Genomic DNA, 93240 nt, shown 5'->3' with positions numbered 1-93240 from the left:
CGTTAGGCTACCTCAGTCCGGTTGCTTACCGGCTGTCTTCCCTTAAAAAAGTTGTTTGATTTTGTGTTGACTTACCACTCCCAGCCGCCCAGCGTCAAGGGTGAGCCGAAACAATGAGACAAGCGCTCTTCTTGGCTCATTGTGAAAGGCCAACCCAAAGCAGGGCGGCGACTCCAAAAATGAAGCCAAATCCCTCGTCGCACTCACCCTCCAACCCAGGAAGTGATTCCCCAACTAGCCGGAAACGCCTAAAGAAGCAGATCTGGCTAAACACACTTCACTCAATGAAATGTCTCAGCCGACCTGCGTTAAGGGTGAGCCGAAGCAATGAGACAAGCGCTCTTCTTGGCTCATTGTGAAAGGCCAACCCAAAGCAGGGCGGCGACTCCAAAAGTGATGCAAAAAGTCGGTCACCAAATTTGAAAAACAAGTGAACATTTCAAAGCGCTGACATTCTTAATGACAATAGTTCTCAATTATCCCTTGACGCTATTTTTTATACTGCTATACTAAAAAACAGTTAGTCATTGATAATCATTATCATTCTCAATTGGCAATAGCACTAGATAGGGAGCGGCATTTCATGAAAAAACGTATTCTACTACCCATATTGATCCTTCTATCGCTCATCTCCCTGTTTGTCGGAGTCAGCAGCATCAGTCCCCTAGATCTTCTGGATTTTCAATCGGAAGAAACACAGATCTTCCTCGTCAGCCGCTTTCCGCGCTTAGTCGCGATTTTACTTGCGGGAGCAGGCATGAGTATGGCTGGGCTCATCATGCAGCAATTGAGCCGCAATAAATTCGTCTCGCCGACGACTGCCGGGACGCTCGATGCGACACGCCTCGGGATTCTCGTATCCATGCTGTTATTTGCGAACGCGTCCATGATCGAAAAAATGGCGGTGGCTTTCTTCTTCGCACTCGCCGGCACGTTCTTGTTCATGCAAATCCTCAACCGCGTCAAATTCAAAGATGCCATCTTTATTCCGCTTATTGGCTTGATGTTCGGCAATATCCTGTCTTCGATCACCACATTTTTCGCCTACCGCGCGGACGTTATCCAAAACATGTCGGCTTGGCTGCAGGGCGATTTCTCGATGGTCATGAAAGGCAGCTATGAACTTCTTTACATCAGTGTACCGGTTTTCATCATCGCCTATATGTACGCCAACCGCTTTACGGTTGCAGGCATGGGGGAGGATTTCTCGAAAAACCTGGGATTGAAATACCGCAGTGTCGTCAACATCGGCTTGACTTTGGTCGCGCTCATCACGGCGACTGTTGTCTTGACGGTCGGCATGATCCCATTTCTTGGCTTGATCATTCCGAATATCGTCTCGATTTTCAAAGGGGACCATCTTCAAAAAACCTTGCCGCATACGGCGATGCTCGGGGCTATTTTCTTGCTGGTATGTGACATTCTCGGGCGCGTGTTGATTTATCCATATGAGATCACGATCAGCCTGATGGTCGGCGTTATCGGAAGCTTTATCTTCCTAATCATGCTATTTAGGAGGAAAGCATATGCGTGACATACATAAAATGTGGATTTTGATTGGGCTTGCCGCAGCGGCCTGCGGCTTGTACTTATTCGATAATTTAAACGGCAGCTTTGATTATGCGCTGCCAAGACGAGGCGTAAAAGTCTTCGCGATGGTGCTGACGGGTGTGGCAATCGCGTATGCGACAGTGGTATTCCAGACCATTACCCACAACCGCATTTTGACACCGAGCATCATGGGCTTGGATTCGTTGTATATGCTGCTGCAGACATTGTTGATATTCTTCCTGGGGTCAGGGCATATCACGATCATCAACCAGCAAGTGAACTTCTTGCTGTCAATCGCCGTCATGGTCATCTTCGCTTTAGTGTTCTATAAATTATTGTTCAAGAAAGACAACCAGCCGATTTATTTCCTATTACTGATCGGCATCATTCTCGGTACGTTTTTCGGCAGCGTCTCGACTTTCCTGCAAGTACTGATCGACCCGAACGAATTCCAGATCGTCCAGGATCGGATGTTCGCGAGTTTCAATAACGTCAATGCTGATTTGGTGTGGATTTCACTGCTCTTCATTATTGTCTTGCTCGGTTTGGCTTGGCGCCATAATGCGTCGCTCGATGTGCTGTCTTTAGGGCGCGATACGGCAGTGAATCTTGGCGTAGGCTACGATTCGCTCGTTAAGAAAATGCTTGTGCTTTCTGCGGTATTGATTGCGATTGCGACTGCCTTGGTCGGTCCGATCACGTTTTTCGGCTTGATCGTCGCTAATCTATCCTATCAATTTTTCAAATCCTATAAACATTCAGTTGTGATCGCCGGTGCGAGCATCATCAGTATTGTGGCGCTGGTCGGCGGACAATGGGTCGTCGAACATATTTTCACATTCAACACGACGCTCAGTGTCATCATCAATTTCATCGGCGGCGTCTATTTCATCTATTTGCTATTAAAGGAGAGTCGGTCTAAATGATCCAAGTCCGTGAACTGACGAAATTATATGGAAAAAAACAAGTCGTGGAAAATGTCTCGGTCGATATCCGGCGAGGGCAGATTACATCGTTCATCGGGCCGAACGGAGCGGGGAAATCGACGCTTTTGTCGATGGTCAGCCGTCTGTTGGATGCCGATACCGGGGAAGTGTTGATCGATCAAACCAACACGAAGGCGATGAAGTCCAATGAATTCTCAAAGCGCGTGTCCATTTTGAAGCAATCGAATTTTATGAATGTGCGCTTGACGATACGGGAATTGGTTTCTTTCGGCCGCTTTCCGTATTCCAAAGGGCGATTAAACACAGAAGACGAGCAAATGGTGGACCAGGCAATCGGTTATATGGACCTCGAGGACATGCAGCATTCCTATTTGGATGAATTGTCCGGCGGCCAGCGCCAGCGTGCCTTTATCGCGATGGTCATTGCGCAAGATACCAATTATGTCTTATTGGATGAGCCACTCAATAATTTGGATATGAAACATTCCGTGCAAATCATGAAAATCTTGCGCCGTTTGGTCGATGAACTCGGGAAAACGGTCATTATCGTTCTTCACGATATCAATTTTGCTTCCGTGTATTCAGATCGCATTGTCGCGCTGAAAAATGGCCGCGTCGTGAAAGACGGACTGACAGAAGAAATCATTCAATCGGATGCCTTGAAGGAAATTTACGATATGGACATCCCGATCCAACAAATGGATAACTGCCGAATTTGCGTCTATTTCAATTCCTGAACGGCGAAGTTATTGCGTGCGAAAACAAGGAAATGTGGAACCTGTGTGGAAGTGTATTCCATGCAGGTTTTTTATTGCGCGAAGATTTCTAGAGCGCTCGATCGATGCGGCAGGAAAGAAGGTGCAGAGATGAAACGAGTCTTTTATCCGTTGGCGATGGCGACATTGCTTGGGTTTTTCGGCATTCTTTACTATTATCAGCAGCAAGCGATTCGGGAACTGGACGAACGTGCAGCGTCATTGTTCGGTGGTATCGGGTGGCTTCAGGCCATGTCGTTCATCGGGGAGCAATGGCTGATTTTTGTGGTGAGTTTTTTGCTTCTTGTGTTCTTATGGGCGTTCCGCCACAACTACCGGGGAATGCTGTTCGTCTTTTTGGCGGTGGGAGCAGGGAATGCGCTTAATCATTTGCTACAGCAATGGTTCGCCCGGCCGATGCCAGGGTTTCCTGAAGAGTTGGCGTCTTATGGATTTCCGTCCAATCACGCGATGGTCGGCTTATTGTATTTGTTCACTTTGGCGTATTTTCTTGGCGAACGGGCCGTTTCGCAATCGCTTCGCCTGGCGATCTGGCTAGCTGCGATCTTGTTGACTGTGCTCACGTCTTTGTCGCAAGTGGCAAATGGCAGTCATTACCTATCGGATGTGCTGGCAGGGCTGTTTCTTGGCTATACTATATTTGTCTTAGTGGCCATTTGGTATGAAATGAGGGAGCGGCAATTCCGCAAGCGCCAGTATATGCGCAGTACCGAGCAGGAAGATGCAAACTAAAGCAAGAAAAAACGAACGGAGAGTTTTTCTCCGTTCGTTTTTCCAGGCTGTCGAGGAAATGATAAAGTCGTATTTTCTGAAGCTTATCGCACGACTCCGTGGGGCGGGAATCGAGCCTCCTCGGCTTGCTCCACTTTCGCTATGCTCAAGCGTCGCAAATGAATGAACTCAGTCAAGCTTCGCTCATTCATTCCCTGTGGGGTTTCTCAAACCCGTTGGTCCCACAGGAAAGATAAGATCGACCTACGGGAGACATTATCTTTGCGAAAGTAATGCGCAGCATTATTGAGCAGAAGGTTTTACGAGCGAACGCTTCTCCAAATACTTAGAGAGGTTATTGAATGTTGGATATAGAAAAAGGTTCTCTCTTTCATAATTGATAGCAAAATGCGGACTTCTTCAACACTCTGAAAAAACGAACGGAGAGTATTTTCTCCGTTCGTTTTTTTATTAGCAACCCCTAAGTTCTTCATTCTCTCTATTTTATGCTTTGTTTGAAGCTGGCCGTTCTTCCCCCAGTTGGTTCAGGCGGTCTGCGAAATTATCCGCTCTGCCAGATGAACCGCGCAGCACGTCTTGCATCGAATAAGCTTGAGAACCGTGTTCTGCAAAATCCAAACCGGTTTCTTCTTCTTCTGCCGTTACACGCAATGGCGTCACGACACTGATCAATAGCAGGACAGCTCCTGTGGACAAGGAAGCCCAAGCGATGACAGCCAAGACGCCGACTGCCTGGATACCGAGGATTTCAGCTCCGCCTCCATAAAGCAATCCGCTGTTCACATCGAAGAATCCGATCGCGAGCGTTCCCCAAACCCCGGCGATTCCGTGAACCGATACAGCCCCTACCGGATCGTCCACGCGGATTTTCGTATCCAATAGATGGACAGCTTCCGTCATGATGATACCGGCGATCAAGCCGATCAAGATGGCGCCAAGGAACGACACATTGGCAGCGCCGGCAGTGATGCCGACAAGGCCAGCGAGCGCGCCGTTCATCGTCAAAGTGCCATCAATGCGGCCGTAGCGTAAGCGAGTGTAGCCGGCAGTCGCTAGAACACCAGCCGATGCGGCGAGCAAAGTGTTGGCGATGACAGGCGGCACGAGTGCAGGATCAGCAGCGAGCGTACTGCCGCCATTAAACCCGAACCATCCGAGCCATAGGATGAATACGCCGAGTGCGCCGAGTGGCAAGCTGTGGCCAGGGATCGTATTGACTGTTTTGCCGGAATATTTCCCAAGGCGCGGGCCGATTTTCCAAGCAGCGATAAAGGCGGCGACGGCTCCTGTCAAGTGGACGACGGTAGAACCGGCGAAGTCGATAAAGCCAATTTCAGCAAGCCATCCGCCTCCCCATACCCAATGGCCCACAACTGGATAAATGATAGCAGTCATAGCGACGGTCAAAAGGATATAGGCAGTCAAATGCATACGTTCTGCGACGGCGCCCGAGATGATCGTAGCACACGTAGCGGCAAAAACGGCTTGGAAGACGAAGAATCCAATATCCGTAACACCTGATAAAGCGAATCCTTCCGTACCGATCAAACCGAACGACGATGGCCCGAACATTAAAGCATAACCGACGATAAAGTAAAGGATGGAGCCGAGTGAGATGGTAATCATGTTTTTCATCAAAATATTGAGGGTATTTTTAGAGCGAGTGAATCCTGTTTCCACCATGGCGAATCCGGCGTGCATGAAAAACACAAGCATGGCACCGAGCATGATCCACAGCATATCAACTGAGCTTTGTACAGCTTCCATAATAATCTCTCCTTATCCTATCGCGACGGTGCCGCGTTCTTTTGTTCTAATCCGGATGGCTTCTTCTAAGGGATAGATGAAGATTTTTCCATCACCGACTTCGCCAGTAGAGGCATAATCGAGGAGTGCCTGGATGATGTCTTCGACTTTTTCATCTTCAACGACCATTTCTAACTTGAGCTTCGGAGAAAACTCCATGCGGTAGGCGTTGCCTCGAAACAGGCCAACGCGTCCTTCTTGTTTGCCGATTCCCGCGATTTCCGTTACGGTCAAGCCGTCGATTCCTTCAAGGGCCAGAGCTTGCCGAACGTCGGCAAAAACAGAATGGCGAATAATAGTTTCAATCTTTTTCATGCGACTTCCTCCTTATGTTAGGTTTTCTAACATGGTTTGCGTGTTAGGTTTGTTAACATATTAATCAATATTTTCTGACAATGCAAGTGTTATTTTTAATATATGTTAGGTTTTCTTACGTGAAAGCGATTGCAAATCGCGCTAATTAACGGAAAAATAAAATTCGATGAATGTAAGAAAGGGTGATGGGAATGTATAGAATTTCTCAAGAATTAGCGGAAATGGGCAAGAAGCGTATCGAAGGGTTTCCGGTAGATGGTTTTGTCTGGGGAAGTGGCCCGGAGTCTCCTGCTTTGATGTTGGTTGGAGAAGCGCCAGGGGAGAACGAAGTGGAAACGGGCATCCCGTTTACTGGTCGCGCCGGCAAAGAATTGATGGCATCACTCGAAGGCGTCGGACTCACGCGAGAGGATGTCTATATTACGAGTGCGGTCAGAAGCCGGCCGTATAAATGGGGAGAAAAACGTAGCCGCGGGGGTGAAATGATAAAGCGTAAGTACAACCGTGCCCCCACCAAAAAAGAAATCATTGCTCATGCACCGATTCTGGATGAAGAAATCCATGCTGTAAAACCGCCCGTAATTGTAACGCTCGGCAATGTCGGCCTGCAGCGACTTATTGGGCGAGAGGCTAAGATCATGCAATTGCACGGAGTTTTAATGGAAACGCCAATTCTTTACTGGGACGAAGAAGCGAGCGCGTTCTTGGAAACAGAAGAGAGCTACCACATTTTTCCGACGTTCCATCCAGCGAGCGTCTTTTATAACCCGGCTGTGCGAGAGCATAAAGATGCGGATTGGGAAAAGCTCGGGCGGTTACTGCGCAACGAAGCATATAAATGATGCGAAATCTCCCTTCATTGAAGAAAGTTGTACAAAGGAAACTACTAGAGTAGAATAGCTTTATTCATTACTACTGGAAGGAAGTTGGCTCTATGGACAGTACGGTTTTATTGGCCCTTGGCTTGACGCTTTTTGCAGGGCTTGCAACCGGGATCGGCAGTTTGATCGCATTCTTCGCTTCGCGAACCAATACGAAGTTCCTGTCTGTATCACTCGGATTTTCGGCGGGGGTCATGATTTATGTCTCCATGATCGAAATTTTCTTTAAAGCGAAAGATGCACTGACAGCAGCACAAGGAGAGACGGCTGGCTATTGGCTGACACTCGCCGGCTTTTTTGGCGGGATGGTTTTCATGGCAGTTCTTGACCGCATCCTGCCGCAAATGGGGAATCCCCATGAAGTACGGACGGTGGAAGACATGGATGAAGGGCCGACGAACGACGAATACGCCCGGCTACGCAAGATGGGGATTTTCACGGCGCTCGCCATTGCGATCCACAATTTTCCGGAAGGCATCGCGACATTCATGTCAGCGATCCAGGATCCGGCGCTCGGTATTGCGATTGCAATAGCGATCGCGATCCACAATATTCCGGAAGGCATCGCAGTGTCGGTACCGATCTACTACGCAACCGGCAGCCGCAAGAAAGCATTCCAATACAGCTTTCTCTCAGGGGTCTCCGAACCAGTCGGCGCGATTGCTGCTTGGTTATTCTTGATGCCTTTTTTGAGCGATACGCTGTTCGGCATTATTTTCGCAGGTGTTGCAGGGATTATGGTATTCATTTCATTGGATGAATTATTGCCAGCGGCGAAGCGCTATGACGAAGCCCATCTATCGATTTACGGATTGGTTGCCGGAATGGCAGTTATGGCACTTAGCCTTGTTCTTCTCGTATAACTTGAAACCTGACGCTTCTTTGGCCGTATAACGGGTCAAGGAGGCGTTTTTCAATGGAAGTCAAAAAAATTGAGGAAACTTACGAGCGGATTTCAAAGGTGCTGGGTTGGACGACCGATAAGCAAGTGTCGCTTGCAGTTGCGATGATTTATTTGAGCCGCGGCCGTGAATTTGATGAGGACGCTCATCGCCAAGTTTCTGAGCTTATCAAAAATCAAGAAGGATTCTTGTCGCCATTGCGAGCACGTCTTCACCATATCGTCGCGGCTTACTTGACGCTTGGAGAAAAGCCTGCACAAGAAGCGTTGGAATTGCTGAACGCTAACCAACGAGCTTTGAACGAGTACAAGTTCTGGAAGAGTTCTTATACTTATCTCGGCGGTTTGATGATGACAAAGCCAGAAGAGGCGGGGCGTGCGAGGGAATTGTATAAGGCCATGCAAACCCATCACCCTTTCCTTACGTCGAGTGAAGATATCCCATACGTCGCCTTATTGTCGAATCAAGAAGGAGGTGTACGGGAGCGTGCGGAAACCATGAACCGTTATTATAAGGAGTTGCGACCTCAAGGGTTTTCAGCCGGCAATCAGCTGCAATGGCTAAGTCAGGTTCTGACATTCGATTCACCCGTATTTCAGCCGGAAGTAGCAGGCCGGGTCGTGGCAATTCGTGATTTTCTGAAAGCGGAAAAGATAAAAGTGCGTGCGGAACATTATCCTATGCTGGGCTTTTTGGCTGTCGCAAAAGCGGATGGTGAAGCTTTGCGTGCGGTTGTGGACATGGCCCGCGAGCTAGAAGCATCGAAATTATTCCGCTGGTACGGCCAGTGGGTTCTCCCATCAGCAATCCAATTGACCTTGGCAGAATCAGTGCAGCTTCATGATAAAGGCGTGGCAGTATTCGCGGCTTCGGTCGAAATGCTTTTGCAGGCTCAGCAAGCAGCGATGATGCTCGGCATGAGTGCAATCATTGCTTCTTCCAATAATTCCGGGAGCTGATTACGAAGCTCTCAGACATCCCTTGTCACTTTATGCCTGTAGCGGTATAGTTAGGGTGTAAACAATAACAGACAAGTGTCAAGACAAGGGGAAAGAATATGACAACTACGACAGAAAAAAATACAAAACCTATTTCACAACGGAAACTATTGGGCGTCGCGGGACTTGGCTGGCTGTTTGATGCCATGGACGTCGGGATTTTGGCGTTTGTCATTGCGGCGCTTCATGAAGATTGGGGGCTGACTTCCCAACAGATGGGCTGGATCGGCAGCGTCAATTCGATCGGGATGGCTGTGGGCGCGTTTGTCTTCGGCATTTACGCCGACCGTGTCGGGCGCAAGAAAATTTTCATCATCACCTTATTATTGTTCTCGCTGGCGAGCGGCATCTCGGCGTTTACTACGACGCTTGCCGCTTTCCTGATTCTGCGTTTCTTTGTCGGGATGGGGCTTGGCGGAGAATTGCCGGTCGCTTCGACTTTGGTGTCAGAAAGTGTCCCGGCAAAAGACCGGGGCCGGGTTGTTGTATTGCTTGAGAGTTTTTGGGCTGCCGGCTGGCTGGTCGCTGCGATTATTTCGTACTTCATCATCCCTGAATACGGCTGGCGAATCGCGCTATTGCTGACGGCCTTGCCTGCTTTTTATGCATTGTACTTGCGCATCAATTTGCCGGATTCGCCGCAGTTCACAGCGAAAAAAGACGTGCTGCGCTCGGTTTCGACGAATATCCGTGATGTCTGGTCGAAAACTTACCGGCGCCCGACAATCATGCTGTGGATTGTTTGGTTTACTGTAGTGTTCTCTTATTATGGAATGTTCCTATGGCTTCCGAGTGTTATGGTCATGAAAGGCTTTCCGCTCATTCAAAGTTTCCAATATGTGCTGATCATGACGCTTGCGCAATTACCGGGGTATTTCTCGGCAGCTTGGCTGATTGAGCGTGCTGGCCGGAAATTCGTGTTGGTGACGTATTTAATCGGGACGGCCGCTTCCGCGTTGGCTTTCGGAAATGCCGATACGGTTACTGCGCTGGTAGTGTCTGGAGCGTTCTTGTCATTTTTCAATTTGGGGGCATGGGGAGCGCTTTACGCTTACTCGCCTGAACAATATCCGACAGTCATCCGTGCGACAGGCACAGGAATGGCCGCATCATTTGGGCGCATCGGAGGCATTCTCGGGCCCCTTCTTGTTGGTTCGATGCTGACGGCAGGGTTTGGGATCAATGTAATTTTTGCGATTTTCTGCGTCTCGATATTGATCGGCGCAATGGCAGTCGCCTTCCTTGGAACTGAAACGAAACAAATGGAATTGGAATGATGAAACGTGGGCCTGAGAAGGGTCCGCGTTTTTATTTTCACTAAATCGTAAAAGGGGAATGAGGGGGAAATAGCCAATAAGTTAAGAAACAACTGAATTTAATGGGAATGAGTGTGGGAACATGGAGTGGAAATGGTATCGAGAAATTGATTTGTATATGGACAAAGCACGTCCATTGTTGGAGCAAAGGGAAGATCTATATAGTTTATTTCTCGGCGTGCTCGGCCAGATTGAACAAGGCCGCTACAAAACCTTCTTTTTGGGGCTTGCAGAAGATGCGCAAGGAATGGCTGCACTGGCCTTGATAACACCGCCGCATCCTTTGCAATTGATCGTTTTACGTGAGGAAGAAGTCGTGACAGCATTGGCGGCTGTGGAATTCCGCCGTGCCGAGATCACTGTTTCCGGGGTCATCGGGGACAAGGCGACAGCTAGTAAATTTGCGGCGGCTTGGGGAGGAACTGCGGACGTTGCGATGGACCAAGGCTTGTACCGAATTGACGCAGTGCAGAGAAAACTAGCGAAAAGCCCTGGCAGCTGGCGAGTGGCGAATCGTCTAGATGCGCCTTTGTTAGTTGAATGGTATCAATTGTTTAGTGAAGAAACCGATATCGGAAATCCCTCATTAGAAGAGTCCGAAGAAAAAATCGCCGACTTCATCTTGCGCAAGGAAGTATTTCTCTGGGAAGACGAAGGGCGCGTTGTGTCTTGTATGAAAAAAGCGCGTCCATCCAAGCATGGCATTACCGTTTCGTTTGTTTTTACGCCCAAAGAGTGTCGGAAAAAAGGCTATGCCCGGACACTTGTTGCCGAAGTTACAGAAGAGCTGCTGAATGAGTATGATTTTGCTATGCTTTATACAGACTTGTCGAACGGCACTTCCAATAAAATTTACAAAGAAATCGGCTATGAACAGATCGCCAATACGGTACACTTAAAACTCGGGGAGCCGACAGGGGAGTAACGACCTGTGTATAAGGGTATAGAAAAACGACCAAATGAAAGGGGGCGAAGCGAATGATCCGCTTTGACAAGGTCACAAAACGATTTCCAGATGGGACGGAAGCGTTGAAAGACATTACGCTCGATCTGCCCGCGCGCCAGCTGACTGCCATTATTGGCCCAAGTGGTTGCGGAAAAACGACCTTAATGAAAATGGTGAATAAGCTGGAAAATCCGACAGCAGGCGCCATATACATAGATGATGAACCGATCACCGGCATGGATGAGGTGAAGCTGAGGCGGTCGATTGGTTATGTCATCCAGCGTATCGGCCTGTTTCCGCATATGACCATTGCTGATAATGTCTCGCTGGTGCCGAAGTTATTGAATTGGCCTGCAGATAAAACCGACGAACGTTCAAGAGAACTGCTGCAACTCGTCGGATTGGATCCGGACGTCTTTATGGAGCGGTATCCGTTGGAATTGAGCGGAGGCCAGCAGCAACGAGTCGGCGTCGTCCGTGCACTCGCAGGAGACCCGAACATCGTCTTGATGGATGAACCGTTTTCGGCTCTCGACCCAATCAGCCGAGAACAATTGCAGGACGAGCTGCGCCATTTGCAGCAAGAAATCCATAAAACGATTATTTTTGTCACCCACGATATGGACGAGGCTTTGAAAATTGCCGATACCATCGTCGTGATGAAAGATGGCCAAGTCGAGCAAATTGGAACGCCGCAACAATTGATCGATGAACCCGCCAACGAATTTGTGCGGAATTTCATCGGTACCGAACGCATTAACCAGAAACGTTCATTTGGAGAGCGGCGTTTGAAGGAGTTTGTGTCTCTTTATGAGACAGATTGGGCTGGAGAGGCCGAGCCGGCAGAGGCAGGAATGTCAGTCGGCGATGCCCATCAGCTATTGGAGCAAAGCGGCAAGCCGCGCCTTGCTGTAGTCGATAAAGGTGAAGTGGTCGGATTCGCCGGAGAACGTGAACTCTTGAGAGCTGCTCTTCAGACAGGGAAGGGGGCAACGGCATGAATGCATTTGTCGATACACTTATTAGCAGGCAGGATATGATCCAAGATGCCTTTATTGAACACATCTATTTATCATTTGTAGCAGTGGCGATTGGCATTGCTATCGCTTTGCCAACTGGCGTCATCATCGCTCGCTACCGGCGCTTTGCTGAACCGGTCATCGGTGTGACGGCAATATTTCAAACGATACCAAGTTTAGCGTTGTTCGGGTTTTTAGTGCCCATACTTGGCATCGGTTCGCCGACAGCTTTAATTGCATTGATCATCTATGCGCTATTGCCGATCTTGCGGAATACATATGCCGGCATTGTCGGGGTCGATGGCTCAACAATTGAAGCGGGGCGCGGGATGGGCATGACGAGAACGCAGATTCTGCGTCAAATCGAACTGCCGCTTGCGCTACCGTTTATCATGGCAGGCGTCCGTACTGCAACGGTTTTGACGGTCGGCATCGCGACGCTCGCTACTTTTGTCGGTGCGGGCGGGCTTGGCGACATTATTTACCGCGGTCTGCAATCGTATAATAATTCCTTAGTGCTTGCGGGCGCCTTGCCGGTTGCTTTATTGGCGATCGGGTTTGACTTGATCTTGAAATGGATCGAAAAACGGGCCACGCCAAAAGGCTTGAAAATCTAAAGCAGGCAGTGATGCCGTGAGCGGGAATGGTATGATAAATAAGGAAAATAGGCTCGACACGGGCCGTAGAGGGGGAGCATCAATGAAAAAAACAGCATTTGGCATCTTGCTTGGAACGTCCGCAGTCTTAGCGGCATGTAGCGGTGGGGGAGCGGATTCCGAACCAATCGTTATCGGTGGCAAGCCTTGGACAGAACAATACATTTTGCCGCATATTGTCGGACAGTATATCGAAGCGAATTCCGATTATAGCGTGGAATACGAAGAAGGGCTCGGGGAAGTATCGATTTTGACGCCAGCACTTGAGCAAGGCGATATCGACATGTACGTCGAATACACCGGAACCGGCTTGAAAGACGTCTTGAAGCGGGAGTCGACGCCAGGACAGTCTTCTGAAGAAGTATTAGAAGAAGTGCGGGCAGGTTATGAAGAAGAATTGGGCGCTACATGGCTCGAACCACTCGGATTTGAAAACGGTTATACGTTGGCATACGCCAAAGACTACGATGCGGACACTTATTCAGACCTTGCGGAAATCTCGAAATCTGAAGACATGACTTTCGGGGCGCCGCATCCATTTTATGAACGCCAAGGAGACGGCTATGATGACATGGTTGCCACATACCCGTTCGAGTTTTCAGCAACTGAAAGCTTCGATCCGGCGATTATGTATGAAGCGGTCCAAAATGGGGACGTCGATGTGATCCCGGCCTTCACAACCGACAGTCGCATCGACTTGTTCGACTTAAAAACGACAGAAGACGACCAGTCGTTTTTCCCGAAATACGATGCAGTACCGGTCGTCCGGATGGAAACGCTCGAAGAATATCCTGAACTTGAGGAGTTGCTGAACGAACTTGCCGGACAGATCACAGAAGAAGAAATGCTTGCGATGAACGCGCGAGTAGATGCAGACCAAGAAATCCCGAACGAAGTAGCGCGTGAATTCCTGATTGAAAAAGGGTTAATCGAAGAATGATCACAAACTCTGCGGCATGTTGCTGCAGGGTTTTTTTAATGCGCAAGGGTTGTTGGTAGTTTTTCGTGTAGTAATCCGTGGAAGAGTCTTGTACAATAAATAAAGGTGAGTGAATAGTCATTCAATTCAGTTTAATATAATGAAAGCGATTTCAAAAAGGGGCGAGGGTAAATGAGAGAGGTAGTCATCGTTGAAGGGGTCCGGTCGCCAGTCGGCAGGCGCAAAGGCAAATTAAATGAAATGCGCCCGGATGAACTGGCAGCTGTCGTGTTAGACGAATTGATGAAACGGTCGGGCGTCGACAAAGGCTTGGTAGAAGACGTCATTCTCGGTTGTGTTTCTCAATCGGGAGAACAAGGCGGCAATATTGCAAGAACCGCTGCATTGATCGCCGGCTTCCCGGATTTTGTGCCTGGGGTAACCATCGACCGCCAATGCGGATCGAGCCAGCAAGCTGTTCACTTTGGTGCGCAGGCGATTCTTGCGGGTGATATGGATATCGTTATTGCAGGCGGTGTGGAAAGCATGACGCGCGTTCCGATGTTCTCTAATATGCAAGGGGCGCAGCCGAGTGGAAAATTGACCGATCAATACGAAATCATCAATCAAGGCTTATCAGCAGAACGCATTGCGGCACAATGGGGATTCAGCCGGCAGCAATTAGACGCTTATGCAGTGAAGAGCCATGAACGCGCACAAAATGCAATTGAAAGCGGACACTACGACAAGGAAATTGTCTCGATTGAAGTGCCGGAAGAACAAAGCGGTTTCCAGAAAGTCGCGACAGACGAAGGGCCAAGACCGGGGACGACCGAAGAAGTGCTCGCTGGGTTAAAGCCTGCTTTTGATGAACAAGGCGTTATTACAGCAGGCAATGCCAGCCAAATGAGTGACGGGGCATCCGCTGTCTTATTGATGTCGAACGAAAAAGCGCAGGAGCTTGGATTGAAACCGAAAGCGCGTATTCTTGCCCGCACAGTAGTCGGCTCCGATCCAACGTTGATGCTGACGGGGCCGATAGCGGCGACGAAAAAGGTGCTGGCGAAAGCCGGGCTGTCAATTGCAGATATGGATCGCTATGAAGTGAATGAAGCCTTTGCGCCTGTTCCGCTCGCATGGCTTTCGGATATCGGGGGAGATCCGGATAAGCTTAATGTCAACGGTGGCGCGATTGCATTGGGGCATCCTTTAGGTGCGACCGGAACGAAATTATTGGTATCGCTCGTTCACGAACTTGAGCGCTCGGATAGCCGTTACGGCTTGCTGGCGATTTGTGAAGGCATGGGAATGGCCAATGCGACGATCATTGAACGGCTTTCTTAATTTGATCAAGACATAATTAAAGGGGAGAGAGAAATGGACTTTTCTAAAGTGAAAGCAATCGTCACTGGAGGAGCTTCTGGATTAGGGGAAGCAACAGTGCGTCACATTGCAGAAAGCGGAGGTCGTGCAGTCATTTTCGATCTTAACGAAGAGCGTGCGCAGGCAGTCATGGCTGATTTCGACGAGGGGCAAGTCGGTTTTATCGAAACGGATGTGACGAATGCGCTTCAAGTGGAAGAAAGTGTGGGACAGGCAGTCGATCAACTAGGCCATATCAATCTGCTAGTTAATTGCGCAGGCATCGCCACGCCAGGAAAAGTCATGTCAAAAGGACAACCGCTTGCGCTCGAGCGTTTCGAAAAAGTCGTCCAAGTCAATTTAGTCGGCAGTTTCAATGTCTTGCGTGCCGTTGCGGCCGCAATGCAAGACAACGAACCGAATGAAGAAGGGGAGCGCGGCGTCATTATTTCGACCGCCTCTGTCGCAGCCTTTGAAGGGCAAATCGGCCAAGCAGCTTATAGCGCATCAAAAGGTGGGATCGTCTCAATGACTTTGCCGATTGCCCGTGAACTCGCACGTGATGGCATTCGCGTCTTAGCGATCGCGCCAGGACTTATGGAAACGCCAATGTTCGAAGGCTTGCCAGAATCCGCCATCGCTTCGCTGTCTGCGACGGTGCCGTTTCCCGCACGCCTAGGCCGTCCTGTTGAATACGCTAAATTGGTCAAAAGCATTGTCGACAATCCGTTATTGAATGGCGAAGTGATTCGTTTGGACGGCGCGATTCGCATGCAACCGAAATAAGGGAAGAAAAGGGAGTGGGAATGATGGCGAGATATCGTTTTGAAGAAGAAGAGCATACAATGTTCCGTAAATCCTTGCGTAAATTTTTAGAGAAAGAAGCGGTGCCCTATTACGAACAATGGGAAAAAGACCGCCTTATCCCAAAAGCATTCTGGAGAAAACTTGGGGATATGGGCTTTTTATGCCCTCAAGTAGAAGAGCAGTATGGTGGACTTGGCCTTGATTTTCGCTACGGCGTCATTATTGGCGAAGAGATGGAACGCGTCGGGGCAAGTTTGACGGGAGTGGGTCTCCATAATGACATTACCGTTCCTTATATTGAAGCGTATGGCACGGAACAGCAAAAACAGGACTGGCTGCCCGGTTGCATCAGCGGTGAATACATCACAGCCATCGCAATGACGGAACCTGGGGCTGGATCGGATCTCGCCAGTATTTCCGCAACGGCTGTAAAAGACGGCGACGATTACATCGTCAATGGACAAAAGACCTTTATCACCAACGGCATTAATTCCACCCACGTGCTAGTGGTCGTCAAAACCGATTCAAAAGCGGAGCCGAAGCATAAAGGCATCTCGCTGTTAATGGTCGAAGAAGGGACACCCGGGTTCACGAAAGGACGCAAGCTCGATAAAGTCGGACTTCACGCACAAGACACCTCCGAGTTGTATTTCGAAGATTGCCGGGTACCTGCCGGAAATCTCGTGGGAGAAGAGAACCGAGGCTTTACATACTTAATGGAAAAATTGCAGCAGGAGCGGCTCGTCGTGGCGCTTGCCGCACAAATCGCATCAGAAGACATGCTTGAGATGACGATCGATTATGTGAAATCCCGCAAAGCATTCGGCAAGCCCATCAGCGCATTTCAGAACACGCAGTTCAAGCTAGTGGAGATGGCAACGGAGATTGAACTGGGCAAAGCGTTTTTAGAGTCGTTGATCGAAGACCATATGGCCGGAAAAGACGTTGTCTCGAAAGTGTCGATGGCGAAATATTGGCTGACAGAGACGGCGAAGAAAATTTCGGGCGACTGCATGCAATTACACGGCGGTTATGGGTATATGGAAGAATACAAAATCGCCCGTCGCTACCGGGACATTCCGGTGGCTGCGATTTATGCCGGTTCGAATGAAATCATGAAAACCATCATCGCTAAACGGATGGGGCTGTGAAGAAGGCGGTTCCAAGTTGCGGGGCTTCTAGAAAGCTTGATTGGCTTGCAGGAGTTACCACTTGACAGAATATACAAAACCTTTTAGTATGAAGAACAACTTGTTGGTAGCGGCAAGTCTATTCGAGAGAAGAGTTAGCAAAGACGAGAACAGAACAGTGGAAATCTAAGACTGAGACGAGTAGGCAGTGGTGTTCATGTAGAGAGTCAGCGGGTGGTGAAAGCTGATTGGATGCGCTGTGCGAATGGACTTATGAGAGCCAGCCGGAAAGCGGAAGCGAGTATGGCGGACGTATCCCTGCGTTAAAGGGAAAGGCTGAAGAAGCCTGTTTAAGTGAGTGCAAAATGCATTAATGCGTGGTGGTACCGCGGTTAAAACCGTCCCCGCAACCGGAGTAAGTCCCGGTTGCGGGGATTTTTGTATCCAAAAACAAGACGAGGAGAGATTGAGATGAGCAGAGCAGAGAATATGAATGAACAAACAATGAAGCAACAAGCGATAGAAGTATTAGAAGGGCGCATGGATCGCCAGCAGATGAAAGAATTTTTGACGGAATTGCACGAAAAGGGCGAGACGGCCGATGAGTTGGTCGGTATGGTCCGCGCAATGCGCGAAAAAGCGGTGAAGCTCCCAGAAATGACGGGCGAATTGGTCGATGTTTGCGGAACGGGCGGCGACAAATCGTTTAGTTTTAATATCAGTACGTTGACAGCGTTTGTCTTGGCAGGATGCGGCATGAGAGTGGCAAAGCACGGCAATCGCAGCGTGTCCAGCAAGACCGGCAGTTCGGACTTATTGGAAGAGATCGGGATTTCTACTCAATTGCCTTTGGCAGGAATTCCATCACTAATTGAACAAACAGGCATCGCGTTCTTATTTGCGCCGGCGGTCCATCCAGTGCTTGGTGGTTTGCGTGAGGTGCGAAAAGAAATCGGGACGCCAACCATTTTCAATTTGGTCGGCCCTCTCGCCAATCCTTTGCCGATCACTGTCCAAATGAGCGGCGTGTACCGTTCGGACATGATGGAACCGATGGCGGATGCCTTGATGCGGCTTGGCAGAAAACGCGGAGCCATCGTCCATGGAGCAGGCGGGCTGGATGAATTATCACTATCCGGAACGAATCAATTGATCGTTTTTGACGAAAATGGCAAGCGCAGCATGACGGTTCACCCTCACGAAGTAGGGCTCGAGACAGCACCGATCGAAGCAATTCGCGGTGGCGATTCAAAACGCAACGCCGAAATTTTCCAAGAAGTCATCAGCGGCACGCCGAGTGCTTACTTGGATACGGTCGCGCTGAATGCCGGAACGGTCCTTTACGTAAGCGGTCGCGCCGCAAGTATCGCAGAAGGCGTGCATCAAGCAAGAAAATCCATCATTTCAGGAGAAACGGCGCGTGTTTACGAATTGCATCGCCTAACATCGGGGGTACTTGTATGACCATATTGGATAAAATCATGGAGACAAAGCGGCAGGAAATCACTGCTTATGAAGAAAGTTATCCGGCCACTGAGCAATTTCCGGGTAAACCGAAACTCATTGACACATTACGGAATGGCCGTGGCGTCATTTCAGAAATCAAGCGCGCCTCGCCGTCAAAAGGTGCTATCCGTATGGAAGTGGATGTCGTAGAGCAAGGCTTGAAATACGAAGGAGCTGGCGCAGCAGCCATTTCCGTGTTAACCGATGAACAATATTTTAAAGGCTCTATCGAAGATTTGAAAAAAGTGGCACGGGCCGTTTCGGTACCGGTGCTTTGCAAAGACTTCATGGTCAGTGAAATTCAAATCGAGCGCGCGAAAGCGGCCGGAGCGACCATCATCTTATTGATCGTCGCAGCGCTCGCGGATGAAGAGTTAGAACGCCTCTTCCGTTATGCACAGTCGCTCGAATTGGAAATTTTGGTGGAAGTGCACGATACGGAAGAATTGCAAAAAGCCGTCGCACTTGGGGCGCAGTTGATTGGCGTCAACAACCGCAATTTAAAAACGTTTGAAGTTTCACTCGAACGCACCGCGGAACTGGCTGGTCAATTTCCGTTCGGCAGCGGTTCGGTTCTGATTAGTGAAAGCGGCATGAACGACACAGCGGATGCGCACCGGGCTTATGAACTCGGAGCACAAGGTGTGCTGGTCGGAGAAGCGTTGATGCGTTCGGAAGACCCGGCAAGCTGGATCCGCCGGGCGACAGGACAGGAGGGTGCGTAATGACACGTGTTAAAATTTGTGGATTGATGGAAGAGCAGCACGTTAAAGCCGCATCACAAGCGGATGCCATCGGATTTGTCTTTGCCCCGAGCAGGCGGCGTGTATCAATTGAGCGGGCGCAGGAATTGTCGCGTCTAGCAGACAACGGCGTACAGCGGATCGGCGTATTTGTCAACGCTTCGTATGAAGAAATCGACAAAGCCGTCAAAACGGTGCCGCTAACGATGGTGCAATTGCACGGCGACGAAACGGACGAATTGATTCGGCGCATCGAAGTGCCGGTCATCCAAGCATTTTCGATCCGCACGCCGGGCGATGTAGAAAAACTGAACAGCTCGATTGCAGATTATGTATTGGTCGATGCGCCGGGCACCGACTACCGCGGGGGCAGTGGTCATGTATTTGACTGGAGCCTTTTGGAAAACGCCAATTTGGAACATAGCCGCCTGATTTTAGCGGGTGGATTGAATAAAGACAATGTGCAAGCGGCCATTAGCCAAACCAATCCGTTCATGGTCGATGTATCGAGCGGCGTGGAAACGGACGGCCGGAAAGATGAAGTGAAAATCCAGCAATTCATACTACAGGCAAAGGGTGATTCGATGGAGAGAACACAGGAGAAGACAATAGATCCAGTAGGGTTTTTCGGGCGCTACGGCGGCCAGTTTGTACCGGAAACTTTGATGAAGGCCGTCAAAGAACTAGAAGCGGCTTATGAAGATGCAAAGAATGACGATGAGTTTCAAAAAGAATATCACCATTACTTGAAAGAATACGTCGGTCGTGAACAGCCGCTGACGTTTGCGGCACGCATGACAGAAGCGTGGGGCGGTCCGAAGATTTATTTGAAACGCGAGGATTTAAACCACACCGGCGCACATAAAGTAAACAATGCGATTGGCCAAGCCTTGCTCGCGCAGCGTATGGGCAAACGCAAAATTGTCGCAGAAACCGGAGCTGGCCAGCATGGCGTGGCGACGGCTACCATCTGTGCGTTGTTCGATTTAGACTGTGTCGTCTTCATGGGTGAAGAAGACATTAAACGCCAGCAACTGAATGTGTTCCGCATGAAATTATTGGGCGCGCGCGTAGAAAGTGTGACAAAAGGCAGCGGCACGCTGAAAGATGCGGTAAACGAAGCGCTGCGCTACTGGGTGACCAATGTCGAAGATACGCATTACTTGATCGGTTCAGCTCTTGGGCCGCATCCATTCCCGACGATGGTGCGCGATTTCCAAAGCGTCATCGGCAAAGAAACAAAACGGCAGATCCTAGAAAAAGAAGGGCGTCTGCCAAATGCGATTGTTGCGTGTGTCGGGGGTGGTTCCAATGCAATCGGCATGTTCCACCCGTTTATCGAAGATGCATCGGTCCGCTTGATCGGCGCAGAAGCGGCTGGAGCAGGCGTGGATACGGATCGCCATGCAGCTACTTTAACTAAAGGATCGGAAGGTGTGCTGCACGGGGCTATGATGAAGATCTTGCAAGACGATGCCGGGCAAGTGCAAGAAGCGCATTCGATTTCTGCCGGGCTCGATTATCCGGGCATCGGCCCGGAACACGCTCACCTTGCGGACAACGGGCGTGTGACCTATGAAGCGATCACAGATGATGAGGCGCTTGCCTCGGTCATTGAGATGTCACGCCTTGAGGGCATCATTCCGGCTTTGGAATCCGCCCATGCGATTGCGGAGGCGAAAAAGCAAGCCCAGTCGATGACAGCGGATGAAATACTCGTCATTTGCGTATCCGGCAGAGGCGATAAAGATATGGCGACATACGCCGAGAAATTGGAGGGGCTGTCATGAAACGATTAGCAGAATTAAAACAAGCAGGACATAAAGCCTTTGTCGCCTATATCATGGCAGGAGACGGTGGAATTGAAAAATTAGGTGAGCAGATCCAGCATTTGCAAGAGCGCGGCGTAACGGCGATTGAAGTCGGCATTCCGTTCTCGGACCCAGTCGCTGATGGCCCGACGATCGAAGCCGCAGGCAACCGGGCGCTTGCTGAAGGAATTACCTTAGAGAAAGTATTAGAGGAGATGCAGCGTTTTGACTTTGACGTGAAAGTGCCGCTTGTCATCATGACGTATTTGAATCCAGTCATTCGCTTCGGCGCAGAGCGTTTTACTCAAGAAGCGAAAAAAGCAGGAGCATCCGGCATTATCATTCCGGATTTACCGTTTGAGCATCGTCAATTGATCGAGCCATTCGCCAAACAACATGAACTTGTGCTGATTCAACTCGTCACGTTGACAACGATCGAGAGTCGCCTGGAAGAGATTTTGAAGCAGGCAGAAGGTTTTGTTTATGCAGTGACCGTCACTGGCATTACCGGAAGCCGCGATGAGCTGGCAGAAGAAGTCGGCGCATTTACACGCAAGGTAAGGGATTTAAGCCCTGTACCGGTCTATGCTGGATTTGGCATTTCTAAAGAAAGCCATGTCGATATGCTGCGGGATGATGTCGACGGGTTTATTGTCGGCAGCGCAATCGTCCAAGCTTTCCACGAAGGGCGTATTGAAGACGTGGAACCTTTGATTGATGCAGTAACGGCTCCTCATTCGGTATAATGCCCTCAGGAGGGATCGTTATGTTCGAACCGTTAGATGCGAAATATTTCGAGGCGCCGACATTAGAGTTGTCGCGCGATTTGTTAGGGAAAATTCTGGTCCACGAAGGGCCTGAGGGAATCGTTGCCGGCCGAATCGTTGAGACTGAAGCTTATATGGGGGCGGAAGACCGGGCTGCGCACAGTTTTGGCAACCGCCGCACGAAGCGGACAGAAGTGATGTTTGGCAGATCGGGCCTTGTGTATACCTATCAAATGCATACCCATACGCTAGTGAATGTCGTCAGCGGGCCGGAAGATGAGCCACGCGCCATCCTGATTCGTGCGGTCGAACCGATTGAAGGCACCGAATTCATGGCAGAGCGCAGAGGCCACCACATGCCGATGAAGCAGTGGACGAACGGGCCAGGTAAATTGACGAAAGCGCTGGGCATCACGATGGACTATAACGGTCATCATTTTACCGAGCGCCCGCTGTACATTGCTGAGGGGGATGCTGTTCATGCTGTATCGACAGGGCCGCGCGTCGGCATCGGAAATTCGCAGGAAGCCGTCCATTATCCGTACCGCTTCTGGGAGTCGGATAATCCGTTTGTCTCGAAATTCCGTCCGTAATCCGGATGTTTAAGCGTTCCAATTCGTGGAATACTGAGAGGGAGCACATAAAACAGAAGGAGTGAAGGAAAGTGGCAAAAATTGCAACGTTGATTACAGATATGTTCGAAGATGTAGAGTATACAGAGCCGGCAAAAGCATTTAACGAAGCAGGCCATGAACTGATCAATATCGAAAAGGAAGCGGGCAAAAAAGTGACCGGCAAGCAAGGTGAAGCCGTCGTCACAATCGATAAAGGCATCGATGATGTGAACCCGGATGAATTTGATGCGCTATTGTTACCGGGCGGTTTTTCACCAGACCAATTACGCGGTGACGATCGTTTCGTGACGTTCACGAAAGCGTTCATGGATTCGGAAAAACCCGTCTTCGCGATCTGCCACGGGCCGCAGCTATTGATTACGGCGAAAGCTTTGGAAGGGCGTAAAGCAACAGGCTTCAAGTCGATCCAAGTCGATATGGAGTATGCCGGCGCAACCGTCGTGGATGAAGAAGTCGTGGTGTGCCAGAATCAATTGGTGACAAGCCGCCAGCCAGACGATATCCCGGCATTCAACCGCGAGTCATTGAAATTGCTTGAAAACAAATAATAGACCAACCGAACCGCTCCCGTAATAGGGGGCGGTTTTTTTGTGTGAACACTTCTAGAAAATGGAGGTGGCCTCTTGCATATATAAGTGATCGCTTATATAATGAAGGCCGTTGCCAAAAGGGGTGGATGAAATGGACTATCAACAAATGGAACAAAGCTTGAAAGCGGTCGGCGATGGAAACCGTCTGTTGATTTTAAAATACTTGTCGAAAGAGGCTTTGTGTATTTGCGAATTCACCGAGCTGCTGGACACGTCGCAGCCGGCCATCAGCCAGCATATGCGCAAATTGAAGCAGGCGCAATGGATCTGTGAAGAAAAGCGGGGCCGCTGGACGATCTGGTCGCTCAATAAAGAGCACGGGCTTTTCGAGGTGCTCGTAACTCTTCTTGCGATGTTGCCGGAACCAGAGCGCACGGTGGAATCGTTAATTGCTGAAGGCAAGAAAGTGAATTGTACTTAAGGAGTTGTAGATGGAATGGATGTTTGGTTAGCAATTATTATTTTTTTGGTCACATTGCTTTTTGTGATTTGGCAGCCACGCGGATTGTCGATCGGCTGGTCGGCGATTGCAGGGGCCGTGGTTGCGCTGATATTTGGCGTCGTGGACTTTGGCGATGTGTGGGACGTCACGGGGATTGTATGGAATGCGACATTGACTTTTGTCGCTTTAATCATCATTTCCTTGATTTTGGATGAAATCGGCTTTTTCGAATGGGCAGCTTTACATATGGCGCGTTTTGCCAAAGGCAGCGGCTTGCGCATGTTCTTGCTGGTCACCTTACTCGGTGCAGTAGTCGCTGCATTATTCGCCAATGACGGGGCGGCGTTAATCTTGACACCGATCGTTCTTGCAATGGTCAGGGCGCTTAAATTCCGCGATACGATGATTTTGCCGTTTATCATGGCATCCGGCTTTATCGCCGATACAGCGTCTTTGCCGTTTGTCATCAGCAACTTGGTCAACATTGTCTCGGCTGATTTCTTCGGGATCGGCTTTACGGAATACGCTTTGCATATGGTGGTTCCAAACTTATTCAGCATCCTGGCGAGCATGCTTGTGCTGTATTTGTTCTTCAGAAAAGATATCCCAGGCCGTTTTGACCCGAGCGTGTTGAAAAAACCGGATACGGCGATTAAAGATATCCGTATCTTCCGCTTGTCTTGGGTCGTGCTGGCGATCTTGCTGGTCGGTTACTTCATGAGCGAATCGCTGGAAATTCCAGTTTCCTTGATCGCTGGTTCCATCGCGATCATTTTCCTGGCGATTGCGCGCAACAGCAAGCACGTCGAAACGATGACCGTGCTAAAAGGCGCGCCCTGGGCGATCGTCTTCTTCTCAATCGGCATGTACGTCGTTGTTTACGGCTTGCGCAATGTCGGATTAACTTCGGTGCTCGCACAGGCAATCGAATGGACCGCAGGACACGGCTTGTATGCGGCGACGATCGGCATGGGCTTTATCGCGGCGATCTTGTCGTCCGGCATGAACAATATGCCGACCGTCATGATCAATGCATTGGCCATTGCGGAGACAAGTACGAATGGCGTCATGCGTGATGCTTTAGTTTATGCCAACGTCATCGGCTCTGACCTAGGGCCGAAAATCACGCCGATTGGCTCGCTTGCGACATTGTTATGGTTGCATGTCTTGAAAACGAAAGGCGTCGAAATCAGCTGGGGCTATTATTTCAAGGTCGGTATCATCCTCACTGTCCCAACTTTGTTCATCACCTTGACCGGGCTGTATCTATGGTTAACCGTACTTAATTAATCGACGCAATAAAAAGCGCCCTCCATTCGACTGTGAATGGATGGGCGTTTTTTGAATTTCTTGGCTCAATCTAAAAACTTAGCCAGGTAGATTTCGTCGTGTTCTTTGCCATCGATGATCAATGAGCGTTGGCGCGTACCTTCTGCTTGGAAGCCTGCTTTTTCATACAGCTTACGAGCGCGGTCGTTAGCTTCCACGACTGTCAGCTCGAGGCGGGAAATGCCTTTTTGTTTGGCCCAGTCTTCCGCTTTTTCAAGAAGTGACTTGGCAATGCCTTTGCCTTGCGCCTCCTTTAGCAGGCCGAGAACTAGACCTGCCCGGTGCTCTGCCCGTTTTGCTTCGTTGCCGATGACCATCAGATAGCCAACGTGCTGGCCGTTCAAGATGGCGATGATAATGGCGGAGTGGCCGCTTTGTTTCCATTCGATGATTTGCTTGCGGACGCGCTGTGTCGAGAGAGAGCGCTCGTCTTTGCCGTAAAGCATAAAATCCGATTCTGCCTCTACAGCTTTTTGAAGCAAGGCTAGCGACCGGGCGTCCCCGTGTTCTGCTGTGCGGATCAACAAAATGTCTTTATCCTCAGCCTCTGCGTTGGATGCCGTGTTTTTAGCGTCCGCTTTTTCGAACACCACATAACGATCAGGTTCAATATCTGTCACGCGGTAGCCAGCGTCCATCCAGGCATGGAAATGCTTCGCTGGAGGCTTGGATTTTTTCCACCAGCTTTTGTTCAAATAGGCAGCGTTCGGCAAGTTCTGGCCCATGATCTGCTCAATTTCCGAGAAGGTCAAACGGATGCTTGAATTGGTGGCTGCTTCAAAGTAATGGGATAGTGGAATGTATTTCTTTTCCAATAATATAGTCACTGGCACCTCTTCCTTCCAAAATTATAGGATTAGTTAGTCATATAATACCATTCAAACGGGCTAAAGTACACATTAATTTTTAAAAATACTGATAATTCTAAAAATAATTCCGTATTTAGTCGCTGTAAAGCTATTAAATACTAGGTTTTCCGTAGGATTTTTTTCTGAAGAGCTAATTTGTGATAGAATAATCTCAGAAACTACACAAGCCAGGAGGCCATTATTCATGTCAAATGTTTTTGTACTAGGTCATAAAAATCCGGACACCGATTCAATTTGTTCGGCGATTGCTTATGCCCATCTGAAAAAAGAGCTTGGAATGGACGCTGAAGCCATTCGCCTCGGTGAACCGAACAATGAGACTGTTTTTGCGCTCGAACAGTTCAACGCCCAAACCCCAAGATTCGTGAAACGCGCATCAGACGAAGTGAAGCAAGTCATCCTCGTCGACCATAATGAGCGCCAGCAAAGCATCGATGATATCGATGAAGTGCAAGTGATTGAAGTGATCGACCACCACCGGATCGCCAATTTCGAAACGGCGGATCCGCTTTATTTCCGTGCAGAGCCTGTCGGATGTACAGCGACTATTCTTTTGAAACTCTATAAAGAACATGCGGTCAAAGTGCCAACTGATATCGCTGGACTCATGCTATCTGCCATCATTTCGGATTCTTTACTGTTCAAATCCCCGACCTGTACAGAGCAAGACATTCAAGCGGCGAAAGAACTGGCAGAGATCGCTGGTGTCGATGCCGAAGAATATGGCCTTGCAATGTTAAAAGCAGGCGCGGACCTGAGCAATAAAACGCTGGAAGATTTGATTTCACTTGATTCCAAAGAATTCGAAGCCGGAGAACACCGTTTTGAAGTGGCGCAAGTCAATGCAATCGATGTATCTGAAGTGCTGGATCGCCAAGCGGAGTTGGAAGTGCTGATCAACAACACGGTTGCGGCGAAAGGCTTGGACCTTTTTGTCTTCGCCGTCACCGATATCTTGAACAATAACTCGGAAGCCATCGTCCTTGGGCGCCGTTCGGATATCATTGAATCGGCTTTCCGATCAACTGTCGAGAACAACCGGGTAATCTTGCCGGGCGTCGTCTCGAGAAAAAAACAAATCGTTCCGGTCATTACCGAAGCTTTAAGCTGATTCCCTTTTAGGGAGTCAGTTTTTTTGTGCTGGAAATTTTCTTCAAGCAAAAAAATTGTGGCGTATCTATGTCATTGCTATAGTAAGTGGCGAGGTGAATAGATATGGAAATCGAAGTTTGGTCAGATTACGTTTGCCCATTCTGTTATATAGGAAAGCGCACATTAGAACAAGCACTCAAACGCTCAGGCTACGAAAGCCAAGCGGAGATCAGCTTTAAAGCTTACGAATTGGACCCGCATGCGCCAGTGGATTCCAATAGGCTAGCCTACGAACATTTGGCGGAAAAAATGGGCCAAAGCGTCGAACAGGCAAAACAAATGAGCACTGGCGTTGCAGAACAGGCGAAAGCATTCAATCTGCAATACGATGTGGAAAACATGCCGCACGCTAATACATTTTCGGCCCACAGGCTTGTGAAATGGGCGGCAACGCAAGGCAGCGAGCATCAGTTAACCGAGCTGTTGATGCATCATTATTTCGAACAAGCACAAAATATCAGCAATGCAGAAACCTTATTGTCGATTGTTGAAAAAGCGGGGCTAGACCGTGAACAGGCGGCGTCTGTGCTCGATTCAGATCAATTCACAAGCGAGGTAGAACGGGACATTCAAGAAGCCGGGCAAATCGGCGTGCAAGGCGTGCCATTTTTTGTCGTCAACCGTAAATACGCCATTTCCGGCGCCCAGCCACTCGAAGCCTTTATCGAAGCGCTGGAGCAGATCGGCGAAGAAGAAGGCTTGCGCCCAGCGTTGAAGCCGATGGGAAAAGCGAAAACGAGCTTTTGTACAGGGGACGCTTGCGACGGCGAATAGCTTGAGCAAGCGCGTTGACTTTATGTCTCGAATTACTTATAATTAAAAAGTCTCGAATTAAAGAATAATATTAATAGTATAAAGGGGTTTTTTAATTGAAAAATATTTTGGTCGTAAAAGCCAATAACCGCCCAGCTTCTGAGGGTGTTTCCAGTAAAATGCACGAAGTCTTCATGGATAACTTGAAGACGGATGCAGAGGTCAACACGTTTGATGTATTCGCAGAAGATATGCCATATTTCGGGCAAGATTTCTTCGATGCCATGCAGAAATCCGCACAGGCTGAAGAATTAACTGAATTGGAACAGCGTATTTTGACGGCTGCTAACAAAGCAATGGACGCATTCATGGATGCTGACGTTGTTGTCTTTGCATTCCCGTTGTGGAACTTGACGATTCCTGCCGCGTTGCAGACGTTCATCGACTATATCTACCGCGCGGGCATGACGTTCAAATTTACGGAAGAAGGCCCAGTTGGCTTGGTACCGGAGAAGAAAGTCATTATCTTGAATGCACGCGGCGGCGTCTATTCAACACCGGAAATGGCGCCTAGCGAAATGAGCGTCAACTATATCCGTGGCATCATGAATTTCTTTGGCATCATGGATATCGAAGAAGTCATCATCGAAGGCCACAATATGTACCCAGACCGTGCTGAGCAGATCATTGCAGAAGGCATGGAGCGTGTGAAAGAATCAGCAGGAACGCTTTCTAACGTAAATGCATAACGAATAGCAAGACGGCAACGCTTCGGCGTTGTCGTCTTTTTTTGTGTAGATTTGCCAGTGTCCGAGCGGCAGCACTACTATCGCTAGTTGGGCGCAGTTATTAGATCATTATCAACTTTGCTCGACTTTCGCTTTGCTCAAGCCACGCAAGTGAATGTCTGAGGCGAGCCTCGTTCGCTTGCTCCCACATCTGCGTGGCAGATGCGTCGCAAATAAATAGACTCAGCTATATTAGCTATTTATTTGCTCGACTTTCACGATGTTCAAGCCTCGCAAACGAATGTCCGAGGCAAGCCTCGTGCATTCGTTGATTAGTAATTTCCACATGGGGGTAGACAGTCAATAAGCAAAACATTCAATAAAGGAGGGGCAGCATGTCTCAAAATGAACAGCATTACCGAATTCCCGAATCGAACGAATCTTTTTGGAGAGCTCATAAGGAACTGCCGGATTACCCGGCATTTTCCGGCAATAAATCTACGGAAGTCGCGGTAGTGGGAGCGGGCATCGCCGGCGTCATTACAGCCTATTTACTGGCGAAAGAAGGCAAGAAAGTGACGCTTCTTGATGCCGGGAAATTGATCGATGGCGTCACAGGATATACGACTGCAAAAATTTCGGCACAGCATGGGCTCTATTATGCTCCGCTGATCAAGCTGGCGGGAGAGAAACAAGCGAAGCTTTATTATGAAGCTAATATGGCTGGGTTGAAGTTCATCGAAGAGACAGCCCAGGAATTGAACATCGATTGTGATTTCTCGTATAGAGATGCATTCATTTATTCGACCAAAGATGCCACGGTCAAGCTGTTGGAACAAGAGGCGGAAGCCTATGAAACACTCGGCATTGCCGGCGGTCTTGCGCGCGAAGAGTCCGAGCTGCCGTTTCCTGTGACCGAAGCGCTCGTCATGCGCAATCAGGCGCAGTTCCACCCAGTGAAATTTTTAGCAGGACTGGTCAAAGAAATGGAGAAAATGGGCGTGGACATTCATGAACAAAGCCGCGCCATGAAAATTCTCAGCAAAAAGGACCCGGTCCTTCAGATGGAAAACCTGTCTCATTTGTCTTGCGATCGAGTAGTGGTCGCTACGCATTATCCATTCAATGATTTCGACGGCATGTATTTCTCTAGGCTTTCCGTCAACCGATCTTATGCCATTGCGGTCCGAACCGAGGGCAAGATTCCCGAAGGCATGTACATCAGCGCTGACGGTCCGTCCCGGTCGATCCGGTTTACACCGGGAGAAGATGGAGAGAACTTGCTGTTGCTCGGCGGCGACGGGCATGCGACAGGCCAAAGTTCCGTCGAAACGATAGAACATTACCAGAACCTGGCGAAGTTCGGCGAAGATTATTTCGCTGCAAAAGACATTCCCTATCGCTGGTCGTCACAGGATATGACGACGTTGGATAAAATCCCATATGTGGGTACCATCACCGCAGGCTATGAAAATATTCTCGTCGCGACGGGATTCCATAAATGGGGGATGGCGAACGGTGCCATTGCCGGGCGGATCTTGACAGACCAAATCGTTGGTCGCGACAATCCGTATGCTGCACTTTTCGACCCGACACGGCCGAAAGTGAAAGCGGCTGATGCAGCAAGCTTCTTGAAAGACAATGCATCGGTGGCGAAAGAACTGGTGAGCGGCAAATTGAAAAAAGCGTCCAAGACCGTTGACGACCTGCAAAAAGGGCAGGGCGGTTTAGTCAAAGTGGACGGCAAAAAAGTGGGCGGTTACCGCGACGAATACAACCAAGTACATCTAGTCAAACCGACTTGTACGCATATGGGCTGTGACGTGGCGTGGAATGACGCGGAAACTTCGTGGGATTGCCCTTGCCACGGCTCGCGCTTCTCGCATACCGGGGAAGTATTGGAAGGGCCTGCAGTCAAACCACTGAAGAAAATAGAAGGCGGCATATAAAATATAAAAAAAGGAAGCAGCGCTGGCTGCTTCCTTTTTCTTATGCTGGATTTCCTTGGATTTCCAAGTTCAATTTAATGTCTTCGCCGACAAGTACGCCGCCTGTTTCAAGTGCCTGGTTCCAAGTTAATCCGAAATCTTTGCGGTTGATTTTGCCGTTGACGTGATAGGCCACGACTTCAACGCCCCAAGGGTTGGTGGCTTTGCCGCCGTATTCTGCTTCGAATGTTACAGGACGCGTAACGTCTTTGATCGTCAACTCGCCTCGAAGTTCGTATTCGTCATCATCTTTTTTCTGGATATCGCTCGCGTGGAATGTGATGTGCGGATACTGTTCAGCGTCAAAAAAGTCTGCAGAGCGCAAGTGGTTATCGCGGTCTTCATTGTTGGTATCGATGCTAGTGACATCGATCTTAAAATCAATCAAAGCATTTTCCAGGTTGTTTTCGTCTGCTTCCACTTGTGCTTCGTAAGAACCGAAAGAGCCTTTTACTTTTGAGATCATCATGTGTTTTACGGAAAATCCGATTTCTGAATGCGCTTGGTCTACTGTCCATTTTTTCATAAGTTATTCCTCCAGTTTTGTATGTGTTAGCTTTACTATAGCTAGTTAATATCTCGAAGTCAATAGGTTTTAATTAATTTATTTTTAATTCAAGATAAAAATAGAATGACTTTAGTCCTTAACAAGGCAATATCACTTGTCAAAACATGATGAAAAATGGATACTATTAAGAGCGAAAAGTTTAGAAGGGATTTGCTTGGAATGATGAAAGAAACTTGGTTGACGGATCTGCGCCGTTTTGTGGCGGAAGATCACGTTAAAATGGACGAGCCTTTGCATTTGCATACATTGACGAAAATGGGCGGGCCGGCCGATATATTTGTAGCACCGACAACTGAAGATGAAGTAGCTTATACTGTGAAATATGCATATGACAATGATATTCCCTTGTTGATGCTCGGAAATGGCTCTAATATGGTCGTCCGCGATGGCGGCGTCCGTGGAATCGTTCTGACGTTCAAAAAGCTGGATAGCATTATGATTAATGGGACAACGGTCATCGCACAAGGTGGTGCCGACATTAAAGTCGTATCTCGTGCAGCCGCGGACCGCCAACTGACAGGTTTGGAATTTGCCTGTGGCATCCCAGGATCGATCGGCGGTGCAATGGCGATGAATGCCGGCGCATACGGCGGTGAGATTCAAGACGTGATCGTTCAGGCGACCGTCTTGACGAGAGAGGGAGAAAAGCTGGTCTTGTCCAAAGATGAGCTTGACCTCGGCTATCGGAAAAGCATCATCACGAAAAAAGGCTTTTATGTTTTAGCTGCTGAGTTCGGCCTCGAAGTTGGCGAACAGCGGGTCATTGATGCGAAGATGACTGATTTGACGTTCCAACGGGAAAGTAAGCAACCGCTTGAATTTCCTTCAGCAGGAAGTGTCTTCAAGCGGCCGCCGGGCAATTTTGCCGGCAAGCTGATCCAGGAAAGCGGACTACAGGGCAGAGGATTTGGCGGGGCGGAAGTTTCGACAAAGCACGCCGGGTTTATTGTCAATAAAAACAATGCCACGGCCAATGATTATATCCAAACGATTGAAATGGTGAAAACAGCAGTGTTCGACAAATTCGGCATCGAGTTAGAGCTGGAAGTGAAAATTGTCGGCGAAGACATGGCATGATTTCAAAAAGCGGCACTCCGTATAGGGAGTGCCGCTTTTTTTAAGAAGGGCCATTATTATGATATAATGAATTCAAAGTAATTTACGGGAGAGGTGGTCAATATACAGAATTTTACTGTAGACGGCATAATTTTGATCGGCGGGATCTTCCTGCTGGCTGGCGTTTTGATGACCAAAGTATCCGCACGCGCCGGTGTTCCCTCACTCGTTTTGTTTATGTTCCTCGGCATGGTTTTGGGAAGCGATGTTTCTGGTCTTATTTATTTTTCCAATGCAGAATTCGCACAAATGGTCGGAATTGTTGCGCTCATTATTATTCTCTTCGAAGGCGGATTGCAAACTCAATGGAAGCATATCCGGCCTGTACTCGGTAGTTCAATTGTTCTGGCAACGCTTGGGGTTTTGATTACGACAGGAATTGTCGCTGTCGCAGCGTATTATGTATTCGATTTGACTTGGCTGCAGGCCTTGCTACTGGGCTCTATTGTCGGTTCGACGGATGCCGCAGCAGTATTTTCGGTTCTTGCTGGCCAAAATATCAAATCCAAAATCTCTTCAACGCTCGAAGCGGAGTCAGGAACGAACGATCCGATGGCGATGTTTTTGACCATCGCTTTCGTGCAATTGATCATGATTCCGGATTCATCGGTGTGGACGATGCTCGGCAGTTTCCTGCTTCAAATGGGGTTGGGCTTAGTTCTCGGGCTCGCACTTGGCTTTTTTGCGTCATGGACCATCAACCGGATCCGGCTTGATGCATCCGGGCTGTACGCGGTGCTGGCCGCGGGTTTTGCGATTTTCATCTATAGTTTTACAGCTGTTCTTGGCGGCAGCGGCTTGCTCGCCGTTTACTTGGCAGCGGCTTGCTCGCCGTTTACTTGGCAGCGCTTGTCATCGGTACGCGTGATTTGACGCATAGCTATTCGATCATTTCTTTCCACGAAGGATTCGCTTGGCTCATGCAAATCGTCATGTTCGTCATTCTCGGTCTACTTGTTTTCCCGAGTCAATTGGCTGATTGGGAATTGATTTGGAAAGGGCTTGTGCTATCGTTCGTGTTGATTTTTATGGCGCGTCCGGTCGCTGTTTTCATCAGTACGGCATTTTTCGATTACGATGTGAAAGAAAAACTGTTCATGTCCTGGGCAGGGCTGCGCGGAGCGGTACCGATCGTTCTTGCAACCTTCCCGATGCTCGCCGGCATGGAAAACAGCATTTTGTTTTTCAATATCGTATCATTCATCGTGTTAACGTCTGCCTTGCTGCAAGGGTCGACCATCCCATTTTTTGCAGAGAAACTCGGGCTGAACGGCCGTCCGGTCCCAAAACGCATCCATTCCTTGGAACTGGTGTCGATGGACCGGGCCAATGCTGAAATGCTCGAAGTCGAGCTGTCGGAGAAATCGCCTTTTGCCGGCCAATTGGTTCAGACGATCGGCTTGCCGAACCAAACCTTGATCAGCGCCATCATCCGTTCAGGTAAACTGGTCATGCCGACGGGGACGACGCGTCTCAGAAAAGGGGACGTTTTGTATGTGCTCACGGAAAAGAAGCAAGTGCCAAAAGTGAAACTGGTGCTTGGAGAAGAAGATTTTGTCAACTAAGCTTGCCGCTGCGGCAAGCTTTTTTCAATGGAGAGGAAGGATTTTCCACGGCCTCAGTCGAAAGAAAAATGAAAAGGGGGATTCATTCATGAACAAGAAAAAGTGGGGGAAGTGGCTATTGATCGCATTCGGCACGTTGGTCGTGCTGGGCATCGCCGCAGTTATTTTTGCAAACGTTTACATATCGAAGTCGAAACCAGTCATTGAAGGAGAAGTAGCCGTCGCGGCGTTGGAGGAACAAGTGACGGTCGTACGGGATGATATCGGCGTGCCGCATATACGGGCTGAAAGCGACGCGGATCTGTACCGCGCGCAAGGCTATGTACAAGCGCAGGACCGCTTGTTTCAAATGGATTTATCCAGACGGCAGGCAAGCGGCCGATTGGCAGAAGTGATTGGGGAAGCGGCAGTTGATACCGATAAATATTTTCGCACCTTTAGCTTGCGCCGAGCGGGTGAAGCGTCTTGGGCTGGCTATGGCGAAGAAGCGAAGCAAGTGCTCGAGTGGTATGCAGAAGGCGTCAACGCGTATATCGACGAAGCAAAAGAGGAAGGGCGCCTGAGCTATGAATTCGCATTGCTTGGCTATGAACCCGAATCTTGGACACCGGTTGATTCTTTGGCAATCGGCAAATTCATGGCCTACGATCTCGGTGGCCATTGGAATTCACTTGCAGTGAGGCACTGGGCGCTAAATGAATTTCCGGAAGATAAAGCCCGTGAATTGTTCATCCGCTATCCGGAAGAGGCACCTGCGATTTTAGCGGCCAATCAACAACAGCCGGTGACGGTTGCCGGCGCGTTCGATCCGGCGGTCATCCCGCCGGAATTCAACGGCAGCAATAACTGGGTTGTGTCTGGAGATAAGACGGAAAGCGGCTTGCCGCTGTTGGCAGACGATCCGCATCTCGGGCTCAGCACGCCATCGATTTGGTACCAAATGCATTTGGAGTCACCCGAGCAAAATGTCAGCGGCGTCATTTTTGCAGGCATTCCGGGAATCATTCTTGGCCATAACGAGCAAATCGCGTGGGGCGTGACGAACGTCGGACCGGATGTTCAGGATCTGTATATTGAAACGCCGAATCCTGATGATCCGACACAGTTCCGCTACGAAGGAGAGTGGGAGCAAGCAGAGGTGCTAGATGAGCCAATCCAGGTAAAAGACGGAGAGACCGTCGACTTTGAAGTGCTCGTTACTCGCCACGGCCCAATCGTCTCACCGGTCTTGTACGAGGAAGAAGAACCATCCGCCGTCTTTTCGATGCAATGGACGGCACTGGAGCCGACACTGGAATTGCAAGCTGTGTTAAATTTCAACAAAGCGGAAAACTGGGAACAATTCGAAACAGCATTGGAAGATTTCCAGGCGCCTGCACAAAATTTTGTCTTTGCATCGACCGATGGAACAATTGCATACAAAGCGAACGGGCGCATCCCGATTCGCAAGCAAGGGGATGGGCAATTGCCGGTGCCAGGCGATTCTGCAGAATACGGCTGGGATGGCTATGTGCCATTCGATGAATTGCCGCGCTCGGTCAATCCGGAATCCGGGTTTATTGCGACTGCCAATAACCAAGTCATAGATGATAGCTATCCGTACCATATTACGGATTTCTGGGCACAGTCTTATCGCTATGAGCGCATCGCGGAAGTGCTCGAAGGCAACGATAAACTGACAGCCCAGGATATGATGGACTTGCAGATGGACCAGAAAAACCTGTACGCTGCCGAATTTCTCGAAGGAATGATGGCGGAAGTCGAAAAAGTAACCGATGACCATGACGAGTTGTTCGAGATGCTGCGCAATTGGGACCAAGTCGATAGTGCCGGGCAAGCGGCACCTTTTGTGTTCCACACGTGGATGCGCCAATTGCCGGACACCTTATTCGAAGAACAATTCCCTGAAGATGTCTACGATATGCTGTCAGGCAAAAACCATATCACTGACGCTATGTTGCGCCAGGCTTTCGAAGGAGACGAGGGCGCATGGGTGCGTGAATACGGCGGCACCGGAAAATGGCTAGCCGACTCGCTGGAGCTGGCACTTGAGGACATCGAAACAGCGCAAGGCAGCGATCCGAAAGATTGGGAATGGGGAGAATATCACCAATTGACCTTCCCTCATCCTGTTGCTGGGGCGTCGCCAATTCTCGAGCAGTTCTTAAATCCGGATAAAGTGCCGGTGGGCGGTTCGAACATCACCGTCCAAGCCGCGGCGTTCAACGATAATGGCGATGTCGACCACGGGGCCTCTTGGCGATTTGTAGCCGATCTGGCCGATTTGTCGAAAGCCTATCATATCGTGGGCCCGGGGCTCAGCGGACATATGAAATCCGACTTTTTCCACAACCAGGTCGATGATTGGGCGCAAGGCGATTTTCATGAAACCCAGATCGAAGGCGAAGTGGAAGGGGTAGAATTAACGCTCACCCCTGAATAAGGTATACTGAAGAAAAACGTTCGGGGGATTTTATGAAAAAGATATTGGCTGTAGGGTTTGGCGGCATGGCTGGCTCATTGCTGCGCGCGGCCGTGTTTCAATTCGCTGGAGCCGGAATGGGCTTGTGGCTGGTGAATATTATGGGGAGTTTTTTTATCGGCATCGCAGCCGCCCGGTTAATAAACCGTTCAGCGGAGACGCGGTTGTTTGTCTCGACTGGGTTAATCGGTTCGTTCACGAGTTTTTCCGCCTTTTCGGCAGATTGGTTCCGCCTGCTTGACTCGTCTTTGCTGGCAGGCCTGATATATGCTTGTGGCATGACGGCCGCATCGATTGTGGCCGCAGCTTTAGGCCTCTTGGCGGGACGCAAGGGGGCGGTCGAATGATTAATATCGCTGTATTCGGTTTTCTCGGGGCGGTTGCCCGCTATCTTTGTTACGTGGCGGTGGAAATCCGTGCGCATCAGCCGAAGCTTGCGACATGGTTCGTCAACAGCGCCGGTTCGTTCGTGATCGGTGCGTGTATTGGGGCAGGCTTGCCGGTATCTTCTAGCATCTTTGCTTTTCTCGGAGCGTTCACGACGTTTTCAACAATGGCGCTCGACAGCGTGAAAGATTTTGAAGATGGCCAGTGGAAACGCGGTGCATTTTATATTTCCGCGACGCTCATTTGTGGCTTGTTGCTGTTTGCGGCCGGCTATTCCATTGCTTCTGTATAAAAAAACCGTTCCGCTAAATCAGCGGGACGGTTTTTGCGTTTTATTTGATGACTAAGACTGGCGCTTTAACGCGCTTGGCTACTTTGTGGCTCACGCTGCCGAGCACAAATTCCTGCACAGGATTCAAGCCGCGACTGCCGATAATGACTAGATCGTAAGGGTGTTCGTTGGCATGTGAGACGATCGCTGGTCCCGGTGCTCCATGGACAATCACGCTTTTCACAGAGATACCTGCCTGATGGAAAATATCTTCGAAAGGCGTTAAGTACTCACGGGTAGCTGCGGCGATTTGCTCGCTTGTGAGCCCGCGATTGCTTTCCTTTTCTGATTTTCCATAGTCGACGGCACAAATCAATGTCACTTCTACTTCAGTATGGTTTTTAACGAGTTGCATCGCATGGTGTGCGGCGCGTTTTGAATGATCAGATCCATCGATAGCGACCAATACGTGTTGGTACATAATTCGTCTCCCCTGTTCTATGGTGTCATTGTTTTTCTTAGTATAGCATTCCTTGAATTAACAGAGGAGCTTCCTTGTCATTCAAATCATGGTTTGACTGTTTGTTTGAGAAGACGTATACTGGAGTCAATCAAATGAAGGTTTGAATGAAAGGTGTGAGCAGTATGACAGAAGTGTGCGAGATTACAAAAGTCCATCCTGAGGCCGTCGATCGTGTCCAAAAACATATGGTCGAGCTAGAAGGCGTTTCGTCGCTGTTCAAAGCGCTAGCGGATGAAACACGCTTAAAGATCGCCTATGCGCTGACGATTGAAGCTGAAATGTGCGTCTGCGATATCGCTGCTGTCATCGGTTCCTCAACAGCGACGGCATCCCATCATTTACGGTATTTGCGTGAACGGGATTTGGCGAAATCCGAGCGTAAAGGCAAACAAATTTATTATTCACTGGCGGATGACCACGTCCGTCAGCTGGTGACCATCGCGAATGAACATGCGAAAGAAGGTGTTTCAGTTGAGCAAAACCTATCGTCTTGAAAATTTATCCTGCACTAGCTGTGCGGCTAAGTTCGAACAGAACATCCGCAATCTGCCGGAGGCGAAAAACGTTGAATTGAATTTCGGCGCATCCAAATTGCGCGTCGATGGCAATGTATCGATTGAAGCGCTGGAAAAAGCCGGTGCTTTTGATCATATCCGCGTTTATCCAGAAAAACAACGCGTGCCGCATGTGCCATTCTACAAACGGCGCCAGACGGTAGAGACGGCCATTTCCTTTGTCTTTTTGCTCGTCGGCATTGTCGCTTCCTTCCAGCTAGGTGAAACGCATCCAGCGTCGATCGGCTTGTTCGGTGCATCGATGCTCATTGGCGGCTACCGGATGTTCACGACCGGTTTAAAAAACCTTGGCCGTTTGGAATTCGACATGAAAACTTTGATGACCATTGCCATTATCGGGGCTGTCATTATCGGGGAATGGCGGGAAGGCGCAGTCGTCGTATTCTTATTTGCCATCAGCGAAGCGCTTGAATCATTCTCGATGAACAAAGCGCGTCAATCGATTCGTTCACTGATGGATCTTGCTCCGTCCCGCGCATTGATTCAGCGCGACGGGGAATTAATTGAGCTAGAGACCGAAGACATCCGGATCGGCGATGTATTGATCGTCAAGCCTGGCCAAAAAATTGCTATGGATGGAACCGTTTTGCGTGGTGAATCGGCTGTCAATCAAGCGGCGATCACAGGGGAATCGATTCCTGCCACAAAACAGCCGGGTGACGAAGTATTTGCAGGGACCATGAACGAAGAAGGCGCGTTGGAAGTGACTGTCACTAAGCGAGTAGAAGATACAACCATCGCGAAAATCATTCATCTAGTAGAAGAAGCGCAGGCAGAAAAAGCGCCTTCTCAGCAATTCGTCGACCGTTTCGCCAAATACTACACGCCAGCGATTATCGCTGTCGCATTTTTGGTCGCACTCGTTCCAGGATTCGTTACAGGAAACTGGGATTTATGGGTCTATCAAGGCTTGGCCGTCCTTGTTGTTGGCTGTCCATGTGCACTTGTCGTGTCGACGCCTGTTGCGATTGTAACAGCGATCGGCAATGCGGCGAGACAGGGAGTTCTTATTAAAGGCGGTATTCATTTGGAAGAAACCGGGCGCATCCAGGCGGTCGCATTCGACAAGACCGGCACTTTGACAAAAGGCTATCCGGAATTGACTGATGTATTGCCAGAAGAAGGCTATACGCGGGAAGAAGTCATCAAGCTTGCGGCGTCTGTCGAATCTCTGTCACAGCACCCGCTCGCCCGCGCCATCACGAAACAAGCACCTGAACTGTATCCATCCGAGCGTTTCCAATCCTTGACCGGTAAAGGTGTGCACGCTGAAATCGGCGGCACGCGCATCCGTGTCGGCAGCTTGAAATGGGCAGAGGAGCACGGATTCCATGCACCAGAAGCTGCGTATCGCCTGCAAGAAAGCGGGAAATCCGCAATGGCGGTATTTTCCGGCAAGCACTTATTCGGAGTGATCGGCGTGGCAGATGCCATCAGGGAGGAAAGTCCACGCATCATCCAAGCGCTAAAAGACATCGGGGTGCAGCAGACCATCATGCTGACGGGCGATCATCCTGCGACGGCGAAAGCCATTGCAGCGGAAATCGGGTTAACGGATATCCGTGCTGGTTTGATGCCTGAAGATAAACTGACCGCCGTCAAAGAGCTGCAAGCACAATATGGCCGTGTGGCGATGATCGGCGACGGCATCAACGACGCACCGGCACTCGCCGCATCCGACATCGGAATCGCGATGGGCGGAGCGGGCACAGATGCAGCCCTTGAGACAGCCGACATCGCCTTAATGGCAGATGATTTGGAAAAACTTCCATATACCATTCGACTAAGCCGAAAAACTTTGCGTATAATAAAGGAAAATATCATCTTTGCACTGGCACTGAAAATCTTGGCGCTTTTGTTGATCATTCCAGGCTGGCTCACTTTATGGATCGCGATTTTTGCGGATATGGGGGCTACGCTTTTGGTCATCTTGAATGCATTGCGCCTGGTGAAAGTCCAGAAGTAAGAGGCGTTTGGAGGTTGCGATTTGAAGTTAACAGAATGGACTATGGAAGAGCACGAAAAATTAATCGAATTTATGACCACCAATTCATGGCCTTATCATGGCCATGAGCACCCGGTGCGCGCCTTGATCGAAAAAACGATTGTTGAAGGCGGCTATAAATCAGATCAGGTCAAAACTTTTTGGATCGAAAACGATGAAGGCGAGCAAGTGGGATTGGTGAAAATCTTCGACTTACAAGATGAGATTCCGCTGTTTGATTTGCGGATTGCCGATTCCTACCGTGGCCAGGGCTATGGCCCGAAAGCGCTGCGCATGATCGCCGATTTCGTCTTTTCCTTGCCGGAGAAGAAAATCCGCCTAGAAGGCCATACGCGCCACGATAATTTTGCGATGCGCAAAGCATTTGAGCGCACTGGTTTCGTCAAGGAAGCGCATTTGCGCCAAGCCTGGTTCTCGCCAAAACAAAACCGTTATCACGATGCGGTGACTTACGGCATGACCCGTGAAGACTGGGAAGCGGGCGTGACGACACCGGTCATGTGGAACGATGCAGTTAAAGCGCCTGCAGAACCACCGTTCAACCCGGTGTTGTTGGAGTTTCCGGAAGTTTTTGAATCCGAGCGCTTGTTGATCCGTGCGCCGAAAAAGGAAGACGCTATACTTAGCTACGAAGCGGTGCGCCATTCACTCGAAGCATTGCGGCCGTGGATGCCGTTCGCGCAAAACGAGCCGGACCTCGCGGTGATGACGGCGAATCTCATCGAAGCGGCAGCGGATTTCGAATTGCGTAAAGACCTGCGGCTGCATTTCTTCGATAAGAACAGCGGGCAGTTTATCGGTTCGAGCGGCTTGCACCGCATTGACTGGGAAGTGCGCAAATTTGAAATCGGTTATTGGGTGGACAGCCGCTTTGAAGGACAAGGCTATGTAACAGAAGCGGTCGAACGCATCACCCGTTTTGCATTTGAAGAGCTGCAAGCGAACCGCGTCGAAATCCGTTGTGATCCGGACAACGTCAGAAGCCGTGCGGTAGCGGAGCGTCTTGGTTTTGACCTAGAAGGCATATTGCGCAAGGATAGCCTGTCGAGACATGACGGCAAAATCCGCGATACATGTGTGTATGCAAAAGTGAGAGCATAAAAAAACCCCGAACCAGCAGAACAAACTGCTGGTTCGGGGTTTTTAAAGGTCAGGTGTTTAGCTAAACACCCTTCCTGCCTGTCACTAAGTTCACGATCAAGACGATTGCCGCGATGATCAAAAGAATGTGAATAAGTCCGCCTGCTACGTCTAATAAGAATCCGATCACCCATACCGCAAGAATTACTACCAAAATAATCCAAAGAATACGTCCCATGTTCTGCACCTGCCTTCCCAGTTTATCTGTCTTTTGTGTTATACCTATAAGTACCCTGAGCGAAAAAACCCTAAACCTCCAGATAACCACCCAGTACAAAATTTATGAAAGTTGGAAAATTGCCTTTATTCCGCGCTTTGGCGTGCTCGCGTCTAGGGCTTGTGCTCAGTTGTTCACAAAGCGGCAGTATAGTAAACTGAACATAGCGACGCGAGGGAGGAACGGAATTTGCCTACTCCAAGTATGGAAGATCATATTGAAATCATTTATTCATTGATAGAGCAAAAAGGATATGCGCGCGTCTCGGATATTGCCGAGGCGCTATCGGTGCTGCCATCATCGGTGACGAAGATGGTACAAAAACTCGATAAGGATGGCTATTTAATCTATGAGCGCTACCGCGGGCTGATGTTGACGCCCAAAGGCCAGAAACTCGGCAAGCGTTTGCTTCAGCGGCATGACCTGCTCGAGCAATTCCTGCGGCTGATCGGCGTGGATGAAGACAAAATCTACGGGGACGTGGAAGGAATCGAGCACCATTTGAGCTGGAATTCCATCGACCGCATCGCCGACTTGGTCCAGCTGCTTGAAGACGATCCAGAAGTGGTGGAAAAACTGAAGCGCTTGAGCAAAGAACAAAAAAACGGTTAACCCAAAAATAGAGGAGGTATGCAGCATGGCTTTGCATCCAGGATTGAAAGCATTATTGCACATTAAAGACCGTTCCACATCCCAGTGGATCTTAACGGATGGTTCCGGGGATGAAGTAACGATGAACGCATCGGAAATCGAAGAAGGGCAGGAGGTCGGCACGGAGATTGAAGTCTTCTTATACCGTAACCGTCAAGGCGGCATCTCCGCCACGCCGATGATCCCGCATATTTTGCCGAGTGAATACGGCTGGGCAAAAGTATTGAAAATTTCACCGCGAGAAGGCGCAGTTGTCGATATCGGCACGACACGTGAAGTATACGTGCTGCCGGCTGATTTGCCGCCCGTGCAGGAATTATGGCCAGCGCAGGGAGACCATATTTTCATGACGCTCCGTACAGACCGCTACGGCGATCTTTACGGGCGTTTGGCCACAGAAGAAAAAGTGTTAGAGCTCTACGAAGCGGCACCTGCAGAAGTTTACAATAAAGACTTGAAAGCACGCGCCTATCGCTTACTGCCGGTTGGCTCATTCATGCTGTCAGTGCCAGAAAACTATCGTGTGTTCGTCCACGAATCGGAGCGCGAAGCGGAACCACGCCTCGGGGAAGAGAAAACGGTACGTGTCATCGACGTCAAAGACGACGGGACGCTTAACGGATCGCTCTTGCCGCGCAAACAAGAACGCCTGTCGGATGATGCGGAAGAAATCTTGCGCTATTTGGAAAATGCGGGCGGCCAAATGCCGTTTACCGATAAATCATCGCCTGATGAAATCATGGAAATGTTCGGCATGAGTAAAGCAGCATTCAAGCGCGCGCTCGGCCGGCTTTACAAAGAACGCCGCATCTTGCAAGAAGACGGCTGGACAAAAATGCTCGGTTAAGGAACCTTTCTGCCTCAAATGCGTACTACTATTTGAAGAAAGGGGCAAAAAAAGATGAAAAAAACAATGACACTTGCCGCATTGGCGCTTGCTTTTACGTTGGCGTTGGCCGGCACAGCATCCGCAAATGTCGGAATAAATGAGAAATTTGGCTTGCCGATCGTTGTCTACGGAGGCGATTTGTCTGCTGATGAAAAAGCGCAAGTCGCTGAAAGCCTGAACGTTGCCGGGGAAGCAGAAGTAGAGGAAATCGAAGTGACCGGACAAGACTTGGTTACTTACATTCAGGATGGGGACGCGCGTGCGCGCATGTACTCCTCAGCTAAAATAACCCGCACCGAAGAAGGCGAAGGGCTGGTCATTGAGATCACTACCCCAGACAATATTACTCAAGTGACAACAGATATGTATGCGAATGCCATGCTGACGGCGGGCATTGAAAATGCAACGGTCGAAGTCGCTGCGCCAAAAGCGGTAACGGGGCACTCAGCACTTGTTGGGATTTATAAAGCTTATGAAGTGAACGGGGAACAGCTTGATCCTGAACGGACGGATGTCGCCAATGACGAACTATCCGTTGCAACGGAATTGTCTGAAGGCGGCGTCGACCAAGATAAAGTCAGCGAATTGCTGACGGAAATCAAAAAGCAGATTGCCGAGCAAAATCCAGCTACGCGTGAGGACGTTGAACAAATCGTCGAGGAGCAATTGAGCCGTCTCCAGATCGAACTGAGCCCGGAAGACCGCCAATTACTGGTCGATTTGATGGACCGCATTCGCCAGCTCGATATTGATTTTTCGAAATGGTCGACAGAATTGGAAGACTTAAGCAAGACAATCGGAGATAAAATCGAAACCGTCGTCAATGACGAAGGGTTCTGGGAAAGTGTTAAACAATTTTTCCGTGATTTGGCCAATACCGTTCGCGGTTGGTTCAATTAATTCGATTGCCCATAGTGAAGGCTGCTGAAACGGAACTCAGGCAATGAATAAAAAAGAGGACGGCCCCGAAAACCGCAATGTTGGTTTTCGGGGCCGTTTTTTATGTACCTATTGCGTTACGGGCAGCAAACAGCTATCTTGCAGAAAAATGCTGTGGAATGCTAAACTAAAGGTAATAATCTCGAATTCGAGATAAAGAAAGGGTGCTTTTTATGCAAGTTGCAGGCATTCATCATGTCTCGGCCATTACAGCCAACGCAGATAAAAACCACGACTTTTTCACGCGCATTCTCGGGATGCGTCTCGTCAAAAAAAGCGTCAATCAGGACAATCCGTCTTCCTACCATTTGTTTTATGCAGATGCAGTAGGAACGCCGGGAACTGACATGACCTATTTTGATATCCCGATGGCGGGCAGAACCTATCCGGGCGTCACTTCCATCAGCAATACCGGCTTCCGTATCCCGTCTCAACAAGCGATGGGTTATTGGCTAGAGCGTTTTCGTGAATTTGGCGTTCCGCACGGTGAACCAACCCAGCGCTTTGGCCGTGACACGGTCGAATTTCAGGATTTCGAAGGCTCCCGTTTAATGCTGGTCGTCGATAACGGTGAAGGCATTCCATTCGGCAAACCATGGACAAAAGCGAGCGTCCCGGAAGCGTTCGCCATTCGTGGGATTGGGCCGGTGAGGCTGACAGTGCGAAAAGCAGAACGAACGGCCAATGTATTGACGGAAGTTCTCGGGTTTTCAAAAGCTGGGGCCTACGCACCGATAGTGGAAGGGCAACCCGAAATAATTGTCTACACCACAGGAGAAGGCGGCCCAGGCGGCGAAATACATTTAGAAGAACGCTCAGACCTTCCGCCGGAGCGTCCTGGCCGCGGCAGTGTGCACCACGTAGCGTTCCGTGTGAAAACGGATGAAGAGTATCATCGGTGGAACGAACGATTACGGGCGCGTGGTTTTCAGACGTCCGGTGAAGTAGACCGCCACTATTTCAAAGCAATTTATTTTAGAGAACCGAACGGAATCCTGTTTGAATTATCGACAGATGGCCCCGGCTTTGCGACCGACGAAAACGCAGACGAACTTGGAGAAGGCTTGGCATTGCCGCCATTTCTTGAGCCGAGGCGCAAGGAAATCGAGGACTCTCTTCGCCCGTTGAAGATGAACCTGTAAGCGGCAGGATTACGCAAGCTTGTACAATTTAAATAGACTTGAGGAGGAATGGGATCAATGGAATTAAAATTTACAGAACTTGGTCACGATGAGTTTGCTTTCCGGGAGACGGAGGGCGATTCAGTGAAAGCCGAAATCACCTGGACACAAATGGCTGATTTGATGGTCATGGAATATACCTTTGTCGAAGAAAACTTACGCGGTCAAGGGTTCGCTAAACAATTGCTGGATCATGCGGCAGCTTATGCCCGTGACAATCAATTCAAGATGCAGGCGGTTTGCTCTTATGTAGCAGAGACATTCGAACGTTCCGGCGAATACGATGACATCAAAGCCTGATCGCTAAAATAGACATAAAAAAAGCAATCCGTTCCTCGTGGGATGGATTGCTTTTCTATGTATAATTGACTAGTTGGCTCATAGGCTCACTCCTTCTTACAGGCTTGTCATGAAGAATACGATGGCTGTAAGGATGGATGCGCCGCCTACCCCGTACATGAAATCTGCTTGGTTAAAAATTAATTTGTTTTCCATTATCTGCAACTCCTTTATTATATTCTGTCTATTATTGGCTGATAGTAATAAAATACCCAGCATGATAAAACTTAAACAAGTTTTATTAAGTTTTTAGCGGGAATGAAAATAATGCGAAACCAAAACGGTTTACAAGCGTATGTATGTAAGAAGCAACAAATTATCAATAGTTGAGGGGCTTGGCCTAATTCTAGGTCGCATCGACGGGATCCCCAAAAAACAGAAATGGGAGGGTTTTTTATGAATCAGGCACCAGAGAATTATGGAACCATTAAAAGGACAGGCGAAAAAGCTCTTGGCATCATCGGTTCTATTTTTAATGTCATCGGCATTATCCTATCGATCATCCTCATCACCAGCTTGAGCGGTTTTGAAGGCAGCCAGATGCAAATGCAGTTGGAAGAGGAAATCCGCAATGATCCGAACTTGACGAATCCGCAAGATGTCGAAATGACCTTGGATATGGTCAATTCATTTGTGCAAGGCTTTGATATACTTGGCTGGATCGTCGTTGTGTTACTCGTTGTTAGCACAGTCTTTGGCGTATTGGCCATGACGAAATTGAAGACAAACGATAAGGCAAACACGGCAGGCATCTTCTTCATCTTGGCCGGAATTTTTGCCGGGATCTTGTCGCTGACATCGATTCTTTTCTACATCGCTGCCATTATGTGCTTCGTGCGCAAGCCGCCGCTCCGTGAAGATGAATTGATGGGCTATGGCAACGAACCAACCGGTAGAAACGATGCGGCAACGCCTGAAGACGACACGCCGTACCGTCCGTTATAAAAGAAAATAGTTCAAGCAAAAACCCCCTCGAACGAATTCGAGGGGGTTTTTATGCAGGTATGGGCTTATTGTGCCTGGCTTGAGAGATTGAAAACGTATTTCGCTGTCTGAAGGGGGTGCCCTTCGAACAATTCCTCAAACTCTTCAAGCAAAAGAAAGCCGTTCGCTTCGTAGAAATTGCGGCCTTTTTGGTTATCGCTTTCCACATAGACGAATAATTGCTGGCCGCCTTTTAAGCGCGACAACCCATCCGACAATAGCTGTTTGCCAAAGCCTGAACGTTGATGCTCGGGTTTCATGTACATGGCAATCAATTCGGCATCGCCGTCTTCGTCGACTTTTGTGAAATTGGCGAAGCCCACAGCTTGCCCGTCTTGTTCGGCAAGCAACAGGATCGTCCGTTCCATGCGCATTTCAAGCATGGGGGTGGAGTAAGATTGCTCCAAAAACTTCTGTTGTATAGGAGATGGAATGATCCCTTCGTACGTATCATTCCAGCTAATGTGCGCGATTTCCCGTACAGACTCGATATCTGCCGGTGTACCTGTGCGAATCATGCGATCACCTCTGGAATTATTTTTGCTATCATATCAAACTCTAGCCTGAATAGCCATCGATGTGGAATAATGAAATGACAGGAGGCGATTGATTATGGCGTGGAAATACTGTCAATTTGACGATTTCACAGCACAAGCATTATACAATATATTAAAGCTTCGTGTCGAAGTATTTGTGGTAGAACAGAATTGCCCTTATCCGGAATTGGACGGCCTAGACGAAGTGTCTACTCACATCGTTTACGAAGAAGATGGGGAAGTGCTGGCTTATTCACGGCTAGTACCGGCAGGGAAGAAATACGATGCGCCGTCAATCGGCCGTGTAATCGTAAGAAAAGAAGCGCGTGGCCGCGGATTGGCAAAAGAACTTCTTGAACGCTCGATTCATTATATCGACGAACAATGGCAAGAACCTGAGATTCAATTGCAAGGACAAGTGTATTTAAAGGAATTTTATGGCTCGTTCGGTTTTGAAGCAATATCGGGAGTTTACGATGATGACGGGATCCCGCATATCGACATGAAGCGCTCAACTGGAAAAATAGCTGGATGAACCGTGATTAGCTTTGAACAATTAGGGTAAACAAGAGGTAATAAGAAAAGTAAAAGGAGTGCTGCAAATGGCTAGGAAAAAAGGTGGCGGCAGAGGCCTGCTTTTGGCGGGACTTGCAGCTGGTGCATATGCATATTTCAAAAAACCAGAAAACCGAGAAAAAGCGACGGTTGCATTTAATGACGTGAAAGCGAAGGTGAATGAGTATATGGAATCTCAAAACTTGGATCAAAACAACAAACAGCAAGATCAAAAAGACGAAGGCTTGGACAAAACCGACCTGCAAGAAAACAAGATGACGGCAGAGGGGGGAACGCAAGCAACCGTGCAATACTATAACGAAAAAGAACAGAAAGAGAAGAAAGAAGACAATGACGATGCAAAGCTTTCTTCGAATGACGACAGCAAAGAAAAATCAGAAAACACGGATTCAGTTTCATCTGAGCCGCGTTTGAATACCGATAAGTTGTAAGTTCCAAAAACCGCCTTGGCATAGATGCCAAGGCGGTTTTTTTATGGACCAAGGGGTTATCGTTTGAGCGTTAGCCAATTGGCCAAAGCAACCAGCAATAAGAGTGAGCCACTGAATAAGAAACCGCTATCTGCAGAAAGCGCCAAGGCTCCGGTGACCCCAGACCCCGCTACGACACCGATCGAGAAGAAGGCGTAGAAATATCCATAAGCACGGCCTCTTGAAGCATATTCTGTGGCATCAATTAATAAGGAATTGATCGATGGGAACAACAGCGCAAACCCGAAGCCATACGCACACATCGCAGCATATAAAAGCGGTTCTGTTGAGATATTGGCGAGCGCGAACAGCGAGGCTCCCATGACGGAAAAACCGAGGACCAAGGTAATAATCGGACGAACGGCATCGAACAGGCGGTTGATGGGCAACAGAAAGACGAGGATAGCCGATAAGCCGAATGCGCTTAAGAGCAAGCCGCTTAACTGAGAGGGAAGGCCGAGCGATTCCACTTTCAACGGCAGCATATAAGCAAGCACACCTTGTGAAAACATTAAGAAGAATGCACCCGAAAAAGATCGATAGAGTCCTGGATTCCAGTGGAAAGCTTGACGATTAGCGGCTGAATTCTCTTTTTTCTTGTTCACTCGATGCGTCCGCAGCAATAAGAACGCAGCAATCGCAAGAAGACCAATCAATGAGCCAGTCGCAGCCATCGTCTCAGGAACGCTGCCCTGTCCTGTGTAAATCGCTCCGTAAGCTGGGCCGATAATAGCGGCGAGGCCGACGAACGCACCGGAAATCGCTGCGTTTTTGCCACGGCGGCTGTGATCGGTGCGATTCGCTAAATAAGTGAAGGCGGCTGGAACCGTCAATCCTGCCGCTAAGCCATGAACAAAGCGAACGGCAAGAAGACTGTAAGGGCCATCCGCCAAGTTATATGCAAATAGCGCGGCACTAGTCGCCACAAGACCTGCTAATAGAACGGCGAATGGTCCTTTGCGGTCGGAAAAGATGCCAGAGATGATATTGCCGAAAGTGTTCGACAACGAATACATTCCGACGGCAAGGCCTGCTAGGAATGGGCCAGCGCCAAGTGATACCGCAAATGGGCTGATGATCGGCAGCTGGGCAAATAAGTCGAAAAATGCAAAGAAGATGATAAGATAAATGAACAAGCGCAAAGGGGTTCCCAACTTCCTTTAAGGTGTATTGGTGCGTGGAACTGCCAATTTCAACATTACCTGCGCAAGCTAGAGCCGCTGGACTAAACAGAAATAAATGCGGCAAGGTGGATTAGCTTTTGCTTTGTTTAGGGTATTGAAACACATGACCTTATTATAGCACCGGAGGGAAAAAGATGAAAAAAGCGATGTTCATATGGAATCCTTCTTCAGGGAAGGAAAAAGCGGCAGATTATAAAGATTTTGCAGAGAAAACCTTAATTGAAATGGGCTACGAAGCCGATACCCGTGAAACGACAGGGCCAGGAGATGCCACGCATTTTGCTGAGGAAGCTTGCGAAAACAGCTATGATCTTGTCGTGGCGATGGGCGGCGACGGAACGATCAACGAAGCGGTTTCGGGATTGGCTGAAAAGCAACACGAACCGCTCTTTGGATTGGTGCCGCTCGGTACAGTGAACGACTTTGCGCGTGCGCTCGGCATTTCATTGGATCCAGAGGAAGCGATTGAAGGTTTGAAAACGGGACGCGAAAAACGCGTAGACATCGGAAAAGTCGGAGATCGATACTTCATGAATATCCTGGCGATCGGTGAGATTGCTGAATCGACCTACGAAGTGGATGCAGAGCAAAAGACCAAGCTCGGCGCGTTCGCTTACTTTGTCGAAGGCGTCAAGGCAGTCGCTTCTGATGAAGTCACTACATTTGTCATTGAACATGACCATGGAACATGGGAAGGGGAAGCCAAACTCGTTCTGGTGGCCTTGACTAATTCTGTTGGTGGCTTTGAAAAGTTGGCACCGGAGGCCTTAACAGACGACGGACTGCTTCACCTATACATTGTGGAAAATGCTGCGCTTCCGGCATTTGCCCGTATGGCGACTGCCCTGGTCCGTGGCAAATTCGAAAAAGACCCAGCAGTGCAAGCCATTCACACGACGCATGTCTCGATTCGTACGAGTGAGTCGCTGTCGTGCAATATCGACGGCGACGAAGGAAGCACCACGCCTTTTGATATTGAAATCATGCCGAGCCATATTCGAGCGGTCGTTCCCGGAGAAACCGATCAATAGCTGCGCTTTCTGGCAATATCATTTGCCGGGTATACCCGCAGGCTGGTGTAGAACGCGCGTTCCAGTTGGCCTGTTTTTATTTTTTTGTAAAAACATTGGAAATCGGAACTTTTTCATCGCTGAAACGTACAGATAAGTGTATAATTGGTTTTAACTGTTACTGATGTCATACATTTGTAAAAAAAATTAGCTCAATTTACTTAAAAACTTGTAAAATTATCTGTAAAACGCTATTATTATTATTTATTCAAGCAGTTTATTAGAAGAAGCAGTTCGTTAAATTTTTCACATAGAAAGCCGGGGAGAAGATGAATATACTCGAAACACCATCCATTCAGGAAACCATTTCCAGAATCTTTATGAACGAAACTGAAAACGTCACGCAGCTGGAGGGGCTGGAACGTTTTTTTGAAGTGGAGACTCAATTGATGCACGAAATCCACAATTTGGAGAAAGATCGTGCCAAAGAAACATTGCGTGAATTGATCGACATGCTCGCCCTTCACGCTGGAAAAGACATTATCCGAACCGTCCGCAATTACTACATCATTTTATCGTCCGTGATGGCACGCAAATTGTATGAGATGCGCGTCCCACCGAAAAAAGCGTTCGCGTTTAACGCAGCATGTGTCGAATTGGTTGATAAGCATATGAACGATTCGGAGTTCATGTACGTAGCCGATGAACTGATCGAGTTTTTCACATCGATCATCTCAGAACGTAAACAGCCATCCTTTGGCCACCAAACCGTCAATAAAGTCGTCATTTTCATTAACGATGAAGTTGAACGTGATTTGTCGGTAGAGGAAATTGCCAAACACTTCAATATTTCCACGAGCCATTTGTCGCGTATTTTCCGTGAACATGCAGGAATCACCTTGGTGGAATACTTGAACGTGCGACGCGTCGAAGAATCACAATATTATTTGCGCCATTCGAATAAAGGAATCTCTGAAATCTCTAAGCAGTTCCATTTCTGCAACCAGAGCTATTTCACACGGATTTTCAAAAAGTATACCTCGGTAACGCCAAAGCAATTCCGTGACAGCCAACACATTCCTTATTTCCGTTACACTTTGCCAAATGCCAAATAAAGGAGAAGTTATTCTCCTTTTTTTTATGCCTAATTTTCGTCACAAGAAATGAAAAAAGCAGCCAGTCTGTGGACAGTGCATTGAATTTTTGCGCTCATATCGTTATACTTCTTAGTAGTCCAAAAAGGTGAAGGTGACAAACGTGAAAAAGAAACTTACATTACTGCTCATGCTTGCGGCAACGATTGCATTTTTAAGCGGCTGTTCAGCAGTTGAAAACAAAGAAGGATTTTTCTACTCGATTTTTGTAGCACCATTTGATTTCTCGCTCGATTATTTAGGCAATCTCTTCGGAGGAAGCTATGGTATGGCGATTGTGGTCATCACGATCATCATCCGCCTCGTCTTGATGCCATTTATGCTGCGCACGTATAAGCGCCAGCAAGGAATGAAAGTCAAGATGGATAAAATGCGCCCGGAAATGGAAGACATCCAGAAGCGCTTGAAAGAAACAAAGGAAAAAGAAGAGCAAATGAAACTTCAGCAGGAAATGATGGGGCTCTACAAAAAGCATGACGTCAATCCGCTCAATATGGGCTGTTTGCCGGTCGTCATTCAAATGCCGATCATCATGGGCTTGTACTTTGCGATTCTCTATTCGCCGGATGTACGCTCTCACGAATTCCTTTGGTTCAACCTCGGTTCACCCGATATCGCTATGACCTTGATCGCGGGGGCTGTGTACTTCTTCCAAGCCAGAGTGTCGCTATGGACCATGCCGGAACAGCAGCAAAAGCAGATGAAATTCTTCATCTACCTGTCTCCGATCATGATCATGTTCATCTCGTTCACATCGATGGCGGCATTGCCTGTTTACTGGGCAGTCGGCGGGATCTTGTTGATTATTCAAACGTTTATTGGGCGGAAATTCTATTCGTCGCATCCAGAAAAAGCATTGGAATCGGTTGAAGAAACGGAAACAATCGAAGAGAAAAAATAATCAAAAAAGCCGGCGCAGCTGCCGGCTTTTTTTTCAGGGGAGATCAGTGATGAATCCGAAAATTTTGCAAGGCGTCTTGATTTTGCTGCTCAGCATATTGGCAATTGTCTTCTTGTTCATGGGCAGCATGGAAATCGCCGTCTTGTTTATGACACTCTTGTTCGTCTTGACGAACACGTTCCGCTACAAGCAAATGAAAGAAATGGGCATGGCCCGCGAGGCAAAATGGACGAAAGGTATGGCGATCCTCTTTGCTGTTTTGTTTGTAGTTGTCGCCATTGTGATCTTTATCTAGAAAAAACAGCACAGGCTAATTAGCCTGTGCTGTTTCTGTATAATGATGTTTATCTTTTTTGCGTTCTTCCAATAGAAAATCCAACTGACTCATGAGGGTCAGCAGGTCATGCTTTGATATTTTTTTCAAAATTCCCAGCTCCCTTAACAGTTATGCCAAATGATTCGCAGCAGTGAACACTGTTAAGGGGGTCGGGGTATGATTTTTAATTATTTTTAATAAGCAAGGCGTTTACGCGTTAACAATACGAGCAAGACGGCCGGGAAAGATGATGCGGCCATCCCGAGAAACGCATAGCCCGGAGCGATCTCGTATAGATAGCCGCCGGCAAACGTCAGCAATGCGACACTTAAGCTCATGCCAAGGGCGGCATACATGCCCTGTGCCGATGGGATATTGACCGGATCGAGCTTTTGGAAGATATAGCGGATAAAGGCGAAATGAGCAACACCGAAAGACACGGCGTGAAGGGTCTGTGTCAAAATGAACACCCAGACCGATGGGAACAGGAAAATCAAAATCCAGCGCAAGGTCGAGCCAATGCCTGCAAGCAAGAACATGGAAGATACCGACCATTTTTCGAATAGCGTATCGGCTTTGACGAAAAAGACGATTTCGAAAATCACCGCTACGTTTAAAATCAAGCCGATATAAAAACTGTTGACGCCGATGTCCTGAAGATAGATAAAGCCGTAATTATAATACGCCGCATGCGCTCCTTGCAGCAGGATGGATACGAGGAGTATGGTTAAAAACCCTTTGGATTTCAGCAGTTCTGCCGTAGCACTTGGCCCTTTCTTTGTTCTCGGTGCGGGCTTTGACTGCAGTGGAACCGGAGACACGAGCGATTGCGTAGTCGCCATCAACAGCAAGCCCGCAAGCATGATCCATAAAATCGCCTGCTCTTGCCACATTGCGGTAGCAGCTCCGACAATCAATAAGGCGATTGTGTAGCCAAGCGAACCGTACGAACGGCTTTTGCCGTAATGAATGCGATCGGTCTGCATCAAGACAGTCGCGCCGCTTTCCATCGCCGGCAATAGGTTCGGGTAGATAAAGCTGAAGGCGAAGGTGATGATGAACAAAAGCGTATAAGAATTGGCTGGGATGTAGATTGCCATGACGATAAACGAAGCAATGGCGAGAAGTTGCATCAAACGACCGAGCGAAAAAAGCCGGGTCAGAAGCGGGAAGAAGAACAAAGTCGACAGCGAGCGCGCGACCATGCCGGTCCCCATGATGACGCTGGCAGCTGAAACGCTCAGCTCTTTTTCATTCGTCAGCCAGCCGGTCCAATAAGGCAAAAAGACGCCCCATGTAAAGAAAAACGCGAAAAAATTCAGTGAAAGCCATTTTTGATTGTGCATAAGTAAATCTCCACTCTTTTCCAGAAGTCTGATTAAAGTATACCGAAATATTTTCGCCCCAGGGGAATTTCCGGTAAGAAAATGATAGAATGGAAAAGGAATTGACAGGAAAGTTGGCCAGCCCATGAAACCCACAAAAAAGAAAACCGAATTCGATAAGAAATTTTATATAAAATGGATGGTGATCGCTATGACAGCAATCTGGGCAGCCATTGCCGCAGTTTGGCTTTCGATGCACAATTGGGATACAGAAGAAAGCATGCAAGCATTGGCGCGAGCCTTTACGGAACAACCGGCAGAAACCGAGCAAGAAGCCCCGGCAGAGGAGGAAGCGCCAGTGAAAGACGAACAACCGGCACCAGAAGAAACCGAACAGCCTGAGACACAACCAGAGGAACCGAAAGAAGAGGCTCCTGAAGCGACACCGAAAGACGCAACCGTTTATCCGGATATCGATCAATTGCCAGCAGAACCAACGATCGTCAAAGGCATCTTGCTAGCGAATAAACAGCACCCGCTACCGGAAACCTATGCTCCAGGAGAAAACGCGGAGGCTCGTGCTGCATTTGACTCCATGGCACAAGCCGCCGCAAAAGACGGGCTGCAATTGACCGCCTTCAGCACGTACCGCGCATTCGACCGCCAGAAGCAATTGTACGAAGGCTATGTCGCAAAAGACGGACAGGCAGCAGCTGACCGTTATAGCGCGCGCCCTGGGTTTTCTGAACACCAGACAGGCCTCGCTTTTGACATCGGCGAAGCTGGACAAGAACAGCACTGGGCATCGGCGTCGTTCGGCGACACGGCAGGCGGCAAATGGGTAAAAGAAAACGCCCATAATTATGGCTTTATCCTGCGCTATCCAGAAGGAAAAGAGCAGATCACCGGATATATGCACGAATCGTGGCATTTCCGCTATGTTGGGAAAGAAGCGGCGACGGCGATTTATAAGCAGAACATCACCTTGGAAGAGTATTTGGGAATCTAAGTAGCAAATAAATAGGACCGGCCGTTTTCCTGAAAAGGGGAGCGGCCGGTTTTTGTTTGGATATTATTTGTGAGGAAGTGTCACTGTTAATTGGTTTCATCCGCTAGTGTCGACGCTTAGCTGGACTTGATAGTGAGATGAATCAGCTGTGATTATTTCGTCTGGTAGTAACCGCCTCCCGCTTGGGGCTGGCCTTTCGCCATAAGCCAAGAAGAACACTTGTCTTATGGCCACGGCTCGCCCGTGTACGCGGTTCGGCTTTTCGATTTCATTGGAGGTGGTGTGCGAAGAAGATTCACATTTTATTGGTTTCATCCGCTAGTGTCGACGCTTAGCTGGACTTGATAGTGAGATGAATCAGCTGTGATTATTTCGTCTGGTAGTAACCGCCTCCCGCTTGGGGCTGGCCTTTCGCCATGAGCCAAGAAGAACACTTGTCTTATGGCTACGGCTCGGCCGTGTGCGCGGTTCGGCTGTTAGATTTCATTGTACGTTAGGTGCGAGAAAGTGTCGCTGTTGATTGGAAGCATCCGCTGGTGGAGACGCTTAGCTAGTCTTGATAGTTATAAAATTACTATGGGCATTCAATTTGGACTTACGAAGCTGACCCGAATTATTCAAACTAAGTTCAGTACCGGAAATATTTCATTTTTTCTTTAAAACTAGAGATGAAGCGGAAGGGAGGCGACGCCTGGGGGACCGCGCGGGACTGGCGAAACCTATGCGGCTTGCCGCAAGGGTTCGACGCCCGCCCCCCGGCAAGCGTCCTCCCTGGAGCGTAATCTCCACCTTCATACATTTCCACTATCTTTTTCTGATGCTAAGACTCCATCACAACTACAACTCACAAAACGAAAAAGACGCCCTTCCATATGGAAAGGGCGTTCATTGGTTTAATTACAGAATCGGCGCCAACAATCGGGCGATGGATTCCTTCGATTTGATCAAGCGGGTTCTCGCCATATACATTTCATAAGTCAGCTCCGAGGACAACTCGGTATCCTGCCTAAACATATCGGCAAGTTCCATCGATACTTTCTCGTCGTAAATAAAGGCATTCACTTCGAAATTCAGCTTAAAGCTGCGGACATCGATATTCGCTGTCCCGACCGTGGATGCTTCGTCGTCGATGACGATCATTTTTGTATGAAGAAAACCATTGTCGTAAATGAATACCCGCGCACCCGCCCGCAGCATCTGCCCGGCATAGGAATAGGTCGCCCAGTAGACAAATGGATGATCCGGCTTGTTCGGAATCATGATGCGCACATCGATGCCGGATAAGGCAGCGATGCGGAGGGCGTCATAGAAGCTCGCATCCGGAATGAAATAAGGCGTCTGGATGTAAATGTATTCACGTGCCAAGTGAATCAGCTTTAAATAGCCATCTTTAATTTGTTCCCATTCCTCATCGGGCCCGCTGGAGACAATTTGCATCGAAGTCGATCCTGCTTCGGGTTGCGGCGGAAAATAAGCTTCATCGTATTCGATATCGTGCCGCGAAGATGCTTGGTTCCAGTCAAGGATAAACCGGGTCTGCAGCGGGTACAAGGCATTGCCTTCTAGGCGGAGATGCGTATCGCGCCAATAGCCGAAGCGGCGGTTGAGCCCAAGGTATTCCTCTCCGACATTAAAGCCGCCGATATAGCCTACTTTGCCATCGATCACGACGATTTTCCGGTGATTGCGGTAGTTCAGCCGGGGATTGATGATCGGCATCATGGAAGGGAAGAAGGTTTCCACTTCGCCGCCCGCTGCGGAGAACTCCTTGAAATGGCGCTTGCTCAAACTGCGAGAGCCCATATCATCGTACAGCAAGCGCACTTTTACGCCTTGTTTCGCTTTGGCGAGCAAGGCGTTCATGATGCGATTGCCGAGCTGGTCCAACCGAAAAATATAGTATTGGATGTGGATATGGTCCTGTGCCTGTTCGATATCCCGAATGAGGGCATCGAATTTTTCCCGGCCGTCGTTGAAAATTTTCACCTGATTGTTTTGGGTCAGTAAAGCGCCATTATTGCGCAGGTGCAGGTAAATCAAATTGCTGTAATCTTTCGTGCTGACGTCTTGAAACGGAAAAGTCCCGTCGTGGATTTCGTTCATTTGGTGGGCAATCAGGCTTTCAATCCCGATCCGTTTCCGGCCTTCCTCCCATTTAAAAAGCTTTTTTTGACGCAGCTTGCGCCCAAGTAAGAGGTAGATAAAGAAGCCGGCAATCGGGATAAAGAACAGCACCAATAACCATGCCCACGTAGAAGAAGCATCCCGGCGTTCCAAAAACACCAGTGCCGCTGCCAAGAAAATATTGAGGATGAAGATTGCAGCGGTCAATACACTGATAATGGTGACGGTCATGGCCATTCTCCTTTGGGGATAGTTGTTTAATGCTTCTAGTATAGACTAGTTGTGTAAGCGAAAGAAAGGAAGAGCTGGGTGGATAAAAATTACTTATTTTGTTATTAATAGAAATTAAATTCTATATCATTTTAAACACTACAAAAAACTGCACTCTGCGGAATAGAGTGCAGTTTTATTTAACTGAGGCGTTCTTCTTCTTTTAATTGTTCAACGATGCCTTCGACTTCCTGACGGCTCATTTTTTCCTTGCCGGATTTGAGCGCTTTTAAGGTGCTATGGGCCAGTGCGAGCGGCACTTTGCAGAACATGAGGATGCGTTTGTTTTTAATGGATTTTACGTAATGATCTGCTTGCGACAGGTTCTCGCGTGCATAGCTGAACATATCATCGCGTGTCCAGCCGTCTGGAACGAATGTCACGCCGCGTTCGTAGTCTTCGTCGTAATTGCGCAGCATATTGACAGCCTGCAAACCGCGGCCAAAACCGATGGCAAGTTCTGTATCGGTTTCGGTGCCATCATGCCATCTCCACAGGTCGGAGAGCATGACGCCGACAAGTCCGGCAACATAATAAGTGTAGTCATCAAGATCTTCACGCGTATGAATGACCCAGTCTTTTTCAACCCATTTGGCCATTCCGCCTGCCATAATGGCTGTTGATTCGAGCACTTTTCCGCGGATTTCGGGTGGGCAGACTTCGACCCAATCCGGCAAACGCATTGTTACGGACGGCAAATAATCCGAGTAAGGGGCGACAAGTGCAGCATATTCTGTTTCATCAATCCCTGTTTCAAGCATATGTTGGATGGAGCGCAGAAGAGACGCTTTCACTTCAGCAGGAAGCTCGGGATGGTCTTCGATTTCATCGATTGCGCGCATGCACAAATAGGCGGAGCCGACGGTTTTCTTCAGGACAGGATCCAAAAAGCTGATCGGAATGAAAAAGGTCCGGCTCGTTTGTTTCAGCATCGCGAGTGATTCTTTTTGGAGATTGGCGACTTTGCTCATCTTCAGTCCTCCTTTACGTAAAATTTTAACGTGCTTATGTATGGGCTTGGCCCACCTGATTCGTAAAATGTCTTCCCTCTAAATATAAACGAAATGGCTGAAAAAACAAATGATTACCTATAGGGCAAAAAGAAAACCCTTTGGAAGAAACGAGTTCTCCAAAGGGTTCAGTCTGCATGGAAATGGTTCCATGCTTCGTAAATTCCACCGGCACAATGGCGGTTCGCACGGAAAATGAGCGGATGCTCTTCGTGGTTCTTGAGTTCTGGCTGGGCGTTTCCGACAATGACGGAAGGAAAGCCGAGTGTCAACATTTCCAAATCATTTCCGGAATCGCCAGCAACCAATAGTTTCGCATCGGAAATGCCGTGGCGTTCAAGCAAATAGCTGAGCGCCTGGCCTTTTCCGCTTGCAGGGGGAAGGATATCCAAATCCTTGCCGCCGCTGAAGATCAATTTATGCGGGACTGATTGGGCTTCGAGCAGGGTACGGAATTGCTCGACCGCTTGGGCATCGGTAACGTGATAGGAGCGGCGGCTGTTCACAGGAAGTTCTTGTGGCGTCAGCCCATCGATGGACTGCGCCAGCTTTTCGACGTGCTGGGGTTTCCATTCTTCCATCAGGCGTGCTTCCCATTTTTCGTCTTTCTGGAAGTCGCCCCCTGTATAGATTTCAGTGCCGACATCCGTAACAAGCGCGTGTGGAATCGGAAGCCCTTCATCTGCGATCAGCTGGCGCGCAGAAGCAAGATGGCGGCCGGTGATGTAGATCAAGCCGACTTCGTAAGGCTGCTGTTCATAAAAATCCAGCAATTCCTGGAGCCCGGCTCTATCACCGACTAAGGTTCCGTCCAGGTCGGTCGCCAGCAAGTGCGTTGCTCCGTTCACGGATCATCACCTCATACAATGTATTTATTTTTTTCGAAATGCTTTCCCAATTGAAATCTTTGCGGGCGATGCGCACCGCTTGGCGGCTCAGGCGCTCCACCAGCAACGAGTTGACGGATAGCACTTCCATGGCAATCGCCAGGTCGATTTCGTTCTGTGCTTTAACGAGCAAGCCGCTGACGCCATCTTCCACGACATTCTTCAAACCGCCGACTTTCGAGGCGATGACAGGACTGCCGCAAGCTTGTGCTTCGGCTGCGACCATGCCGAACGATTCGTAGAAACTTGGAACGATGGTAGCGGTAGCTGAGTTGAACAGCAAGGCCAATTGCTCCTGGTCTTTAGGCCCGACAAAGCGGACATGCTGTTCGATGCCTTTCACTGCTTGGCGCAGTTCCGGGTCTTTCGGCAAGCCTGTTTTCGAATCGATCGCATCGGGTTCGCCGCCGGCAATCACTAGTTCAGGCGTATAGCGGTCTCGGCTTTTTTCCGCAAGAAGCTTGAAGGCTTTCAATAAAGTGAAAATGCCTTTGGTCGCTTCGAGACGGCCTGCAAAGACGAAGAGAGGGTCTTCGTAGCCGAATTTTTTTCGGATGTGATGACGGCTGCCGCGGACGCGGAACGCCTCGTCGACTCCGATGGGGATTACTGAGATGGGAGAAGCAGCAGGGACGTTTTCTTTGATCACTTGCTTTTCTGTATTGGTTGTCGCCAGGATGTGGTCGCTATGGGCGAGTACGGTTTCTTCCGCTTTTTCGCGGCGGGCATCATGGGTGCCGGTTGCTTCTTCTTTAGCCCAGCCGAGTGAATGAGAAGTATGGATGTAAGGCAAGCCGAATTCTTCTTTGAGTTTCTTGCCGATCAATCCTGACAGCCAATAATGGGTATGGACGATATCATAAGTTGAAAGCGGCAATAAGCGCTTCATTTCTTCATAAAAAGCCGGAAGCATGGAGTACATTTCATTTTTCGAAACGAATCCTTTAACGCCTGCTTCGACACGGATCACTCGGCAGTGTTCGCCGAAATGTTCAATTTGTGGGGCATTTTCATCGCACCAATGGGTAACGACATCAACTTGCCACCCTCTATTTTCAAGAGCGAGTGCCAGTTGCTTGACGTAATTGTTTTGGCCGCCTGCTTGTTTCCCGCCGAGCTTTGCCAAAGGATCGCCATGGTCTGATACAAAAAGCACTTGTTTAGTCATTGTCGTTCATCTCCGTTCATTAGTTCCTCCCCCACAAAAGGCGGGAGTGCATATTATCTATACCCATATTTAGGGAATGATAAACAGGGTTTCTGAAAAGTTCCAAAACTTTTCTTCATTAAAAAAAGAGCGCCTGTCAAAGCGCTCTTTCAACCGGTCATTTCGTATGGACAAATTTTCCGTGGGCTGGAACGGCGACATCCGGAAACTGATTCGCCAGTTCGACAAGGCCTTTAGCCAAGGCGGAACCTTTCATCGGTTTGCCGTGGCCGGTAGCGGCGTAAGACGGTTTCAGATCTGCAAGTTTCGACACTGATTCCCAGGCAACACGCCAATTGGTCGTTAAATACACCGGTGGGCCGTGGACTTCTTTTTTCTGGCGCATCACTTTATAAAGGGAATCCTGCTTGACTGTGACAAATGCATCTCCCGCGATCAGTACGCGGCCAGCGTCCTTAAAGAACGAGACATGGCCTTTTGTATGGCCAGGGGTATGGAGCCAGCGCCAATTCGGTAAGTTCGGAATGCTGCCATCTGGGGGAAGTTCAACCAGGTGTTCGGAAATATCGATTGCTTTGACGGGGAAAGTCTTGGAGATTTTCGCGACCATCCCGCCTTCTACGCTGGAATCAGGCTCTGGGTAATCTTCGCTTCCATTCAAGTAAGGAATTTCGTTTGGATGTGCATAGACTGGGACGGGATGCTTTTCAAGGATGTCGATAAGTGCGCCAACATGGTCGAAGTGTCCGTGCGTCAGCAAGATTGCCTGCAATTGTTGATCGGGGCCGAAACGTTTTTCTGCTTCCTTTAAAATCTTTTCCGCGGAATGTGGCATGCCAGCATCCACCAACACCCATTGCGGGCTGGTGGCGGGGTTGCCGATTAAGAAGACATTGGAAATTTTCGTCGTGTAGCAATACGCATCCGGAGCAATTTCGATGCCCGAACCGCTGCGTATCGATGTGATTGGCAAGGGAGCTTCGGTTTCAGTGCTACGTTCCATAACGATTGATTCCTCCTTCAAATTCATCCATTAGATTTTCTTCATATGATTGCTTTACCCGAAATGTAAATTTCAAATCCAGCTCAGCCGGATTTGAGTCTCCTGACACAATTCGATAGAATGGACAAAAGATTGTCAAGGAAGCAAGGTGCAGAAAAATGAAGTCTATCGTCATCATCGGCTCTGGCATTGTCGGGGCGAGTGCAGCATACTACGCAGCAAAAGCAGGGAATAGCGTCACATTGATTGACCGGGCGGACCGTGGCCAGGCAACCGGCGCGGCAGCAGGGATTGTCTGCCCGTGGATCTCCCAACGGCGCAACCAGGCCTGGTACCGTCTCGCGTCAAATGGCGCTGCTTATTACCCGGTTCTTATTAAAGAACTCGAAGCACTCGGGGAGAAAGAGACCGGCTATAAGCAAGTGGGCATCGTCAGCATCCACGAAGAATCGAAACTCGACAAGATGGAACAAAAAGCGCGCGAACGCCAAGCAGGCTCGCCGGAAATGGGTGAACTTGAACGGCTGACCCCGGAACAAACAAAAGCTCGATTCCCGTATGCCGGCGATCGCTACGGCTCTTTGTATGTCAGCGGGGCGGCACGTGTGGACGGCAGTGCGATACGCGATGCGCTCATTCGTTCCGCCAAGCGATTAGGAACGCGTTTCATCACAGGTGACGCCAAGCTACTTATAGAAGAAGGGCAGGCGACAGGCGTGGAAGTGAACGGGGAAGAGATGCAGGCAGACCGGATCATTTCTGCCGGTGGAGCGTGGGCAGCGGAGTTATTCAAACCGCTCGGGCTCCATTTGAAGGTCGTTCCACAAAAAGCGCAGATCCTGCATTTGCAAGATGACGCTGTGGAAACGGGCGACTGGCCGGTGGCGATGGTGCCATTCGGGCAATACATTGTCCCGTTTGAAGACGGGCGCATTGTTGCCGGTGCGACGCATGAGAACAATGTTGGATTCGATGACAAACTAACCGCAGGCGGCATCTTTCACATCTTGGAGAAAACCTTGGACGTCGCGCCAGGGCTTGCCGCAGCTGAATTCACGCGAGCAGCCACAGGGTTCCGCCCGGCCACACTGAGCGCCTTGCCATTTATCGGCCAAGTGCCAGGGCAAACGCAGCTGTTCGCAGCCAACGCACTCGGTGCATCAGGGCTTACAGCGGGACCGTATCTCGGCATGCAGCTCGCGAAACTTGCTATTGGCGAAACCCTGGATCTCGACGTCAGCTTATATGATATTGAAGAAGCTTTCAAAGAACTTAAATAAGAAAAGGCAGGAGACTCGGGTCTCCTGCCTTTTCTATATTCTAGAATCAAAGCCTTGTCTCAGTAGTTGAAGAAGCGGTTGCCCATGAATGTTTTTGCTTAATAATGCAGGGCATTACTTCGCAAAGATAAGCTCTCACGTAGTTCAAGCTTATCTTTCCCGTCGTTTTTTCCGTGGACGCTAATGATCAGCCTGCCTTGTCAAAAATTTTCCGGTACGTCTCCAGGATGAATTGCTTATACGGAAGGTCCGGCATCGGCTCAATCAGCTCTTTTGCCTTTTGCGCGTAGACTTTTGCTTGTTCGTGATCACCTAGTTGTTCATAGATTAAGGCCATATAAGCTTCTTTTTCATAATGCATCGATAAGTCGTATGGGTGCGGCATAAAAGGGTTCATGCGATGTTGTTTAAAGTAATCCAGTGCTTCAGCATAGTGCTTCATTCCATACAATGCTTTTCCTTTTTCCAAATAGTAATAATCGTCCATCCCCATTTGCTTACGGTTTTCTTCAAGCAATTGATCTGCTTTTTCATATTCATGAGTGAAAGAATTGAAATAATGGATTTCGATTGCGTTGGCATAAGCGGTGATATCTTCGTCCTCTGAAAATTCGGCGAACAGCCGGAGTTTACCGATGTAATAGTTTTTGAGTTCCAAATCTCCTGCAAGCAAAGCTTCAAATCCTGCCAGGCGATACAGCGCATTAATTTGGTAGAAAATCTGATGTTCCTTGGAATACGTGATTGCCTCTTCCATCAGCCGGCGAGCATTTACTTTATCTCCAGTAGCGGAATACAGAATCGATTCGTAATAATCAAAGTCGAGTTTTTTTAACGGATCTAGCACACCAGCTTGCTCTTCAAACATCTTGCGAGATGCTTGCAAAGTCTCCAGTGCCTCCTCATACCTGCGCTCACTCAATTTCATCAGCGCACGGAACATATGAAGGTCAGCGACAGAATTGATCAAATGCAGCTGTTCGTAAATCGCTTCCGCACGACCAAATGCCGGCTTCCAATCGAAACGTTTCGTGTGATAGCAGCAGCGGCTGTAAATCTCGAGAAGCCGCGCAGATTCGTAGCGAAACGGCAACTTGTCTACGTAAGGATGGATGCGTTCTACGATTTTCTCATATTCTGCTATCATTTTGTCTCCTGTACCGGCGATATTGCGATGTTTTTCCTCGATTTCATCAAGCAACGATCGAAGCTCCGCGGTCGGCATCTCCTGAAGCAATTCAGTTCGATCAATCCCAAGCCGCTCCGCAATGTAAGAAAGGCTCTCCATTGATGGATTCGCTTTATTGTTCTCAATCAAACTGAGCATGCCTTTCGACAACTCATCACCGGCAAGCGCCTGCAAAGTCAGGCCTTGTTTTTTTCGTATTTGTTTAATGCGTGCACCCAAAGTTGCCATAAACTCACCTGCTTTTTTTTATAATGTACCATCTTGGTGCTGTTCTTTAGCGCATTTTGTTTCTATTGTAAATGAAGTGAGAAGATTAATGTCGCTCTCCTGTAAAATAGCAATTACCATTAGTTTAATTATATTAAACTTTCTCTTGCAATGCGAATAAAAGCATGATATATTTTGTTTAATTAAATTAAACTTTTTTAAAAAGGGAGCGAGTAACATGAACGAAGCGGGTAAAATCAAACAGGCAACGTATCATCTGTACACATTCACCATCAGTAAATTGATTTCCACATTTGGCAGTTCGGTTTACGCATTTGGTATCAGCCTCTACGTCCTGGCTTTGACCGGTTCTGCCGCCAGTTTCGCCGTCAATTTGATTTGCAGCATTCTGCCCCGGACTTTGCTAGCCCCATTTGCCGGGTATATCGCGGATAATTATCCAAAAAAAGCCGTAGTGCTCTTATCTCAAGCGGCGAGCGTCGTTTCTGTTGGTGGGCTCTTGCTTTACAGTTGGTCAAATGGGCTGTCACTTGCGGCAATCTACACCGCGACTGCGTTGATTTCTGTCAGTTCCATGTTTACGAGCGTCGCCTTTTCTTCTTCCATCGCTAATTTGATCGATCCTGACCGTATCCAAAAAGCGATGGGCTATAACCAATCGGCACTCGCTATCGCAACGATCGGCGGGCCGGTCGTCGGCGGCATGCTGTTCGGCTTCGTCTCGATGAACGTCTTCCTGATGATTCAAGTGATTGCCTATGCACTTGCCGCAATGCTAGAAGCGACGATGAATTTCCGGCTCTATACGAAACGCATTGAAGCAGAAGAGGCAAAAGACAAGCCAGGTGTCTGGCAAGGCATGAAAGAAGGAGCCGCTTATTTGCGTAAAAATCGCGTCATCACTGTGATTGTTACAACGGCTGTCGGCTTGAATTTCTTCTTTTCCGCTTTGATGATCGGCTTGCCATTCATCGCCGTCCAACAATTAAACGTGCAAGCGACGCATTTCGGCTTTATTGAAGCGATGATTGCGCTCGGCATGCTGCTGGCATCGATTTATTTCTCGGTGCGCAAGGAAGTCAGGTTCCCGCTGCAATTTTCCAAACGCGCTATTATCGTCATGTCGCTATTGCTCGCAGCGGTGTCGCTGCCGCTTGTCGCCGGCTTGTCCTATTGGGGGAATGTCATCTATCTGCTCGTCTTGATGCTCGGGTTTGGCATTTCGAACGTCTTCGTCAATACGCCAATCGGGGTCATGATGCAAAAAGACGTCGACGAAGAATACCGCGGGCGCGTCTTTGGCATCTTGGAATCGATGGCAATGGCGATGATGCCGCTCGGGTACTTATTGTTCGGCCTGCTTTACGATTTGGTGCCGGCACAGTATGTATTATGGGCTTGCAGCCTATGCTTGTTGGTCTTGACCGCTTACAGCATGCGTGCTTCCATCATTCGCGAAGCTTACCCGGAACTTGCAAAAAAATCGCTCCATAAAGCTTTATCCTGAATCGAAACCAGCTGCCCGGATGGAATGGGGCAGCTGGTTTTTTGCCTATCGCCGGTTCCATGTTTTAGGAGAACGCGGAAGGGGAAAACGAAACACACAGGAAACCCGAGAAAGGTGGAGGTACTTGATGGCAGATAAAGTGGAAAAAGTGCCGGCGCAGCATCAGGAGCGCCAGCCTGGATTTGAGAACAAAATGGAACCGCATCCGGATTTTCAGGGGAATCTGGCAGGGGCTTCGCATCGGTTGCCTGGCAAAACCGCGCTTATCACTGGAGGCGATAGCGGAATCGGCCGAGCCATCGCCATCGCTTTTGCAAAAGAAGGAGCAGATGTAGCGATTTCCTATTTAGATGAACATGAAGATGCTGAGGAAACAAAACAGCTCGTCGAAAAAGAAGGGCGCAATTGCCTGCTCATCGCTGGAGATATCGGTGATGAAGCATTTTGCCAGCAAGCCATCTCCAAAGTGATAGAGGCATTCGGAAAACTCGATGTGCTGGTCAACAATGCCGCAGAGCAGCATGTGCAAAAATCGCTTCGGGACATTACGGCCGAGCAGCTGGAGAAAACTTTCCGGACGAATGTCTTCAGCATGTTCCATCTAACAAAAGCTGCCCTCGATCATTTGAAGCCAGGCGCATCGATCATCAACACAACGTCGATCACCGCTTTCCGCGGCGAGCCAAGCCTCATTGATTATTCGTCTACAAAAGGGGCTATCCTGGCATTCACTCGTGCCTTATCCGGATCGCTCGCTAAAGAAGGCATCCGGGTCAACGGTGTGGCACCGGGACCGATTTGGACTCCGCTCATTCCGGCTTCCTTCCCCGAAGAAGATGTCGAGGGCTTTGGAAGTAACACGCCGCTTGGTCGGCCAGGACAGCCCGATGAACTAGCTCCAGGTTATGTGTATTTAGCTTCAGACGATTCATCCTACGTCACAGGCCAAGTACTCCATATAAACGGAGGCACGCCATATTAAAGGTTTTCAAGCATCCAATCAGTCTAACTGATTGGATGCCTTTTTTATCCATAAAAAAAATAATTAACAGGAAAGAGGGGTGCGTGACATGTCCAAGCCGATATCAACGCCGTTGAAAAAACCGATTGGGGCATTGGTCGTATTGAATTTAGTAGATGGGATTTTGACCTATTGGGGACTGCTTACAGGAGCGATTGAAGAAGCGAATCCTTTGCTTAGCGGATTGTCGCCGCTTGCGGTCTTTACGGTTAAACTTTTGTTATCGGTTTGCCTTGCCGCGTTTCTATTTACCTCACTTGTGCGACTCGAATCCAGGCTCTGGCGTTATTTTCTTTTAGTGGCCAATATCGTTTATGGCGGCATATTGCTGCTTCATGTGATTTGGATTTCTCTTTATTATCTATAGAAAAATCCCCGAACAGCTGCACTGTCCGGGGATTTTCTATGCCGGCGTCTGCTCGGCTTGTGTTTTCGTGTAGCGTAAAGATTTTTTGGAAACTCTGAAAAGGATAATCAAGACAATGCTCAATATGGCGAGGGTACCGGAAAGATAATAGATGGCGCCAGATTGCATCGTGAGTAGCCAAGTGAAAAACAGCGGGCCGATAATGCGCCCGAGATTGTCCATCGAGTAGGTCATGCCGGCAGCGGTCCCGTACTTGCCGCCCGCTTCTTTTGAAGTGAGCGAAACGAGCACGGTGCGCGCGAGGGCGTTTCCGGCAGTGAAGATGCTTAGCGCAACGCCGGCAAATACCAGGCTGGTCGTAAACGGCAATAGCACCAGGCCGAGAGCCGTGACAATCTGTGCCCCGATGATCCATTTCGTCTCCGTCCCATTTTTCACGCGCCGGACAACGCCGCCTTGGATCGCAGCATCGACAAAGCCTGATGCCATGAACAAGTAACCGAGCTGTAGTGGAGTGATCTCAATTTGGTCGATTTGGAACAATTGGAATGTCGACTCCAAACCTGCAAGCAGGAAGGTCACCATGAAGGAGAACAGGAACAAATAACGGATGCGGTAATGCCAAAGTGTACTGGCGCCTTTTGGCAACAGCTTGCGTTTGACTGCTTCGCCTTTGCGGACCGGTTCTTTCAAGACGATGCTTGCATAGATCATCAACAGCAGCACGAGGACAGCTGATGCGGTAAATGGCAAGGACAGAGAGACCGCACCGAGCAAGCCGCCGATCGCCGGACCGAAGATAAAGCCGAGGCCGATGGACATACCGAGGAGGCCCATGTATTTATTGCGTTCTTCGTCTGTCGTGATATCTGCCACATAGCCTGTGACGGCTGTATAAAGCGCCCCTGAGAACAAGCCACCGATGACGCGCGACATATACAATAAAGCGAGATTATCGAGAAACAAAGAGAACAGGAAAAAACTGAGCGCAAAGCCGGCAAGCCCGACCAAAATCAGTTTCTTGCGGCCGGTGCGGTCGGACAATCTGCCCCATAGCGGCGCGGTAAAAAAGGAGGAAAGGGCGTATATCGTGATCAATCCCCCGACATGGATGTCCGCATAGCCTTGCTGGACGATTACTTCAGGGAGGATCGGGATGATCAAGCCGAAGCCAAGATAGACGAAAAATTGGACGGACATGAGCAATAAAATGGTTTTCTTCATAAAGGAATTCCTGCTTTCTAGAAAGACTGGTGTGTTCATTTTACTCTTGTTTGCCGCTTAGAACAACGGCAGTCGGAAAAAGATGAAAACGAAAAAAAGCTCCTGGCAGCCTGATGGAAGCCGGGAGCTTTCGAGATCGTTTACTTATTCAATTTTACGCGTTGCAAACGCAAGGCGTTCATGACAACGGAAACGGAACTGAAAGCCATCGCCGCACCCGCTAGCCACGGTGCAAGAAATCCGGCTGCCGCAATCGGGATGCCGACCGAATTGTAGGCGAGTGCCCAGAATAAGTTTTGCTTAATATTGCGGACGGTGAGGCGGCTCATGCGGACAGCATCTGCGACACGCATCAGATCGCCTTGCATCAAGGTAATGTCGGCTGCTTCCATGGCGATTGCCGTGCCGGTGCCCATGGCCATACCGATGTCGGCGGTCGCAAGCGCAGGGGCATCGTTCAAACCATCTCCTGCCATTGCGACTTTGCGTCCCTGTTCTTGAAGTTTTGCGACATGTCCTGCTTTTTCTGCCGGCAATACGCCCGCTACAACTTCATCGATCCCAATTTGCCGGGCAATGGCGTCTGCGGTGCGCTGCTGATCGCCCGTTAGCATAACAACATGCAGTCCCATGTGTTTCATTTCTTCGACAGCGGCTTTTGCGGAATCTTTGATTGTATCTGCGACGGCAATCAGACCCGCATAGTTCCCATCGATGGCAATGAACATGGCGGTCTTGCCGTCTTGCTCCAAGTGTTCGGCCGCGTGCTCATCGATAGTCAAGCCTTCGAGTAAGCGGCGGTTCCCGACCCAGATCTCCTGGCCATCGACATGGGCTTTGATGCCTTGTCCCGGGACGGCTTCAAATCTGTCAACTGCAAGTCCGCTGTCCCCGAAGTCCGCAATCGCTTGGGCGACGGGATGTTCGGATTCATGTTCGGCGCTAGCAACGAGCCGTTTCACCCGGTGTTCGTCGAAACCTGACGCTAGGATAAAGTCGGTGACGACCGGTTTGCCATTTGTGATGGTGCCGGTTTTATCGAGCACAATCGTGTCGATATGCTTGGTCGTCTCCAGTGATTCCGCCGTCTTGAACAAGACCCCTTGTTCAGCGGCGCGCCCGGAACCGGCCATAATTGAGGTCGGAGTCGCAAGCCCGAGCGCACAAGGGCAGGCGATGACGAGAACGGCGATCGTGCTGGTCAGCGCCGCACTGAAATCGCCAGGAGCGACCAGGAAGTACCAGATCAAGAAAGTCACGGCTGCGATTCCAACGACAATCGGCACGAAGATGCCTGAAATTTGGTCTGCTAAACGCTGGATTGGCGCTTTTGATCCTTGTGCTTGTTCAACGACGCGGATGATATTCGATAACACCGTGTCATTGCCAATCTTATCGGCGCGCACTTTCAATGAACCATTGGCATTAACAGTCGCGGCATACACCGCATCGCCTGGTGTTTTATCGACCGGCAAGCTTTCACCGGTCAGCATTGATTCATCGACGGCGGAGCTGCCAGAGATCACTGCTGCATCGACCGGGATGGAAGCACCGGGTTTGATCAACAGCACATCGCCTTCTTTGACGTCTCCAATCGGAACACTGACGAATTCTTCGCCACGTTCAACGAGTGCGTGCTGCGGCTGCAGTTTCATCAGTTTTTTGATGGCATCGGACGAGCGGCCTTTCGCGCGAGCTTCAAATACTTTCCCGAGCACGATTAAGGTGATCAAGACAGCGCTCGTTTCGAAATACAAGCCCATACTGTGGCCCATCTCTAAGTTAGCGAGGACAAGGTAAACACTGTAGAAATAGGCGGCCGATGTACCGAGTGCGACCAACACGTCCATATTGGCGCTTTTGTTTTTCAATGCGAAGTAGGCACCTTTGTAGAACGTCGCGCCAATCCAGAACTGCACCGGTGTTGCGAGCGCCCATTGCATGAATGGGTTCATCAGGAATTCAGGAACGTACATCCAAGAGGTGAACGTGAAGTGACTGAACATCGTCCACAGGAGCGGCAGTGAGAAAGCGGCAGATATCCAGAACAGGCGGGTTTTCTTTTTGATTTCCTGCTCTTTGTAATCGGTCGCTTCCTGTTGGTCCTGCTCGAGTACGGCGTCATAGCCGAGCGATTGGATTTTTTGGACAAACGCTTCAGGGGTTAAGGTTCCTGCGTTATAGACCACATGACCGCTTTCAAGTGCCAAATTGATTGTCGCAGTGTCGACGCCTTCCATTCGGTTCAGCGCCTTTTCGATTCGTGCAGAGCAGTTTGCGCAAGTCATTCCTTGGATCGAAAAATCCACTTCTTCTTGCTGGATACCGTAGCCGAGCTGTTCGACTTTTTGATGCAGGTCGCTTAGTTTGGATTGCTCGTCGTCAAAGTGGACCGATGCTTTTTCGGTTGCGAAATTGACAGTTGCTTGTGACACGCCAGGAAGTTTCTGCAAACCTTTTTCAACTCGGTTGGCACACGCTGCACAAGTCATGCCAGTTATAGGTAGCTCTGTTTGTTTAGTTGCCATACGGGATTTCGCCTCCATACCTTATAGGGGTATATAGTTTTGAAAAAAATAACTGCGTTTCCGCAGTTATTCGCTTAATGCCGCTACATCATAGCCTTGATCTTCAATAGCAGAGGCAATTTGCGCCACATCAACGTTCGAGTTGTCGTACGTGACATCCACTGCGCCTTGCTCAAGTGACACATCGACTTTTTCAACACCGGACAATGCACCGACGCTGTCTTCTACCGCTTTAACACAATGCTGGCAGCTCATGCCGCTCACTTGCAATTGTACTTGCTCTTTCATGAATAATTCCTCCTTGGTAAAAGGTAAGCAATTCGCTTCCTTTATCTATTATTTTCTCATTAGCTTTTGAAATGTGACAAGAAGTTCGTCCAGGATCTCTTCATCTCCTGAAGCGAGGCGATCTTTGACGCAGCCCTTTAAATGGCCGTCGAGAAGCACTTTCGTCACGCTGTTCAAGGCAGACTGAGTAGCTGCTAATTGCGTGATGATGTCATCACAATAAACGTCCCGGTCCACCATGCCTTTGATGCCGCGCACTTGCCCTTCGATGCGGTTCAGCCGGTTCGTCAAATCCCGTTTGACCGAAGCGGAGTGATGGCTCTTTCGGCAAGCATCAACAGATGGCGTTTCTTCAATTAATTCACTCATTCAAAACCCCTCCAATTTTCGGTTAGCGATCCACTCGCCGGCTTTAATCTAATCAACTAGTAAACAGTTTTGATTACACCTCGAGTATACCTGAAGGGGGTATGTGATTCAAGAAATTAACTCAAAGTTTGCATTTGTCATCAAATTGATACGTTTGAAACTCTGAAATGATGGTATTATATACGTAGATAAAGAAAAGTCAACTATTTCGAATAGAATCACTACATCAGCGAGATCCGCACACGTCCAATTAGCAACAACTACTCTCAAAGAGGTGATCATGGATGATTAAAAATGGAGAGATCCGCAACATTGTATCGAATCTGGCAAAACTTGGCGTCCAAGCGACGATTACGAAATCCCGTGTGGAGCTAAGCAAAACCTTGGCCTTGCCGCAGCCGCCCCAAGCATCATCCCATTCTTCATAAAAAACTCCGACGCCCATTGCGCCGGAGTTTTTTTATTGAGCATATTAATTTTGACGTGAACGGTCAAACATATAGTTTTTGTGATGGAACCGCATGCTGAAGACGACGCCGAGCGCGAGCATATTGCCGATCAACGAGCTGCCTCCGTAGCTGATGAAAGGCAGTGGAATCCCGGTGATCGGCAGCAATTGAATCGTCATGCCGATATTTTGGAAGACGTGGAACGTAATCATCGCAATGATGCCTGCGCAAACATAGGTACTGAAGGTATCTTTGAATTGCAAAGTGATCTTCGTCAAGTGATAAATGAGCATGAAGAACAATATAATGACGGCACTAGCCCCGATAAAGCCGAAGTCTTCCGAAATGACCGTGAAGATGAAATCGGTATGGTTCTCCGGCACATAAACTTGGCGACCTTGATAGCCTTTTCCAAACACTTCCCCAGAGCCGATCGCATTCAAGGCGGCAATTAGGTTATAGCCGCCTGACTCTGCATAGGAGTAGGGGTCGAGCCAAGTGTAGATCCGCTCAAACATATACGGCTTCAAGCCGATCTTCCCAAGCAAGTCCTGCATATTGAGCGTCATCCATAATAACGTGGCTCCAATGAGCGCGACGCCGCCAAAGCTTGGCAAAATGATTTTCCATGAAATTCCCGAGACGATAACGATGGCCAATGTGATGGCGATGAATACGAGAGCCGTTCCAAGGTCCGGTTGCAGCAGGATAAAGCCGAGTGGCAAGCCGAGCATAAAGCCAATTTTCCCGAGCAGCAGCAAATCGGTTTTGAGGGTCCTCAGCAAATGACGCTCATGATGCGCAGAAATCATTTTCGCCAGCGCTAGGATATAGAAGGTTTTCATGAACTCGGCTGGCTGGATGTTAACGAATGGCGTGTGGAACCAAGCTTTGGCCCCGTTGATCGGCTGTGCGATCTGGCCCTGTCCATCCGGTGCGATCATCAAGGCAAGTAATAGCACTAAGCCTGCACCATAAAGGTAATAGGCCATTTTTTTGTACTGATCGGTATCAAAATACATCAACACCGCAATCATCCCAGCTGACACAATGTAAAACAGCGCCTGGCGCGGAACAAAATTGGTTAAATACTGCCCCGAAGTCTGGGCAGAAGAAATCGCGACCAAACTGACGATGAAAAACAGAAATAATATAAAAGTGAGCGACCAATCAAAGCGATCGGAAAAGCTCTTGTTAGTTTGCATATCAATTCACCCATACTTTTCTTAATCTATAACGCCCATCATTATACAGCATACGCGAAACTAATGCGCATGCAAAAAGTAATGACGATTTGAAAACAGGAATGTTTCCTAACAGCCGTACAACCCGTATAATAAGAAAGGAAATGGAGTGGGGCACATGGAGAAAAAGCCGTTGAAGACGGATTTTTACATACAACATTTATATATCTATGTGAGCGAAGCGGATCGAATGGCGCTATTCAGCGGCTTTGGCTTTGAGCACTTCCTAGAAGCGGTCGATATGCCGGAAAACCTATTGCTGTTGAAGCACCCTTACGAGGAAGCATCATTTAATATGCACACCCACTTGGATTTTGCGACGAAAGAAGAATACGGCCAGTTAAAGCGGGCGCGATCCAATCGAAAAAGTGAATTCTGCTGGATCGATTTCCGCAGCGAAAAGCAATTGAACTCGTTGACGGCCCAGGAACAGGCAGAACTTCTTTATTTGGGCCATAAAAAAGAACCGGTAAAAAGCCCGTTTTTTACAAGCTTGCAAAACGAATATGCGTATCTAGCTGGCGAAGAAAAGGAATGGACAAAGATCTATTTCCGGCGTATGGAAAAACTTAACGCCCTAATCGCCAATCATTTTACGCAAATCATCCGCAAGGAAACGAGTGGCCAGCATTTTTTCCGCCGCAGAACGAAAGACTTGGTCCCACAGCTTCCGAAAGAACATTTTAATAAGCTGCGCCTGGAAATGGGGGAAGGGGTCTTGTTGTCTTTAGCAGATCCCGAGAAAACCAAAAACACGATCGAACTTCACGTCCGGACGGTCGGCGAAATTGATTTTATGGATGAATTTTGGGAAGACCTAGCGGAAACAATCCGCAAGCCGCTATCGGGACGAATTGTCTACGATCGAAAACTGAAAGCCTGGAAATGATACTCGGTAAGACGCGGGTATCATTTTTATTTGCCGAAGTTAAAAGGCTTCGTGACTGTTTATTTAAATAGGTCAGATGAAAGAGTGGGAGGCGTCCGCCTGGAGCGGATTTACCACTTTCTTTTATGCTATCTAATTTTACAACCTAACTTAATACAGTATGATTTTACAGCCGTTGGCAAAAAAATTTTTCGGCTGACAGCGTTCGTGATAAACTAAGCAATATGTAAAACGAAATGAGGGTCTCTAATGAAAAAACGAATTGGGCTTTTATACGGCGGCAAATCCGCTGAACATGAAGTGTCGTTGACAACAGCCAGCGCCTTCTCCAAAGCGCTTGATTTTAATAAATACGAAGTTTATCCAGTTTATATCACGCAAGAAGGCGAATGGCGAAAAGGCACACCTTTAACTGGAGCGGTTTCTTCTATAGAAGAACTGCAATTGCCGGGGAACGGCGAACGCCCGAATGATATTTCCGGTTTTCTTCCGACTGATGAGGAACCCGCGCTAGATGTCATCATTCCTTTGCTTCATGGGCCAAACGGGGAAGACGGAACCGTGCAAGGTTTGCTTGAAGTGATGAACTTGCCATACGTCGGCAACGGGGTTTTAGCTTCATCTGCGGGCATGGATAAAGTCGTGATGAAACAATTATTCGACCAGGCGGGCTTGAACCAAACCCCTTATGTTTATTTCCTGCGCCGTGACTGGAAAAATAACCAAGGACAGTGGCTAGACAAAGTCGAGCAAGAGCTCACATGGCCAGTATTCGTTAAACCGGCAAACCTGGGTTCTAGTGTCGGCATTAGCAAAGCGGAATCGCGCGCCGAACTAATTGTTGCTGTGGACGAGGCGCTCAAATTCGACCGCAAAATCGTCATCGAACAAGGCGTTGTCGGACGTGAAATCGAAGTCGGCGTCCTCGGCAATGACGCACCGGAATGCTCGGTAGCCGGCGAGATCAAACCCTTAAAAGCTTTCTACGATTACCAGGCAAAATACAAAGACGGCAATACGGCGATGATCATCCCGGCAGAACTGCCGGAAGCAGTCTACGCAGAACTCGTCGATTCAGCGAAAAAAGCATTCAAGATTCTCGATTGTACAGGACTTGTGCGCGCGGACTTTTTCGTGACAGAAAGCCACGAGATCATCATCAATGAAGTCAACACCTTGCCAGGATTTACACCGTTCAGCATGTTCCCGCTATTGTGGCAGCATACCGGCCTTGAGTATCCTGATTTGATCGAGAAACTGATTGAGCTCGCGATTGAACGTTACGAAGACAAACAATTATTACAATTTAAAATGGATTGAGTGGGGAGAACCGATGAAAAAAACGATTGAACAGATAGCCACATGGCTGGACATCAAAACGAATTTAAAAGGGATTGAAGTGACTGGCGTGTCGATCAATACGCGGACGCTGAAGCCGGGCGATTTGTTCATTCCGTTCCGCGGCGAAAATGCCAATGGACATAAATATGTCCGCTATGCGATTGAAGCAGGGGCTGCCGCTGCGTTGTGGCAACGTGATGAGCCGGAACCGCCGTCTGACTTGCCGCTATTAATCGTCGATGATTGCGAGAAGGCATTGCAGGAAATGGCGCGCGCTTACCGCAATGAATTGAAAGCGACCGTCATTGGCATTACCGGCTCAAATGGCAAGACTTCAACGAAAGACTTGGTTGCGAGCGTTTTGAAACCATACTACAAAGTCCAGAAAACGCAGGGCAATTTTAACAACGAATTAGGATTGCCGTTAACGATCTTGTCCTTAGATGAAGACACGAAATACGTAGTTCTTGAGATGGGCATGAGCGGCTTTGGGCAGATTCAATTTCTGTCGGAGTTGGCGCGTCCTGATTATGCCGTCATTACTAACATCGGCGAAGCGCATATGCAGGACCTTGGATCAAGAGAAGGCATCGCCGAGGCGAAATTTGAAATCGTCGCCGGGCTCGAACAGCATGGCAAGCTTTTCTATGATGGCGATGAGCCCTTGTTATTGCCTTTTGTCGAAGATTTTACGCAAGCGGTATCGTTTGGCTTTGGCCCAGACAATGAATTGAGTGTGGGCGACATCCAAGCTACCGAAGATGGCAGCAGCTTTTTAGTCAATGGCATCATCGACGCGAAATTTTCTATACCGGTCCTTGGCGAACATCAAGTGAAAAACACGTTGTCAGCGATTTTAATCGCTCTCGAAGCCGGATTAACCGAAGAAGAAATTCGCCGGTCCTTAAAAAATGCGGCATTGACCGATATGCGGATGCAGCTGATTGCGGCCGATAATGGTGCAGTTTTTATCAACGATGCGTACAATGCGGCTCCGACTTCTGTAAAAGCGGCGCTGAACTTTATCCGTGAGACGACGATGAAAGAGTCCAAATGGGTCGTCCTTGGCGATATGCTCGAACTCGGCGAAAACGAACAGCAATTTCATGAAGAATTAGCAAGTTCAATCGGTCCAGAACTGGAAGGCGTCTGCTTGTACGGTCCGCGCATGAAATGGCTTTATGAGAAACTGTCGACTTCTTATGAAGGGAAATTATTGTGGAGCGAAGACGATTACGGGCCGATCATCGACTTATTGGCGAAGAACCTGAAGAAAGACACAGCCGTTCTCGTTAAAGGTTCGCGCGGCATGGCGCTTGAAAAAGTGATCGAACCATTCACAAGCCAATGAAAACCGGCGTCTTGTGCATCCATGGCTTTACCGGCGGGCCGTTTGAAGTCGAACCGTTTGCTGATTACTTAAGCGAGCAGACGGATTGGATTATCGAAATTCCAACCTTGCCGGGACACGGGGAAAAGCTCGAGCTCGGCGAACAAAGTGCTGAAGTGTGGATGATGGAAGCGGAGCTTGCGCTGAAGCGATTGAAAGCGAAAGCCGACCGCGTCATCATTGTCGGCTTCTCGATGGGCGGGCTGATTGCAATGTATTTATCGATGCGCTATAAAATCGATCGATTGGTCCTGTTGAGTGCGGCGGTGAAATACATCAGCCCTGTGCAAATCCGCGAAGAAGTGCGGGAAGCCGTACGCGACCTGGTCGGCAAGCGCATCAACCAAAATGCCTTGTACCATCTATATGAATACAAATTCCGCAACACCCCGATCCGCTCGACGATAGAATTCCTGCGTGTCGTCAAGACCGTCGAGCCGTATTATCGATTGATCGATGTGCCGGCTTTCATCGTCCAAGGCGAAAAAGACAGCGTCGTCCCGCCGTCTGCAGCACAGCATATTTACGATCACTTAGGCTCGGCGGAAAAGCATCTTTACCATTCGGCGACCGGCAAGCATTTGATCTGCTATAGCGATGATGCCGCTGAATGGTTCCCGAAAGCCCTGCAATTTATGTGCGGGGAACAGTAAACTGATAATTGGAACCTTTCCATATCAATTGCATGTCGATGGGAAGCATGATATTCTGTTTAGAGCAATGGATACATTTTTGAGACACTCTTCCTTCGTGAAGAGGTTTTTTTTGAGCATAAACGGTTTGTTCTACTTACTGGGGAAACCAACCCCGCTGTGCAGACCGCTCGGCAACGACCGAGCTTTTCCTGTTCACACATCCCCTCTGACTTAAAACTCCAGAGCATGATTTTCGACGTGAAAGTTCTTAATAAAGGCTCGACCTTGTCATAAATTCATCTAAAATGTGTACCATTTGTAAATAAGATGAAGACAAAAGGAGATTGAAAAAATTTGGTTAAATTTGCAGATCTAAACATCAGCGAAACAACATTGAAATCCGTAAGACGTATGGGCTTTGAGGAAGCGACACCTATCCAGGAAGGCACAATCCGCCTAGGCATGGAAGGCAAAGACATTATCGGGCAAGCACAAACAGGTACTGGTAAAACAACCGCTTTCGGTATTCCGTTGATCGAGAAAATCGACACACGTGACGGAAATGTGCAAGGTTTGGTCATTGCACCGACACGCGAATTGGCAATCCAAGTTTCTGAAGAGCTTTACAGACTAGGTAAAGATAAAAACGTGCGTATTTTGTCCGTATTCGGTGGCCAGGAAATTGGCCGTCAGATCCGAGCTTTGAAAAACCGCCCTCAAATCATCGTCGGCACACCTGGTCGTTTGCTTGACCATATCAACCGCCGCACGTTGAAGCTTGATAACGTCAATACGCTTGTGTTGGATGAAGCTGATGAAATGCTGAACATGGGCTTCATCGAAGACATTCAGTCAATCATGTCGAATGTCCCTGAAACCCGTCAGACGCTTCTGTTCTCTGCTACGATGCCGGACCCAATCCGCCGCATTGCAGAAAAATTCATGAAGACACCTGAAATTGTCAAAATCAAGTCGAAAGAAATGACTGTCGAAAACATCGAACAGTTTTTCGTAAAGTCCGTAGAACGCGAAAAATTCGACATCCTTTCCCGCTTGTTGAACGTTCACCAGCCGGAACTCGCAATCGTCTTCGGGCGCACGAAGCGCCGCGTTGATGAATTGGCACATGCATTAAACATTCGCGGCTACCTAGCTGAAGGAATTCACGGCGACCTTAGCCAGGCGAAGCGTATGTCGGTTTTGAAGCAATTTAAAGCAAACAAGATCGATATTCTTGTTGCGACTGACGTAGCAGCACGTGGACTTGATATCTCAGGCGTATCTCACGTCTACAACTTCGATATTCCACAAGACCCTGAAAGCTATGTTCACCGTATCGGCCGTACTGGCCGTGCCGGTAAAAAAGGTGTAGCTGTCACTTTCGTTACACCACGCGAAATGGGCTACTTGTCTATCGTTGAAAGAACAACGAAGAAAAAAATGGAAGCTTTAGTTCCTCCAACTGCTGATGAAGCGGTTATCGGACTTCAGCGCGTTGCTATGGAACAATTGGAAACAATGACTGAGAAAAACAACCTCGGCAGCTATCGTGAGCTTGCAACAGAAATGTTGGAAAAACACGATGCAGTTGATTTGATTGCAGCAGCGCTTAAAACGCTAACGAAAGACCCGGAAGATGCTCCAGTCCAAATTACTGAAGAACGCCCATTGCCATCACGTGGCGGTGGCGGATACAAAGGTAAAGGCGGCGGACGTTCATCCGGCGGCGGATACAAAGGCAAAGGCGGCGGACGCTCGTCTGGCGGTGGCTATAAAGGCCGTCGCGAGTCATCAAGCTCAAGCCGTCCTTCAGGCGGAGGGCGTCCAGGACGCACTCGCCGTCACGAATCATAAAACTCGATCAATAAGATTAAAAGGCGGAGAACCGGCAGCAATTGCCGATTCTCCGCCTTTTTTGTCGTTTCAGAATAAGGTACAATGAAATGAAACATTCCGGTTCATGAAACGTATAAGGAAGAGAGTACTCTTGATTGGAGATGACATAATGAACCATCAACCGAAAAACCGGATCTCCCGAAAGGGGCTGACTGTTTGGCGCCTCTACGGAATGATCGAAACCGTGGTCGTTGCCCTGTTATTGGCCGGTGTAGGCACTCTTACATATTTTTTTGACTGGCCAAATTGGATCTATGCAGCAGCAGGTGGTCTACTAGTACTGTTTGCTTTCCTGTTTATCTATCTATTCCCGAAGATCCGCTGGGAAAGATGGCGCTACGAAGTGCGAGATCAGGAAATTGAATTGCAGCACGGCTTGTTCATTGTCAAACGGACGCTCGTGCCAATGGTCCGCGTCCAGCACGTCGACACAGAACAAGGCCCGATCTTGCGGAAATACGATTTATCGGAGATTTCCATTTCGACTGCCGCAACTACCCATACCATTCCCGCATTGATTACGGAAGAGGCAGATGAATTGCGCTCCCGTATTTCGGTGCTCGCAAGGGTGGCGGAAGATGATGTCTGAGCCGCGCTATAAACTGCACCCGATTTCTGCACTCATCAATTTCTTAAAAGGCTTAAAAGAATTGATCTTGCCTTTCGTCATTATTTTTGGTGCGAACTTGTTCCGCGAAGATGGGATTTCCGGCATGTTCAACCAAGGCTGGCAGGGTTTATTGCCGCTGCTCGTCGGCGGGGTAGTGCTGGTATTCATGCTGATCGCCGGCATCATCAAATGGAAACGTTTTGTCTATTGGTTTGAAGATGGGGAATTGCGGATTGAATATGGGTTGTTCGTCAAAAAGAAACGGTATATTCCGTTCGAACGCATTCAAAGCTTAAATTATATAGAAGGCATTTTTCACCGGCCGCTTGGGCTTGTGAAAGTGAAGGTCGAAACGGCTGGTTCCGGGAAAGCCGGGCAGGCGGAAGCTGAACTGACTGCTATTTACCGCGCGGAAGCCGACCGTATCGAACAGGAAATGCACATGGCGAAACGGGGATATGCGGCACAAGCGGAGACGGCGGACGAAATGCTTTACGGGCCGGTCGAAGCGCAGCCGCTGCGCGAAGAAGTTGCGGATGAACCAGCGCGCGTATTGTACCGGATGAGCATGAAGGAATTATTGGTGCTCGCGACAACTTCCGGGGGGATCGGTGTCGTTATTTCTGGTGTCGCCTTATTCCTATCGCAGTTTTCTGAGCTGATTCCTTATGATGCGATCTATGAAGAAGTCATGCTGTTCATGCGCTTCGGTTATTTGGTCGTGGCCTTGACTGTCTTTGCGGGACTCTTGCTTGCCTGGGTCATTTCCGTGGCCATGACACTCATTGCTAATTATCAATTCACCATCCACGCAGATGAGGAACGAATTTATATTACACGGGGCTTATTGGAAAAGAAAAAAGTCTCTGTGCCATTTAATCGTGTGCAAGGCATTAAGATGACTCAAAACCCGCTGCGTCAATTATTCGGCTATGTTCATGTGACGGTCGAAAGCGCAGGAGGGACTTTGACTGATAAAGATGAAAAAATCCGTTTGTTCCCGCTCGTCAAGCAAGAAAAAATGAAGCCAGTCCTGGACGAATTATTCCCGGATTTTGACTGGTCCCCGGAATTGACGCGTTTGCCGAAAAGGAGCCGCCCGTTCTTCTACCGCTTGTCGATCGTCTGGTTCGTCCCGGCATTCGCGGCACTCGGTTATTTCTTCTACCCTTATGGCCTGTGGGCGCTTGCGGTCATTCCAGTCATCGTGGCAATGGGTTTATGGCAACACCGTACAGCCGGCTACGCCATCTCGGGCCGCCAATTAACGGCGCAATTCCGCGGCATTAGCTTGCACCGCTTTTACATGCTGAAAAAACGCATCCAAGTGGTTGCGGTAACGAGAACGATTTTCCAGCGCCGGCGAGATGTCGCTTCTGTCCATGCAACAATCAAGTCAGGCATGCTCGGAGCCACCGCGCTCGTCCCGAATCTGTCGCGGGAAGATGCTGAAGAAATCCTGGCTTGGTACGAGCCATCGCGGCAACGCCAGAAAGTGGATCATGAACAAACGAAAAACCCTCAACCGAATGAAATCGGCTGAGGGTTTTTTCGTACTGATTAGCGGCGGTTTTTGGCGCGCCAGCTAACGATGCGTTTTGGATGGAAATAACTGAGCCCGATCAAGAAACCGGTGATCATGCCAGCAATGTGCGCTGTGACATTGATGTTCGGTGTCACGAATGTCATGACTATGCTAATGACGATAATTGGGAGTATAATTTGTTTGAGCTGCGGCATTGCACGGCCGCCGTAATAAACGAGGGCACCGAATGCGCCGAAGATCCCGAAGATTGCGCCGCTTGCCCCGACATGTACATAATCGAGTGGTTGCAGGAAATAAGTGGCCGCCGATGCGAACAGGCCAGCCAACATATAAATCGTGATAAAACGTACTTTGCCGGTCAAGCGCTCAAGCTCTGGCCCGAAAAGGAACAGCGAGAACATATTGAACAGCAAGTGCATAAAACCGCCGTGCAGGAAGATGGGTGTCACGAAACGCCACCACTCGCCATTTGCGATATGGAAGTTCGACCCAACGCCGTAATAGTAAATGTATTCGCCGAGCGCTGGCAACCATGTCAGCAAGTGGATGAGGACATTTAACGCGATCAACGTGGATACGACCGGGTACATTCTTAAGTACTGTGAAAAACTTTCTCTTCTGATAAACAATAAGGTCACCTCAATTTCATAGCTTTATTATACCCGTTACCCATTTGCGAATGAAAGGAGAAACCTTTATGATAACAGGAATCGGTCTTGATATTGTCGAGTTGGAGAGAATCCGCAAGCTCGATGAAAGATCTTCTAAATTCCGCGAGCGTGTCCTGACTAAATCAGAACTTGCGGAATATCTTCTATTGAAAAAGAAACGCCAAACTGAATTTCTAGCAGGGCGCTTTGCGGCGAAAGAAGCGTTCGCTAAAGCTCGCGGCACCGGAATCGGCGCAGCATGCCCGTTTGCGGACATGGAAATTCGAAAAGACAAAAACGGCAAACCCGGCATGTTTTTCCGCGGTGCGGAATGCGGATTTGTGTCGATCACCCATTCAAAAGAATTTGCCGCCGCACAAGTTGTTTTGCAAACCGAATGAACAGGATGTGTAGACTATGGAAAATTACCGACCGACAAAGGCAGTCGTCAATTTAGAGGCAATCCGGAAAAATCTAACGGCTTTTCAGCAACGGGCTGGCCACGCTGAAGTAATTGCAGTGGTGAAAGCGGATGGCTACGGGCATGGGGCGGAGGAAATTGCTCGAGTTGCCATTGAATCCGGCGTCCGTCTGCTGGCGGTTGCCACACCAGACGAAGCAGTATCGCTGCGCCGCGCGGGAATTGACCAAGACATTCTTGTGATGGGGTCAGTGCCTGCTGCATTCGTCCCTGTTGCTCAGAAAGAAAATATTATCGTCACCGCCTTGTCGATTGAATGGATTGAGGCGGCGCAGGATGCGATTGAGCCGGGACCTTTGCTTCGTGTTCACTTAAAAGTTGATACGGGAATGGGGCGCCTTGGCATACAGCCGGAGGAAGCGGAAATGGCATATGCTAAACTGGAGTCAGGCCCATTTTCATTCGATGGCATCTTCACGCATTTTGCAGCAGCAGACGATGAAGATTCGACGCTTTTTAATCGCCAAGCCGAACGGATGAATGAGGTGTTGGAACAATTGCCAGACGGCGTGATGATTCACCTATCAAATAGCGCGGCAACACTGATGCACCCGTCTGTCGCTTGCGACGCTGTTCGGATCGGCATCTCGCTCTATGGCATCGCCCCGTCGCCTTATGTCGGAGAACATTCGCCAATTGCGTTAGAGCCAGCTTTAAGCCTAGAAACGGAAATCGTCCACATCAAGAAAGTGCAGCCAGGTACAACAATTAGCTACGGGGCGACTTACCGCAGCGAACAATCAGAATGGATCGCGACGCTCCCTGTCGGCTATGCAGACGGCATGCTGCGCGGATTGCAAGGGCAAGAAGTCCTTGTGCGCGGCGAGCGAGTGCCGATTGTTGGGCGCATTTGCATGGATCAATGCATGATTCGCTTGAACGAGCATGTTCCTGTTGGCGAACCGGTCCAATTAATTGGCCGTCAAGGAGACGGAGAAGTCTTAATGGATGAATGGGCCGAAAAGCTGGGCACAATCCCCTATGAGATCCCTTGTATTTTGACGAAGCGGGTACCGCGTATCTATGTGAATGGCACCAAAAATGCCGGATCACCTTTTCAGCCGAACGATACAATGGTAAGATGAAAAGGTAACTAGACAGAGATCGGGATTTTCGGAGGTGTCGGCTGTGTACGAGAAGTCAAAGACGAAAGAAGTGGTAGTTAAGTTGCCGAAGCAATTCATGTCGGAGCTTACTGCGCACTCAGGTGAATGCATTGAGGAGAACGGTGAATTCATCTATGTATCGACTCAACGAGTAACAAAAAATGTCTACGATTCATATCATATTCGGGAAGCGATGATCAAGGGCTATGTGGAAATGTCGCAGATCAACCTGTCAATTGCCTGCGAATGTTCGCACGCTGAGTACGAAGCGGAGCACACGACAGTGCAACTCGTAAGCGGAGGGTGACAACTTGATTGTAAAACGCGGGGATGTTTTTTTCGCAGAATTATCACCGGTCGTCGGGTCTGAGCAAGGCGGGACCCGTCCGGTTTTGGTGATACAAAACGATATCGGGAACCGATTTAGTCCGACAGTGATCATTGCGGCGATCACCGCCCAGATCCAAAAAGCCAAATTGCCGACACACGTAGAAATCAACGCCAAGAAATACGGCTTTGAGCGTGATTCTGTTATTTTGCTTGAACAATTGCGGACCATTGATAAATCGCGTTTGACTGATAAAATCACACAGCTGGACGATGCGTTAATGGAAAAGGTGGACGAAGCCTTAGAAATCAGTGTCGGACTTGTAAAGTTCTAGCATACATACTCCATGGAATGCCCCGAGATGGTCTGTCTCGGGGTATTTTCGTATAGAAAATCACCATTACGTTGGCACTTCATCAAAAAAGATGTGAAATGCGCCGTTTTCCGATACAATGAATAGACAAGTATGAAATTGTGGCTACGAGGGTCACCGGGAGGGTTTTACGACAAGATGAACAAACAAATGGCTACATATATACAAGAAAACATGACTGATATCATTGCTGATTGGCAACAGAAGATGAGAGATGAGAAAGACGAGCCCTCTTTTCAGGTAATGTCAGAGGAGATGGTGAACCAGACAAGCCGCGAATTTGCGGGGTTGATGACATCGAGTCTTCTGGAAAGCTACCAGATTTACGAAAACCGCTTGCGGGATTTCGCTGAGAAAGTAGTTCGTCTTGGCTGGTCCATTACCTTCATGACGAAAGCGATCGATCATTTCGCTGAAATCGTCTACGAAGGAATGCGTAAAGTGGGTACAATCCACCCGGATAATATGGACGGATTCATTCATGAATTCGCAAATTGGGCCCAACCGATTCGCAATAGCATGATTCACACATATTCCAAAGCCTGGGAGCGTACGGTGAGCTTGCAGAAGATAGCATTGCAGGAGCTGTCCGCTTCCTTGATCCCGGTCTTCGACAAAGTATCTGTCATGCCGCTCGTCGGGACGATTGACACTGAACGGGCGAAATTGATTATGGAAAACTTACTCGACGGCGTCGTCAAACACCGGGCAGAAGTGGTTTTGCTGGATATCACAGGCGTACCGGTCGTCGATACCATGGTCGCTCATCATATTATCCAAGCGGCAGATGCAGTCCGCCTGGTTGGGGCGAAATGCATGCTCGTCGGGATACGGCCGGAAATTGCCCAGACGATCGTCACGCTCGGTATCAATTTGAACGACTTTACGACAACGAGCACGCTTCAGCGAGGCGTAGAACAAGCATTGGCTTGGACAAACCGAAAAATTGTGGAGGTTGAAGAAGTATGAATGTGAGAATCCCAATTCTAAAACTAAGAGATACATTAATCGTTTCGATCCAATGGGAGTTAGATGACCAAACGGCATTGCAATTCCAGGAAGATCTTTTGACTAAATTGCACGAAACTAGCGCCCGTGGGGTGGTCATCGATTTGACGTCGATCGACTTTATTGATTCATTCATTGCCAAAGTACTGGGGGATGTCATTAGCATGTCCAGCCTGATGGGGGCAAGAGTGGTTATTACCGGTATCCAGCCGGCAGTTGCCATCACTTTGATCGAGCTCGGAATTCGACTTGAAGATGTTATGACGGCACTTGACCTAGAGAACGGCTTGGAGAAACTTCAATTGGAATTGGAGGCTTGAAGATGAGCGACCAATCCTCAGTGGAAATCTTAACAGAATGGGATATTGTAGCGGCACGCCAACTCGGGCGTAATGTCGCCAAGGAGCTCGGATTCGGCACCGTGGACCAAGCGCGAATCACGACGGCCATCAGCGAGCTCGCCCGCAATATTTATTTATACGCCGGTCAGGGCAGGATCGAAATCCAGCAACTGGCCGAAAACGGCATGAAAGGAATCCTGATCATCGCTGCTGATAGCGGCCCGGGGATCCCGGATGTCAGAAAAGTAATGGAAGACGGCTTTACGACATCAGGAGGACTGGGTGCAGGCTTACCGGGTGTCAAGCGGTTGATGGATGATTTCAAAATTGAAACAATCCAAGGTGAAGGGACAGATATACGGGCTACGAAGTGGCTCCGCTAGGGGGAACGCTAAATGCCTCAACACATTGAAGCGCAATATCAAGAGATTCTGAACGAATATGTAAAAAAGCAGACGGAGCAAAATTTGTACGTCGGCCAAAATTTCAGCAGACAACTAATTCTGGAGAATATTTCCCCGGAAGAAGTGATCAGCATGCACAAAGCAGCCATCGGGGAGCTCTATAGCGATCTCCCGGATGTTGTTTGGCATTCATTTGATTTCCTGATCGAAATGATGATCAATTATGGATTGGCATTGCAGGAACGCCAAAGTCTATTGAAACGCCAGGAAGAATTGAAAGTGGAGATGGACTTGGCAGCCAATGTGCAGGAAACTTTGCTCAAGACAAAATTGCCGTCTTTGGATGGCTTGGATATCGGTTTATTGTCGATCCCAGCCAAGAAGATGAACGGGGATTATATTTATTTCGTCAGCGATTACGATGGATACGCTGGGGTAGCTGTTGCCGATGTCATCGGAAAAGGCCTTCCGGCGGCTCTTTGCATGTCCATGATTAAATTCGGCATGGATAGCTTGAACAGCTCACACGCCTTGCCAAAAGACGTGCTTGGCGTCATCAACCGGATCGTGGAAAAAAGCGTCGATGACTCGATGTTTGTGTCAATGTTTTATGCGAATTACGATGCGGGAGCAGCGAGACTTACATATGGGTCGGCAGGACACGAGCCCGCAATCCTCTACCGCGCGGGTTCTGGGGAATTTAGCGAGCTAGAAGCAAAAGGTTTGCTGCTCGGCGTTTCACCGGCAGCGGTATACGAAGAGCATTCCGTTATTCTGGAAAAAGGCGATATGGTCATCATGATGACAGATGGAGTGACAGAAGGCCGGACAGAAGAAGGATTTATCGAACGGGATGTCATCTATAAATTGATCGAACAAAAGAAAACGGAGCCAGCACAGGCGATCGTTCAACACGTTTACGATGAACTGGAGCGGATGCAAAATGCAGAACTTCAGGATGACTTCACTTTAGTGGTTTATAAGAAGGGGTAATTCGAGGTTTAAAAGCATCAAATGGCGGGTAAGAAAGCTTAGAATGGCTTTTTTTCGGCTGAATTGAATCATACAAAACGGGGTGTCATATAGAGATGAATATTCAAGTTAATTTGACAGAAAATGACAATAAATTAAAAGGCGATATTCACGGGGAAATCGATGCACATACAGCACCGGTGCTACGTGAAAAATTAGAAGCATATCAAGCAAAAGAAGGCTTGAATGCCGAACTGGATTTATCAGGAGTGGATTATATGGATAGTACAGGATTAGGCGTTTTTGTCGCTTTCTATAAATCCATTAATGCAAAAGGCGGGCATTTGAAACTGACTGGCCTATCCAGCCGCTTGAAGCGCCTCTTTGATATCACAGGTTTGGGCGATATCATGGATATTGAAGCTGCAGTCGGGAAGGGTGGTAATTAATCATGCGTCCTTTCGATTATGTAGAAATGCGTGTTCCGGCCAAATCTCAATACGTAGGTGTTGCCCGTCTGACGATTTCGGGTCTCGCAAGCCGTATCGGGTTTTCATTTGACGATATCGAGGATTTAAAAATTGCCTCAAGTGAAGCAGTAACTAACGCTGTCCAGCACGCTTATTCTGAAGGTGAAGAAGGCGAAGTGGTCATTGGTTGTGCGCTGTATGAAGATAAAATTGAAATTATGGTAGCCGACCACGGCCAAAGCTTCGATTTTGAAGAAACCAAGGCAAAAGTGGGACCATATCACGACCAGGAAGAAGGAGCGTTCCTGCGCGAAGGAGGTCTCGGCCTGTATTTGATCGAAACGCTTATGGATGAAGTGAAAGTGCATCACCAGGAAGGCGTTACTGTCTTTATGACCAAGCATGTTGAAGGGGAGCGGGTGGAAGAGGATGTCGAAACAATCTCATCCTAATCAGCCAACGAAAGAACAGGTACTGGAATGGATTGAAGCTTACCAAAAAACCGAGGACGAGGAAGCGCAAACGAACCTGGTCCTCAATTATCGCCGCTTGGTAGAATCGATTGCCCGCAAGTATTCTAACGGGAAATCCTATCATGAAGACATCGCACAAGTCGGGATGCTCGGCTTGCTCGGCGCGATTCGGCGTTATGACCCATCTTATGGCCGCAGCTTTGAAGCTTTCGCAGTGCCGACCATTATTGGCGAAATCAAGCGCTTTTTGCGTGATAAAACATGGGCTATCCATGTGCCGCGCCGCATTAAAGAGTTGGGGCCGCGCATTAAAGCGACTGTGGAAGTGCTGACAACAGAGCTCCAGCGATCGCCGCAAGTATGGGAAATCGCTGAATACCTGGATGTTGAAGAAGACGACATTTTAGAAGCGATGGAGATGGGTAAAAGCTATCAAGCACTTTCCATGGACCATTCACTCGAGGCGGATTCGGACGGCAGTACAGTTACCTTGTTTGACGTAGTCGGCCAAGACGATGATGGATACGAAAAAGCGGATCAGCGTATGCTCGTGGCGGAAGCGATGAATGTCCTTTCTGATCGGGAAAAGCAGATCATCCAATACACCTACATAGAGCAGCTGAGCCAAAAAGAAGCAGGCGACCGTTTGGGAATTTCCCAGATGCATGTGTCGCGCCTTCAACGAAAAGCGATTAAAAAGCTTCAAGAAGCCATTTTGGCTGCTGGCGGGGTTTCCTAGTGGAAGAAATTCGCCATGAAAATGTGGAAGCCTATGCCTACAACGCAGCAAAAAAAGGAAATTATGAATCCGGTGACAGTTATTACACTGTATTAACGGATGAATACTTTATTTGCTCCGTAGCCGATGGTTTGGGAAGTGGGCCTGTTGCGCGCGAATCGTCACAGGTCATCCCGCAAATCTTGAAAGAGTATCATCATGAGACAATTGATCAATTGATGAATCGCTTTAATGGTTTGATGATGCAAAAACGTGGAGCAGCCGTCGCTATTTTTAAAGTGGATTTCAAAAAACGCACATTGGAATACAGTTGCGTTGGCAATATCCGTTTCTATCTATATAGAAGAGGGACCGATGAAGTGATTTATCCATTACCTGTCATGGGCTACCTATCTGGCAGGCCGCAAAAGCTGAAAACTCAGCTATACACGTATTTGGAGAACGACTTGTTTCTCATTCACTCAGATGGTGTGGATTTGCGTAATCCGAAAGCCATGATGAGACGAGCGGGTGCGCCTAAGCGCTTGTACGAAGATATTTTGGCGTCCATTCAAACTGGCGACGATGCAACATTAATTTCAGGAAGCCTTCTCCATTAAGGAGAGGCTTCTTTTTTATGGGGAAATAGAGAGGGAGCTTATTTCTCCCGCCAACCACCGCCGTGTTAAAATAAAGAAGCAGAAAGGAAGTGCATGAAATGGACACTCAGCAATTACACGCATTAATCGCCAAGGAGGCCGGCGTGAAACCCAACCAAGCAAAACAGGTTATTGAGCTGCTTGAAGGTGGCAACACGGTGCCTTTTATCGCCCGTTATCGAAAAGAAGCAACCGGTTCGTTGGATGAAGTTCAAATAAAAGCAGTAGAAGATCGATATACATACATCCAGAATTTGGAACAAAGAAAAACTGATGTGCTTCGTTCGATCGAAGAACAGGAACAATTGACGCCAGAACTCGAAAAAGCCATCAAAGGGGCCACTGTGCTGCAAAGAGTAGAAGACCTGTACCGTCCTTATAAGCAAAAACGTCGCACAAAAGCGATTATCGCAAAAGAAAAGGGTTTGCAGGAACTAGCAGATTGGCTTTTAACACCAGGAAAAGAACAGCTGTCCAGTGTTGTGCAACAGTACCTCGACCATGAAAAAGGCGTGGAAACAGCAGAAGAAGCCATCGCGGGAGCGCAAGATATCTTGGCTGAGCTATTTGCAGACGACGCCGATATCCGAGAAAAAGCACGGTGCATGACTCGTGACACCGGCATGCTGGAGACTGCAGCCAAAAAAGGGCATGAAGACGAAAAGCAAGTTTTCCAAATGTATTATGAATACAGTGAAGCCATCAAAAAAATCGTTCCACACCGCATTTTAGCCATCAATCGTGGCGAAAAAGAAGGGGTATTGAAAGTAGCTGTTGCGCCTCCTATCGACCGGATCATCCGCTTGATGAAAGATAAATGGTTGAAAACCGGGAATTCTGCCGCGAAAGAAGTGGAAGCAGCCATTGAAGACAGCTATAAACGCCTGATTCAGCCATCGATTGAACGTGAAATCCGTACCGAACTAAGTGAAAAAGGTGAAACACAGGCCATCCACATTTTTTCGGAAAACCTGCGTAATCTTTTACTGCAACCTCCAATGAAAGACAAAATGGTACTCGGCGTTGACCCAGCGTACCGTACAGGCTGTAAGCTCGCAGTGATCGACGAAACAGGGAAATTATTGGAAGTGGCGGTTATTTATCCGCATCCTCCTAAATCCGACCAACAAGGCGCGAAAAAAACCTTGAAACGTCTTGTCGATGCATATCCAATTGAAATTATGGCGATAGGAAATGGCACCGCCTCCCGTGAAACCGAACAGTTTGTGGCGGATTTCATTGGGGAAACGGCGAACAAAGCTTCATACGTCATTGTCAACGAAGCGGGTGCGAGTGTGTATTCGGCTTCAGAAATTGCCCGTGCAGAGTTTCCGGACTTACAAGTCGAAGAGCGCAGTGCAGCGTCCATCGCGCGCCGCCTCCAAGACCCGCTTTCAGAACTCGTGAAGATCGACCCGAAAGCAGTAGGCGTCGGTCAATACCAACACGACGTCTCGCAAAAAAAATTGGCTGACCAATTGACCTTCGTTGTTGAGACGGCGGTCAACCAAGTCGGCGTGAACGTTAACTCGGCTTCAGCTTCGTTGCTGCAATACGTCGCCGGCCTCAGCAAGACAGTTGCAGAAAACATAATCAAAGCGAGAGATGACAACGGGCGCTTTGTCTCCCGTGTTCAGTTGAAAAAAATTCCGCGTCTCGGCGCCAAAACGTACGAACAAGCCATTGGATTTCTGCGCATAACAGAAGGGAAGAATCCACTGGACGCTACCGGCATTCATCCAGAAAGTTATGAAACAGCTGAAAGAATTCTTCAGCGGATCGATGCCGATAAAAAAATGATCGGCCGTCCAGAAATAATCGCCAAGCTCGACAGTTTAGCTATAGAGTCGATGAGCACAGAGTGGGGAATTGGCATAGTGACACTTAAGGATATTGTCGACGCACTGAAAAAACCATTCCGCGATCCCCGGGATGAGTTCCCTCAGCCGCTCCTGAAAAGCGATGTCTTAAAGATGGAGGACTTGGCTCCAGGAATGGAAGTGCAAGGGACCGTACGCAACGTCGTCGATTTCGGAGCTTTCGTTGACATCGGCGTGAAACAAGATGGCCTCGTTCATATTTCGAAATTGAGAAAAGGATTTGTGAAACATCCGCTTGATGTCGTAGCGGTTGGAGACATTGTTACCGTGTGGGTTGATCAAGTTGAAAAACAAAAAGGGCGGATTGCGTTGACGATGTTGCCGCCAAAAGAGCAACAGCCGGATCTCCAGGAGAAATAAAATGACAAACGAAGAGCTGACCAAGCTAATTGCAAAAATTTCGCGTGACGTCTTTGGTAAAGCATTTCGCCATCAAGGTATATTCAATAGCCGTCTGCGCACAACTGGCGGACGTTACCTATTGAGTTCGCACAATATTGAAATCAACCCGGCTTCCTACAACAAGTTTGGCTACGATGAACTCATTGGAATTATTAAGCATGAACTTTGCCATTACCATCTTCATCTTGAAGGAAAAGGCTACAAGCATCGGGATAAAGATTTTCGCAAGTTGTTGCAAGAGACAGGATCTCCGCGGTTTTGTTCTCTCCTGACAGAAAAGCGCCGACAGACAAATGGCTTCTATCTATATGAATGCATTTCCTGTAAATCACAATTCCCGAGAAAGATTCGGATGAACACTGCCAAGTATAGGTGCGGACGCTGCAGCGGAAAGTTGCGGACGCTGCAGCGGAAAGTTGCGGATGAAAAGAGAAAAGAATCTATAAACAAGAGCCGCTTTTAAAGCGGCTCTTGTTTTAATTTTTGATGACTTGCAGAAAGAGAGCGAAGTTCCTGGCGAGGGCAAACAAAGATGAGGGAGACGTTTAGTAGAACGGGAGCGCAGCGAACAAGATCGAGCGGCAGCCCGATTAAAAGCGAATGCGCATGAATTTTCGACAGGTGAAATTCGTTGAGGGAAGCGAGCTGGGTCTTCGCTAAACACTTCAAAAGCAAAGCTTTTTAACGCATGGATTTCTAGATAAAAGCCTGAGTAAAAACTAAAATATAAAATGATGAAGAAAAGTGTTGACGATTCCTGTTAGGCTCTTTATAATAGAAAAAGTCGACAAGTACTTAAACATTATTCCGAAGTAGCTCAGTGGTAGAGCACCGCACTGTTAATGCGATGGTCGTAGGTTCGAATCCTACCTTCGGAGCCATTTATTTGGCCCCTTGGTCAAGCGGTTAAGACACCGCCCTTTCACGGCGGTAACACGGGTTCGAATCCCGTAGGGGTCACCATACATATATTGAATTACTTTTTCTGTATAATACTTGTGTGCTGTACAATTGAAAATTTTATTATTGTCGCGGGGTGGAGCAGTTCGGTAGCTCGTTGGGCTCATAACCCAAAGGTCGCAGGTTCAAATCCTGCCCCCGCAACCAAATGGTCCCGTGGTGTAGCGGTTAACATGCCTGCCTGTCACGCAGGAGATCGCCGGTTCGATCCCGGTCGGGACCGCCATTTTTTAATGGGGTATAGCCAAGCGGTAAGGCAACGGGTTTTGATCCCGTCATGCCCTGGTTCGAATCCAGGTACCCCAGCCAATTTCAGGGTGGCCGAAACGAACTTTTAAGTTTTCATTGACAAATACAGAGAGAAGTTGTACGATATAACTTGTCTCGAAAAATATTTGCGGTCGTGGCGGAATGGCAGACGCGCTAGGTTGAGGGCCTAGTGGGAGAAATCCCGTGGAAGTTCGACTCTTCTCGGCCGCACCATACATATTCAATTATTTGCGCCCGTAGCTCAATTGGATAGAGTACTTGACTACGAATCAAGCGGTTAGAGGTTCGAGTCCTCTCGGGCGCGCCATTTATCTTCTATATAATATGCGGGTGTAGTTTAGTGGTAAAACCTCAGCCTTCCAAGCTGATGATGAGGGTTCGATTCCCTTCACCCGCTCCATCATTATTTTGAACCTTGAAAACTGAACAGCAAAACGTCAATAATACAGTCGCGAGCGATCGCGGCACAACTTACTGATCAGCTTCGGCAGATCAAGCGAATCGCGCGTCTTTCGAGACGGCGATACGCCAGCAGTATTGAGCAATCAACTACTCTATAATGGAGAGTTTGATCCTGGCTCAGGACGAACGCT

Annotated in this window: 94 protein-coding genes, 8 tRNA genes, 1 pseudogene and 1 other annotated feature; of the genes and pseudogenes, 82 read left to right on the top strand and 21 right to left on the bottom strand. The window is 48.7% G+C overall.

Going from position 1 to position 93240, the window contains the following annotated elements; all coding sequences use genetic code 11:
- The first annotated feature begins 583 nt into the window (after positions 1-583).
- The 4 genes from AY633_RS15230 (at position 584) to AY633_RS15215 (ending at position 4006) form a co-directional block, all read left to right on the top strand.
- Entirely contained in the window at positions 584-1534 is a 951-nt protein-coding gene (locus AY633_RS15230) for an ABC transporter permease (RefSeq protein WP_068489055.1), read from the top strand.
- A complete protein-coding gene (locus AY633_RS15225) occupies positions 1527-2477 on the top strand; it encodes an iron chelate uptake ABC transporter family permease subunit (protein ID WP_068489054.1) in 951 nt (316 codons plus the stop codon). The genes AY633_RS15230 and AY633_RS15225 overlap by 8 nt, the downstream gene beginning before the upstream one ends.
- Positions 2474-3235, top strand: coding sequence for an iron ABC transporter ATP-binding protein (locus AY633_RS15220; protein WP_068489053.1), 762 nt, complete (start codon positions 2474-2476; stop codon positions 3233-3235). Before AY633_RS15225 ends, AY633_RS15220 begins: the two co-directional genes overlap by 4 nt.
- Before the next feature lie 129 nt (positions 3236-3364).
- Entirely contained in the window at positions 3365-4006 is a 642-nt protein-coding gene (locus tag AY633_RS15215) for a phosphatase PAP2 family protein (RefSeq protein WP_068489052.1), read from the top strand.
- Positions 4007-4489: 483 nt separating this feature from the next.
- Here the strand turns inward: AY633_RS15215 and AY633_RS15210 are convergent, their stop codons facing one another.
- Both AY633_RS15210 and AY633_RS15205 read right to left on the bottom strand, forming a co-directional pair.
- Entirely contained in the window at positions 4490-5773 is a 1284-nt protein-coding gene (locus AY633_RS15210) for an ammonium transporter (RefSeq protein ID WP_068460277.1), read from the bottom strand.
- 12 nt (positions 5774-5785) lie between these two features.
- Positions 5786-6127, bottom strand: coding sequence for a P-II family nitrogen regulator (locus AY633_RS15205; protein ID WP_068460279.1), 342 nt, complete (start codon positions 6125-6127; stop codon positions 5786-5788).
- A gap of 191 nt (positions 6128-6318) precedes the next feature.
- Between AY633_RS15205 and AY633_RS15200 the strand changes: the two genes are divergently transcribed.
- The 19 genes from AY633_RS15200 to AY633_RS15110 all read left to right on the top strand — a co-directional run bounded on the left by AY633_RS15200 (position 6319) and on the right by AY633_RS15110 (position 24847).
- The gene (locus AY633_RS15200) at positions 6319-6969 is read left to right on the top strand and encodes a uracil-DNA glycosylase (protein WP_068489051.1); all 651 of its coding nucleotides are present in this window, start codon (positions 6319-6321) and stop codon (positions 6967-6969) included.
- Between the two features lie 92 nt (positions 6970-7061).
- A complete protein-coding gene (gene zupT, locus AY633_RS15195; RefSeq protein WP_068489050.1) occupies positions 7062-7871 on the top strand; it encodes a zinc transporter ZupT in 810 nt (269 codons plus the stop codon).
- 53 nt (positions 7872-7924) lie between these two features.
- Positions 7925-8869 (top strand): DUF4003 family protein, encoded by a 945-nt coding sequence (locus tag AY633_RS15190; protein ID WP_068489049.1) that lies wholly within the window; start codon positions 7925-7927, stop codon positions 8867-8869.
- Positions 8870-8967: 98 nt separating this feature from the next.
- Positions 8968-10185, top strand: coding sequence for an MFS transporter (locus tag AY633_RS15185; protein ID WP_068489048.1), 1218 nt, complete (start codon positions 8968-8970; stop codon positions 10183-10185).
- Positions 10186-10306: 121 nt separating this feature from the next.
- Complete coding sequence (locus AY633_RS15180; RefSeq protein ID WP_068489047.1) at positions 10307-11149, top strand: GNAT family N-acetyltransferase; 843 nt, start codon at positions 10307-10309, stop codon at positions 11147-11149.
- A 53-nt stretch (positions 11150-11202) separates the two neighbouring features.
- Positions 11203-12171 (top strand): ABC transporter ATP-binding protein, encoded by a 969-nt coding sequence (locus tag AY633_RS15175; RefSeq protein ID WP_068489046.1) that lies wholly within the window; start codon positions 11203-11205, stop codon positions 12169-12171.
- Positions 12168-12806 (top strand): ABC transporter permease, encoded by a 639-nt coding sequence (locus AY633_RS15170; RefSeq protein ID WP_068489045.1) that lies wholly within the window; start codon positions 12168-12170, stop codon positions 12804-12806. Before AY633_RS15175 ends, AY633_RS15170 begins: the two co-directional genes overlap by 4 nt.
- A gap of 82 nt (positions 12807-12888) precedes the next feature.
- Positions 12889-13785, top strand: a complete 897-nt coding sequence (locus AY633_RS15165) for a glycine betaine ABC transporter substrate-binding protein (protein WP_068489044.1) — start codon at positions 12889-12891, stop codon at positions 13783-13785.
- 171 nt (positions 13786-13956) lie between these two features.
- The gene (locus tag AY633_RS15160; protein ID WP_068489043.1) at positions 13957-15108 is read left to right on the top strand and encodes a thiolase family protein; all 1152 of its coding nucleotides are present in this window, start codon (positions 13957-13959) and stop codon (positions 15106-15108) included.
- 33 nt (positions 15109-15141) lie between these two features.
- Positions 15142-15912 carry an SDR family NAD(P)-dependent oxidoreductase gene (locus AY633_RS15155; protein ID WP_068489042.1) on the top strand — a complete coding sequence of 257 codons (771 nt, stop codon included), beginning with the start codon at positions 15142-15144 and terminating at the stop codon, positions 15910-15912.
- Positions 15913-15935: 23 nt separating this feature from the next.
- A complete protein-coding gene (locus AY633_RS15150) occupies positions 15936-17084 on the top strand; it encodes an acyl-CoA dehydrogenase family protein (RefSeq protein ID WP_068489041.1) in 1149 nt (382 codons plus the stop codon).
- 158 nt (positions 17085-17242) lie between these two features.
- Positions 17243-17472, top strand: a binding site (T-box leader).
- A gap of 62 nt (positions 17473-17534) precedes the next feature.
- Entirely contained in the window at positions 17535-18527 is a 993-nt protein-coding gene (trpD, locus tag AY633_RS15145; RefSeq protein ID WP_068489040.1) for an anthranilate phosphoribosyltransferase, read from the top strand.
- On the top strand, positions 18524-19294 hold the full coding sequence (gene trpC / locus AY633_RS15140) for an indole-3-glycerol phosphate synthase TrpC (protein WP_068489039.1): 771 nt from the start codon (positions 18524-18526) through the stop codon (positions 19292-19294). Before trpD ends, trpC begins: the two co-directional genes overlap by 4 nt.
- Entirely contained in the window at positions 19294-21102 is a 1809-nt protein-coding gene (trpB, locus tag AY633_RS15135; protein WP_082799260.1) for a tryptophan synthase subunit beta, read from the top strand. Before trpC ends, trpB begins: the two co-directional genes overlap by 1 nt.
- On the top strand, positions 21099-21869 hold the full coding sequence (trpA, locus tag AY633_RS15130) for a tryptophan synthase subunit alpha (protein WP_068489038.1): 771 nt from the start codon (positions 21099-21101) through the stop codon (positions 21867-21869). The genes trpB and trpA overlap by 4 nt, the downstream gene beginning before the upstream one ends.
- A gap of 20 nt (positions 21870-21889) precedes the next feature.
- Positions 21890-22483 carry a DNA-3-methyladenine glycosylase gene (locus AY633_RS15125; protein WP_068489037.1) on the top strand — a complete coding sequence of 198 codons (594 nt, stop codon included), beginning with the start codon at positions 21890-21892 and terminating at the stop codon, positions 22481-22483.
- A 71-nt stretch (positions 22484-22554) separates the two neighbouring features.
- Positions 22555-23073, top strand: coding sequence for a type 1 glutamine amidotransferase domain-containing protein (locus AY633_RS15120; RefSeq protein WP_068489036.1), 519 nt, complete (start codon positions 22555-22557; stop codon positions 23071-23073).
- 133 nt (positions 23074-23206) lie between these two features.
- On the top strand, positions 23207-23536 hold the full coding sequence (locus AY633_RS15115; protein ID WP_068489035.1) for an ArsR/SmtB family transcription factor: 330 nt from the start codon (positions 23207-23209) through the stop codon (positions 23534-23536).
- A gap of 15 nt (positions 23537-23551) precedes the next feature.
- A complete protein-coding gene (locus tag AY633_RS15110) occupies positions 23552-24847 on the top strand; it encodes an arsenic transporter (protein ID WP_068460316.1) in 1296 nt (431 codons plus the stop codon).
- A gap of 65 nt (positions 24848-24912) precedes the next feature.
- Here AY633_RS15110 and AY633_RS15105 read toward each other — a convergent pair whose 3' ends face one another.
- On the bottom strand, positions 24913-25713 hold the full coding sequence (locus AY633_RS15105) for a GNAT family N-acetyltransferase (protein WP_068489034.1): 801 nt from the start codon (positions 25711-25713) through the stop codon (positions 24913-24915).
- 226 nt (positions 25714-25939) lie between these two features.
- Here AY633_RS15105 and AY633_RS15100 point away from each other — a divergent pair, with 226 nt between their 5' ends.
- The 4 genes from AY633_RS15100 (at position 25940) to AY633_RS15085 (ending at position 30337) form a co-directional block, all read left to right on the top strand.
- Positions 25940-26866, top strand: coding sequence for a manganese-dependent inorganic pyrophosphatase (locus AY633_RS15100; RefSeq protein ID WP_068489033.1), 927 nt, complete (start codon positions 25940-25942; stop codon positions 26864-26866).
- Positions 26867-26970: 104 nt separating this feature from the next.
- Positions 26971-27681, top strand: coding sequence for a DsbA family oxidoreductase (locus AY633_RS15095; RefSeq protein ID WP_068489032.1), 711 nt, complete (start codon positions 26971-26973; stop codon positions 27679-27681).
- 95 nt (positions 27682-27776) lie between these two features.
- The gene (locus AY633_RS15090; protein ID WP_068460324.1) at positions 27777-28409 is read left to right on the top strand and encodes an FMN-dependent NADH-azoreductase; all 633 of its coding nucleotides are present in this window, start codon (positions 27777-27779) and stop codon (positions 28407-28409) included.
- A 374-nt stretch (positions 28410-28783) separates the two neighbouring features.
- A complete protein-coding gene (locus AY633_RS15085) occupies positions 28784-30337 on the top strand; it encodes an FAD-dependent oxidoreductase (RefSeq protein WP_068489031.1) in 1554 nt (517 codons plus the stop codon).
- A 40-nt stretch (positions 30338-30377) separates the two neighbouring features.
- Here the strand turns inward: AY633_RS15085 and AY633_RS15080 are convergent, their stop codons facing one another.
- On the bottom strand, positions 30378-30902 hold the full coding sequence (locus AY633_RS15080; protein WP_068460328.1) for a YceI family protein: 525 nt from the start codon (positions 30900-30902) through the stop codon (positions 30378-30380).
- A 201-nt stretch (positions 30903-31103) separates the two neighbouring features.
- Between AY633_RS15080 and murB the strand changes: the two genes are divergently transcribed.
- The 5 genes and pseudogenes from murB (at position 31104) to AY633_RS15055 (ending at position 36786) form a co-directional block, all read left to right on the top strand.
- Entirely contained in the window at positions 31104-32021 is a 918-nt protein-coding gene (gene murB, locus AY633_RS15075; RefSeq protein ID WP_068489030.1) for a UDP-N-acetylmuramate dehydrogenase, read from the top strand.
- 102 nt (positions 32022-32123) lie between these two features.
- Positions 32124-33625 (top strand): annotated as a pseudogene (locus AY633_RS15070) (potassium/proton antiporter).
- An 88-nt stretch (positions 33626-33713) separates the two neighbouring features.
- On the top strand, positions 33714-36068 hold the full coding sequence (locus AY633_RS15065; RefSeq protein WP_068489029.1) for a penicillin acylase family protein: 2355 nt from the start codon (positions 33714-33716) through the stop codon (positions 36066-36068).
- A gap of 32 nt (positions 36069-36100) precedes the next feature.
- Positions 36101-36454 carry a fluoride efflux transporter FluC gene (locus tag AY633_RS15060; protein WP_082799259.1) on the top strand — a complete coding sequence of 118 codons (354 nt, stop codon included), beginning with the start codon at positions 36101-36103 and terminating at the stop codon, positions 36452-36454.
- On the top strand, positions 36451-36786 hold the full coding sequence (locus AY633_RS15055; RefSeq protein ID WP_068489028.1) for a fluoride efflux transporter FluC: 336 nt from the start codon (positions 36451-36453) through the stop codon (positions 36784-36786). The genes AY633_RS15060 and AY633_RS15055 overlap by 4 nt, the downstream gene beginning before the upstream one ends.
- Before the next feature lie 40 nt (positions 36787-36826).
- On the opposite strand, the gene AY633_RS15050 is transcribed toward AY633_RS15055, so the two are convergent.
- Complete coding sequence (locus AY633_RS15050) at positions 36827-37246, bottom strand: universal stress protein (protein ID WP_068489027.1); 420 nt, start codon at positions 37244-37246, stop codon at positions 36827-36829.
- Between the two features lie 164 nt (positions 37247-37410).
- Between AY633_RS15050 and AY633_RS15045 the strand changes: the two genes are divergently transcribed.
- Genes AY633_RS15045 through AY633_RS15035 form a run of 3 tightly spaced genes read left to right on the top strand, consistent with a single transcriptional unit; the run spans position 37411 to position 40969 of the window.
- Positions 37411-37782, top strand: coding sequence for a metalloregulator ArsR/SmtB family transcription factor (locus AY633_RS15045; RefSeq protein WP_068489026.1), 372 nt, complete (start codon positions 37411-37413; stop codon positions 37780-37782).
- Positions 37739-39829, top strand: a complete 2091-nt coding sequence (locus tag AY633_RS15040) for a heavy metal translocating P-type ATPase (RefSeq protein WP_068489058.1) — start codon at positions 37739-37741, stop codon at positions 39827-39829. Before AY633_RS15045 ends, AY633_RS15040 begins: the two co-directional genes overlap by 44 nt.
- Before the next feature lie 21 nt (positions 39830-39850).
- Positions 39851-40969, top strand: a complete 1119-nt coding sequence (locus AY633_RS15035) for a GNAT family N-acetyltransferase (RefSeq protein ID WP_068489025.1) — start codon at positions 39851-39853, stop codon at positions 40967-40969.
- 61 nt (positions 40970-41030) lie between these two features.
- On the opposite strand, the gene AY633_RS16500 is transcribed toward AY633_RS15035, so the two are convergent.
- The gene (locus AY633_RS16500) at positions 41031-41186 is read right to left on the bottom strand and encodes a lmo0937 family membrane protein (protein WP_121300999.1); all 156 of its coding nucleotides are present in this window, start codon (positions 41184-41186) and stop codon (positions 41031-41033) included.
- A gap of 228 nt (positions 41187-41414) precedes the next feature.
- On the opposite strand from AY633_RS16500, the gene mntR reads away from it, so the two are divergent.
- The 6 genes from mntR to AY633_RS15005 all read left to right on the top strand — a co-directional run bounded on the left by mntR (position 41415) and on the right by AY633_RS15005 (position 46169).
- Positions 41415-41837: a transcriptional regulator MntR gene (gene mntR, locus AY633_RS15030; protein ID WP_068489024.1), complete on the top strand. Its 423-nt coding sequence runs from the start codon at positions 41415-41417 to the stop codon at positions 41835-41837.
- Between the two features lie 25 nt (positions 41838-41862).
- Positions 41863-42723, top strand: a complete 861-nt coding sequence (locus tag AY633_RS15025; protein WP_068489023.1) for a CvfB family protein — start codon at positions 41863-41865, stop codon at positions 42721-42723.
- Between the two features lie 54 nt (positions 42724-42777).
- Entirely contained in the window at positions 42778-43665 is an 888-nt protein-coding gene (locus AY633_RS15020) for a DUF1002 domain-containing protein (RefSeq protein WP_068489022.1), read from the top strand.
- Positions 43666-43877: 212 nt separating this feature from the next.
- A complete protein-coding gene (locus AY633_RS15015) occupies positions 43878-44846 on the top strand; it encodes a ring-cleaving dioxygenase (RefSeq protein ID WP_068489021.1) in 969 nt (322 codons plus the stop codon).
- A gap of 57 nt (positions 44847-44903) precedes the next feature.
- Complete coding sequence (locus AY633_RS15010; RefSeq protein WP_068489020.1) at positions 44904-45185, top strand: GNAT family N-acetyltransferase; 282 nt, start codon at positions 44904-44906, stop codon at positions 45183-45185.
- A 435-nt stretch (positions 45186-45620) separates the two neighbouring features.
- Positions 45621-46169 carry a DUF4064 domain-containing protein gene (locus AY633_RS15005; protein WP_068489019.1) on the top strand — a complete coding sequence of 183 codons (549 nt, stop codon included), beginning with the start codon at positions 45621-45623 and terminating at the stop codon, positions 46167-46169.
- Positions 46170-46234: 65 nt separating this feature from the next.
- Here AY633_RS15005 and AY633_RS15000 read toward each other — a convergent pair whose 3' ends face one another.
- A complete protein-coding gene (locus tag AY633_RS15000) occupies positions 46235-46726 on the bottom strand; it encodes a GNAT family N-acetyltransferase (RefSeq protein ID WP_068489018.1) in 492 nt (163 codons plus the stop codon).
- Between the two features lie 94 nt (positions 46727-46820).
- Between AY633_RS15000 and AY633_RS14995 the strand changes: the two genes are divergently transcribed.
- Complete coding sequence (locus AY633_RS14995; RefSeq protein ID WP_068489017.1) at positions 46821-47279, top strand: GNAT family N-acetyltransferase; 459 nt, start codon at positions 46821-46823, stop codon at positions 47277-47279.
- Between the two features lie 67 nt (positions 47280-47346).
- Positions 47347-47751, top strand: a complete 405-nt coding sequence (locus tag AY633_RS14990) for a hypothetical protein (protein WP_068489016.1) — start codon at positions 47347-47349, stop codon at positions 47749-47751.
- A 56-nt stretch (positions 47752-47807) separates the two neighbouring features.
- On the opposite strand, the gene AY633_RS14985 is transcribed toward AY633_RS14990, so the two are convergent.
- Positions 47808-48932 carry an MFS transporter gene (locus AY633_RS14985; RefSeq protein ID WP_068489015.1) on the bottom strand — a complete coding sequence of 375 codons (1125 nt, stop codon included), beginning with the start codon at positions 48930-48932 and terminating at the stop codon, positions 47808-47810.
- A gap of 176 nt (positions 48933-49108) precedes the next feature.
- Between AY633_RS14985 and AY633_RS14980 the strand changes: the two genes are divergently transcribed.
- The 4 genes from AY633_RS14980 to AY633_RS14965 all read left to right on the top strand — a co-directional run bounded on the left by AY633_RS14980 (position 49109) and on the right by AY633_RS14965 (position 52334).
- On the top strand, positions 49109-50005 hold the full coding sequence (locus AY633_RS14980; protein WP_068489014.1) for a diacylglycerol/lipid kinase family protein: 897 nt from the start codon (positions 49109-49111) through the stop codon (positions 50003-50005).
- Between the two features lie 308 nt (positions 50006-50313).
- Entirely contained in the window at positions 50314-51099 is a 786-nt protein-coding gene (locus AY633_RS14975) for an AraC family transcriptional regulator (protein ID WP_068489013.1), read from the top strand.
- A 142-nt stretch (positions 51100-51241) separates the two neighbouring features.
- Positions 51242-52039 (top strand): membrane protein insertase YidC, encoded by a 798-nt coding sequence (gene yidC, locus AY633_RS14970; protein WP_068489012.1) that lies wholly within the window; start codon positions 51242-51244, stop codon positions 52037-52039.
- Between the two features lie 49 nt (positions 52040-52088).
- Positions 52089-52334, top strand: coding sequence for a hypothetical protein (locus AY633_RS14965; RefSeq protein WP_068489011.1), 246 nt, complete (start codon positions 52089-52091; stop codon positions 52332-52334).
- 215 nt (positions 52335-52549) lie between these two features.
- On the opposite strand, the gene AY633_RS14960 is transcribed toward AY633_RS14965, so the two are convergent.
- Complete coding sequence (locus AY633_RS14960; RefSeq protein ID WP_068489010.1) at positions 52550-53701, bottom strand: 3-phenylpropionate MFS transporter; 1152 nt, start codon at positions 53699-53701, stop codon at positions 52550-52552.
- Positions 53702-53825: 124 nt separating this feature from the next.
- Between AY633_RS14960 and AY633_RS14955 the strand changes: the two genes are divergently transcribed.
- Positions 53826-54689, top strand: a complete 864-nt coding sequence (locus AY633_RS14955; RefSeq protein WP_068489009.1) for a M15 family metallopeptidase — start codon at positions 53826-53828, stop codon at positions 54687-54689.
- An 897-nt stretch (positions 54690-55586) separates the two neighbouring features.
- On the opposite strand, the gene cls is transcribed toward AY633_RS14955, so the two are convergent.
- The 5 genes from cls to AY633_RS14930 all read right to left on the bottom strand — a co-directional run bounded on the left by cls (position 55587) and on the right by AY633_RS14930 (position 61151).
- Positions 55587-57044 carry a cardiolipin synthase gene (cls, locus tag AY633_RS14950; protein WP_068489008.1) on the bottom strand — a complete coding sequence of 486 codons (1458 nt, stop codon included), beginning with the start codon at positions 57042-57044 and terminating at the stop codon, positions 55587-55589.
- Between the two features lie 179 nt (positions 57045-57223).
- Positions 57224-58054, bottom strand: coding sequence for a squalene/phytoene synthase family protein (locus AY633_RS14945; protein WP_068489007.1), 831 nt, complete (start codon positions 58052-58054; stop codon positions 57224-57226).
- 167 nt (positions 58055-58221) lie between these two features.
- The gene (locus AY633_RS14940; protein ID WP_253183203.1) at positions 58222-58941 is read right to left on the bottom strand and encodes an HAD-IIB family hydrolase; all 720 of its coding nucleotides are present in this window, start codon (positions 58939-58941) and stop codon (positions 58222-58224) included.
- Positions 58886-60148 (bottom strand): glycosyltransferase, encoded by a 1263-nt coding sequence (locus tag AY633_RS14935; RefSeq protein WP_068489005.1) that lies wholly within the window; start codon positions 60146-60148, stop codon positions 58886-58888. Before AY633_RS14935 ends, AY633_RS14940 begins: the two co-directional genes overlap by 56 nt.
- A 157-nt stretch (positions 60149-60305) precedes the next feature.
- Positions 60306-61151, bottom strand: coding sequence for an MBL fold metallo-hydrolase (locus AY633_RS14930; protein ID WP_141705941.1), 846 nt, complete (start codon positions 61149-61151; stop codon positions 60306-60308).
- 158 nt (positions 61152-61309) lie between these two features.
- On the opposite strand from AY633_RS14930, the gene AY633_RS14925 reads away from it, so the two are divergent.
- Complete coding sequence (locus AY633_RS14925) at positions 61310-62431, top strand: NAD(P)/FAD-dependent oxidoreductase (RefSeq protein ID WP_068489003.1); 1122 nt, start codon at positions 61310-61312, stop codon at positions 62429-62431.
- Positions 62432-62618: 187 nt separating this feature from the next.
- On the opposite strand, the gene AY633_RS14920 is transcribed toward AY633_RS14925, so the two are convergent.
- Entirely contained in the window at positions 62619-63848 is a 1230-nt protein-coding gene (locus tag AY633_RS14920; RefSeq protein ID WP_068489002.1) for a helix-turn-helix domain-containing protein, read from the bottom strand.
- Between the two features lie 217 nt (positions 63849-64065).
- Between AY633_RS14920 and AY633_RS14915 the strand changes: the two genes are divergently transcribed.
- The 3 genes from AY633_RS14915 to AY633_RS14905 all read left to right on the top strand — a co-directional run bounded on the left by AY633_RS14915 (position 64066) and on the right by AY633_RS14905 (position 66743).
- On the top strand, positions 64066-65355 hold the full coding sequence (locus tag AY633_RS14915; protein ID WP_068489001.1) for an MFS transporter: 1290 nt from the start codon (positions 64066-64068) through the stop codon (positions 65353-65355).
- Between the two features lie 127 nt (positions 65356-65482).
- Entirely contained in the window at positions 65483-66337 is an 855-nt protein-coding gene (locus AY633_RS14910) for an SDR family oxidoreductase (RefSeq protein WP_068489000.1), read from the top strand.
- 88 nt (positions 66338-66425) lie between these two features.
- On the top strand, positions 66426-66743 hold the full coding sequence (locus AY633_RS14905) for a DUF5658 family protein (RefSeq protein WP_068488999.1): 318 nt from the start codon (positions 66426-66428) through the stop codon (positions 66741-66743).
- A gap of 36 nt (positions 66744-66779) precedes the next feature.
- Here AY633_RS14905 and AY633_RS14900 read toward each other — a convergent pair whose 3' ends face one another.
- The 4 genes from AY633_RS14900 to AY633_RS14885 form a co-directional block, all read right to left on the bottom strand.
- A complete protein-coding gene (locus tag AY633_RS14900) occupies positions 66780-67967 on the bottom strand; it encodes an MFS transporter (RefSeq protein ID WP_068488998.1) in 1188 nt (395 codons plus the stop codon).
- A 140-nt stretch (positions 67968-68107) separates the two neighbouring features.
- Positions 68108-70495, bottom strand: coding sequence for a heavy metal translocating P-type ATPase (locus AY633_RS14895; protein ID WP_068488997.1), 2388 nt, complete (start codon positions 70493-70495; stop codon positions 68108-68110).
- A 66-nt stretch (positions 70496-70561) separates the two neighbouring features.
- Complete coding sequence (gene copZ / locus AY633_RS14890; protein WP_068488996.1) at positions 70562-70783, bottom strand: copper chaperone CopZ; 222 nt, start codon at positions 70781-70783, stop codon at positions 70562-70564.
- Positions 70784-70831: 48 nt separating this feature from the next.
- Positions 70832-71152, bottom strand: coding sequence for a metal-sensing transcriptional repressor (locus tag AY633_RS14885; protein WP_068488995.1), 321 nt, complete (start codon positions 71150-71152; stop codon positions 70832-70834).
- Between the two features lie 284 nt (positions 71153-71436).
- On the opposite strand from AY633_RS14885, the gene AY633_RS16690 reads away from it, so the two are divergent.
- Positions 71437-71580 (top strand): Lmo0850 family protein, encoded by a 144-nt coding sequence (locus AY633_RS16690; protein WP_171900960.1) that lies wholly within the window; start codon positions 71437-71439, stop codon positions 71578-71580.
- A 44-nt stretch (positions 71581-71624) separates the two neighbouring features.
- Here AY633_RS16690 and AY633_RS14880 read toward each other — a convergent pair whose 3' ends face one another.
- Positions 71625-72806: an FtsW/RodA/SpoVE family cell cycle protein gene (locus AY633_RS14880; RefSeq protein WP_068488994.1), complete on the bottom strand. Its 1182-nt coding sequence runs from the start codon at positions 72804-72806 to the stop codon at positions 71625-71627.
- Between the two features lie 157 nt (positions 72807-72963).
- Between AY633_RS14880 and AY633_RS14875 the strand changes: the two genes are divergently transcribed.
- From AY633_RS14875 to AY633_RS14845, 7 genes are all read left to right on the top strand, one after another.
- Complete coding sequence (locus AY633_RS14875; RefSeq protein WP_068488993.1) at positions 72964-73734, top strand: hypothetical protein; 771 nt, start codon at positions 72964-72966, stop codon at positions 73732-73734.
- A gap of 249 nt (positions 73735-73983) precedes the next feature.
- Positions 73984-75054, top strand: coding sequence for a D-alanine--D-alanine ligase (locus AY633_RS14870; protein WP_068488992.1), 1071 nt, complete (start codon positions 73984-73986; stop codon positions 75052-75054).
- A 13-nt stretch (positions 75055-75067) separates the two neighbouring features.
- Positions 75068-76426 (top strand): UDP-N-acetylmuramoyl-tripeptide--D-alanyl-D-alanine ligase, encoded by a 1359-nt coding sequence (locus tag AY633_RS14865; protein WP_068488991.1) that lies wholly within the window; start codon positions 75068-75070, stop codon positions 76424-76426.
- On the top strand, positions 76423-77118 hold the full coding sequence (locus tag AY633_RS14860; RefSeq protein ID WP_068488990.1) for an alpha/beta hydrolase: 696 nt from the start codon (positions 76423-76425) through the stop codon (positions 77116-77118). The genes AY633_RS14865 and AY633_RS14860 overlap by 4 nt, the downstream gene beginning before the upstream one ends.
- A 336-nt stretch (positions 77119-77454) precedes the next feature.
- Complete coding sequence (locus AY633_RS14855) at positions 77455-78954, top strand: DEAD/DEAH box helicase (protein ID WP_141705942.1); 1500 nt, start codon at positions 77455-77457, stop codon at positions 78952-78954.
- A gap of 151 nt (positions 78955-79105) precedes the next feature.
- Complete coding sequence (locus tag AY633_RS14850; protein ID WP_068488989.1) at positions 79106-79585, top strand: PH domain-containing protein; 480 nt, start codon at positions 79106-79108, stop codon at positions 79583-79585.
- Entirely contained in the window at positions 79578-81149 is a 1572-nt protein-coding gene (locus tag AY633_RS14845) for a PH domain-containing protein (protein WP_068489056.1), read from the top strand. The genes AY633_RS14850 and AY633_RS14845 overlap by 8 nt, the downstream gene beginning before the upstream one ends.
- A 17-nt stretch (positions 81150-81166) precedes the next feature.
- Here the strand turns inward: AY633_RS14845 and AY633_RS14840 are convergent, their stop codons facing one another.
- Positions 81167-81781, bottom strand: a complete 615-nt coding sequence (locus AY633_RS14840; protein WP_068488988.1) for a rhomboid family intramembrane serine protease — start codon at positions 81779-81781, stop codon at positions 81167-81169.
- Positions 81782-81849: 68 nt separating this feature from the next.
- On the opposite strand from AY633_RS14840, the gene acpS reads away from it, so the two are divergent.
- The 22 genes from acpS (at position 81850) to AY633_RS14730 (ending at position 93047) form a co-directional block, all read left to right on the top strand.
- A complete protein-coding gene (gene acpS / locus AY633_RS14835) occupies positions 81850-82203 on the top strand; it encodes a holo-ACP synthase (protein ID WP_068488987.1) in 354 nt (117 codons plus the stop codon).
- 16 nt (positions 82204-82219) lie between these two features.
- Complete coding sequence (gene alr, locus AY633_RS14830; RefSeq protein ID WP_068488986.1) at positions 82220-83368, top strand: alanine racemase; 1149 nt, start codon at positions 82220-82222, stop codon at positions 83366-83368.
- Between the two features lie 43 nt (positions 83369-83411).
- A complete protein-coding gene (locus tag AY633_RS14825; protein WP_068488985.1) occupies positions 83412-83696 on the top strand; it encodes a transcriptional regulator in 285 nt (94 codons plus the stop codon).
- A 4-nt stretch (positions 83697-83700) separates the two neighbouring features.
- Positions 83701-84051, top strand: a complete 351-nt coding sequence (locus AY633_RS14820) for a type II toxin-antitoxin system PemK/MazF family toxin (protein ID WP_058381776.1) — start codon at positions 83701-83703, stop codon at positions 84049-84051.
- A gap of 177 nt (positions 84052-84228) precedes the next feature.
- Positions 84229-85059: an RsbT co-antagonist protein RsbRA gene (locus tag AY633_RS14815; RefSeq protein ID WP_068488984.1), complete on the top strand. Its 831-nt coding sequence runs from the start codon at positions 84229-84231 to the stop codon at positions 85057-85059.
- Entirely contained in the window at positions 85056-85418 is a 363-nt protein-coding gene (locus tag AY633_RS14810) for an STAS domain-containing protein (protein WP_068460422.1), read from the top strand. The genes AY633_RS14815 and AY633_RS14810 overlap by 4 nt, the downstream gene beginning before the upstream one ends.
- A gap of 2 nt (positions 85419-85420) precedes the next feature.
- Positions 85421-85822, top strand: coding sequence for an anti-sigma regulatory factor (locus AY633_RS14805; protein ID WP_068460424.1), 402 nt, complete (start codon positions 85421-85423; stop codon positions 85820-85822).
- 12 nt (positions 85823-85834) lie between these two features.
- The gene (locus AY633_RS14800) at positions 85835-86836 is read left to right on the top strand and encodes a PP2C family protein-serine/threonine phosphatase (RefSeq protein ID WP_068488983.1); all 1002 of its coding nucleotides are present in this window, start codon (positions 85835-85837) and stop codon (positions 86834-86836) included.
- A 95-nt stretch (positions 86837-86931) separates the two neighbouring features.
- A complete protein-coding gene (locus AY633_RS14795; protein WP_068488982.1) occupies positions 86932-87264 on the top strand; it encodes an anti-sigma factor antagonist in 333 nt (110 codons plus the stop codon).
- A gap of 2 nt (positions 87265-87266) precedes the next feature.
- Positions 87267-87737: an anti-sigma B factor RsbW gene (rsbW, locus tag AY633_RS14790; RefSeq protein WP_068460431.1), complete on the top strand. Its 471-nt coding sequence runs from the start codon at positions 87267-87269 to the stop codon at positions 87735-87737.
- The gene (sigB, locus tag AY633_RS14785; RefSeq protein WP_068488981.1) at positions 87715-88497 is read left to right on the top strand and encodes an RNA polymerase sigma factor SigB; all 783 of its coding nucleotides are present in this window, start codon (positions 87715-87717) and stop codon (positions 88495-88497) included. The genes rsbW and sigB overlap by 23 nt, the downstream gene beginning before the upstream one ends.
- On the top strand, positions 88497-89096 hold the full coding sequence (locus AY633_RS14780; protein ID WP_068488980.1) for a PP2C family serine/threonine-protein phosphatase: 600 nt from the start codon (positions 88497-88499) through the stop codon (positions 89094-89096). Before sigB ends, AY633_RS14780 begins: the two co-directional genes overlap by 1 nt.
- Before the next feature lie 98 nt (positions 89097-89194).
- Positions 89195-91375, top strand: coding sequence for a Tex family protein (locus AY633_RS14775; protein ID WP_068488979.1), 2181 nt, complete (start codon positions 89195-89197; stop codon positions 91373-91375).
- Between the two features lies 1 nt (position 91376).
- Positions 91377-91880: a SprT family protein gene (locus tag AY633_RS14770; protein WP_068488978.1), complete on the top strand. Its 504-nt coding sequence runs from the start codon at positions 91377-91379 to the stop codon at positions 91878-91880.
- Positions 91881-92223: 343 nt separating this feature from the next.
- Positions 92224-92298 (top strand) — tRNA-Asn (locus AY633_RS14765).
- A 7-nt stretch (positions 92299-92305) separates the two neighbouring features.
- Positions 92306-92380 (top strand) — tRNA-Glu (locus AY633_RS14760).
- Between the two features lie 67 nt (positions 92381-92447).
- Positions 92448-92524, top strand: a tRNA-Met gene (locus AY633_RS14755).
- Between the two features lie 3 nt (positions 92525-92527).
- Positions 92528-92603 (top strand) — tRNA-Asp (locus AY633_RS14750).
- A gap of 8 nt (positions 92604-92611) precedes the next feature.
- Positions 92612-92686, top strand: a tRNA-Gln gene (locus AY633_RS14745).
- Between the two features lie 88 nt (positions 92687-92774).
- Positions 92775-92860 (top strand) — tRNA-Leu (locus AY633_RS14740).
- Positions 92861-92877: 17 nt separating this feature from the next.
- Positions 92878-92954, top strand: a tRNA-Arg gene (locus AY633_RS14735).
- 19 nt (positions 92955-92973) lie between these two features.
- Positions 92974-93047 (top strand) — tRNA-Gly (locus AY633_RS14730).
- Positions 93048-93240 lie beyond the last annotated feature (193 nt).

It is taken from the genome of Planococcus maritimus, assembly GCF_001592825.1.
GTDB classification, from domain to species: domain Bacteria; phylum Bacillota; class Bacilli; order Bacillales_A; family Planococcaceae; genus Planococcus; species Planococcus maritimus_C.
The sequence above is the reverse complement of the archived record's forward strand: the minus strand, read 5'-3'. Positions and strand labels throughout refer to the sequence as shown.

Coding starts and splice junctions, on each gene's coding strand:
- AY633_RS14810 (WP_068460422.1), top strand. CDS start 85,056: ATGAATGTGAGAATCCCAATTCTAAAACTAAGAGATACATTAATCGTT.
- AY633_RS15220 (WP_068489053.1), top strand. CDS start 2,474: ATGATCCAAGTCCGTGAACTGACGAAATTATATGGAAAAAAACAAGTC.
- trpD (WP_068489040.1), top strand. CDS start 17,535: ATGAGCAGAGCAGAGAATATGAATGAACAAACAATGAAGCAACAAGCG.
- AY633_RS14930 (WP_141705941.1), bottom strand. CDS start 61,151: ATGGAACGTAGCACTGAAACCGAAGCTCCCTTGCCAATCACATCGATA.
- AY633_RS14995 (WP_068489017.1), top strand. CDS start 46,821: ATGGCGTGGAAATACTGTCAATTTGACGATTTCACAGCACAAGCATTA.
- AY633_RS15060 (WP_082799259.1), top strand. CDS start 36,101: ATGAAAAAGATATTGGCTGTAGGGTTTGGCGGCATGGCTGGCTCATTG.
- AY633_RS15110 (WP_068460316.1), top strand. CDS start 23,552: ATGGATGTTTGGTTAGCAATTATTATTTTTTTGGTCACATTGCTTTTT.
- AY633_RS14775 (WP_068488979.1), top strand. CDS start 89,195: ATGGACACTCAGCAATTACACGCATTAATCGCCAAGGAGGCCGGCGTG.
- AY633_RS15100 (WP_068489033.1), top strand. CDS start 25,940: ATGTCAAATGTTTTTGTACTAGGTCATAAAAATCCGGACACCGATTCA.
- AY633_RS14900 (WP_068488998.1), bottom strand. CDS start 67,967: ATGAAGAAAACCATTTTATTGCTCATGTCCGTCCAATTTTTCGTCTAT.
- AY633_RS15155 (WP_068489042.1), top strand. CDS start 15,142: ATGGACTTTTCTAAAGTGAAAGCAATCGTCACTGGAGGAGCTTCTGGA.
- AY633_RS15190 (WP_068489049.1), top strand. CDS start 7,925: ATGGAAGTCAAAAAAATTGAGGAAACTTACGAGCGGATTTCAAAGGTG.
- AY633_RS15005 (WP_068489019.1), top strand. CDS start 45,621: ATGAATCAGGCACCAGAGAATTATGGAACCATTAAAAGGACAGGCGAA.
- murB (WP_068489030.1), top strand. CDS start 31,104: ATGATGAAAGAAACTTGGTTGACGGATCTGCGCCGTTTTGTGGCGGAA.
- AY633_RS15065 (WP_068489029.1), top strand. CDS start 33,714: ATGAACAAGAAAAAGTGGGGGAAGTGGCTATTGATCGCATTCGGCACG.
- acpS (WP_068488987.1), top strand. CDS start 81,850: ATGATAACAGGAATCGGTCTTGATATTGTCGAGTTGGAGAGAATCCGC.
- AY633_RS14975 (WP_068489013.1), top strand. CDS start 50,314: ATGAATATACTCGAAACACCATCCATTCAGGAAACCATTTCCAGAATC.
- AY633_RS14910 (WP_068489000.1), top strand. CDS start 65,483: ATGGCAGATAAAGTGGAAAAAGTGCCGGCGCAGCATCAGGAGCGCCAG.
- rsbW (WP_068460431.1), top strand. CDS start 87,267: ATGCGTCCTTTCGATTATGTAGAAATGCGTGTTCCGGCCAAATCTCAA.
- AY633_RS14925 (WP_068489003.1), top strand. CDS start 61,310: ATGAAGTCTATCGTCATCATCGGCTCTGGCATTGTCGGGGCGAGTGCA.
- AY633_RS14945 (WP_068489007.1), bottom strand. CDS start 58,054: ATGAGCAAAGTCGCCAATCTCCAAAAAGAATCACTCGCGATGCTGAAA.
- AY633_RS15025 (WP_068489023.1), top strand. CDS start 41,863: ATGGCTTTGCATCCAGGATTGAAAGCATTATTGCACATTAAAGACCGT.
- AY633_RS15095 (WP_068489032.1), top strand. CDS start 26,971: ATGGAAATCGAAGTTTGGTCAGATTACGTTTGCCCATTCTGTTATATA.
- AY633_RS15205 (WP_068460279.1), bottom strand. CDS start 6,127: ATGAAAAAGATTGAAACTATTATTCGCCATTCTGTTTTTGCCGACGTT.
- AY633_RS15215 (WP_068489052.1), top strand. CDS start 3,365: ATGAAACGAGTCTTTTATCCGTTGGCGATGGCGACATTGCTTGGGTTT.
- AY633_RS15085 (WP_068489031.1), top strand. CDS start 28,784: ATGTCTCAAAATGAACAGCATTACCGAATTCCCGAATCGAACGAATCT.
- AY633_RS14845 (WP_068489056.1), top strand. CDS start 79,578: ATGTCTGAGCCGCGCTATAAACTGCACCCGATTTCTGCACTCATCAAT.
- AY633_RS14800 (WP_068488983.1), top strand. CDS start 85,835: ATGCCTCAACACATTGAAGCGCAATATCAAGAGATTCTGAACGAATAT.
- AY633_RS14795 (WP_068488982.1), top strand. CDS start 86,932: ATGAATATTCAAGTTAATTTGACAGAAAATGACAATAAATTAAAAGGC.
- AY633_RS14870 (WP_068488992.1), top strand. CDS start 73,984: ATGAAAAAACGAATTGGGCTTTTATACGGCGGCAAATCCGCTGAACAT.
- AY633_RS15125 (WP_068489037.1), top strand. CDS start 21,890: ATGTTCGAACCGTTAGATGCGAAATATTTCGAGGCGCCGACATTAGAG.
- AY633_RS14885 (WP_068488995.1), bottom strand. CDS start 71,152: ATGAGTGAATTAATTGAAGAAACGCCATCTGTTGATGCTTGCCGAAAG.
- AY633_RS14990 (WP_068489016.1), top strand. CDS start 47,347: ATGGCTAGGAAAAAAGGTGGCGGCAGAGGCCTGCTTTTGGCGGGACTT.
- AY633_RS14905 (WP_068488999.1), top strand. CDS start 66,426: ATGTCCAAGCCGATATCAACGCCGTTGAAAAAACCGATTGGGGCATTG.
- AY633_RS14875 (WP_068488993.1), top strand. CDS start 72,964: ATGGAGAAAAAGCCGTTGAAGACGGATTTTTACATACAACATTTATAT.
- AY633_RS14770 (WP_068488978.1), top strand. CDS start 91,377: ATGACAAACGAAGAGCTGACCAAGCTAATTGCAAAAATTTCGCGTGAC.
- AY633_RS15040 (WP_068489058.1), top strand. CDS start 37,739: ATGCGAAAGAAGGTGTTTCAGTTGAGCAAAACCTATCGTCTTGAAAAT.
- AY633_RS15015 (WP_068489021.1), top strand. CDS start 43,878: ATGCAAGTTGCAGGCATTCATCATGTCTCGGCCATTACAGCCAACGCA.
- AY633_RS15230 (WP_068489055.1), top strand. CDS start 584: ATGAAAAAACGTATTCTACTACCCATATTGATCCTTCTATCGCTCATC.
- AY633_RS15200 (WP_068489051.1), top strand. CDS start 6,319: ATGTATAGAATTTCTCAAGAATTAGCGGAAATGGGCAAGAAGCGTATC.
- AY633_RS15160 (WP_068489043.1), top strand. CDS start 13,957: ATGAGAGAGGTAGTCATCGTTGAAGGGGTCCGGTCGCCAGTCGGCAGG.
- trpA (WP_068489038.1), top strand. CDS start 21,099: ATGAAACGATTAGCAGAATTAAAACAAGCAGGACATAAAGCCTTTGTC.
- AY633_RS14965 (WP_068489011.1), top strand. CDS start 52,089: ATGAATCCGAAAATTTTGCAAGGCGTCTTGATTTTGCTGCTCAGCATA.
- AY633_RS14865 (WP_068488991.1), top strand. CDS start 75,068: ATGAAAAAAACGATTGAACAGATAGCCACATGGCTGGACATCAAAACG.
- AY633_RS14860 (WP_068488990.1), top strand. CDS start 76,423: ATGAAAACCGGCGTCTTGTGCATCCATGGCTTTACCGGCGGGCCGTTT.
- AY633_RS14960 (WP_068489010.1), bottom strand. CDS start 53,701: ATGCACAATCAAAAATGGCTTTCACTGAATTTTTTCGCGTTTTTCTTT.
- AY633_RS14955 (WP_068489009.1), top strand. CDS start 53,826: ATGAAACCCACAAAAAAGAAAACCGAATTCGATAAGAAATTTTATATA.
- AY633_RS16690 (WP_171900960.1), top strand. CDS start 71,437: ATGATTAAAAATGGAGAGATCCGCAACATTGTATCGAATCTGGCAAAA.
- zupT (WP_068489050.1), top strand. CDS start 7,062: ATGGACAGTACGGTTTTATTGGCCCTTGGCTTGACGCTTTTTGCAGGG.
- AY633_RS15000 (WP_068489018.1), bottom strand. CDS start 46,726: ATGATTCGCACAGGTACACCGGCAGATATCGAGTCTGTACGGGAAATC.
- trpB (WP_082799260.1), top strand. CDS start 19,294: ATGACACGTGTTAAAATTTGTGGATTGATGGAAGAGCAGCACGTTAAA.
- AY633_RS15050 (WP_068489027.1), bottom strand. CDS start 37,246: ATGTACCAACACGTATTGGTCGCTATCGATGGATCTGATCATTCAAAA.
- AY633_RS15165 (WP_068489044.1), top strand. CDS start 12,889: ATGAAAAAAACAGCATTTGGCATCTTGCTTGGAACGTCCGCAGTCTTA.
- AY633_RS14935 (WP_068489005.1), bottom strand. CDS start 60,148: ATGACTAAACAAGTGCTTTTTGTATCAGACCATGGCGATCCTTTGGCA.
- AY633_RS15210 (WP_068460277.1), bottom strand. CDS start 5,773: ATGGAAGCTGTACAAAGCTCAGTTGATATGCTGTGGATCATGCTCGGT.
- AY633_RS14815 (WP_068488984.1), top strand. CDS start 84,229: ATGAACAAACAAATGGCTACATATATACAAGAAAACATGACTGATATC.
- AY633_RS14850 (WP_068488989.1), top strand. CDS start 79,106: ATGAACCATCAACCGAAAAACCGGATCTCCCGAAAGGGGCTGACTGTT.
- alr (WP_068488986.1), top strand. CDS start 82,220: ATGGAAAATTACCGACCGACAAAGGCAGTCGTCAATTTAGAGGCAATC.
- AY633_RS15175 (WP_068489046.1), top strand. CDS start 11,203: ATGATCCGCTTTGACAAGGTCACAAAACGATTTCCAGATGGGACGGAA.
- sigB (WP_068488981.1), top strand. CDS start 87,715: ATGTCGAAACAATCTCATCCTAATCAGCCAACGAAAGAACAGGTACTG.
- AY633_RS15180 (WP_068489047.1), top strand. CDS start 10,307: ATGGAGTGGAAATGGTATCGAGAAATTGATTTGTATATGGACAAAGCA.
- AY633_RS15010 (WP_068489020.1), top strand. CDS start 44,904: ATGGAATTAAAATTTACAGAACTTGGTCACGATGAGTTTGCTTTCCGG.
- AY633_RS15150 (WP_068489041.1), top strand. CDS start 15,936: ATGGCGAGATATCGTTTTGAAGAAGAAGAGCATACAATGTTCCGTAAA.
- AY633_RS15225 (WP_068489054.1), top strand. CDS start 1,527: ATGCGTGACATACATAAAATGTGGATTTTGATTGGGCTTGCCGCAGCG.
- AY633_RS14920 (WP_068489002.1), bottom strand. CDS start 63,848: ATGGCAACTTTGGGTGCACGCATTAAACAAATACGAAAAAAACAAGGC.
- AY633_RS15045 (WP_068489026.1), top strand. CDS start 37,411: ATGACAGAAGTGTGCGAGATTACAAAAGTCCATCCTGAGGCCGTCGAT.
- cls (WP_068489008.1), bottom strand. CDS start 57,044: ATGACCGTCACCATTATCAGTGTATTGACCGCTGCAATCTTCATCCTC.
- AY633_RS15080 (WP_068460328.1), bottom strand. CDS start 30,902: ATGAAAAAATGGACAGTAGACCAAGCGCATTCAGAAATCGGATTTTCC.
- AY633_RS15170 (WP_068489045.1), top strand. CDS start 12,168: ATGAATGCATTTGTCGATACACTTATTAGCAGGCAGGATATGATCCAA.
- AY633_RS14915 (WP_068489001.1), top strand. CDS start 64,066: ATGAACGAAGCGGGTAAAATCAAACAGGCAACGTATCATCTGTACACA.
- AY633_RS15185 (WP_068489048.1), top strand. CDS start 8,968: ATGACAACTACGACAGAAAAAAATACAAAACCTATTTCACAACGGAAA.
- AY633_RS15020 (WP_068489022.1), top strand. CDS start 42,778: ATGAAAAAAACAATGACACTTGCCGCATTGGCGCTTGCTTTTACGTTG.
- AY633_RS15115 (WP_068489035.1), top strand. CDS start 23,207: ATGGACTATCAACAAATGGAACAAAGCTTGAAAGCGGTCGGCGATGGA.
- AY633_RS14880 (WP_068488994.1), bottom strand. CDS start 72,806: ATGCAAACTAACAAGAGCTTTTCCGATCGCTTTGATTGGTCGCTCACT.
- AY633_RS14895 (WP_068488997.1), bottom strand. CDS start 70,495: ATGGCAACTAAACAAACAGAGCTACCTATAACTGGCATGACTTGTGCA.
- trpC (WP_068489039.1), top strand. CDS start 18,524: ATGACCATATTGGATAAAATCATGGAGACAAAGCGGCAGGAAATCACT.
- AY633_RS16500 (WP_121300999.1), bottom strand. CDS start 41,186: ATGGGACGTATTCTTTGGATTATTTTGGTAGTAATTCTTGCGGTATGG.
- AY633_RS14805 (WP_068460424.1), top strand. CDS start 85,421: ATGAGCGACCAATCCTCAGTGGAAATCTTAACAGAATGGGATATTGTA.
- AY633_RS15055 (WP_068489028.1), top strand. CDS start 36,451: ATGATTAATATCGCTGTATTCGGTTTTCTCGGGGCGGTTGCCCGCTAT.
- copZ (WP_068488996.1), bottom strand. CDS start 70,783: ATGAAAGAGCAAGTACAATTGCAAGTGAGCGGCATGAGCTGCCAGCAT.
- AY633_RS14980 (WP_068489014.1), top strand. CDS start 49,109: ATGAAAAAAGCGATGTTCATATGGAATCCTTCTTCAGGGAAGGAAAAA.